Genomic DNA, 115,343 nt, shown 5'->3' with positions numbered 1-115,343 from the left:
ATGGTTTCCTGAGGATCCTCCAATAAATCGTAGAGCTCGATTTCCGGCAATGCCTCCGCACCCCAGCCGGAATCGATGAGAACCTGCTTCGAAGGAGAGTCGTCACAGTTCGCGAGCACACGCTGCCGAACTTCGAAGCGCCGGATCAATTTAAAGCGCTTTGTCCGAATACAACGCATTGGCTCATACGCGGCGTGAAAGGTCACCTCCGAAAAGATTTCATCCCGGATCGATTCCTGAGTGCGCTCGAACAAGGGGCGCATACTCTCACCCTGCAGATGCGAAGGCGGTTCCAATCCGAGCAAGTCACATATAGTCGGGTAAACATCCAAATGCGAAACCATTGCATCCGAACTTTCTCCTGCCATGGGATTCCCCGGATAAGCCATCACCAAGGTCACGCCGATCCCCTCATCCTTCAGGTTGCATTTCATGTTCGGAAAAGCGATGCCGTGATCGGTTGTGACAATCACCAGGCTATCTCGGTCTCGGCCGGTTTCACGAATCGTCTTCAGGACGCGACCGATACATTCGTCGGCCAAGGAAACCGAATACTGGTAATCCGCAAAGTCTCTGCGGACTTCGGGCGTATCCGGCAGGCATTTCGGAAGCTCGATCGAATCGGGTGGAAATTTCGAATGATCTGCCGCCTCAAACTCACGGTGTGGATAGAACAATCCGTAGGAAAGAAAGAACGGCTGCTCCCTCTCTCGACGAAGAAAGTCACAGGCCGCATCCGTCCACAGTCGATCGGTTGCCGCATTCCCCTGCTCCGAGTTTTCCCGCATCACAAATTCATAGGGCATCTGCTCCCATGCAAAATTGAATTCGTGCTGCATCCCACAGAGCGCCGTCATGAACCCCTGCCCCTTCAAGTAAGCAGCCAAGTGCTGCTCTGGATGCTCGAATTTAAATCCACGGTGCGCCAACCCAAGCATGCCTGATTCATGCGGCGTGACTCCGGTCAACAATCCAGCCCGACTCGGCGAACAAGTAGGCCCACAGCAATAGGCCTGACGAAATAATGTGGCCTGCTTGGAAAAAGCATCCAAATGCGGCGTCGGGAGCTCATATCCGTAGGGGCTAATGTAGCGACCCATGTCGTGGGTATGGATATAAATGACGTTCTTGATGCTTTCGGAAATCATAAATAAGCTAAATGGGATGCCTCGCCAGACATGCGTAAAATGCGACGGCTAAGCAACTTCAAGGCTCTACAGGCTGAACCCCGGACTGCTCGGTGAAACTGCCCCAACGAGAATCATTCGGCCTCATATCATCGATCCCAAGACGCTCGACGTGTCCGTCCACAAATGCAAAGTTCCGCACACCGTCAGGATGCATAACAAATGAAGTCGTCATCGAATCGCGACCAGCTGCGGCACCTCCGTTCACCAAATAATCCTGCTTCGGCCAATGCCATTCGATCAGCATAAAGGTATCAGCGGGCGACTTGAATCCCATAGTAGTTGTTGCCAAGTTTCTGTTATTCGCCGGAAACATGGCTGGAGAGGCATACACATAACTTCTGGGACGCTCGGCTTCAGCGGCATAGTCATCCGCAGGACAGGCCATCACCTGAGGGTCTTGGATATAGCCTGTATCGACCAGAACGCGGGACCACACACCATGCCCCGGAGTCGAGTGGGCGGGAAACTGCAATTTGTGGTCATTGGCATAGAGTGACATCGTCACCGCCATCTGTCTCATATTGGAGGCACAGGAAGTCAGTGTCGCATTGGACCGGACCTTTCCCACTGCCGGAATCAGAATACCCGCCAATACCCCGATAATGAGTATTACCATTAAGAGCTCAATGAGCGTAAATGCGGCATTCTTCTTCACTAGTCAGTCCCTCAACGATTGATTTCAACATCCGTAAATGTAACCGATCCGTTTCTGGCATACTCGTAGGACGGCGCATTCACACAAATCCGCAGGACCTTGACTGGATAATGCACTTTTCCGTCCTTGCTGCCACCCCAGGATTTCACTTCGGCAATTTTCTCCAAATCAAATCGATACTGCTGCGTTTGGTTCGCCGAAATGTAAGGTTTTGTGTGCTGAAAAGTTTGTCCTGTGCTGTCGATAAAGCGGACAGCGATACGGAGCGGGCGGTCCGCGTTCACCTTGAAGCGCAATTCCTTATCGGCCGGTGTAAGCTCATAACGAACATCCGCGGAAACGTATTTTCCGCCATCCGAGAAATCATAGCTCAGCGTGAGTGCGTCGCTCGACACATCAAGGTTTCCCGAAGCCCCCGAAAATTCCTCCCCGGCATTGAACTTCCAGACACTCTCCGAATACAACTCGTCCATCGCAGCCAGAGAAACTGACGTGGAAGCGAGCAAAGCCAGTGATAGAGCAAGTGCTCCGGGGCGAAATAGATTTTTCAATGACATGACGAGAATCTTTCTACTTTTAGTTTTTCAATGTTAAGAGCAGGGGATAATCCGGAACTTCCATCTGCTCGATCAGGTAGGCGCCGGACGACGTCTTCTTCGGCTCAATCAAACGAGTCTCTCCAGTCCATAAATCAAGGACTTCAATTTTGCTGATCGGCTGATCCCGGATAATTTCAACATCGGCCCGCCGGAAATACTGATCGCTCCCGACCCGCTCGGCGGACCAGATCGATAAAACGGATTCACCTGCATCGTTCACGAATTGATAGACGGGGATTGAACCGGGAGCCGCAATCCGCGTGCCATCCCATACGATCGGCCAATAATCGACGCGACTGGCCAGCGGATAGACATTCACCTCCGCACGGGATTCGGTCGCAAAAGCCGCCATCGACTGAGCGACCCGCTTGACCGCGGCATATGCGGGCTTCTTGGACAGGTCGTAGCGGATCAACCCGAAGTGATGCTGTGCATTATTCGGATTCACGCCATCGTCCTTGAAGGCGTATTGAATGAAGACATCGATATCGAGTCCCAAGGCCTCGACGATTTTACGCTGCAGATACTTTGCCTGCGCCTCCTCCGTAAAGCCCGCGTGAATCGTGTGCGTATCCAAGCCCGAGTAAGTGGTAAATCCGGTCTCGGTAATCCAGAACTCTTTGGGACCTCCATCGGCCCCGATCTTTTGGCGGTAGAGATCCACCACCGAGCGAAAAGTGCCCTGCTCGTCCGCCACCGCGATCCCATCGCGGCGCAGAATGCCTTCCCCTGCCGCATAGAGCACCTGCTCGGGTATCACTCTTCGGCTGTAAGGGTGGTCGGCCAGCCCATCCACTTTCGGACTGATGCCGAGATCCAGCATCCGGTGGTTGGCCGGAGGCTCTGCGCCCAATCCGATGATCTTGAGATCCGGTGTAACCGCCTTCACAGCATCCGCGGTTTGATTCACCAAGGCCACATAGGCCCGGATCCATCCGGAAATTGACCCGTCGGGCTCGTTGCCATTCCAAGTGCCACCAAAGGTTTTACCCATCCCCTTGAAATTGAAAGGCTCATTCATCACCTCCAGCGCACCGATTTTTCCGTCCAGCTCCTGCGCCAACCATGACGCCGCGTTGGCATAAGCGGCCGGATCGTAAGGATTGTCGTAAATGCGATTACCACGTGTATTAAAGAGCAGGAGCACTTTCAGCCCCGCATCATTGGCAGCGTTGACCCACTCGATGTCCTTCGCCGGAATCTTGTATACGCCGGGCTCCTTCTCCATCTCCTCCCACTTGATTTCATCACGGAGCCATGTCAGACCGGAATCGGCAATCAGCGGCATCACCGTATCCAAATCCCAACCTTTGGACGCTTGATGGAAATGCGCGCAAGTGCCCAGCCGGGGATGACGGACTATAGACAAATCAGTCGCATCCGATGCCGCCGCAAAGCTAACAACAGTGAGACACAATGCGCACAGGAATGTCTGAAACATGGAGACTGAAGATCTAAGACGAGGCATGCTACGCTTCGGATTAAGAGGAAGAGGAAACTGGATAGATTCGAAAGAAGCGCCCCCTTATTTTCTTTTCCAAGCACGGATGCCCACGAACAGGAAAGCACCAAAGCCGAAAAACAAGGCATAAGTCGATGGTTCCGGCACCGCAGCATAACCATAGATCGCTACCTCGGTAATTTTACCGCCCCGGTTATCCGAGCTGGCAGGATTCAAGTCCGCATAGGTGGAATAGACTCCCGCACGGATATCCAGGTATTGAGCCGTCACCCCACCGGCCTCACTGAACGTGATCGTGCCGGTGCTGTTCGCAGCCGCTTTCGCAGGATCGCCAAAGAGAGTGAGGTCCGCGTCGCTTGTCGGCATGGAAGACGCGGTATAGATCGAAGTGGGATAATCATTCGTCCCAGTAGCCCAGCGGTAAGTCGCACCATCGTTGTAAGTAATAACAACCTCGGTGACGACATAGGAACCTCCAAGGTCAAAGAGGATATCATAATAACCGAAACCATTATCGCCGTTAACGCCTCCGGCATATTCCGTCACCCCTTGAAAACCGGCGACGAACTCAGTCGAAGGGTCGGTTACGTTATTCGAAAGCTCACCGGACGCAAAGGAGATCGAACCGGCATCACTGGACACAAAACTCTGGTTCCAGGTCAAACCGCCATCCTTCGAACCAGAATAGCTACCCGGATAAAAGGCTACGGTAAACTCGTCAAGCGCCGCACCTTCCTGCCCGCGCGCATAGTAGGTATAACTGCCTTCGGTGTTGCCATAGACAAGATTCGTCGATGTTTGAGCGGACAGGCTGCCCGCACCGACAAAGGCGGCAACAGCCGCCAGCATTGCGATGATATATTGGTTTCTCATGATTTTTAGGGGTTCTGTTTTGAAGTTGTAGGGAGTTTTTAGATACAAATTAAGACTTACACGCTGCGGCGCTTTCACGAATGATTAGACTCGGCTGAACAAGTGCTTGCGTTGATTCCGGTCGAACAGACTCATTCCATAGAATTTCCAACGCCTTCAATGCCACCGTTTTCCAGTCAACATTCAGCCCGGTCAAAGCGGGATAAAGCAGGTCGGAACCGGTGAGATCGGCGAACGAAAACACGGAAAACTCTTCAGGGACAGATATCTTGTGCTTTGCTGCAAAGCGAAGCACCGCCCAGGCACCGATACCGGAAATTGGCACAATCGCGGTTGGACGCGGATTCATTTCCATCACCTGCTCCATGGCATTATAGGCGGCCTGCGCAGAATCAGACCATTGCGGACTCCCACAGGCCAAAAAACGGCACTCCGACAAGCTACGCTTCTCAACCTCGCGATGTAGCGCGTCCAGACGAGCCTTGATCGTTCCGAGTTCTGGCGGCTCATTTTCTATAAATAAAATGCGCTCATGACCCAAGCCGGTAAGGTAATCCAGCGCCATGCGCACGCCGGCCTCGACATCCACACCGACACTCGGACCGGAGAATTCCGACGAGAATGAAAAGGTTGCGACCGAGCGAAAATCCCGCTGCCCGAGCTCATCCGACAAGACCTGCGCCGATTTATGCGACTGCCCCCAGAGGATCATCCGCTCAAGATTCGGATCAGCCGCAAGCGAACGCGCCATTTCCCGCACCGAATCTCCCTTGTGAATGTAGTGCATCCGAAGATCGCAACCGAACTCCTCACAGGCTTCGGCAAACGCATTCACCTGCTGCATAAAGATCGGAGAGTTCCAGTAGGGAGCAATCAATCCGACCAAGCGGCGAACCGGGAACTTCTGCACAAAAGTCCCCTGCCCCACGCGCCGGCGAAGAAAGCGCTGATTCACCAGCTCCTGCATCGCCCGACGAACAGTGGGCTGCGAAACCTTCAACAGGTCGATCAGCTCCCGCTCGGTATAGAAGCGCTCATCATGCTCGAAGTGATGGTCAATCACCCCCTTCAACCACAGTTCGACCTGCTCGTAGAGAGGCGTCTCAAGAGATGGGGCACTCACAAAAGGGGTATCAATCACTTTGACCATATTGCTTATACGCAATTTGCTTATAAGCAATGTGAGGTCAAGGAAAATTATTGGTCTTCTCCAAAATACAGAAGCTGCAGGCAGTGGAGGGCGGACCTCCAGAGGCCGTCTCAAAACTTAGCCGTAAAGCTAAGACCGAAGCGGCTGCGACAGAGCGCAGCCCTCCAGAACAGAAGATTTCGCGATGAACCTGAATGGTACGGACTGAAGATAGATAGACGTAGTTGCGCTGCTTGAACCGCGCAACCGCCCAGACTTGCGAAACCAGTTAAACATACGGGTGGCCGGTCTAAAGCGGGCAACCTACGATCTCTTTTCAAATAAACGTTTCGATCCTTAAATCCGCGCCATGCGCGATGATCCCCAAAACTGCGTCGTAGATTACGATTCCCCGCTTCAGTTCAACGGCAGACGATCTAGAAAGATCGCACTTCCATCGAATAGCCGATCCGATGGAAGGTTCGGAACATCATTGGCCCAAAATATACGGCAAACTGTCCATCAGCGTATCGGCCGCATAATCACAAAGGAGGTGCTTGCCACTCCCTGCGATATTGCCGCCGCCGATCCCGATGGCCGCGAAGCCACTCAAGCGAATCGACACCAGACCCGCCCCACTGTCTTCCATTCCGACGACTTTATGCGATTTCGACGGATCAATGCCAAGCCCCACACAGGCGGTTTCGGCGTAAAGCCAAGGGTGCGGCTTGGGTGAAAGTTCCCCGAGCGTGCCCGCACGCCCCTGGCCGACCTGCGTGCCGGCGGAGATGATCGCATCGTAAAACTCCAAAGGATCCCCCAGACCGATCGTGCGGAAGGCGTCGAGGATTTCCGGCCAGGCTTTTTCATAGAGCCCGGACGTCACAAGACCGATCTTCACGTTATTATCCTTCAGCGTTGTCAGGAACTCCTTCAAGTTGGGCGCAGGCGTGAAGGCACCTTCCCGTCCGCGGCCCGCCATGATCTCGTTCATCTCGTGACGCGTGATCGCAAAGTAGTGCTCGCGCGCTTCGGCGATGGAAGCATCCGGCACGTATTTATTGATACAGTATTGCAGATGCTCGCTGACGGAGTGCCCGGACACGTGCGGCTCGTCTTCCTTGGAAAGACGGAAGGAATCATCCTTCAGCAACTTGCCCGTGGCTTGTTCGATGACCCACATCCAGAAGCTTTCACTGTGGACGCTGGTGCCATCGAGATCCATCAACACGGCTTCGGCCGGCCCCTCGAAACGGACCTCGGGAACCGGATAGTAGGCCGGGTAGCCCATGGCGGACTTCACATAGCAGAGGGTCTTGTCGGCGAAGACAATAAACTCTTCCTTGCGATCGGCGAATGTGAAGATTTCACGCACGCCGTCCGCGCCGGCTTTGAAAGCACCGTTGCCGGCAGTTTCGAGTTGAATCAGGTCGGATTCGAATTCCGGAGAAACCGAGCCGATACCGGGGATGATACGTGAACTCATGATTGGCAGCCGCAACCGAAGCGGACGGTAAAGATTTTCTTGGAAGGCATCGTCAGGGACACGGTATTGCCCTTCATCGGAAGCTCTTCGACCAGCGTGGATTCGTCCATTTGGACAAGCTTTGCGACCGCCATCTCACGACCGAGGGTGAGTGTGGCCGATTGCTCGGAGTCGTCCGGGTTAAAGAGGCGAACGATCAGCCCACAGCCGTCTTCGGCCTTCTTAATGGCGGAGACGTGCAAGAGCTCGTTATCGAGCTGCACCGCAGACATCGAGTGGTCCAGCTCGCCCTTACCACGCCCCGCAACGACCATACGCAGCGGTGTGTTGATACCGGCGGCCTTGGTCAGCAGCTTCGCCTTGCGCCAGTCACCCTCATGAATGCAGATGCCGTATTCAAAGGTTCTGACACCGGGACACTGAATGCCCTCATCGGGCAGCTCGGTGACTTTTTCCTCGCTCACCGCCAGCTTGATACGGCAGGCACGGATCAGGGTGAGCAGGAAAGTCTTCCCGGCATCATTGCACACTTCGTATTCAAAGAGCCCCTTGGGCATGACAGCCAGACCGTCGGTGCCATCGCTCAGACCGGCAAAGGTGCGCAAGGGATGCGTGCCAAAGGCCTGCTCGACCCAACCGGTCGAATCGGGAATTTCGACAGCCCGCTCGACGACATCGAAGTGGGAGTCCGCATAAGAAACATCGGTTTGGATCCCGGACGGCAGCGCGACGCGCAGCCAATGGTCCTTCGCCTTGTTATCGACGGTAACCTTAACGCCGATCGTATCCTTTCCGGCTTCCAGCGAGTATTCGATCTTCACCGGCAAGCCGACGAGGATGTCGCTGCGCGTCGAGCCGTCCGCGTAATCGAGCGGCACCTTGAATTCGAAATCCGCCGTAATCGAAGAACGCAAGGGCCCGCTTTCGGAAACGGCGACATTGGCCTGGACGCCCAGCGAATTGTATGTGCGGTCGTAAGTCGGAGCGTCATGCTTCCATGCGTTACCGCACTCACCCTGGTCGGTGAAGTAGTTAATTTCCGAATACGTCTTACCGGTCATCTTGTTCGTAACCGTAAGCGTGCCGTTGCCATTCACCGTCACATCGAGTAATTCGTTCGCCATGCGATTCGAACCGACAACCAAGGTCGACGGCGTGCGGACTTCATCGGGGGTGCCGGTGATTTGATAGACGCGATAGCCGCATGCCGGCAACTTGTTGAACCTCGCGTAAAAGCGGATGCGATTGGATTCCAGAATGCGGGGCACTTCCCAGATCGAATCGACGAAGCAGCTCGACTTCTCGTTGCTGATCGGCTGCTGGACGGGATTTTCGTCATCGGCATGCGTCAACTTGACAGCCTTCGCATCCATTTCGCGCGGCACTTCCACGTCCACATAAGCGGTCACATCGCGCTCGACCGGCAAGGGATTGAACACCACCAACTGGATCGCCTTCCCATCCAGACCTTCCGGCGAGAGGTTTTTCACGACATGCGCCATCATGTCCTCGGTCACGATATCGGCGCAGTCACTCGCCTTACGGTAGCGTTGCTCCATATCGAGGCAGACCGCGTCCGGCGCACAACCGCCGTTGGCGTCGTGCGTATGGTTATCGATCAGGAAGTCCCATCCACGCTGCAAGTAATCCTTCGGGTAGTCGGCACCGCACATGGCACCGAGAACCGCCATCGGCTCGGCCGAATAAACGATCCGCTGGGTCGAGTCGAAGTCCGCCAGCTTCAAATAAGTGCGGGCGCTAATCGTTCCGGGGAACAAGTAGGTCCAGAGACCTTCCTTCAGATAGCTGCGGCGTTCGCCCTTCAAGTGGGCAATGGCATCGCGGTCCAGATGCTTGAGGGCTTCTTCCCAGAACTCCTCGAGCGTCGCCTGTTCGATCTTGTATTTGCCCTTGAAGATTTCCGCGGCATCCTTGACCACCTGCGGCTCCAGCGGGTGAGGCGCGGAGATATCGTGGCCGTTCATGGCGAGGAACACTTCGGTCGTAAAGTGACGCCCCTCGGCCTCAATCATTTTCTCGACGGCATCCTTCAAGGTTTCCTTCGAATAAGGCAAGGCCGGGTCCTGGACGTCAAAAGAGAGGTCTTCGCCCGCCAAACCGTCCGCAATCCGCATGCCGGCTTCGTCATACTCACCCCATTGGTAATCCTTTTGGAACGAGCGCCCCGTCGTCACCGGACGGTGGACGAGGTAATACCAGTTGTAACGGGCAAACATGGCGAAGCGGGAGGCAAAGACTTCCGTGCCGTCGGGTGCCGCCCACATGTATTCGGCATCGGCTTCGTGGTGCGAAATCCCACGGTAGAACATCATTTTGTCCAAACCGAAGTTGCGGAGGATTTGGGGCAGCTGCCCGGTCTGCCCCCAGGAGGACGGCGTGTAGGCGACGGTCACCGGCTTCGCGCCATACTTCTCCATATTCTGCTTCCCCTTGAGGAAATTGCGAACAAGGGATTCGTGCCCGATAGTGAACTCTTCCGGCAATGAAAACCACGGCCCGATCACGAGGCGCCCTTCGCCAATCAGACGCGTCACGACCTCACGCTTCTCCGGACGCATTTCGAGATAGTCATCCACCATCACCGAATGCCCGTCCAGAGTGAAGGACTTGAACTCCGGATCCTTCTCGAGGATGTCGATCGCCTTGTCCATCATCGTGATCAGACGACGGCGGGTCTTCTCAAAGGAACGACGAAATTCGCGGTCCCAGTGCGTATTGGAAACGACTTTGATCTGCTTTATGTGTGAGGTATCTGGCTTCATAAATGGTGCGGTTTAAATAAGGATTTTCAGCTAGAACGGATACGAATTTGGAAGACTGGTTTTATTATACTGGAAACGGCCGCAGATTATGTAACGAGTTGCACGACGTGTTTCGAGAGGACGCTTCCAGCACACCCAATTCTCCACCGAACGGACTCAGAAAAACAGGCCTACGACACTCTTTCATCGAGCTCAAGGAGCGATTCCAAATGCAAATATCAGAATTCTCCAACAAAGGAGCTCCGGTCAGATTCGAATAATGTAACGCATTTCTCAAGACAAGTAACCTCAGGCATATTTTTTTAATTTTCCAGCAAAATCAGTCCGTGGTGATAGATGAAACATGCAGGCTGACCACCTCATAGGGCTTAAAGTTGACCTTGGTAATAGACTTCTCCCCCAAAGAGGACTCCCCGAGATTTGTCAGCGAAAGCTGATAACCGTCACGCAAGTTCACGGAAACCTGGCCCCGGCGACCGGCGACCTCATGCAGGCGCAGGATCCAACCTCCAGTCTCCGTAGGCTTGACCCAGTGCGGCACCAAGGTCTCGCCTCCCTCCAAGGATTCGATCACCGACGGCAAAGCCTTCCCGGCGTAAGGAAGCGGATCCGTATACAGGGTCTCCGCCACCGACGCCGGTTGACGCTCACGCGGGAAATCCGAGTCATAACGGCCAACCGCAAACTGGATCCGGTGCGCTCCCATATCGCTGTAGGGCGATTCGACTTCCAGACGTGTGAGGTGCGGGGGCCAGGCATTCGAATGCATTTCGTAACCGGTCACCAGCGGGCTTCGAACGAGACTGAGGCCGATCACGCCTTCACGCACAGTGGCCCCGTATTTTGATTGGGTAGCGAGGAAAAGCCCTTCGCGTTCCCCTTCATCAAAGACCGCCATATAGCGACTGAATGGCACTTCCCACATTGCTTCCGCTTGCAGGCCATTCGGCACTTGGGGACGAAGCACACTGCCATAAGGGATACCGTAGCGGGCATTGGTGGCCGCATATTTCGTCGGGAAGAGCAGCTTCAGGAGCGACTGCGTCTCACGCCAATCCAAGTCCACAGTCACATGCACCAGCGGGCTGCCCGACTCCAGCATGAAGGTAACCGTCGCTTCACTGGAATCGCCGACCTTCCGGGTCACCGCGACACCGGCACGGTGGGCACCCTCTTCGACGACCGTAATGGTGGCCTTCGCCTTGCAGAGCTCTCCGATGTTCAAGACGTGGCGATCGATATCCCAGGCCTCAAAGTTGGCCGCATGATCCGGGTAGAGCATCAACTGCCCGACCGGCCCCGACAACGGCACATCCACACCTTCCCAGCTCAGTTGATCAATCCAACCGGAGGCATTCACCCGGAACGTCGCTAAGCCATTGGAAACCTTGCGGCCTTTGACCTCAACCGGATCGGGCAGGTCCTGAATAACCGATGCCAGCGGCTGTCCGCTCAGCGGCGGCAAGCTGACATAGGCCGAACCATCCGGACCATCGACCCACTTCTGCACTTCGACCGCATGCGGATTGAAGAGGCAATCCTCTCCCTTGCCGGCGAGGGCTTTGCCCGCTTGCGCCAGTTGCCCCTCGGCCTCGCGGTCGAGCTCGGGCAAGCCTTCCAGATAGACATCCCAGACCGAGCTGCCGGGAATGTAATCGTGGAATTGGGCGAAGACCAAGCGCTTCCAGGCATGCTCCATGTCCCAGGTCTTGCCGGTCATCACGGAAACCGCCTCGGCCACCTGCATGGCCCGTTCGAGATTCCGGAAACTGGACTTCAAATTGTCATGTGTCGTGTAGGTGCCACGATGGTATTCCAAATAGCATTCGCCCTGATGCACCGGCAACTCGTCACGCACCTTGTTGAGGCGCTCAAAGAAGGACTCCGGCTGGCCCCACTCGACCTCGGGCAAGCCCGGCAGCGCATTCAAACGACGCGCCCGTTCGATCATCCAATCGGTCGCGCCACCGCCACCATCCCCGAAACCGGTGGGCAGCAAATACTCGCCACACACATCGGCCTGCTGGTTACCGCACATCGAAGACTTCAGCTCGTCAACCTGCACGCGCGTCACATAGCTGGACTCCTGCGTGACATGCGACAAGATCTCGGAGCCGTCATTCCCCCGCCAGATAAAGCTACTATAGGGGAAGCGGTTGATCGCATTCCAAGTCATTTTGGTAGTGAAGAAATATTCCACCCCCGTCTGCTTCATGATCTGCGGCAAGCAGGCCGCATAACCGAAGACGTCGGGCAGCCAAGTCAAGGTAGACAAGCGGCCATTGATCGCCTCGAAGCCCTTTTGCCCCAGCACAAAGCTACGGGCCAAGGCTTCCCCGCAAGCGATCATCGTATCCGACTCCACATACATGGCCCCCGTCGCCTCCCACTGCCCCGAGCGAATACGCCCCAGCACACGCTCATACAGTTCCGGCTCACGCTTTGCGATCGCCTCATAGCTGATCGGCTGGCTGTAGGCAAAGCGGTATTCGGGATACTCGTCCATCAAGCGATCCGCAGTGGCAAAAATATTGAGCGCCTTCAGTTCGCCCATGCGCTCCGGCCAGATCCAGACCAGGTCGAGGTGGGCGTGGCCGGTCAAGACACATTTGGCAAAGGTCTTATCCATCTTCAGCTCAGCATAGAGCTTTGCCATGCTACGGCGCAGCGCGGGGGTGCCTTTGCGGTCCAGCTCGTTGATCGCGTCTTCCATCCCACGCAACATGCGGCGGTAGGCCGGCGTGAACTTATCGACCGGCGCTTGCAGGCCCGCACCATTCAGCGTTGTCGGGACCTGCGGATTCTCGCGGTGGCGTTGATCCATGGCCAGGTCGAACATGCATTTCAAGTCATGGAAGCCCCCCCAGGCGGCATCATCACGCCGGAGCACACACGCGCCTTCGAAATAGCTGCCTTCCGCTCCCATGTCCTTGGCATCCGGATGCCAGATCGCACTTTGGATACAGCTCGACTGCACCCAGACTTCTTTGACGCCCTTCGGCAAGCGGCAACGGCGATGTGCCACATTAAAACCGAAATGGGCTTTGTCGTCGACATACAGCGTCGCTTCGCCCTGGTCCAACCACTCCAGCCAGGTGTTGTCATCCGAAACTTCAGGCAAGGTCACCAGGCACCAGCGTTGATCGAAAAGCCTCCCCCAGAACGAACAGGGCTTCACCTTGCTGCGCTTGTAAGCCTTGCCTTCGGCCAACGTCACCTGCTCGGGCCGGGCTTTCGAGGCCTCGACGGCAACAGGCCGTCGGTCCGTCCAGGCAGCAGCCTCCAGACGGTTGATGGCGGCTTGAATTCGATTCGGAATCAGTTGAAGGAGATGATGATTGGGAAGCATGATCGATATGGTTGGAGCAAATTAAATTGGTGCGAAGCCCTGACAGTGGCTTCGATTGATGCGGAACATTGTAGCAGAAGCGCCCTTCTCAGGTCTTGCTATGAAATGACAATTTATTACGCTGGCTTGATGTTCAAGCTCTCCACCTACGACTGGCCCAACGCCTACGCCTGCACCTACGAAGCCTATAATTATAACTATATCGCCTCCCCTCACGTGCACGCACAGGACTACCACGAGTTCTTCTGGATTGAGAGCGGACGCGGCTGCCACCTGCTCAACGGCGAGCGCAGACTCATGGAAACCGGCTATTTCGCCCTCATCCGGGCCGACGACCAGCACGGCTTTTCCGCCTGGGATACCGAGGATCGCATCCGCCTGATCAACTTTGCCTTCCCCTCCTCCCTTTGGGAAAAGATCCGGAGCGCCTTCTTTCCGGACAAAGTCTGCTTCTTTGATCACAAACCGATAGAGAAGCGCGAATACCAACTCAGCGTCGACGACCGCGAACGCCTCCGCCAGATGGGCAACGACCTCGCCGCCGGTCGCTGGAACGAGACCAACGCCGCCGCCTATCTCCACGGCGTGCTCGCCCTGCTCGACAACCGCGACCGTGAAACCACCGCGCATCCCGCCACACCCGAGTGGCTCACACACGCCATCCGCAGCATCGAAACCTGGCCGAATTTCGTCGGCGGCGTGCCCGAGTTTGTCCGCATCGCCGGACGCAGCCACGAGCATGTCAGCCGCGATTGTAGGCGTTTACTGGATACAACGCCACGCGACATCGTCAACCGCGCCCGGCTCAAGTGGGCCTCCATGCAGCTCGAAACCTCCCAAAAGGAAATCGTCGACATCGCCCAGGACTGCGGCTTCGAAAACCTCGGTCACTTCTACAAGCTCTTCAAAGCCCAGCACCAAACAACCCCACGCCAATACCGCATCAAAAAAGGCATCCCGCAGCTGTCCTAAACAGAACGCGATTACATTCTACGAAGGAATGGTCCTTCTTCGGGATCCAAGGACTCGAATACATTAACCATCGTCCCAACTGGCTGCTCCACGTGACCATCTAACAACGGATCACTCGTCCGCTTCATCCAATCAAGCAGACGACGCTCAAGATCTTGGCGAACATCGGCGTAAACGGGATCTGCTGCCCGATTACATGCTTCGCTCGGATCCAGCATCAGGTCATACAGCTCCACCTGGGGTAGAATTTGTGAACCCCAGTCAAAACGCAGCAACTCATCTTTGCTTAATGAGCCATCACAATTAGCGAGCGGACGCTGGTCCAGTTCGTAGCGAAAGATAAGCTTGTGTCGTTTGGTCCGGACACAACGCATGGGCTCATAGGCCGCATGAAAGGTAACTTCGGAAAACACCTCGTCACGGATGCTTTCGGTTGTGCCCTCCAGCAAAGGACGCAACGAGCTCCCTTGCAAGTGGTCAGGCGCAGCTAAGCCCAACAGATCGCAAATAGTCGGGTAAATATCCAGATGCGAGACCAGTGCATCCACTGCGGCTCCGGCAGTCTGATTTCCCGGCGCCGCCATCATCAGAGTAACCCCGATACCGTGGTCGGTCAGGTTGCACTTCATTCCGGGAAAAGCGATCCCGTGGTCAGTGGTCATAATAATGAGCGAATTCCGATCATGCCCATATCGGTAAATAGTTTCCAAGACCTGACCTATACAGTCGTCCGCCCGATTGACGGTGTAGGCATAGTCAGCCATATCGCGCCGGATTTCCGGCGTATCGGGCAGAGGCGCAGGTGGGCGCATATAATCCGGTCGGAAGACATTGTAATCGGCAGTCAGGAACGGTCGATGCGGATAAAACAGCCCATAAGAAAGAAAATACGGGCGGTCCTGCTGGCAGCTCAGAAACTCAATGGCGGATTTGGTTGCATCGAGATCATAGTCAACGCCGGCCGGGCCATCGTGTTTAAAGTGAGACTCCTCGTAGGGCATCTGATCCCATGCCGAATTAAACTCGTGTTGCATGCCACATAAGGCAGTCAAAAAGCCCTTAGCCTTGAGGTAGGCGGCGAGATGCAGCTCCGGTCGAGAAAATGTAAAGCCGCGGTGAGCCAACCCAAGCATGCCGGTTTCGTGTGGAGTCATTCCGGTCAGGAGACCTGCCCGGCTTGGCGAGCAAGTCGGACCGCAACAGTAAGCCTGACGAAACAGAGTCGATCGCTCGGCAAAAGCCTGAAGATGCGGCGTTGAGACGGCGTGCCCATAAGGGCTGATATAACGCCCCATATCATGTGTGTGAATATAAATGACGTTGCGAATAGTGGAAGCAGCAGAAGCCATCTTGGTCGTGTATTTATGCCATCATTTCACACATTTGCTTCGTCACAGGCGTGAGAGGAGGTTCTCCATTGAGATAACGGCGACATTCCTCCACTGCAAAGCTACCCATGCGGGAACACTCGACTCCCATCGAACCGGAGATATGGGGGGTCAGGAAAACATTCGGCATGCGGGCCAACGGTGATGCACTCATGTCGCTTTCATCAGCGAGCACATCCAGAACCGCGAAGATATCATTTCGCTCGCCAAGCACTTCCACCATTTCGCGTTCGGTCACGATCTTGCCACGCGAAGTATTGATAAACGTAGAACCGGGAGGCAAAGCACGCAAGTGCTCGCCTGTTATCATGTTTTCCGTCTCCGCCAGTAACGGGGTATGTAGCGAAACCACATTACAACGCGAAAACAGTTCATGCAAATTATCAACCCGAACCACGCCATACTCTTCGAAAAGTTGAGCTGGAGCGTAGGGATCATAAGCCATGACATCCAGTTCCATTCGGTATAGCTTTTCGCAGACGAGTTGCCCAATCGCGCCAAGGGAGATGATACCGACCGAAGATCCGTGATAGGCGCCGGCAATCTGGAAACGGTCCATTCCCGGTTCACGAGAAATGAGCTGACGATTGAGAGTCCAGACCTGCTTCAGAGCAAAGACAATTGCTGCGACGGTAAATTCTGCCACCGGTGTAGCGTTGGCACGATACGAACTGGTCAAGAGGATGCCCCGCCTCCAAAATGCATCCGTCACGAGTTTTCGAACCGAACCTGCACCGTAGAAAAATGCTTTCAGATTAGGTAGAGCCTGAAGCAATTCCTCATTCATGGTCGGACAGTCCCATCCGGAAAAAATGATTTCCACATCCTCGAATGCACCCGGTTGGCCAAGGATATCCTCAGCCAGGTATGCGACACCATCATTGAGCGTTAATTCATCAATGCTCCGGCGAGCCTGTTCATTATAGATAATCCCGAAAGCAGTCGGATCGAGTAAAAAAATAGATCGTTGTTTCATGTAATGACCCCTGTCTGCGCGTTCACTAATCGTCGGAAGCATAGGTCCACATACCAAGCGGTGCCTCCAGAGTGCCGGTTCCTATGGTATCTTCAGGACTCCGGCATTCGACATGCCCGTCGACAAAAAGGTAGTTGAAGAGGCCATCGTGGAGTTGGGTTCCATTGCCGCTCTGCATTTGCTTGAGCGGAGTGTCAACGACACTGCAGGCGATCTCGCCGATAACATTATCCGACCCCTGCCCGGACGCTTTCGCACAGCTATACTCCGTAAACATAATGGTATCGGCAGGATTGCCGATCGACAAAAGACGGAGCGCATCGGGCGAGTTCTTAGTCATGTAACCGGTCTTGGCAACACCGCCTTGGTGGTTGCGAACCATCGCATAGCTTCGGCGCGGAAAGTCGGAGTCCTCTTCAGCGAAGTAATCGCTGGGACAACGCAAGACCTCGGTTAGACCTTCGCCGAGATAGGGTTCAACGAACTGGTCCCAGACTTGGGCATCTCCGCTGTTTTGCGCAATCCAGTAACCAAACGGAAGCGCCAGTTGGTGATCCGAAGTATAGAGCTGCACGGCGACTCCCAACTGTCGCAGATTGCTGGAACATTTGGCCAGTCGTGCCTTTTCGCGCGCACCACCAATGACAGCCAAGAGAATCCCGGACAGCACCGCGACAATTGCGATGACGGACAAAATTTCAATGAGGGTCATACCCGCCGAACGCTTGTTCTCTGATGAAGAGTTTGTCATACGCTCTTGCCTCTAATGCGTGGCTTCAGGGTCGCGATTTTCCACGTAACTCGCCCATTCTTTCTTTGCCGGATTCAGTTCATATCGAATTGTAGCCTTCAAGACCGGCTCCGGAAGCGAAGCCAAGATACGTAGCGGAGGTCTGGGGATAATCGTCTGAAGCGGCTCTATCTTGAAACGCATGGACGGATTGCCATCAGCTTGAGTAGCCAGGGAAATTACGGAATCCCCATCTACGATAAGAGCGGACTTATCAGTGGTCATCGTCACCGCGCCATAGGTAATAAAGGCGTTCTCGTAAGTTTGCGGCCTGGAGAATTCCACCGTATCGATGACCGTCAGGCTCCCTAAGTTTTTGCGCGAATAGCTGAATTTACGTTCGAGTCGCATCAGCTCAGGCACGTCATACAGCCGGGAAAGATCCAGGACGATCGTATCTGTGTCCTCGGTAAACTGATGACTGATGACTTCGGCCAGCGCGTAACGACCGGAACGCTGATTCTTGCCCGCAATACGTGGCACGGAATGCCCTTGAGAACCTTTCAGGTCAACCGTCTCATAGCTGTCAAATTTGGAATAGATGTCGCGTCCTGGATCGATAATCGGACTTCGTCCTTTCAGGGCCAATACGAAACCTCCAACGTCGTTGTGGTTATGAGTCTCGCCGTTATGACCTCCTTTTATGGCAACTTCCAGCACCTCGGGATCGTCGCCAACAGAACGGCAGATGAACACGCCTCCGGAGGGAAACCAGGTCCGCAACAGGGACTCTTCTTTCTGGACAGAGATGGCATCCGGACGATCCCCAAACTCAGTCAGCGGAAAGGCAGCCACCGAGATTTCGGACAGGGTGCCGCCTGCCGGCTGCTCAAATGCAGAATCGATCAAGCGGCGATTCGAGTCGCGGATTTTACCTTCGTAGCGGTATTGTATAATATCCGTTATCCATGGAAAAGGCTTTGGGTAGCGCGGACAATCGGCAAAGGAGGGGTAAACATTTCCCGCCATCTTAAGCTTCTTTGGGTATTGAGCTGCCAAGCCGATGATTGCCGGCTCATACAGGTTAATTTCCCCGCCAGTAACGCGCAACAAGGTCTCTGCCAACAAAACGTAATGGCCGAATCCATAATCCCAATACCCCAGCCCTTCGGTGCAATAACCGTCTAGTGGGAAACCATCATAATAGCGCTTCACGAAATGCTCGGCACCCGCGACGATTTCCGCCCGCCGGTGAACATCCGTGAGTGCGTCCATTGCAGCTATTACAACTTGCGAGTGGCACACGGGATTCCAGTTAGTGGGAGCGTGTGTCCACCAGCATAGTTTCCCTCTCGGCCCCTCATGAACCTTGGTCAAATAGGGCGTGAAGATGCGTCGGTCCAGCTCGGCAAGCGCATGTTTCCGCAAGTCGGACGACAAACGGTCACCCAACCATGCCACTGAAGTCGCCACAGTCGCGCCTCGCACAGCGACCCCCAAATCAATATCCACCACACGTCCTTCAAAGTTGTCCAAATGGGCATCATGGGCAGGTAACACCCAGGTTTTCTCCTTCAGGATCGCCTCCAAAGTTTTCTCAATGGCGGGCAGATACTTACCCTCGTCACGGATACATTCAGCCAGGGTAAGCACGCGCAGCCTCACTCGCCTGTCACGAAAAGGCTTTTCGTATTCCGGACGCGTGCCAGTCCTTGAAAAAGTCAGGAATAGCTCGTCTGACGCATCGGGAACCGGCTCATTCAGCATCGCGTCCGCCCGTTCCAGCAACTCGGGCCCCACACGCTTGCCAAAGTCCTCCCACGCGGCCCTGTCGTCGATCCCAGGACCGCACATCGACCCGGACAAAGATTGAGGCATCATGCCTTCGATTTCTTTGACCCTCTCTTGGGAAAGCATCCAATTTTCAGGTAGCTGGGCCGCTTCCTCGGGAGACAACTCATCCATCGCGAAATCATCGATATCCGCAGTCACCAAAGCTTGCCCGTAGGAATGGATCCTTACAAAAGCCTTGGCTGCCTCCCCTGGCGCTTTGGCAGTGATCGAGAGAGGAACCCAAGGTGTCTCGCCCTCCGGCAGTGTCAGGGTTGCTCCATCCTTCGAGCCATCAACACCCAGCCAGTTCCCTTTTGAGTCAACGAAAACAAGGTAAACACCCAGCCCCTTCCCCTCCATGCCACGACCCCAAAAAGTGAGCCGGTAGGTGGCGTCAGGCGTAACTGGAAAACGGGCAGAGCGAATTTCGCACCCCGAAGACGGATCCTTATCCGCGACCCGAAGCCCACTTTCTCCCGAATGGGAGAATCCTGTGCCGATGCCGCTCGAGACCAGATCACCAGAAGGGTGAGTCTCCCACCCCTCCAATTGATTTTCAAATCCCGGGTTCGGGATACTGCTTGCCGCCGGACATTGATTATTCAGTGCCAGGGCACTTAGGGATGCCAATGCAATTATAAATGGATAGCTCATCGAGACACATTCAACCGAGCACAATCCGAATAGACATCGGATTGCCTGAATTAGAAAACGGTTTTCACGGACTCCCCGAAGGAGGGTGATCCGCTAAACAAAACCACTATGCGCGAACTCTTCGCTTGCGGATGAGAATGGCGCCCCCCACAACGAGAAGTCCGCTCACCAATGCAGCCGAAGACGGTTCGGGGATCGCAGTGAAATTAATAATAAGGGAAGGACGCAACGACTCCGTAGTCACCTCCGAAGAATAGAACTCGATCCGCTTGTCGAGGTCACCCGTTGCAGCTTCGGTAGTTGTTTTAAAAAGTAGTCCCGCGTTCTCTCCGGTAATCCATGACTCGATTACAGCGCCCGAAATCGTCAGGTCGATGTAGGACTCTCGTCCGGTATTGTCATAATTGTAGCTGGCCAGGAGCGTGCTGTCGTAGTCCGTCCCCGTCGTGCTGGCTCCCTGCGATCCGGCCCACGTCGTTCCCGTCCCCGAACCGGTTTGGCTCAAATAATGCCACGTGCTCTGGCCATTCGTCGCGATGGTTTCATTGACACCCTCAATCCAGCCAGAATTTGCACTACTCACAGAATAAACCTGCAAAGTCTCCGTGTAAGCGGTTGCGCCCACACCGGTCGAACCATTCAGATAGAGACGCAATGTGACCGAATCGATGGACGAATATACCCCCTGCAATGAGGAAAGGTCAAATCGCAGCAAACCATGGTCCACAGGACTGAGGCTGGCCCCTACTTGAATATTCTGCCGGGAGCCATAGCTCGCTTCCCAAGTATTGGATGCAAGCATGGTATCTTCCGTTCCGGAGTAATTGGTCACAAACGCATTATCGGTTCCATCCTGGAAGACGACCGTATCGGCATGCGCCGACTCAGCGAACCCTAAGAGCATGATCGATGCGATAGCAGCCACGGGGAGTTTATAATATTTAATCATTGGAGTTTTCATTTTGGGTTTCGTTTACTTCGGGGGGATAAAAATGGATACAGTCATAGGGGATCGTCCCAGGCACTCAGCCAAACGCGGCGACATCCGAAACCGAGTCGCGCTCTACCAGATGTCCACGCACGAGTCGTATCGACAAGTCGCGCTTCGTGTGGGGTGCCTTAATCACATCAAAGAGGTCCAAGGCGGCGGCCCTGACGACAGCCCCAAAGTTCAGGTCAAAACTTGTCAATTGGGGAGACATGGATGAGCAAAGAAGAGCGACATTATCGAAGCCGACGACGCTGATGTCCTGCGGAACGCGCAAGCCTCGGCGGGCCAAGACGTCATACATGCCGCGAGCCATCCAGTCGTTGGCCATGACCAGCGCGGTCGGCGGAGACTTGGAAGCTTGCGTCATGAGCTGGTCGAAGGCTTCCGTCATATCCGGCGGCGATGTCTGGGGCTCACTGAGAAATTGGGCCGAGATCTCTTGAGCACTCGACTCGGCCACAACCAAATCCGGCGTGTAGGCCTGACGACTACGCAGGAACGCGATGCTCCCTTGCATGCGCTCGACAAACAACGGGTGACTGCCCTTCGAGCACAGAAAACCGATTCGGCGATGCCCCCTCTCCCATAGATACTTGGTCACCATCCACCCAGCCCCGTAGTTATCAAGAGAGACCTGAGGCAAATCAACCCACGGAGCATTCAGGCCGACCAATACCATAGGCATATCCGGCGGAATATCTTTGATAAAATCAGGAACCTGCCGCGCCACCTTAATCAAAACTCCATCGACTTTACCCTCGCGCACACAGCGAGGCACACTGCCATCGGCGGGTGCAAATTCGACAAGAGAATGGTAGCCGTTCTCCTCACAGGCGCTCTCAACCCCGGAGGTGTAGGCCATGTTAAGCGGGTGGCTGATCCACTCTGTGCCAGCATCCGCAAAAATGAGTCCTATATTTCCAGACCGGGGCGTTGCTCCATTTCTGCGAGAAGCCGACGGGCCAGAAAAAGTCTTCTTCTTATAACCCAACTCCTCGATTGCTCGCTGCACCTTTTCTTGATTTTCCAAGGCAACATTACTGGCCTGATTAAGAACTCGGCTCACCGTCCCAACCGATACCCCAGCACATTCAGCAACTTGGCTAATGGTCACAGGGCTTTCATTCATTGAATTCATAGTGTTGTTCAATGAATTCAATGAATGAAAGTCAAGGAAATTCATCAGCAGGACACCCGTCTATATTCACACACAGGAAAGTGCCCGAACAAACAGAACAATTGACCGCCCATTGCAGACTCAGATATTTGCAAGAAGGTTTGTTGCGTCAGTTTGTAGACCAACCCAACAGTTAGCGACCGAGCCCGCCTAAAGTGGGCCTCCATGCAGCTCGAGACCTCCCAGAAGGAAATCGTCGACATCGCCCAGGACTGCGGCTTCGAAAACCTCGGCCACTTCTACAAGCTCTTCAAAGCCCAGCACCAAACAACCCCACGCCAATACCGCATCAAGAACGGCATCCCGCAGCTTTCCTGATTCTTGACAAATTTAAAGTATGACTTTATATTTGTATATATAATTACCGTATGCTTTCCCGCACTGCCGAAAAACTACTTCCGGAATACGCCGACGAATTCCCGATTGTGGCCGTCACCGGTCCCCGACAATCGGGCAAGACGACGCTTGTCCGGAAAGTCTTCGGGGATAAGCCTTACGTAAATCTGGAGGACTTGGATCAATACCAGTTCGCGCTTGAAGATCCGCGTGGCTTTCTCGGACAATTTCAGGACGGTGCCATCCTGGACGAGGTTCAACGTTGCCCGGACTTATTCAACTATCTGCAAGGACGGGTCGATGCGGATGATCGCAACGGGCTCTACATCCTGACCGGCTCTTCCCAATTTCAACTGAACCGTGAAATTTCTCAGAGCCTCGCGGGCCGTGTCGGCAATCTTTCCTTGCTACCGTTTTCCATCACGGAACTGAAAGCTGCCGATCAGTTCAATACGTCCATCGATCACAATCTCTTTCATGGGTTTTACCCGCGCATCCTGGCCAAGGGCAGCACACCGCGCCGATGGCTCAATGCCTACATCGAAACCTACCTCGAAAGGGACGTCCGCCAGTTGCTGGAGATTAGGAACCGGGACAATTTCCTGCGCTTTGTTTCTCTGTGTGCAGGCAATGTCGGCGCATTGCTCAACCTAAGCCGGATTGCCACCGACTGCTCGATCACCGTCCCCACGGCGACATCATGGCTGAGTGTATTAAAAGCATCCTACATTTGCTTTACCCTCCAACCACATGCATCCAATTTCAGGAAGCGTATTGTCAAAACGCCTAAACTCTATTTCCATGACGTCGGGCTGGCCTGCCGCCTGCTCGGCATCCAGGAAGAAAGCCAAATTAAGACCCACCCTTTGCGAGGCAACCTGTTCGAGAACCTGATCGTGGCGGATGTCCTCAAGACACAATACAATCTGGGCAACGATCCGCAGCTATATTTCTGGAGGGACAACACCGGGCTGGAAATCGACCTGCTGATTGAGCGGGGCAGGCAATTACATCCCGTCGAAATCAAATCCGGCGAGACCTACACCGCCTCCTGGCTAAACAACCTGAACAAATGGAAGACTCTGGCGGGAGATCGGGTGAGCCACCCAACCCTGTGCTATGGTGGCGAGTGGTCCGGCACCCGCTCGGGCATCCGGACGCGCAACTGGCATCAGTTCTGTCAAAAACCAGATCGATAGCGATCCGGATTACTCAAAAACTTCCGGCACACTTGCCAACGGGATGCAAGATTTTGTGCAGATTCAAAGCCTTACTTTAAATTTGCATAGTTCAGCCCCAGACCACCCCACACCAATACCGCAACAAGAACAGCATTCCGCAACTTCCAAGAGATACGACATCGATCTTCATTTGCACCACACACAGGACCAAGCAACGACCGTTGAATTGAGAAAGGCTTAGGTCAGAAGCAAAGGCGCAAAGAAACTGACGAGAACTAGAATGAGGGCACCCCCCAGCCGCGACGAGATTTGCATAAATGGCATCAGCTCCATCCGTTTCGCAGCAGAGAGGACGGCGACGTCGCCGGTGCCTCCCATGTCCGCCATCCCCAAGCCCGAGGTGAGCGCAGACTCGATGAAATAGAAACCGACCTTCATTCCGATATAGCCGGACGCGATCACGATAGATAGCACGGTTGTGGCAACCAGAATGAAGAAGGTCGGAGAGATCGTCTGAAACACTTCATGCAAGTCCGTGTAGGCAATCCCAATTCCCACAAGTAAGGCGGGAGTGAAATTCTTGACGACAAACTGATACCAACCGCTACAGGCGTTTTCGATAGCCTCCGGTATGACATTGGAAACCTTCAAGACGCCAACGAGGATGATCATCAATGCATAGCCATGAATCCAGGGGATGAAGTGATGAATCAGGTAGCCCGAAATGAAAAAGATACAGGAGGCAAATAGGCCGACGCCCAAGGCATCTATCGAATAAGCTTTCTCAGCCGGTTCTGTAATCTCGAAGCCCTTCATTAGAACACCATTTCCCGTAAGCTTCGGAAAGCGCTGGCCCAGCTTGTTCAGCAATCCGGCAATGACTATGGCAAGCACATTGCCGATCGCCAGCGCCGGCACGAATTTCGAGAGGACAGTCTTCGCATCCATGCTGCCGGATATCTTACTGACGATTTCCGACATCGGAACGGCCCCCGCACCCATGCCGCCCCCGATGATGGGGAAACAAACAAAGATCAAGGTTTGCTTGAACCCGTAAACGAGCAGCAGGCCGACCAGTCCGGTAAGGACCATCGCGCAGATCACCCCTCCCACCAAGGGAAACACATAACGCGGCCCAGCCTGCTTGAGCAAACGCCGGTCCATCCCCAAAATGGATCCCGAGATGAGCGATGCGATATAGAAGTTCAAGAAGCCCCCCTGTTTCATGAAGGTCTTAACCGTCCCCGATAAATCCTCGGGCAGGATCTGCAAATAGACAAGGAACGCGGCTCCAAAAATACATAGAAAGGGAGCACCGCCCAAATAGTCTTTAAAAATCGGCGCCCGATCCCCCACGTAGGCAAGTAAGCCGCCGACTGCGATCAAGAACCCAAACGCGCCGATCATCCCATTCGGCATGACGCCTAAACAGCTCGCGGCAATGACTATAGCAAGGGCGATGGAGACGCAGAGATATTGTGTTTTACGGGAAAGTGAAGCAGGCATGAAATTGAAACGTTCGGTCTGACGAGCGAAGCAATCGGGAAATGCGTCATCCAAAGCAGCCCTCATTTGTCCACGTCAGGCCCAAATCAGAGATTTGCAGATCCCATGATTCATTAAACTAGACCAGAAGGAGCCATTGCCGGAAAGATAACCATCCCGGATCACAGAATTCATCCACCAGCTCAAGCGAGCGTGTAATGATGCGCACCGCGTGTTAACAGCAACGAAGGTGCCGTGGTCGATTCAACGATTAGCGCCTTTTTCTTTTCAAAAAAACGGCCGAACAAATACCGGCCAGACCCAAGATCGAAGCGTATGTGCTGGACTCAGGAATGACAGTCAGTCGCATTGCATTCACACCGACATAGGCACCACTAACATTCGCCTCAGTCACTCGAATCAGCAAAGTCGAACCAGTCAAAGTTACATCCGAAATATTCATATAACGGCCATTGTCGTAACCATCACTACTGATATCAAAGGTTTGGCTTTTAGTATCCACTCCATCCCAACCGTCAGCCGTTTCCAGAGAACCCGCATTCGTCAACACATCGAAGCCGAACCAAGTGCTTCCCCCGTCCAAAGAGTATTCATAGGTCCCATCGACGGCCGCCGTCGATGTGCGACACGCATAGATATCCAGACTGATGTTATTGCCGGCAGTCATCCCACCGAAAGTCAGGGTAAATGACTCATTGACACCGCTCGTGTCAGTAAAGAAAAAGTCATTTCCAGCATCAGAGACCACCCAGGAGGGACGACTTGCACCCACACTCAGATTTCCAGCAGTCGAATCGGCAATGACTCCCGATTGACTTAAAGTGATGCTGCTTGCCGCATCTGTGCTGGTAATCAGTGTGCTACCATCAACATCAACTGGAGCTGCATAGACATTCCAACCGGAATCATTATTGCTACCGAAATCACCAGCCGTATTGAAATCGATATTGAATTGAGTTTGGGCAGTTAACAACTGGCCTGCGCAAAGGCCGGTGAGACAGAATAGTGGGATGTATTTCTTCATTTTATTGTGGGTTAATGTTTTTAGTTTGGGTTTCCTGACAATGGACGTGCACGATCTTGTTTAGTGAGTAAGCGGCGACAAGGCACATAGCATGCAGCAAGTTGCATTCGTAAAAACAATCGCATCATTCCGGACTTTCTTCTTGGGTTGTTTTTGCCCGGACTTCACCACCTGCGATTCGCACGACTGAGATTCTTCCTGTTTGCGCATTCTCCCGGAAAAAGACGAGATAGCGCGAATTTTTGTAAACCGGCCAGGCCGTCGAATAAAAGATCCTCAGATCTTGATCCAGACGGGCCGCAAATTGCACGAGCTCCAGTTCCTTGGTCTGGATCACTTCGTGCAGAATTTGAGAATGTGCTTCCAAAACAACGGGCTTTGCCGTTGCACCCACCCGCACATAGATCGGCTTTGCCGTGGTATTGATCAAGAGCCAGCCATCCTCAGTCTGCGCCAAACGGTCCGGCATGAGCGCCATCCGAATGGCCGTTTGACCGGGATCCGATTCAAGCAGAAGGATATAGTCGCCGGAGGCGGGAACACCCACCTGGGCGATCGGCGAATACGCGACACCTTCCGCCGACAGGGCGTGCGGTTGATCATAAAACATCAACTTGGCTCCATTCGAAGAATCGAGCTCGAACCGGTATGAATCGGAAAACCGGTTTAGACGTGGTATGCATTGCTCAAATTCCCCCTGGTCATTCTGAAAATAAAGATCCGTCTGAACCCGTGAAACCGTAACGATACGAAAGCTCCCGCGAATCATTGCTTCCTGAGCCGAAAGCGAAACAGCAAGAAAACAGGTAAATAAAAGCATATACCTGATGTGGAAAAATCGTCTCATAGCATCATGTATCGACATCTGTAATACCTACAAGACAGAGCTCCCCTCAAGCCATCTAAAATCTACGATTTCAAAACGACGCCCAAAGCGTGAGGACGGATTAGCCAGCTCCTCATCCATATCGCCCGTGGAAGAGCTATCCACCACCGGATCCGGCAATCGTTGAACGACGGCCTCACACCACACCTCCGAAACCAGCTTGTCCGTAACCGGATTACGAACTTGCCCGACAGATCGGATTTTAAAAGTATCCGAACGCACCGACATGTAAGGCGCGAGCGCCTGCAAAAGATCACCCTGAAGCATCTCTCCCGGAAAACCACTTCCCTGTGGGGCACTCTTTGGCATCGCGGTATAACTTGAGTCATCCGTTGGCAGGCTTTCATTCGTGCCGACGCGGGTATTGATACTTTGATCCAGTGCCGTCTGCAGCGCACCGGACTTTCTCAACTCGTCAGTCGCGCCAATCGCATCATTGTCCGGATTCCAGCGGTTGACGAATTCCCCGAGACTACGGAAAGGCCCACGTGCCCGCACCTGTTTGACGATCGCCGTCGCCAGCGTTTTAACTTCAGATGTATCGAGTGTGGCGAACCCCTTCCAAAAGTCATTCGCATCGCCCGTATTCGAAATAACCCGCGGATAACGCGCTTCGTCGCTGGTCCATGGGCTTCCACTCAGCATACTGCCGTCCTTATCCAAATGGGCGACAGGCAATCCGGCGGTTGAAGACAGGAACGCTTCCCAGGCTCGAACGGATGTCGAATTCACATTAAAGGCACCATTAGACAGGACAAAACCCGCATTCCGCAAGATCCCCGAATCACCTGCCGCTTCAAGGGTGCCTTGATCGAACACAAAACCATCCGGCTCGTAGGGCACATAGCGGGCGTTGGCCAAAGGAGTGCTTCCATCGAATACTTCGGAAAAATTTGCACTCTGATTGATCGGAAGGGTAGTCAATGTGTAGCCATCCCAGATCACTTCGTTCACCAGATAAGACGCATCGTATAAATTGAAGGAGCCCGGAATTTTCAAAGTCCCGTATGAATCCCAATTACTGAATGTATCGTAGGCATCCGTGTTTTCCCAGTCATCCAGCTTGATGCGTAAGTTCGCATAAGAATTCCCCACCACATAGGATGGCTCGTAACTGAAATAACCTGCTTCAGCGTGTTGAAGTTGCCCGATGGATACGAGCGGTTCACGGGGCACATCAAAGAGCACGACATTATCCCCACTGTATACGTCATGATGACTGCCGCCCCAAAGTCCTTCCATCGGTCCTGCAGCGCTTTTGATATAGGGAAAACTATCTTTAATCGTGGGATTCCCATATTCGGCATCGTAAATTCCCCATAGGCTATCGTTTGTTCCAGTGACACCAGCATTGATCGAGGCCAAATCATTCACCTTCCAGGGAGCACCCGAATAGGTTGCCGGGGTGCGGAGCCCAAGACCGTTCTTGCCGGAGTCGTAGGCATCCATATCCCAACGTGAATTCACAAAGGCAGCCCGTATGTTACCGTCAATCAAAGGACGTATCCCGTTGACGTTTTCCCGGCTTGTTCGCAGCCACATCCCGAAGCGCGCGGCATTATTCGCATTAATGGCAGGGTCCCCGGCATCCAAGGTAATATTCTCAACAACAACACGCTTTCCGGGAACCGGGTTGGCGTTGGATCGGGTGATATTGGAATCGTAGAACGAAGGAAAAATCATCCACTGATATGGCTGGAAAGGGACCGTATCATCGGGACGACGCCCCGTCAGCAGGTAGGGGCGCCCACCATTGTGATTCAAGCGGTTCGACTCCGTGCTGGCATCGAGAAAGTAAGTCTGCATCTCCAGATTGACCTTAGTCCAATCGAAATTCTCATTATAGAGAATGCCATAAACCACACGATTGAATCCTGCGGTGGTCACCTCCGAGAAATCATCCGTCATAATCGTAATGACACGGTTTGCGTCATTTGAACCCTTGCTGACATTCATCGTGAACAAGCGAACCTCCCCCGGCTCCAAGGTATAGTTCCCGACTTCAGAAAAGAATTCGATGTCATCACGCACGGTTGTTTGAATATAGTGGATAAACAACCAGCCATCCGTGTTCGTCGTCAGATATTCACCATTCTGATCCACAAAACGAACGCCGACATTGAAGGGTGGAATGAATGCGATTTGATCCAGCTTCAAGGCGACATTGTAAGGGTTGTAAAAAGCAACCCATGGCCGGATGTAGAGCTTTGCCAGATAAGGAATCGAGGTGCCTTGCCTGAGGTCAGCCCAGACGTCGAAATAGTAATAGGCCAATACCGGTTTCAAGGGGTTGTATTCACTCTGGCCGTCATCGAGATTCACATAGTTATACGGTGAAGCATTGGAACCGTAACGCAGGAACCCGTGTGGCCCATTGCTCAAGGGACCGGAAAAACTACCGCCATAGCCTTCCCGATATGCATCGGCACGAGGTCCGGCTGCAATCGTATCCATGACAGAAACATCAATCTGTCCGTTCGCATCGATCCGGTCTTTCAAACGGTAATAATCACGAAAGATTTTCCAGCTGATATAATCATTCGTCTGCAGGTCGGTGGCACTCGCCAGCTTCGCGGCATCCATCACCATCAGATTCCCATCGTCAAAGACATCGTTGAAGCTTGTGTCGTCTTCAAACGCAGTGGAAAGATCCTTTCTCAAACCGCCCTCACGAGTATCCGAAAGCACCCCCCAACTATTGAAACTATAATTAAACCGGCGCTGCTTCAGCACCCAGTCATCACTGACTGCCGGCTCGACGAGTCCCAGATGAGACAAATCGACGGCCTCCACAACAGACGCGAGCCGGCCATCGTCATCATCAAACGCAGACATCCCATCCAGACGCGTCAGGTCGAAACGTCCCGGTTGCAGCATCGAAGCCGCTTCGCTGGAATCATAGCTGTCTTCGGGCAGGTTCAGCTTTGCCTTAATACCCTCATCCTCGACAAAAAAGCCATACACGCCACCCGAGCTAGGATCGTCGATCTCAACCAATCCTGCCTCGATTGCGCCACCTGCTGTTTCCTGTAGGCTCCCTGAAGTATCGACGGAATCCACTAAGTAGCTGTTCTGCGGATAAACGGTAATGCGCTCGTCCGCACTTGCCGGCAAGGCATCATTCGAGTCCAAGCCGGAAACAAACCAGTGAATGCGCTTACCAGCTTCATCAGGAAAGTCCGCCCCCACACCCTCCGAATCAGCACCGGTCGACAGGGTCGCCCCCGTCCAAAATGCTTTCGAGTCAGAGGCCGGATCCAGTGGATCCGAAGCCAAACCATTATCGGCCTTGATCAAAACTTCGGCACGCCCCGTCACACGTTGGTCCGGACCGGCATACTTCTGCAAGTCCCCCAAGGCCACCATGATCCCCAGACGCGCATTCTGCTGGGACTTCAACAGATCCAAGGAATTGGCGGATGAGCTCACCTCCACACTGACCAAGCTCGTGATGCTCAACAGCAACAGTAAAATAAACGCCATCAAGCTTAGCGATACCACGAGGGCAAAGCCACGAGAACGTGACTTCATGGCGGTGGACTCATACATAGCTCGATCTTCTGGTCGCAATGAAAGATTATTTCAGTTCATCTAACTTGGGGCTGGGGTAGGTCATGACAATGGCCTCGATTCATTTTCATCACTTCAGGAGAATCGCGTTCGTTAACGAGATACTTCCTTTGGGCCCCTGTTCCTTGGAACGCCCCACATCGAACTCCAAAGCTTTGATTGGATAATGAATGAGACCGTCTTTTGCACCCCCGAAATGCTTGGGTGTTTTCCCGGTGAGTTCAACTCGCATCGCTTGCCAATCACCGACCTGGCTATAATGCAGGCGGAACTGGTGCACTTGGTTGGTCGCATCAACCAGACGAACTCCCAAGCGCACGATCGATTCCGATTGCGCCTTGAAGCGTAGTTCGGAGTAACCTTCGGGAATCTTGATGGAAGTGCGGGCACCGACATACGCCCCTCCTTCTTCAAACGAAAAATCAAAGACACCGACCTGGGTTTCATTTTCGTTTTTAAGCGTCATGACACCTTGCCCCCCCGGAGGAAACTCTTTGCCACGATTGATTACCCATTTTTGATCCTGGAAAATGGATAAATCATGATCCCCCATCATCTGCCCTTGAGCCGGCAAACAAGACAGCGCCATTCCGAATGCGATCAGGCCGAGTATGTGTTTCATCTTCATAATACGATACTGATTGGATTTCCTATTTTAAAACGAGTGCAACAGGATAGTCATAAAATGTAATATCAGGGATCATGATCCGCTGCCCCTTGACCTCGAACTCGAGCGCCTTCGACTCACCGGTCATCAAATCATATGCCAGAATCTCATGAACGGGCGCTTCCGTGCGGATTTCAAGGTCGCCCATAATGGGCTTGCGATCACTTCCCGCACGCTCTGCGGACCAATAAGCTATCATCGGTGTGCCTTCTGCATTCTCGAATCCATAGACGCGAATCTGCCCCGTGGTCTGGATCTTACCGCCATCCCAGACGATCGGCTGTGATTCCGAGCGCGTGTAGACAGGAAAGGCTTCAACCGGAATTTGCTTCGGCTCAAAGCCGCTCATGACCGTGCAGAAATTCTTAACCGCATAGTAGGCCGGCTTGGGGTTTAAGTCATAATCCACGAGTCCAAAGTTATCTTCTGCCTCATACGGATCACGACCGTCATTCTTGAAATCGTATATCATGTTCACCTCGACTCCGAGCGCGATCGTCTCAGTCAGACGGCGAAGTATATATTTAGCTTGAGCCGACTCTGTGAATCCAGCGTAGAGACTACCGGCCTTCTTTTCCTGATAAGTGGGCCACCCCCACTCCGTCAGCCAGATCTCCTTCGGGCCGTCGAATTGCCGGGAACGCTCGCCATACATCCGCAGCTGAGAAGCAAAACTACCCTGCTTGTCTGCGGTCAGGATACCGTCTCGAGCTAGAATCGCATCCGAAGCCGGATAAGGCACATACTCCGCTGTCATGCGAAAACTGTAGGGATGCCCCGCAATGCCATCAACGGAGGGATCAATTCCCATTTCGAGCTGCCGAAAAATCACAGGTGCCACACTTCCCAAGCCAATGACTTTCAATTCGGGGTGATCCGCCTTCAAGCGACGAGCCGTGATATTGAGAAATTCAACATACTTACCCACCCATGCTTCGACCTCTTTATTCTTGTCCAACCCATTCCACCCATGACCACCATAGTAGGCAGCAAAACCGAAATTATGCGGTTCATTCAGCACCTCGATCGCATGCACCTTTCCTTTGGCGGCTTCGGCAAACCAAGAGGCCGCCCTCGCGAATGCTTCCGGATCGTAAGCATTCGGCTCATACAAAGGATGCCCCTTGCGCCCGTTATTGAAAATAGCGTCGAGCTTCAAACCCGCTGCCGCGATTTCATCAATGGCCGTCTGGTAGTCTTCCGGCATCGCATACACGCCTTTTTCCTTTTCGATGTGTGGCCAGTAAAAATCCATCCGGACCCAGCTAATGCCAGCCTCACTCACCATTTTCAGGATTTTCTCAGGATTCTCCCAACGACGCAAATGGACACAGACCCCCACACGTGGATGACTGATTGCCTCTTCGGAGACGACCTCGTTTGCAGAGGACTCAACCTGAGCCGGCAAAAGGGCAACCAGTAACAGGAAAATAACAGCTAGAAGGGAGTGTCTTTTTCTTCTTTTCATAATGTAGTTCGAGCTCGTTGAGTCGAAGTGGCCATTCAGGCACAAAGAAATAAATTCAAGTCAAAGCAGATACGAGCCTTCACCGAAGAACATGCCAAGGGTTATTGACTGGATCATGCGTAGCTCAATTGGGGATCATTAAACAGAAGGGGTTAAACAATTACACATGTCATTAGCAGAAGTCATGCAGCGGGCAATTTCCGGTTCATGCAGCAAGATGCATAAATCCAATGCAATCCTCTCTGATATCGATCAGCTCAAGAAGGTCATTCCCGGTTTAGACTCGCATGCTCTTTGCCATGGAGGAAGACACGGCCTACGGCATCGGCAAATGCAGCCAACTGAGCCTCGCTCAAATGCGCATTTCCCACTTGTTCCGGCAAAAGCGTGACATCGACCTCGCCATACATCGTCGCAGTCATGGTGAGCGCAATCAAGTAGGAGCCCAATGGATTCGGATGGCTGCCATCCCCGACATGCAGCTCCCATTCCGGATGCTCTCGACGCAGGATGGCCCAAGCCTCGCCCGCAGGCGCCAGCAGCGAACCGCTTTGCTCCGCCGCTTGGCGATACGTGGAGGCCAAAGCCAACTGCATGCCCTCCCAGTCCGAACTCCCGTAGGTTTTCGACAACTTCGGCTCAGTGTATGCCATCGTCAGATACACCACAGGCTTTGCTCCGCTCAACTGGATCGCTTCGGCAAATGTCTGCACACAGTCGATGGTATCCTGCGGATTCGAAACCGGGTTGTCGCTGCGATCCTGTAAAACCACAAAGTTCCATTCCCCCGTCCGGACCCGTTCCATTGCAGTCTGAGCCTTTAAGTGCTTATTCAACGACCAGCCTCCCGTCGTCACACGCTCCGCCTCGACCGGATGCCCCTGAGCCGTTGCGATGGCTGCGAACATTTGAGGCATCTCATTGTAATAGGTATAACTGTTCCCGATAAACAAGACCCGGTCACTTCCCTGCACCAGCGACAGGGACAAGAACGTCAAGAACAAGAGGACTACCCCCTGCAGCTTACGTCCCGTTCGACCGAACGGCATCAACCGAATGGCACAAATCCTCTTACTAGAGCCTATCCTATTTTGATCATTCATATCTTACTCTCCTGTCCCCATAAAGATTCTACTGCTGCCCATGTATTCAAGCATCACTACACGCCATGACAGGCCGAACAAGACGTCAGCCTTGCAGCAAGCTGCACAATTCGAATTGCCACAGATAAAAGCATAGACTTGAGCGCTAACAGCGCGCGAGTTGCGCGGCATACTTTTGCCGCAGCTGGATGGCTCCTTCCTGCCGATCGGTCGCTTCGAGATGCTGCATGTAATCTTCAAACCCGTCTTTCAACGGCGTCCCGCCCAGGCTGGAGTTTCCAATACGCGCATGAAATGGACCGCCCTCACGAACGACTGTCCAAAGCGGATCCACCATGTCGCCACCGTTCAAAGCCATCCGTTGCATCTGTGCGTCATGCCATCGGGACAAACGCCACTGCCCTTCCCTGCAGATTTCAGGATTCTCGTCGGCAATGTCATTCTCTTCGTGCGGATCCACATCCAGATCGAAGAGCATCTCCTGCGGATAGAGCCGCAAGCCATCGTGATAAGTCTTGGTGTAGAGCCACCGGCCCCAACGCACGGAACGCTGGCAGACGTGCGCACACTGACCAAAGACGACCTCATCCCGTCCGACATCATCGCCTGCCTCAATCGCAGCAGCAAACGAATCACCGTCCCATATCGGCTGTTTCTCGCCGCCAAAGAGCTCCATCAGCGTGGGCGCAAGATCGATGTTGTAGTGGAGCATTTGATTACGCACACCCTGGGCCCCGCCCGGATACTTTATAATCAGAGGGATACGGCAGGTGGCATCATCCGCCGTGGCATGCTCGCCATAAATCCCCAACTCACCTAGGTTTTCCCCATGGTCCGCCGAGATGATGATCATGGTATCATCATAAACACCCGCGTCCTTGAGCGCCGCAATCGTCCGTGCCAGGTGGTCGTCCACATAGCGAACACCCACATCGTAGCCATCGATCATCATGCGCAAGGTCCGGTCATCTGTAATCTGCCCTGGATAGCGCGGGTAGCGCGGATTTCCCCGGCCGTGATACATGCATACTTCCATGGAAGTATGAGGCCCGACGATCTTGTTATGCTTTGGCACAAGCCCTTCCTGCTCCAACCATTCCGGAATCGGCTCTCCCTCGAAGGGATTACCGTATTCATCGGGGACCCGGTAAGGCGCATGCGGATCCCAATAATTTAAATGCAGGAACCAGTTATCTTTGGACGCATTGTCCGCCATCCACTTATCAACGACGGGTTGAACGACCTCGGCCGATTCCATTCCGCCATCCCCGGTATTATGCACCTCATGGAATCCGGCATAGAAATGCCAAGCCGCATGCCGCTGCCCGAATGGACTCACCATCGCAGTATGAAATCCCAGTTTCTGAAACTGACGGGCCAGGCCTTGTTGATTATACAGATCGTCAAAGCTCCGCGTCGCCCCTTCTACCTTGGGCTGAGCTGCGGTGCCACCGTGCCCGACCACACCGGTCTGAATTCCGAAACGTCCCGAATAGAATGCCGTGCGTGACGGCAGACAAGGCGCATCCGTGGTATAGCAACGATCAAAGACAACTCCCTCCCGGGCGATTTGATCGATAACTGGGCTTGTATTGCGATGGTAGCCGTAGCATCCCAAATGGTCCGGGCGCAGACTATCAATATCGATGTAGAGAACTCGCATATGTTTATCGTTGGTTTGGAGTAATTTTAGAAGTAAATCAGCACCATGCGGCTGCTCCGGCTCATGCGTGTGCCGAACTTTTCAATACAAACTCAGCGCTCCGTTCGGAACCATCGGCATCCGTCCATTTCACCTGATAGCGGCCGGGGAAGCCCCGGAACCGGACACTGCCATCATCCAAAGCTGAAAGCTCTAATTTGGTCTTCCACTCATTATGGATCAGATCATTGAGTGCATGGAAGGAAGCCTTTGGCGTCATATCCCGGAAGAAGAGACCTGAATATGAAGGCTCTCCGGGTGCGCCACAGTCATCCACCACATTCCACCAGGAAATCGCCGACATCATCGGCAGGCTGAACCAGAGGCGGTATAAGTTCCGGGCAATAATAGCCTGCACCATCTGTCCATACTCACTGCTATCCGGCGAGGTGATGGTAATTTCACTGAGATGCAAAGGAAGTCCGGCCTCGGAAAGCCTGTTCAGCTCTTCGTAAACCTGGGCGGGGCATTGCTTCCGGCTTTCCCCCATAGCAATTGCCCGACACACTTCAGGGTCAAACAAATGCATTTGGGCGCCAATCGCATCCACCTTACAACCTCTGGACAGGAGCGACTTTACCTGCGCAAGGTAATGCTCATCCATGTTGTAGTCATTGATGTTCAGCAGAAGCGACTCGGGAAAGATACTTTCAGCAAGCTTGAATGCACGGAACGCATAGTCGCCCGGCATCAGACCATACCAACTTTTGCAGAGCCCTGCCCCGGGCACCATTTTTCCTTCACGGAAGTCAGTGGAACTCTCATTAACGATGTCCCAACTCGACAAACGCCCTTTATAACGAAGGCCGATTTCATAGATGCGACGTGCCATCTGCTTATGCAGCTCAAGAGTGAACTCAGGCATCATCCGCTCGAGCTGCTCAATCGAGAGGTCGTCGAACAGCGGAGCCTTGATCGGCATATTGCCATCCACCAGCTCAACCATTCGGCGGAAACGTGCCGGCAATTTCTCACGCATCCAGAGGGGATTATGCCAGATTTCATTGCCCCAAACCAGGGTGTGTCCGTGCAGATGTATCTTCTTCTGCTCGCAAAACTCGACAATCGGATCGGGTGCAGGCCGGCGCCAATGGGGCTGGCGCTTCGGGTCTGTCACCGTATTCCAAAACTCTGCACTATCCTCGAAACGCCCCTCGAAGCGGGGCTCCGCCTCATCCGGCTCCAACGTGCGCCAGTAAAAGGGAATCGTAGCAGAGTTGAAGAAGCTGCCATACAAATCCTTGTATCGCTCGTTGCAGGCATCACTGCCCAATTGGTTGAAATTAAAGATATGGGCCCCGAACCTGAATTCATGGTCGAGCTGCTCCACACTCACCTCAGTGCCACTGGGCACATCTTCCAGGATGAAGGTCGCATCCGCCTTCCGGTTCCGATCAATCGCCTCATCGATCTTCGCCTGCACCTCCGGATTCCAGAGTTCCTGATAAGCTTCACTCACCACGGAGCCCGCCTTGTTGTGTATGATGTTAAGAACATCCTCTGCAGCCAGGGCCACGTTCTCATTCGCAGAATTTTTCATATAAATTGAAGTAATCTTAGGGGTGATGATCCTAGTTTTACTCGACAACCCGGAGGGCTCGACCTATTCATCATGCACCATGATGCATAAGCATAGGATCGAATGCGCCAGATCTCACACTAAGCAGATACCACTTCTACAAAATTGGAGTTCCCTCTAAAGAGTCCGATTCGCCCCGCCCCTCCCAATGTCAGATTCGATCCCAACAACCCGTGAAATCGCCCAGGCCTGCGGATGCAACAGCTCAACCGTATCACGCGCCCTTTCGAACAGCCCGCTGATTTCCGAAGCAACACGAACAAGGATCTTAAAAGTCGCAAAGAAGATGGGCTGGCGACCCAACCCGATCGTGTCCGCGTATGTCGCGCATCGACGCGCGTCTTCCAAGCAACAATATCAGGCAACGCTCGCCTATATTGTAGATAATGAAATTCTGGGAAAGAAAAACGGCATCACTTATCGGGAAATCCATTTCCACGGTGCCCAAGAGCATGCGAAGCAACTGGGCTTCAAACTGGAAGTATTCCGCCTTTCGGAGGTTGAGAACAATACCAAGCGCCTCGGCCAACTCATCAAAAGTCGCGGCATTCCCGGTATCATTATTCCAGATCCCAAAATGCTGAATTTTCTAGCCCAAGCTCAATTCGACTGGAATAGTTTTTCATTCGCAACATCCGGCTATCACTACCACTCGCTACCCCTCAACCGGTCCGTCGTTTACTGGCCCCATGGCATACGCCTGATGGTGGAGCAAATACGTGAGTATGGATATCGGAATATCGCTTTCATTATCAGCGAGGATTTTGATCGCCTCACCGACTTCGTGCTGAGCTCGACCTTTTATCATTACCAAATACATCCTCAAGCAGGTGAGAAATATAATTCATTCATCATCCCTTCGAGCATCAAGGATCCGGAAAAAAGAATCGCCGACTGGCTCATCAAACAACGCCCCGACGCCGTAATTTCCACACACGCCACCTGGAAGGCGATTCATGATCTCGGGTGGAAGGTCCCCGGGGACATTGCCTTTGCCTCACCTCACTGGAGTCCCGAATGGCCTCAAATTGCAGGATTGAATCAGGACTGGCAAACACTTGGAGCGAACGCAGTCGAACTGATCGCCAATCAGATTAACACGAACATTCGGGGCCTGCCGAAAACTCCAAAGGTCTTAGTTAGTAATGGCTTTTGGGTCGATGGAGACTCCACACCAAAGCGGACAGCAATCAGCTCGCCCGAATAGATTCATGACTTCATTGTGCACACAAGCATCTAGACAAATGGGCCTATTTGCAGCAAGCTGCACTCATGTCTGATTCGATCCCCACGATTCGCGAAATTGCCAAAGCCTGCGGATGCAACAACTCGACAGTCTCCCGCGCACTCTCCAACAAACCGAACATATCTCCGGCAACGCGCGAACGGGTCCAAAAGATCGCGAAGGATATGGGTTGGCGCCCCAATCCGATCGTTGCAGCCTATGCCGCCCACCGGCGAGCCAGCGCCAAACCGCAGTTCCAAGCCACACTGGCCTACCTGCTCGACAACGAAACACTCAACCCCGAAGCGGGAAAAAACTTCAAAGACAACCATTTCAGAGGTGCCCGGAACTATGCGACCAAACTCGGCTATAAGGTCGAGACGTTCAAACTCGCCGAGGTTGACTACAACACCCGTAGACTCTGCAGCATGATCCGCAACCGAGGCATCCCCGGAGTGATCATACCCGATATTCGCACACTCAATTTCCTGTCCGAATCCGAATTCGACTGGGAAAGTTTTGCCATGGCCACTTCCGACTATGCGGTGCACTCGATCCGGTTGCACCGCTCCGCCTATTACTGGCCTCAAGGCATGCGCATCATTATCGAAAAGATAAAGCGCTACGGCTACCATAAGACAGCGCTCATCTTGCACGAGAGTTTTGATAAACTGACTGACTATGTGCTGACTTCCGCCTTTTACCATTTCGAGAAGCACCACGATAAAAGACAGAACTTCAAATCCTACATTATTCCTGAAGGATCAAAAGACGTCCTCGGACAGGTAGAATCCTGGCTAGTGAAGAACAAGCCGCAAGTCGTGATAGCAACGGATGAAACTTGGAATGCGATCCAGCATCTCAAGCTAAGAGTTCCTGATGACATTGCCTATGTCTCGCCGCACTGGAGCCCGGACTGGCCTCAGATCGCCGGCCTGAACCAGAACTGGGAAGTCATGGGAGCCAATGCTGTTGAATTAATAGCCAATCAAATCAACTCAAATGAGCGCGGCATCCCAACCACGCCTAAAATGCTGTTCAATGAAGGCTTTTGGGTCGACGGCGCGTCACTCCCCAACCGTAACAGCACAGACTCCGACTAGTCCGCTGACACAAAAGATTCCCCCAGCGCGGACGGTTCCCACCGGAACTGCGCCTGCAAGGGAAGCTCTTCCGAAGAAAACCCAAACAGAACATGATAATCACCAATATCGGTGATCCATTGCCCGAGTTCCTGAGAAAAATAAGAAAGGTCCTCTTCGGTCAGCGAAAACAAAACCGTCCGAGACTCCCCGGGTTGCAGTTCCAGCTTTTCAAATCCACGTAGTTTTATTCCGGATACAATAGAACGACCGCTGTTTTTTTCGAGATAGAGTTGAATCACTGCCTGACCGACAACCGAGCCGACATTCGTCACATCGACTTCAAAAGAAACATCTTCCCGCCCTTCTGTGCAGCACAAATCCGAAAGTTCGAATTCAGTATACGACAATCCGTATCCGAAACAGAACAAGGGACGTTTATTCATCGCACTGTAGTAGCGATATCCCACCAGCATGCCTTCGTCATAGCGGCTACAATCTGCGGCATAACTGCCCAGTCCATTATGGGGCGGCAGCTCATTCAAACAATTCGGAAAGGTAAAGGGCAAACGGCCACTGGGATTGACCGATCCGAACAAGGTCTCGGCAATCGCATTCCCGCCCTCCAACCCGGAAAAGGAAGTCCAGACCAGCGATTGAACCTGATCCAGCCAAGGCATCTCGACAGCGGAACCTGTAATTAAGCAGATGACAGCATCCGGCCGAACCTCCAGAAGCGCTGCAATCAATGCATCCTGACCATCCGGCAACTTAAGATCCTTGCGATCACGCCCCTCGATATCATGCATATGGTTCAAGCCCCCAAAGAAAACAACGGCATCCGCCGACCGCGCGATCCGGATCGCTTCGTCCTTTGGCGAGAAGGATCCCTTCCCGTTCGAAAATTTATCCTGAGGCAGTTGCCACCCAAAACGGACATAAGTCGCATTATCACTTCGTTGGTGACGCACTTGAATCTGAACGATTTGGCCGGCTGCTAAAACCCGCTCTATCCGCTCTACAAAACGGCAGGCGTCACTCTCCGTTCGACACACCAGTTGACCATCCAACCACAACTCGACGATGCCATCCGTCTCGAAGCCAAAGCGGTATTCACCGACATCCGGAACAGTCAGCTCCGTCTCCCAGGTGACCGAAAAGTTCTGCTCCGAAAAGCCAGCCGGCGGGGTGTCGTATAATTTCTCATACGATGCGTTCTCCGCATACTGGAAAAGCGGCTCCCCCTCAAATGAACGTCCATGCTGGTAATAAGCTTTCCATCCTTTCACCCCTGAACCCGGATCCGCGGTAAAGAGGTGCTGAGTCGGAATTGCCTCAAGACCATGACTATTATCCGGATAGCCTTGGGCATAGATAATTTCTACGTCCTCGCCCAGATACCGCCGGAGCCCTTCCAGCGGCGACACTTCATAGAGTGATTTCACGCCCGAGCTATTTCCTCCGGCTGCGTGCAAAATCTCCGCATTTTCACCAATGACCGCCAGCTTCCTGATCTTATTGGAATCCAAAGGCAGAATACCCGCTTCGTTCTTCAATAAAACGATCGCCTCCCTCGCGACCTCCAATGCGGTTTGTTGATGTTCACGGGTATTACGGGCACCATGACTACGCTCCGGATCAAACACACCACATCGATACATGACCCTCAGAACGCGGCGCACCTTGTCATCCAATCCGTCGACATCATACTGACCGGATCGTAAACCTTCGAGATAGGGTTGCGCCAAATAGAACTCCTCGAAAGGACGGCTCGTCCCCATCTCGATATCCAGCCCGCAAATCACCGCTTCATCCGTGGAGTGCACGCCCGCCCAGTCGCTGATATAAGCCCCATCAAACCCCCACTCCTCCTTTAGGATCCGGTTCACCAAATAGTCATTGTGACAGCAATGCTGCCCCCGGAATTTATTGTAGGCCCCCATCACAGTATAGACCCCGCCACGAAGCACTGCCGCCCGGAATGCAGGCAAATACATCTCACGCAAGGTGGCTTCATCGACAACCACATCCGTTTCACCGCGATTCCACTCCTGATTGTTTGCGGCAAAGTGCTTCACACAGGCAGCGACGTCCTGTTCTTGAATCGAACGAATCGCTGGCACGACCAACTCTGAAGTCAGATACGGGTCTTCGCTGTAGTATTCGAAATTTCGCCCACAGAGCGGCGTCCGGATCAGGTTAACTCCCGGTCCGAGGATAACATCTTTCCCCCGATGCCGGGCTTCGGCTCCCAGCACGGCTCCACAACGTGCCATTGCATCCCGATTCCAAGTCGACGCCTGCGCCGAACCACAAGGCAGGTAAGTCGAGTAATCGTCGTCACAGCCCGCAGGCTCCCAGCTCGTCTTGCTGATTTCGTGCCGCACGCCATGCGGCCCGTCCGACATTTCGAAAGCCGGTATTCCCAAGCGAGGCACCCCAGCGATTCCAAACTTGGAACCCGCATGGCACAGGGAAACTTTCTCCTCCAAGGTCAATTTGCCAAGAGTCGCTTCAACAAATTCAGCTACGTCGCTGTGTCGATCAGTCATGTCGAGTGATAATAATTCCAGGTCCAATCAAGTGAGTTTTGTCTTCGAGGCATGGTTAGGCAGGAGTGCACACCATCATCCCTAAGAAAAACCATCAGCCGCAATGCAGACACCGCGCAGCAAGCTGCATAAAAGCTTGCCGACCTGCACCCCACACACAGGACGAAACATGGAAATGTCAGAGTATTTTCTTGGCCCGGACCCGACTATAGGCGCCACAGGGGGATGCTTCATTAAAGAAAACAGTCGCATTATCTGGAGCAAAGGTCGGATGCGGGTGCGCCGTTTGTTGGGCGCTTCGTGCACTCCGTGCCAGCAAGCGCTCGCTGCCGTCCTGCAGATCGATCAGCAACACATCGGAGACGTTGCCTGCATTCTCCCATCCGGTTCCGGGTGCATCATAAGGCCCGGTCGTATCCACGACCGCCCAGCGCCCGTCACGCGAAACATTGCAGTGCCAGTAACGATCCGACTGCCGAACCAGCTCCACCCTAGCCCGGCCACTCGCATCGAGTGAAAGCTTGTAGAGACCACAGGGACCAACCGGACTGATGCCACGACCGTAGGCAACCACGTAAGCAGCCGTTTCACTTAAGGCCCAACGCTCATGCCCCAGATAAATACTTTCACCGCTGTCTCCGATCCGCTGGTCAAAGAGCAAAACTCCATCTGGTGCCAAAGTTTCATGCCAGCCCCAAACCCGGTCATGAACCTTTTCAGCCGGCCCTTCATGGCAAAAGCCGATCCAATTCTCATCATGGTGGCAGAAGTGAGCATGCGTAATCCACCAAGGCTTTTCGAAGAGGCAATGCCCGGTCCCGCCAGCAACATCGATTCGCAGAACTTTAGACTTCCCGGGCAATGTGATACAGACGACGACTTGAGTTCCATCCTTGCTGAGACTCGGAATGGGGTGCAACCCCTTCTCGTTGAAATCCCAAGCGTCAATCTCGGATGTATCAAATGTATAGATACAGCGAGTCTCTTCCTTTCCCGACATATCCAGAATCCAAAGTTCCTGCCCAACCACAACAGCCATACGCTCCGACTCCAATGCCACATCAAATGCAAGCCACCCGATGACCGGTTTCTCAAAACGAGCGAGAAACCGCTCTTCGCCCGAACGGTAGTCGATCTTCCAGAGTGAAATCGAATTTTCCTCAAGCTGCCCGACAACCAATGCCCCGTCCCCGGTGAAGCCGTTACAGTGAGGATAGGTTAAGTATCGGTTCTGGTTAAATTCGCTGAGAAGCAATCCCGGCAACCCAACCGCGGCAACCTTAGTAGTCATACCCGCGAAGCTTCCCGCCCGTGGTTTGCATATATCGCTTATAGATCCCGTCTATGGCGGTGACATTTCCCCCAAGATAACTGGGATCGGAAACTCTCCGAACGCTTCCATCGACAAACAGGACACTAGCAAGCCCATCCCAGTAACCACCCCGCATGCCGGTTGATAGATTCGCCGCGACCATCGCATCGGAAGGATTCACGACTGTGTTGATCTTGATCGCATCCACAGTGTCCCGCCATCCATCGTTGAAGTTCGTCAGTCGCCAGGAATAAATGTAGCGCCCCTGGTCCCCGGAGGATAGCCCGGCTTGCTGGGATTCGCTCATGATGGGACATATCCAAGTCGGATCGTCATAATCCAGATAAGGGTCCATCAACTCATGAGAGACAAAGAGGCTCTTGTTCGGTTCGGATTTGTTCGGTAGCGAATTATCATGATCCACCGCATAGCTCAGAATAGTCATCCCCACTTGGCGCAAATTGGAGACACATTGACTGGCTCTCGCCGATTCCCTGACTTTCGAAATCGCGGGAATCAGGATGGCCGATAGGATTGCGATGACAGCAAGAACCGCCAGCAACTCGATCAGAGTAAAACCATCATTGTTGAGTCGACGGGTCATCAGGACTACTTCAGGAGTTTCAAGTCAGCAATGGAAAGGCCGGAAGGCATCTCAATTTGACGGTTATTCACGAGGATTTGCAGACTTTTCACCGGGTAATGAAGAACAGCATCATTTGCGCCGGAAAAGTGTTGCGGCGCGCGTGCCCCCAGCTTGACACGGAGTGTCTGCCATTTCCCCGCATCCGCATAAGCCAACTGCCACTGATGGACCTGCCCGGTGCTGTCCTTCAGGCGCAAGCCCAGAGTCAACGCCTGCTCTGCTTTCGCCCGGATCCGAAGTTCGGAATAGCCATCCGGCAGATCGACCCGGGTTTCGGCACCGACATACTTGCCGCCCAGACTGAAGTCATAATTTAAAACGCCTTCGGGCATACCGTTTTCGGCCTCCTTCAGCTCGAAATTCCCCTTGCCCCCCGGAGGGAACTCGGCCCCATTAATAAAAACCCATCGTGTGCCCGGCTCAAAAACCAGCAGAGACCGATCCTGAGCCTGCGCGTTCGAACAGGCGAGTGTGGCAAGCAAGACAAGTGGAGTTATAAGACGAGGTATGATTTTCATTTGGATTTTTGATTTAGAATTAAGAGCTTCGGGTAATCGGGAATACTAAGGTTGGAGATCAACAGGCGATCGCCTGTCCGTTCAAATGAGAGCGGTTCCTGCTCCCCCGACAGGCTGTCCTCCAGCAGGATCGTATCGATCTCCGGGGCCCCTTCGATTTCAACATCACCGATCATCGGGTTGAGGTCTCCCGCGGCCCGTTCGGTCGACCAAAACGCCACAACCGTATTTCCATCCGGAGTCGCGAATCGATATTTGGCAATCTTCGCCAAGGCTGCCATTTTAGCGTCATCCCAAACAATCGGATATCGATCTGGCCGGTTCTCAACAGGGAATACCGTCACCACCGGTTCATCCGCATCCTGGGGAACAAAATCCTTGGTTCGCGCCATGAAGCGCTTCACGGCCAGGAGGACCGGCTTCGGTTTGAGATCGGTGTGCACCAAGCCGAAGTTTTCCTCGGCGTTGAACCGGTCCCCGCCGTAGTCATTCCGAAAATCGTAAATGAACGAGGCCGTTACCCCTAGGCCGGACGCTTCATAAAGCCTTCGAAGCGTATACTTGGCCTGTGTCATTTCCGTGAGCGGAGCATACAAAAACTTCCCCGTCTGCGCCTCCTGATAGGTCGACCAGCCCCATTCGGTCAGCCAAAGTTCTTCGGGACCCTCATGTTCTTTGCTGGTTTTACGGTAGTTATTCACCATCGAAGCAAAACTGCCTTGCTTATCCGTGACCACGATTCCGTCTCTCTTTAGAATCGACGGGCTCCCATTGAATGGAATCACTTCAGGCGTGAAACGATGACTATATGGATGATCGGTAATGCCATCCACTTCAGGCGCAACGCCGATCATGAGCTGCCTGAAATTGACCGGAGTGGCGCTGCCAAGTCCAATGACCTTAACATCGGGGTTCGCTTCTTTGATCGCTTTGGCGGCCTTATTCAAGAGAACCACGTAGTTTCCCACCCATGGATCCGTCTCTCCGTTCTGAGGATCGTATCCATTCCAATGCCCGCCATAATGCTTGGTAAAACCACCGGTATTGGCGGGCTCATTGAGTATTTCAATCGCCTGCACTTTCCCTTTAGTTAATTTGGCAAACTCGGCCGCAGCCCGTGCGAACGCGTCCGGGTTGAAATCATCCGGAGCATAAAGCTTATTGGAGCCATTGAAGAGCGCTACGACATTAAGTCCCGCAGCATGGGCGGCATCGATCCATTTGACATACCCCTCCGGCAACTCATAGACGCCCTTTTCCTTTTCGATTGCCCGCCAGTAAAAGTCATCCCGGATCCATTGAAAGCCGGACTCCGCAATCAGCCCCAGGATCCGATCGTCATTCCAATGACGCAGGTGTGTGTTCACACCAACAATCATCGGCTGCTTTACATCAGCGCGAACAAGCTGAATAAACAAGGATAAGAATACTGCAGAGATAAGTGGAGTTATAATACGAGGTATGAGTTTCATTGGGATTTCTGTTTTAGCAATAAACGTGCATTCAAACTAAAGCAGCCCGAGCTTGAGTCAGCGCCAAACACCCGAAAACAATACAAAGTGTTACGCTACAGTGCTAGAAGCCCTATTTCATCAGCATCAGGAGCCATGCCGCGCAGGAAAAACGCGGCCGATTGGCACATAATACACCCCCAGATCGGTTGAAATGAAGTGTATCACAACACTTTGTATCAGGATCAGGCAATCCAACTTGAGAAGCGAAACTCGGAGTGGTAGGCACGAGTCCTATGAAAAAAATTCTACTTAATCTCGCATACCTTACCCTTGGATCTCTTGCCACGACACTGGCGCCAACAGCCACTGGCGCGACTATCGACGCGAATTTCAGCGATGGAAATTCAACCACCTTGGTAGATGCATATACCGGTATCGCAGGGGATGGCTGGTTAAGCTCTTGGTCATTCGGAACCAACGCGCCTGCCGACACCTCGTTTACAAACAGTGTCATCAACACGTCTCAACTGAACAGTGGAGGGAATTACCTGAGCTATGACATGAGCTACACCGGCGGCAGCACCTCACAAGGCATGGTCGTACGTCATTTTGATTCCGCCACAGTGAGCACAGTGGAACCCATTCGCTATACCTTTGATTACCGCATCGATACCGCGCTGACCAACACCACTCAACGATACAGTATTTATAACCGTATTGACGGGACTGCAACCGGGACTGACTCCAGTCTCACTTGGGCGATACAGGCCGTTTACGACGGTAGCTCAGGCATGACATGGTATCTCTGGGACGGCAACGGCGCCGGGGGCGTGAATAGCATCTTCGACACTGGCTTTTCCGCCGTTGAGGGAACGACATATAGCATGACAGTCGACGTGGACCCCGCAAGTAAGTCATGGGCAGTCAGTATTACTGACGGAACAAACACCTACACAAGTGATAGCATCGGATTCAGAGCCAACACAACTACAGATGGTAGCTATCTGCACTTCGGAACCTTAACGACCGCGAACACTAGCTTGGGATATTCTTTGGATAACCTTCAAATCTCTGCAATTCCCGAGCCCGCTCTTAGCACAGCTCTCCTCGGCGCTGTCGCGATGTTGATGATCGTCCGCAAGCGCCGACGCGACGCATAAAGGCCAGGCCAATCATGGCACCCGCCGGGAAGGGTATCCGGAAACAGCGCGCTCACACATAGCATACGAAACAATGTGTTGCGGTCCGCTCGGATGCCCTCTGTTATGAGCGCGTGCCCCACACCCAAAACTTAAGGCAAATCTTATCCCCCTCAATGGAGATTAAGGAAAACGGTTCGTATAAATATACGGAGCTCGCGGATGTATTGCGCGCCAAAATCCAGACGGAAGCCAGCGGGACACGGCTTCCGTCGGTTCGTGCGCTGATGAAACGCCATGCGGTGAGCATGCAGACAGTCATTCTCGCCGTCAAGATCCTGGAGGAAGAAAACCTGATCGTCCGGCGGCACGGCAGCGGGATCTATGTCAGTGACAAGCGTTCAATCCGCTTCATCGTTTATCACCGCAGTCGCCACCCGTCCCGAAATAATGACGCCAAGGAGGTAACCTTACTCAAGGCCATCCAGGCAGCGGGATGGTATCTTGCAGTGCGTCGGCACGACACAGAAGAGGGCACTCTCGTCTCCCCCGAACCAAAAGCCTGCGCACATATTGTGAACCAGGATGTGGTCCTCCCGGGCATGCCTTTTCTCGACCAGATAATAAAACAGAAGGTGCCCATCATCTTCATGGGACGTGAACCCGGTGAGCATGAAGTCGATTACGTCACCGGCGATGACCGGCGGTTTCTACTCACTCTGGTCAAACACTTCGTGCAGCTCGGTCATAAGCGATTCGGCTTTTTGGTCAACGAGCCACCCATGTTCGAAGTGCTCCAGAGAGAGAAGTTCTTCAAGGACATCTTAGCTTCGCTCAAATTGCCGCCCCCGACCGTCATCGACTGCCAAACCAAATGGGGCGAGCATGGGGCAACCAAGGCATATACGGGCCTGCAGAACTTCCTGCAGCAATGCGGCAAGAAATTACCGTTCACGGCTTTAATCACAGCCAGTGAAGACGCCGGCGTCGCGGCTTTGCGTGCTTTTCACGACAACAATTACCAAATTCCCAAACAATGCAGTTTGGCAACGTTCGGCTGCAAAATCGAAAACGAATGGAGCATTCCTTCAATCACTGACGTCGGCTCTCTGCCCGAAGATACAGGCAAGCATGTCGTCCGAATACTAAAAGATCGCTTCAAGGGCGACCTCTCACCGGGCTTTGGCATCCACATGCCGTGCCGCATCCAGATTCGGGAATCCAGCGCCCCACCTCCGTCCAAGACAAAATAGAGGATCTAGGCGCACTTCGCTTAGAGTTTTGGCAACAGCTCCGAAACCTGAACAGGCATCCCCGTTTTCATCGACTCATTCGCGGCGATACCGGTGAGAATCGACAGGGCGCCATCCTTGTGCCCTGCTGCACGCTTTAACGGATCCTCAGGTGGGTTCTGGCTAAACACATCTTCCAGCAAGATTTCGTCGGCGCCACCGTGCCCGCCGCTGTTCGTTTCTTCCAATTCAATCTTCTGCGGTTCGCCCCAATGCGGGCGATAGAGTAGCGTCGTCGGTTCGAGCACCTTGTGGGCAGAACTGCCTTTGACATTACGGCTCAGATTGTGGTCGCCTTCACTGCCACTCACGTATGCTTTTTCAGTCACATCGATTTCGAGGCGGCCTTTCGTGCCATTAAAGGCCACACGATAGCCCTCCCACGGCGCAAATGCTACGAGGTGATAGGTCATAACAGCTTTATTCCGATAGCGAACCATCACGCCAATATCGTCTTCGATGGAAATACCATCTCCGAAAACATTCTGGTCGCGGATATAACCATCGGCCGACTCACAGTCGTAATACAGGTTTTTCAAGTCTTCCTGCTTGGTCATATCCAAGGCAAAAGGATCGCCGTTCACACGGTCGTCTCCCGTGCCCCGCACATAGAAACTCGGTTCGCCCCGGCCTTCCGCATTCTCCTTGCCGTAAAAACGAAGATCCCCCATAGCCATCACGGTTTGCGGGGTGCTGTCCAACCACCAATTGACCAAATCAAAGTGGTGGGTCGACTTGTGGACCATCAGGCCTCCGCTATTGCATTTATCACGGTGCCAACGCCGGAAGTAATCCGCACCATGCTGGGTGTCCAGCAACCACTCAAAGTGAACCGAAGTGACCTGCCCGACCAGCCCGGACTGTAGCAATTCCTTCACCTTCGAATTTCTCGGCGCATAGCGGTAGTTGAATGTAACGGTCAATTTCCTGCCCGTGCGCTCCTGCGTATCCAGAATCTTCTTACATTTTTCAACATCCACCGTCATCGGCTTTTCAGTAACGACATCACAGCCTGCTTCCATCGCCCGACAGAGATATGTATGGTGCGTGCGGTCCATGGTCGTAACAATGACCACATCGACCTTGTGGTTTTCGATCATTTGCTCGAAAGCATCCGGCTCATAGGTGGGCAGGTCCAAGCCATCCACTATCTCGCATTGCTTCTGCCAAGCCGCCATTCGGAGCGGATTGATATCGCAGAGCACAACCAGTTCGCAGGTATCGGCATAGGTTTTGAGGATCGCATCGCGAAACATCATGGACCGGCTTCCAGTGCCGACAATTGCATAGCGTTTGCGAGGAGAGGAGGTGGTTTTCATAAGCCCTGAATTATGCCCGCATCCCATATAATCGTCTATAGCCCATAAGCTCAAAAATTTGACATTTTCGCTCAGATTAAAAATAAAAGCCAACCATGCTCGCCTATTTCAGCTATGGCACACGCCGCTATTACGACAAACCCCTGACACAGCACCCGCACCGTCATTTCTGGGAATTTCAAGCCGTGCTAAAGGGACGGATCGGCAAGACTACGCACCAGGACGCAAGCCCTCCCCTCAAAGCTTCAAACCTATGGATCTCTCCACCCGGCTCGGACCATGGATGGACCGGCGAAGCCCGTAAAGAGGCTACGATCATCGTTTTACATTTTCGCTATATTCCCGAAAGCCTAGCCACTCTCCTAAATCACTCCGAAGCCATCGAGATCCCGCTATCCAAGGATGACTGCCGACAACTCCACAAACTCGGAAGGCGCGTGCAAAACTATTGGAGAAACCCCGGTGCCGGCATGCTGCTGTGCTACGAGCACGCACTTCTGGAATTGAGCGTGCTCGCTTATGAATGGCTAAATAAGGAAGAGACGACTCACAGCAGAAAAAGAGCAAGTGATCCAGTCCAGCTGGCCATGCTTTGGTATAACGAGCACATGCACGAAAATCCCGGCTTACCCGAAATCGCCCGACAGGCAAACAGCTCCCCAGCCAACCTCAGACGCCACTTTCACGAGTGCCTGCAAGCTTCCCCGAAAGAAGTTTTCGATCAACTCCGCTACCAGAGAGCCATGCAGCTCCTGACTGAAACAGCGCACCCACTCACACACATAGCGGAGCAATGCGGCTTCCTGGACCAAAGCGCTTTCTCACGTGCTTTTAAAACCCGCTTCCATTGCAGTCCGCGTGAAATCCGACGCCCTCATTCAGCCTAAAGCGCCACATTGGTTGCTCCGAACTTCAAGTGTGACACCAGCAATATCCAATGCGTAGTCACAGGAAGAGACTTCCTTTCCGTTGATCATCACGGATTCGAATTCTGCGATCGTAAGGATGCGGACATCGATTGGACCAAAGCCGGATTCAAGCGTCTCCAAGCAAACATCCAGAGTCTTGCCAACAACAGAAGCCGTCACGCTCAGGCGCGAGCGTTCGCTCCGCAGATATGCCAAACTTTCACCGTCGTCGGCCACATATTCATAACCCATGGATGTATCGCTGTCTGCGTCCGCGACGACCAGGAGATCGACACGGCTCAGGTCGGTCGCATTTCCATGCCCCGGCTCACGGCGGAGCGGAATGATAGAGCCTTCCTTGAAATAGATCGGGCTGGTCCGTGCATCCCGTGTAACCTTTTCCAGTTTCTGATTCCCCGCATACCACTTGCCCTCCATCGGAGCAAACCACCGCTGATGGCCCGGAAGCGGCACCGAACGCGACGTGCCGGTCTCATCGACGAAAGGCGCCTGCAAAATGGAGGGTCCCGTCAAGTAGGCGTCATCCACACGGTCGATCTCCAGCGCATCGGTGCTTTCGAAATCATAAACCAGCGGACGCATGATGGCCTCGCCGCACTCTGCTTGCGCTACGAAGAGATTATAGAGGTAGGGCATGAGGAGATAGCGCAAGCGAATGAAGCCACGGCACACTTCGAGCGTCAGCTCGTCGAAGGCCCAGGGTTCCTGGTCGATACTATTCAGCTCCGTGTGATTCCGGAAAAACGCGCCCAAACAGGCCGCCTTCATCCAGTCACGCATCAAAGCCGGATTCGTATCATGACCAAATCCCCCGACATCGGCACCATTAAACGGGATCCCACTCAAGGCCAGGTTCAGACTGGTCGGGATAGACATCCGAAGGTAGTGATAACTGGATACATTATCCCCCGTCCAAACAGCGGCATACTTGCCGCCGCCGGTGGAATTGGATCGTGTCAGCAAAAAGATCCGCTTGTCCGGGTGTGCTTTTTCAAACCCCGCGCGTGTGGCCTTGGCCATCCCCACTCCATATTGGTTGTGAAAACTGCGGTGTGGTTCCGCCCCTGCCTCGCCAAAAAGCATATCGTAAGGGTTGGACTTGCCGAGAGACGGGTCGTTCATGTCCAACCAAGCCCCCACGATGCCCTGGTTCGCGAAGGCCGCTACCTGATCCGCCCACCATGCCCGCGATGCCTCACGTGAGAAGTCGGGAAAAACCGTCATCCCCGGCCAGACCAAGCCGACAAAATCGTCCCCTTCGGGATTTTTGCAGAAGACATCGGCAGCCTTCCCTGACTCGTAAATGGCATAGCCCGGGTCCCGCTTGACCCCGGGGTCAATTATCGGCACCACCGGATGCCCCGAATCGAGCATGGCTTGGAATTCGCTCGCAGGGTCGGGAATCTTGGCAGGATCCATGGTAAACACACGATAGCCGTCCATGTAGTCGATATCCAACCACAGGCCGTCGACCGGCACCTCGTTTTCCTCAAATTTGGCCTTCAGGCCTTCGAGCTGCTCGACCGACTCATAACCCCAACGGCACTGCTGGTAACCGAGCGACCAGACCGGCGGCAGGGGAGTCACTCCGACCAGCTGCTGGTAGGTCCGCGTCAGTTCGGCCAGACTGCCGGCCGCCAGCACAAACAAGTCCGGCTGGCCGGACTCGGCACCAATACAGACGGTTTCGGCGTCGGGCGTCTTCACCTTTAGGAAGGTTTCGATCCCCTGTTGTGCGCCAACCGAAATGAAAGCCGACTCAGGGTTGTTGTAGAGCAACCCGGCCCAGCCGTTCTCCGTCCGGATAATCAGATAAGGAATGGAAACATAATACGGGTCCGGCCGCCCCTCAATCACATGCTCCATCGGAAAATCCCCCCAGACATCCGTATTCCAGAACTTGCTCTGCACGCCGGACAACTCGAGAGGCAACAGTTTGGATCCGGCCCCATAAAACCGGTCCGCCGAATTGTATTGGAACCTAAACATCGAAGCGTCCCCGTTCTTGCCAAACGAACCGTTTGCGTAGGGCTCGAGCAAGGAAGCCCCTGACAGGTCACTTAGGCGCAGGCCTCCCTGGGGAGATATTTCAAGGCGGTAGGCAGGCTCGGACTCCGCCGAAAAGGTATACTCGACCTGCGAGTAATTCGTATTCCAGCCCCCGCCCTGGACCGTGACGCGAAACACATTCGAGCCATAGCGTTGCACCTGCACCGGCCGCGCCCCGTCACGAAATTGATAGCCACCTTCCGGGTCGAAGGCATCGCTGAAACTGAAGTTCTGGCTGAAGGGATATTTATTGAAATACATGAGACAGTTCGATTCGGATAGAATAATTCCGTGATACCTCAACTTGGATAATTCCTTTAGCTATCCATTTCCAAGAATATATGATCGCAAATATCCAGATATAATAGCACAAAACCGGCATGCCACTCACGAGCATCGAAAGCTTGCGCAAGTCCTATGAGACGGATCTTTTCCGGACACTCCGAGAACTGAGGTCTAACACTCCCCGGATCATCGTTCCCCCACGCAAGGATCTGTACTCGAAACAGCTCAAAGCCCCCGTTCACCCCTATCCGGAAGTATTCATCCAAACCGGAGGCGCAACCGCGTTCCAGTGCCCCGGCTCCGACTTTCAACTTGAAGCCGGCGAGATCTGCGTCATGCCGAGAGGCCTGCCGCACGCCGAGAAGCCGATCGACAAGCGCTCCCCCTATTCCGTCAGCGTCATCGGAATTTCGATGGGCCGCTTGTTCTTTATCCGCGGACGGAAGGATCCGACGGGCAACATTCACAGTCACCAGTACCTGCACCTCGACCAGGCGGGCGGGCATGAACTGGCACGCTACCTCGACGAGATGAGTGAATACCACAGCCTCCCGCCGGAAAGTCAGCCGACCTACATCTTGGCACTCCTGGAAGCCTTTCTCCTGCGTGCCCACGCAGCCCTCCTCCAGCCAAGTCACGATGAAGACAGCCAGCACCTCCCCCTCCTGATCGAAAAAGCGATCAGCCATGTCCGCATCCATCTGAGCAACCCGGAACTCAACGTCACACAAGTCGCCCGCGCCCTCACCTGCACCCCCGACCACCTGTCCCGCCAATTCCACCGCACCATGGGCACCCACATGACCACATGGATAACCAAAGAGCGCATCAACCTGGCAAAATACCTCCTCGACACCAGCCCACAGAATATTGGTGAGATCAGCTGGGCCTGCGGCTTCACAAGCACCTCCTACTTCATCCGGTCCTTCAAGCGACTGACGGGGATGACTCCAAAGGCCTACCGTCACAGCCACTCCTCCCCCCGATAATACCCGCGACGCATGAGCGGCTCATCCGCCGCGGGTCCGGTACATCGACGGCGCTTCACCTTCGTATTGACGGAAGACACGGTTTAGCTGACGGGGGTTACCAAAACCGGCGCGCTCCGCAACTTCACCGATCCGGAGATCAGTCTCCAAAAGCAGACGCTTGGCCCGGGCCACCCGCACCTTTTGAATCTGCTCCAAGACCGTGCAATGCAAGTCCTCACGGAACAAGCGCTCCAGGGAACGGCGCGAGAGACCACTTCGGCGGCAGACATCGTCCACCGAAATTCCCCGGTCCGCAAACTCGTCGATATAGGCAAGCACACGCTTGACCCGCTCGTCCCCCGTCGCCCGGTAATCCGTCGAACTGCGGGGAATCACACCCAACGGAGACATGTGCTGCGCCGACTCCGTCAATTCACCCCCGTCCAGCATCCTGCGCAGTGCGTCCGCAGCTTCCCGGCCTATCTGCTCCGCAGGCAACTCCACACTCGAAAGCGCGGGAAAACTCATCCGGCACTCCGAAACATCGTTGTCTACACCGAGGATCGAAACCTCATCCGGCACGCGCAAACCGGCCGTGCGGCAAAGCTCGCAAAGGACCCGGGCTGGAATGTCGTTGGAGGCCAAAACCGCAACCGGCTTCGGCAATTGCCGGAGCCATCGTTCCGTCTGTCGGTCCACCCGACTCCAGTCCTGCCCGAAGGGCGAGTGTGGCAGGAAATCCGCGTGCAGATTGGCCACCGGATAGCCCAAGCCCTCCAAGCGCGCCCGAAACCCCCGCTCGCGGTTCTTGGAAAACTCGACCTTCCGGCTCCCGTAGTAAGCAAACGAGCGGAAGCCCAGACCCAGAAAGTAATCGGCCGCCATACACCCAACCGCTTGGCTGTCGACGTCGACATAAGGTACACGTAATCCGGCGATCGTATTGGTCACGGACACCATGGGCACACCCAGCTCAAGCAAGCGCTCACCCAAGGCCCGGTCGGACAGATGAATCAGGATCGCATCCGGACGCCAACGCTCCAATGCGGGAAGCACACGGATGTCCGGAGGTGCATTGTGAAAGATCCAATTCATGGCATGCGATTCCGCGTAATTGAGTACACCCGAGAGCACTCGCCGACTGTAGCCGAGGTCCTGCCCCAATAAGAGCGCAATACGCCTTGTCGCCTTATGACTCATATATGTCGCAATTTAGTATATCCTATACCGGCTTCTTCAACTATGATGCAAGCATGGACTACTTTATCGGAATTGACGTCGGAACCGGCAGCGCCCGCGCCGGACTGTTTGATGAAACAGGCAAGCTACTCTCCAACCACAGTCGCAGCATCCGGAGCTGGCGCCCCCGTCCCAACTTTGTGGAGCAATCCTCGGAAGACATCTGGGGAGCCATCTGCACCTGCACGGAAGCCGTATTGAACGAATCCGGCATCGCCCCGGAATCGGTCAAAGGACTCGGTTTCGATGCCACATGCTCACTGGTGCTGATTGACGCGGAAGGAAATCCGGTCACCGCCAGCCCGGATGGCGATGACGCCCAGAACATCGTGGTCTGGATGGATCACCGGGCGCTAAAGGAGACCGAATTTGTCAATCAAGCGGGCGACTTCCCGGTTTATGAATTTGTCGGAGGAAAGATTTCCCCCGAAATGCAAGCGCCCAAGCTACTGTGGTTAAAGAAGCACCTGCCGGAAAGCTGGCAACGTACCGCCCACTTCTTCGACCTTCCGGACTACCTGACTTACCGGGCCACCGGCGCCCTCACACGCTCGCTCTGTTCCACCACCTGCAAGTGGACCTACCTCGCCCACGAAGCCGAGGCAGGCCACAGCGGATGGCAGGATGACTTCTTCCGCGCCATCGAACTCGGCGATTTGGTCGACGAAGGCTACCGCCGCATCGGCACGGAGATTCGCCCGATGGGCCAAGCGGTGGGGCAAGGCCTCAGCGCAGCGGCTGCCAAGGAACTCGGCCTGATCCCCGGAACTGCGGTCGGGGTTTCCATCATCGACGCGCATGCCGGCGGAATCGGCATGATCGGGATGTCGGAAGCCAACGGAGGCCCCACACCGGAAAGCCTGGACAACCGCCTCGCCCTGATCGGCGGGACCTCCAGCTGCCACATGGTCGCCTCACCGGAACAACGCCCTATCAGCGGAGTCTGGGGGCCCTATTATTCGGCCATGATTCCGGGCCTTTGGCTCAATGAAGGCGGCCAATCCGCTACCGGCGCGCTGGTCGACCACATCATCTTCAATCACGGCGCGACCGAGGCGATGCTCAAGGCATCCCGCGAGGCCGATATCACACCCTACGAGGTATTGAACCAGAAACTGGCCGAACTTGCGGGAGAAGCCCCCCTCCACAGCTTGACCAAGGACCTCCACGTCTGTCCCTATTTCCACGGAAACCGCTCCCCGCGCGCCAACCCGAACTTGGTCGGCATGATCTCGGGACTGCACCTGAGCGCCACATTAGAGGACCTTGCCCTGCTTTACCTGGCCACCATTCAGGCCATCGCCTACGGCACCCGCCACATCATCGAGGTGATGAACGAAAGCGGTTACTGCCTCGACACACTCGTCTGCTGCGGAGGTGGCACGAAGAACCCCGTGTTCCTTCAGCAACACGCTGACATCACGCAATGCCGGCTCATCCTCCCCGAGGAACCCGAAGCGGTCATACTGGGATCCGCGATGCTCGGCGCCGTCGCCTCGGGTGCCCATAAAAGCGTGCAATCAGCCATGTCGGCAATGTCACGCCCGGGCAAAGTCATCACACCCGAGCCCGATTCAAAATCGTATCATAATCTCAAATACAAAATCTTCCACAAGCTTTACATGGACCAGCAGGAATACGCGGCCACCATGCAGGCTTCGACCCTATAAATAGCTTTGTACTCGACAAAAATCATCACTATAACACTCCCGCTCAAATGAAAATAAACGGCATCATCCCTCCCCTCGTCACCCCGCTCAAGGCAGACGAATCACTCGACCTCGAATCCACCGGCAAACTGATCGAACACGTCATCGCCGGCGGCGTTCACGGCCTCTTCATTCTCGGCACGACCGGCGAAGGCCCCAACCTCAGCTATGAGCTGCGTCGTCAATACATCGACTTTGTCACCGAGAAGGTGAACGGACGGATCCCCGTCGTGGTCAGCATCAGCGACACGGCTTACGCGGAGTCCCTCTCGCTGGCGGAACACTCCAAAAAGGCCGGCGCCGATGCGGTGGCCTTCACCCCGCCCTACTACTTCATTCCCGGCGCGCCCGAACTGCACGATTTCGTCAACCGCATGGCCGACAATGTAAGCCTGCCGTTCTTCCTCTACAACATGCCGGCCCTGACCAAGGTCTCCATCCCGCTCGACGTCGTGGAACTCGGATTCACCAAGGAAAACTGCCTCGGCCTGAAGGACAGCTCCGGCGACCTCTTCTACTACAAGAAGGTCAAGCGCCTGATCGGCGATCGCGACCTCACCCTCCTGATCGGACCGGAAGAACTGCTGGCCGAATCCATTCTCGCCGGAGGCAACGGCGGCATCAACGGTGGAGCCAATGTCTTCCCCAAAGTCTACGTGAAGATCTTCGAACTCATGCAGGCGGGCAAGCTGAATGAAGCCGAGACCCTGCAGCGCGAAGTCATGGAAATTTCCTGCCGCCTCTTCACCATCGGCAAGCACGGCTCGAGCATCATCAAGGGCATCAAGGGCGCCCTCGAGGTACGCGGGCTCTGCCAACGCTACCTGGCCTCTCCCTTCTCCGGATTCAACGACGCCGACCTCGCTAAGGTTGCTGAAGTCATCAAGGAACTGGAAGCACGCCCGGCACTCAAGGGACTTCTTTAATTACCTTCGGGTCGAAGCCGGATTCAAACGAATCCGGCTTCGGCTTAAGTGCGTTCAACCAAGGCCACGTAACCGCGGAATTCGCGGCCGGCAGGCAGACGCAATTGCAGCCCCTCCAGACAAATACCTGCAGTGCTTGAATCACTCAAGGCATCCGCAAGCCTCCACTCACCCACAAGAGGAAGCTCTACCAGAAGATCCGAATCGCCCGTGCGCGCATACTCGTGCAGGACGACCAGGGCTTGACGACCGTCCCGGCGAACGCGGCAGATGCCCGACCAGCCGACGGGGTCGCGCCAGTTTTGAGGCGCCTCACCAAGGTAGTGGGTCTTCCCTTCCTTGATAATGGGCGCCACCTTGTCGTAGAGCCCAACAGCCTTGTGAACGATTGACATCTGCTCATCGCTCAGGTCATGCACCGGTCCCGACAGGCACATGCGTCCATAGAAGGTCGCCGTCAGTGAATACATGAAACGCTCCGGACTGTCTTCGGGATAGAGCACCGCCCAAATCTGCGATTGGCGCGGCGGCAACAGATGGTGCAATTGGCGCGCAATGATCGGGATATTCGTTGACTCGTGCGCGTCTGAAAAGGAACTCATCGAAGTCAGCGCCATCATGGAAGGCTCCAAACGGTGACCTCCGGACGCGCAGTTTTCGATCACAAGCTCGCCGACTTCGTCTTTCACCCGCTTGAAGCTGCGATAGATACCCTCCACATGTTGGCGACAGCCTTCACCAAAGGAATCCGGATGGTCGCAACCGATACCGATATTATCGTTATAGTCGACCTTGAGGTAGCCGAATCCGTTGTCCTTTAAAAAGCGGATCAGCTTGCGGTCGAGGAAGTCCACCACCCATGGATCGTTGAGGTTCCAGAAGCGCCGCGAGCCAACCGTCAGGACCCGTCCGTGACGCTGCAGCAGGTGTTCCGTTTCCTCGAAGGCTTCCGAGCCCGGATTACACACTTCAAACTCGAACCATACGCCGGGAATGAAACCCATCTCGCGGATCGCGTCACAAGTCGCTTTGATCCCATGCGGGAATTTCTCCAAATCCAGTATCCAGTCACCGTTCGACTGCATCGTCGCTTCCGGTGGACGCTTGGCCCATCCGTCATCGATGACGATATACTTCACGCCGGAGCCTTGCAGGCGTTTAGCCAGCGCGATGGTCTTGTCGTGACTGGGCGAGCCCCAGTTGGTGCACCATTCGTTAAAGATGACCGGGAGGGAACTCTCTGACTCGGGCAGTTCCGGCAGCAAGGCTTCCTGCAGTTCGACCAACTTGGCGGTCAAGTCATCCAGCTTTCCGGCCACACAGGCGATATGCGCCTTCGGACTCTCCAGCGATTCACCCGACTGCAATACCTTCATCCAGTGCCCGAACTCATAGTCGGCCAAACCGCCCGAAATGGAAATCGCATCCGCCCGGCGGGTCACCTCCATTTGCCAGGAACCGGCCCATGCCAGTTGCGCCCCCCAAAGCACTCCGGCTTCGGTATCTTCGATCGCCACGAAGGGGAAATACTTCCGTACCGGTTGTGTTCCGACCTGCCCGAAGCGCTCGTTGGTCATGATATTGCCCTGCCAGTTGCGAACCAGATGAATGTCTTCCAAGAGCTCATCCATGTGCTTGCCTTCATTACTCCACCAACTGCGGAAGCGGTGAAGGCGTAGACGTCCGGCCGCATCATCCGGAGCGAAAGGCGTCAGCCCCGAGAGCACGAAACTCGTCAGGTACTCAAGCTCCACCGGGTCGGTTCCGGTATTTGTCACCTTGGACCACATACGCAGCGTACCGGCGACCGGAGTCGGTTCCGTATAGTGGCACACCCGGATACCGGAAGCCTCGTTCACAAAACTGGCAACCTGCACCTCCGGCCCCACCCCTGACCGATCGTCTTCAATGCATGCCACCCGACACAAACCGCGAGTAGTCATACTGTCCTGCATGGTGATGCCCTGCAAAAAGCCAAAATCAACCGGGTCCTGCGCCAGCTTTAATTGAACCATACTGTCCGGCTTCAGAACCAAGGGATGACAGGCAATACACTCGGGACGCGCCTCAATTGCGTCACGCCGCGGCACAAGACTGTCCACCTTGCTCTCCGGACAGATCCGTAACTCATAGCCACCGGCCCCGGTCGGTACTGAATCGAGGCGTAAACCATTTAGATACTGCGAGTGGGTTTCGCGGTCGGAAGAAGTCATCGAGTCCATATCAGATATCAATTAAAGCGTCTCATAGGATCAGATCAGCCGTCGACTGTCGGCGACATTAAAGTGACCCATATATACAAATTTGTGATGTTTCACCGAGACATCGGCCGCAACATTTTCAGTCGGTACTCGCTTGCGCGCATCCCGAAATGCTGGCGGAATTTTCTGGAAAATACTTTCGGATCCGGCCAGCCCACCTGCAGGCCGATCTCTCCGACACGAAGCCGGGTCGACAAAAGAAGGTTGGCCGCCCGTTCCGCGCGCAGTTGAGACAGGTACTTCATGGGAGAAAGTCCGGTCTGTTCATGAAACAACCGTACCAGATAGCTGGGATTTAAACGAAGAAGGGATGCCAGCTCCGGCAAGCGCCAGTCACGGTCCAGTTGCCCGCTGAAAGACTCCAGGGCGCGACGCACCGACGGGTGTAATTTGTGATTTGCCTGAAGCGCAGGCACCGGCCTGCTTAAGGACGCGCGCAAAGCTTCCAACAGCTGCAGAACGGAAGCGATCAATACAGTGCGGGGCGACTCAGCCTGATAGGCCCGGCCCAAATGCTCCAGATGCGCTTCGACCTGAGTGAGGCCTGACTCGCCCACCTTAATTTTGAAGACCTCCGGCCTCAGGCTGTAAGGGCCCATCGCAAGCAATCGAGCCAACTCAGGATCCTCTTCCAGCCAGCCCAATTCATTGCCCAGCATGCGCGGGGAGAAGAGGCAATTGACCAATTCCAATCCTCGGCAGTCAGCATAGGCATGCCAGGCGCCACGAGGAATCACAATCAGGTCACCACGCCTGCACGCATCGCCCCCTTGCACCGTAATATGGCTCGCGCTCCCCTGTAACACAAAGGCGAGTTCCAAATAGCTGTGCGAATGCGCCGCATGTGACTCCTGCTCACGGACATGGTTCATGTAGAACCAAATATCCGGCTCAATCACAAGCCGGTCAAAAGACTCTCCGGCCAATCGTTTCAATTCGACCATATTGGTAAAATGTCAATTTTTGAGAGTTTTAAAAGCCAAAATTCGGTAACGGATCAGTGTGAAAACATGCTTTAATGCAGCATGCAGCCGAACCTACTTTCAGACCTCCCCGCCCCTCTCAAAGAAGCCAAATGGATCTGGCCCCAGCGTGTCCACTGGGACCTCCAGAACTGCTACGCACAGTTCCGCAAAGAATTCGAATTACCCAAGGTGCCCAAGAAGGCCCCGCTCTTCATCACTGCGGACCAGTCCTATCAACTTTATATCAACGGCCACTACGTCTGCCGGGGCCCGGCACGCGGCTTTCAAAGCCACTGGCCCTATGACGAAGTGGATGTCGCCGCCTACTTACAGGCCGGAAGCAACCAGATCGCGATCCGGGCCCACAATCCGGGCTTCAGCAACTTCCAATACCTCCACCAGGGCTACGCCGGACTACTCGTCGCCGCCAAATGGGGCAAGACCAGCCTGCAGAGCGACTCGAGTTGGAGGTGCCGGAGACAAACCGGGCTAAAACGTGATATGGTTCCGACCAGCCTCCAACTGTTTCCACAGGAGAGCATCGATCTTCGCATTGAAGATCCGGACTGGATGCGAGCCGGTTATAATGACAGCCTATGGAACGATCTTGTGTGTGAACTCGCGGTAGGTTGCTTGCCATGGTATGGGCTCGAGTCCCGCGGCATCCCGATGCTCAAGGAAGCGACTCAAGACATCGGCAAAGTGATCGGCGAAGCCAGAGGGAACTGCGCCCCGGATTACCTGACGACCCGTAACTTGTCCGTCACACGTCACGAAGAGGGCCTTGAGCACAAGCCCTCGCAAGTATCAGAGGCGTCCACAATACGGTTCCAGAAAACCGGCAAAGCAAAATGGCGCAGTGTCTTGATTGACCTTGGAAAAATCCATGTCGGAAGCACCTTGCTTGAAATCGAAGGAGCCCAAGCCGGTGAGATCATTGAAGCCGCCTACTACGAAACGGTCGATCCCGACACGCTTTGCCCGCACTACGACACCGACGCGCACTGCCGCATGGCTTTCAGCAACCGTCTCATCTGCCGAACCGGATCCAACAGCCACGAGTTCTACCACCCTTACGGCTTCCGTTACATGATCCTGACCGTCAGGGATACCCGTGGGCCGATCACCGTCCACCATCGGCTACGCAGTACGCTCTACCCGATCGAGCAAAAAGGCAGTTTCAACTCTTCCGACAAAGCCCTCAATGCGATCTGGGAAACCTGCGCATGGACTGAACAAGTCTGCAGCTTGGACGCCTATGTGGACACCCCTCACCGGGAGCAGGCCCAGTGGTGGGGGGATGCCCGGGTACAGGCCTGGAATACCTTTCACCTGAGCGGAGACAGTCGTCTCTTTAAACGGGGCATCGACCAGATCGCATCCCAAACCACCCTCGACGGAGTCACCTACGGGCACGCACCGACCACGGCACACGGCTGTGTGCTTCCGGACTTCACCCTAATCTGGATGCTGACGCTATGGGACTACTACTGGCAAACCGGCTCACTCGATGCCTTCAAGGAGCACCAGGAAACCATCGTTAATGCGCTGGCATACTTTGAGAGCCAACTCGACAAGGAAACCGGCCTCTTGCGCTATGACCATCGCTTCTGGCTCTTCCTCGACTGGACCGGACTGCACAAGCATGGTTGCTCCAGCGTCTACAACCTTTGGTACCTCCACGCCCTGGACCGGCTGAGCCAGATGTATTCACTAATTGGAGACAGCGAAAGCGAAACCGCCTGCATACGAAAGGCCAAGCGCCTCCGCCGATCCCTGCGAAGGCTCATCAACAGCGAGGGCCTGATGCAAGGTGGATACGCCGAAGATGGCGCACTGGCAGAGGAAAGCTCGGTACACGCCCAAACCCTCGCCATCCTCACCGGACTCGCCCCCAAGCAAACGAAAACCATGCTGGAGCAACGCCTGCTCCCCTATGTCCGTGGCGAACTCAAAACCGACATCACTCCCTCCGCCTATTGGGTCACCTACGTGTACACGGTGCTTTCAGAGCATGGCTACGGAGAGGAAGTCCTCGATGATATCCGCACGCGTTGGACGCCCATGGTGGAGTACGGCACCACTTGGGAAAATTTTGATCCCGTCAAGGGACATGAGAGCTTCTCGCATGCCTGGTCGGCCCACCCGCTGTTCCACTTCATGCAGATACTCGGCGGAATCCGGCAGACCGCACCCGAGTGGGCGGAGGTCGTCATCGAGTCCACCTACAAGGGCGACCACGCCGACACCACGATCCCGAGCCCCCGGGGCATGATTCGCCATCAGTGGCAGCGCAAGGGCGACCGGATCGAAGGCAAAATCTCCGTGCCGTCCAAGGTCCAAGCCACGCTCATCCTGCCGGGGCAAGCACCGCAGGCCATCACGAGGCAAGCCCGCTACCAGTTCAAGCTGTCCTAGCCTGATAAGGCATACGTCTTGCGGACGGCTTCCACAAAACCAAAGGGCAAAGAGCCTATCGCACCTCGATGGAGTGTGTCTGGAGAAAGACACGTCCGTCCGGCGCCGTGGCCCGCACTGTAAGCGTCGTCGTTCCCGCATCCAAATCCCCCGGCAAGTAGCCGCGCCAGAGGTGGAAGCAGATCACCGGATCCGGAAGGCGCCGGGCGAGAGGCGCCGCATCCGCTTCGCCTTGGGCAAGGAAGGCGGCCACATAGGAAGGATCCGAGGCCAGGATCCGACGCATCGGTTTCCACGGCGCGTTCTCCGATGTCCGCGCTTCAATGTTCCAGCCATCGTGCCCGTCAAAGACATTCGCATAAAAGGAAATCCAGCCTTTCCGCGCGGGCACCGCCTCCGGGGTATAGATACCGATCTGAAAATCCGCCGGATGATTCGTCGGAAAATATTCCGTCGAGAAGCCATCGGCATCCACCTTGAGAATCCCGAAGCCGGGTGGCGTGCCGTCCCACATGGTGGAAACCGGAATCCCGTCCGCATTCAGCGGCCCGCTCCAGAAACTGCCGCAGGCAGCCGCGACGTTGTATTCATGAATCGCCGCATCACCGCCCCAGCCATCGGCAGCATCATGAAAGTAATGTCTCTGGTAATGCGTGTGGCCGCTCAGGAACATGACATTTGGGCGCCCTTTCAATAATTCAAAAAGGCGGAGTTTATCCGCTTTACGAAATTCGTCGCGTCGCTCGACACCGGGTTGAAAAAATGGAATGTGCACCATCAGAACAAGTGGCTGATCCAGGGGAGTCAGCGCCAACAAGTTTTCCAACCATTCAAACTGGACCGGCTCCAAGCCGCCAGTGTAAGTCCGACGTCCGTTGGCATCGACCGGATAAATAATATCATTGAGGCCAACGAAAAGCGCCGGTCCACATTCAAAAGCAAAATTGCTCGGACCGAAAAGCGCTTCGAAACTGGCCACGGAATCCGGCGTATTCTCGGCATCGAAATCCAGGTCGTGATTCCCGTTCACATAATACTGGGGAATCCCGATGGGCCTTAAGGCCTCGTGAATCGCCGGCAATAAATCCAAGCGGTCATTCACCACATCTCCCAAGGTTACTCCGAAATCAAACTGCAATCCCGTCGCCAGGATGGTTTGCACAGTCGATCGCTTCAGGAAATCGACATCCCCCTCATCAGAGGTCTGGGTATCGGCAAGCAAGAGTGCCTGCACGGAAGTTTTCTCCGGCACCGAAATCAACCCGAAGTCACAATGATCGACCTCCGAAGTCACGGGACGATAAAAACGCGGATGTGTTTCATCCTGCGGAGGCAGGTCCCAACCGTTCGGCTGAATCACGAAGACAAAGCCGGACGCCACCGACTCGAAGGCGTACTTTCCTGCCGCATCGGTTCGCAGCACCTCGCGGCCGTTGCTGACTGCGATATCGGGAATTCCCCGTTCTCCCGGATCGAGAACCCCATTCGCATTCGAATCGGCGAACACGAGACCTTCAACACCTGCGAATGCTCCGCTACCCAGACAAAGCCATAGGACAGCCAAAAGTGGAATGTGCTTAATTTGCATGCGCATCAGAGGTTTACGTGTTCAGCACAGGATGCGCCTATATTCCGAATTTCTCAAAGACCGCGTGCATTTTTCGCGACCTCGACGGCTGCCATGGCGGCGCGGCTGGCCGAGCTCCGACACGGGCAATGCCAGCCTATTCGCCGGCCAGACGCCCCTGGATCAATTCGATGGAGGCATCGGCCAGACGCTGGCCAAAGATCTTGTAGCCTTCGACCGAATAGTGGAGGTCATTGTGAATCGCTCTACCCTTGGCATCTACGCCGTCATTGAGGTCATCCGTGTCCACCCAGGCACCGTATTCCGCAGAATCGGCAATTTCCATTTGGATCTCACGCAGCTTTGTCCAGTCCGCATAACGCTGGTTACTCATATCGAAATCACTCAATCGACCAACCACAATATTCAGATCCTGAAACTGAAGGTCCTTCCGAATTTGATCGAGCACGCCGTTGAAGGCCTCCTGATAGAGCGACGCATGTTTCTCCCGGGCATCACGCTCCCCCTGCATCCAGACGAAGCTTACACTGGCGAGCTCCTTGCCTTCAACCGCAGGTTTCACTTTAGCCATTAAGCGATCGTAGAGATCGCCAATCGGCCCTGTTGTCGTATCCCCTGCGGCAACCAGCCAATCTTTATACCAGCGGCGGATCGGCTGACCGCCCAGCGCATCCTTCACCACCACAACCTGATCGGCTCCGAAGGCCGATTCAACCGCCGGGATAAAGGTCGGCCGGGGATCAAAGCGAGCCATATTCGATTGCCCGGAGAGAATGAAGAGATGGACTTTTCCTTCTCCGGCGAAGGATACGGAAACCGAAGCAAACAGGAGAAAAAAAAGGTACGGGACTTTCATACTAAGGTTCAACAAAGATAGGCTTTCATCTCGCGCACGGCCTGCTCGATGCCGACAAATAACGCACGACTGATGATGGTGTGGCCGATATTCAGTTCATGCAAGTGTGGGATACTGAGTACCTCCTCGATATTAACATAGTTGATACCGTGCCCGGCATTCACTGTAAGACCGAGACCGTGTGCAAGGTCGGCACCGGCTTTCAAGGTATCGAGTTCCCGCTGCCGGCCTGCGTGATAGTAGGCATTGGCATAGGCCCCTGTGTGCAGTTCGATCCAGGGACTCTTCAGTTCTGCGGCCACTTCGATCTGCGCCGGATCCGGATCAATAAACAGGCTGGTGATAATCCCCGCTTCGGTCATGGCGGCAACCACCTCGGCGACGCGCGACTTCTGGCCGGAGATGTCCAAGCCCCCCTCCGTCGTCACCTCTTCGCGGCTCTCCGGCACGAGGCAGACAGAGTCCGGCTTTAACTCAAGCGCATAGGCGATCATCTCCGGCGTGCAGGCCATTTCCAAGTTCAGGCGCGTGGCGATCTGCGCCCTCGCCCGTTGTACGTCACTGTCCTGCACATGACGACGGTCTTCCCGGAGGTGCATGGTGATGCCGTCCGCCCCCGCCTTTTCACAGAGCAAGGCAAAGGCCACCGGATCCGGTTCCACCTCGTCACCATGGTCCAGCGGATGCTCGCGGAAACGGGCCTGACGGATGGTGGCACAATGGTCGACATTGACGCCCAGAAGGATAGAAGAAGGTGCACTCATAGCAAAAGTGGTAGTAAAATCGCAGGGCATTGCTTTAGCAAGCGTGCGCGGTAGAGTTCAAAAGCCGGTCGGGCTAGCTGCTGTATTTCCAGTCGACCAGGGTCAGTTGCGGGTAGCGGTTGTTGCGCCAGTAGTTCCAGGCAAAACGGACCGCCATATCGATCGGTTCACCCGCTTCAGGCACATCATCCATCCGCCAGGCCACACCGGCGACACTGGCAGCTTCGGGGACATTCAAACGAAAGCGGAAATTGCCCTGCCCGAAGGCCTGTGGCGGCGCATCGAGAACAATCTCGCGGATCCCGAAGACCGGCTCCGGATTCCCCTGGCCGAAAGGATGCAGGCGATCCATCTCCCCAAGCAGTCGCGCCCCAAGCTGATCCGGGCTCAACCAAGCGGCCAACTTCAGGCTGGGTTCCGGTAAGCCGGCCGGGTACAAGGTACGCAGGCTTTCATTGAAACGCCGGGCAAACTCCGGAACATTGGTCGCCGGCAAGGAAACGCCGGCTGCCATGGGATGGCCACCCCAGTGCCCCAATAGATCCGTGCAACGCTGGAATACATCCACCAGGTTGACATCTGCCACACTCCGTCCGGAGCCTTTGGCTTCGTCCCCTTCCGCCCCTAGAATCACGCAGGGCTTGTGAAAGCGCCGGCTCACGCGGCTGGCCACAATCCCGACCACTCCCGGATGCCAATCTTCGCCGTAGAGCACGATGCCCGGCGCATCCGCAAATTCGGTTTCCGCCCGGCGCTCGGCCTCCTCGGCGATACACCGCTCGATCGCCTGCCGCTCACGGTTCATCTCATCCAGCTCCATCGAAATCCCCTTGCAGGTCTTGCTGCAATCGCTCAGCAACAACTGAATCGGCAACGCCGCATCCGCCAGCCGGCCACTCGCATTGATCCGCGGCCCCAGCTTGAAGGAAATATCGCCGCTACTCAGCTCCTGGGCCGCATCCAAACCGCTGACCGCAGCCAAGGCCCGCACGCCGGGGCGTCCATTGGCACGCAAGTGGCGCAGCCCGTACCAAGAAAGAATGCGGTTCTCTCCCTGCAGCGGGACGAGGTCCGCAATCGTCCCCATTGCCACCAGATCGAGATAATCCTTGAGCTGGATCGAGGCCACCCGCGGATCCTCCGCCTCTCGACGGCGCTTGAGAAGACCATGCAGGACTTTAAAGACCAATCCAGCCGTGCAGAGGTCCATCCAGGGCGCATCCTCGGGATCATTCACATGCGGGTTGACGAAAATACAATCCTCCGGAGCGGCGACCTTTGCCTGGTGGTGATCGACCACGATCACATCGATCCCCAACTCCCGGAGATACACAATGGGTTCCTGGGCATTGGTTCCGCAATCCAGCGCGATAAAGAGCTGCGGCAGACGCCCGTCAATGACACGGTCGATCGCCTCCCGGCTCAATCCATAGCCTTCTTCGAGACGCCGCGGCACGCAGTAGCGCGGCTCGAGCTCGAGCATGCGCAAGAGGCTAACCAATTGCACCGTGCTGGTGACGCCATCCACGTCATAGTCACCGAAAACAACCACATCCTCCCGGTTTTCAACCGCCGCTTCGATCCGTGAAACCGCCGCATCCATGTTCTGCAGGGCAAAGGGATCGTCGAGCATGGCCAGACGCGGACGCAAGAACTCTTCCGCCTGCTCGGCCGTCGTCAGCCCCCGCTGACAGAGCAGATGCCCCATGACTTCCGATACACCCAAACGCGCACTGAGCTCACGAGCTCGGGCGACGTCAGTTTCAATCGTAGTCCAGTGCATGTATAATCGGGGAATCTAAAACAGTAGGAGAGGGTTTATCCCTCGACCCTCATGGTAGAGAGTCGAAGCATAAAGCCTCTCCTACAAATTGTAATGGGTATTGAAGGGGTTAGGCCTTGGAGCTTTCCCACTCGTATTTCTTCGGGGTCAACTCACGCTCTTCGACGTGTCGGCGATCCCCTTTATGCCACCAGTAGAACACCGGGCTGGCAATGAAGATTGAAGAGAAGGTGCCGGTTATAATCCCGACAATAAAGACGAATGAGAAATCGTTGATCACGCCGGCCCCGAAGATGTAGAGCGAAACCGCCGCCAACAGGGTCGTAATACTGGTGAGCAAGGAGCGTGAGAAGACACGGCTGATCGCCATATTGATGATCTGGCGCAAGGTTGTCCCCGGATTCAGCTCCAATTCCTCACGAATGCGGTCGAAGACCACAATCGTATCATTGATCGAGTAACCGACAATCATGAGGATGGCCGCCAGCATCGGCGCGGTGAACTGGCCACTGACAAAGATCCCCAAAGCGCCGCAGATGACGAAGACACCGATCGTCATGAGCACGTCGTGAATGGTCGCCACCACTGCACCCACGCCATAGCCCACCTCGAAGCGGAAGGCCACATAAAGCATGATGCCACCCAGCGCACAGAGCACGGAAAGCAACGCATTCAGCTGGATATTACTGGAAACGGAGGCTCCGATCTGGTTGATGCCCCGCTCTTCAAAATTGGCTTCCGGGAAGGCGGCCTGCAGTCCTTCCAAGACATTGCGGGATTCTCCGAATCGTGTTTGAATCTTCAGCACCTCGCGGTCTTCACCAATCAAGGTCTGGTAGACCGGATTCACCTCACCGAGTTCCAGGCTCTCCGCGGCTTGGGCAAGTTCGCCGCTTTCGACACGCTGATCAAAAGAGAGGGTCATTTCGTCACCACCGGTGAAATCGATCCCCATGATGTTCTTGTGGTGGACCACCACGCTGACCACCCCGGCAAGCACCAGCAACCAGGAGACGATAAAGGCCGGCTTGCGGAACTTGAAGAAGTCGAGTGCCTTTTCCGGGAAGAGGCTGAGCCCCAGAATATTAGTCACGCCCAAACGGAACACCAGCAGGTCGACCAGGAAACGGGTCACCACCAGGGCGCAGAAGATGGAGGCACAGATACCGATGGCAAGTGTCACCCCGAAGCCCTTGACCGGGCCGGTACCCAGCCAGATCAGGATGGCCGCGGTGATCAAGGTGGTCACATTGGCGTCCACAATCGTGGAGGTCACTTTCTGGAAACCCAACACCACGGCATTCTTGATCGACTTGCCCACCCGGAGTTCTTCACGAATCCGCTCAAAGATGAGGATGTTGGCGTCGACCCCCATACCAAGGGTCAGCACCAGCGCCGCCACACCGGGAAGCGTGAGCGTCGCGCCCAGGCTGGCGAGCACACCCAGCACGATGATCACATTGACCAGGGCGGACACGACGGCAACCACACCGCCGATGAAGTAATAGAGGATCATGAAGCCGATCACGAAAATCGCGCCCCACTTGGCCGCATTGATCGAACTGTCACGGGAGCCCTTGGCCAGGCTCGGACCGACTTCATACATCTCATCGACCTGCAGCTCGATCGCCAGCGGATTGTTCAGGACATTGGCGAGGTCAAGCGCCTCACGCTGGGTGAAACGGCCGGTGATCTGCGCGTTCTTGGACAAGACGTCCTGAATGGTCGGTGCGGAATAGAGCTTGCCGTCGAGCACGATGGCAAGCGGCTCACCCACCATTTTCTCGGTCACATTGCGGAAAATATCAGCGCCCTTATCCGTCATCACCAGGTTGATCTGGAAACCACCGGTCTGGTTCTGGGAAGCAAAGGCACGGTCCACGATTTCCCCGGTCGCTTCGGGGATACGCTTGATGAACATCGGGGTTTCGATGGTCTGGCCGTCATTGGCCTCGCTCTCCATGTAGAGCACCTCGTAACCGACCGGATAATCACTCTTGCGGGTCGTGCGCGGATCGAGGGAAGGATGCACCTTGCGGAACTCCAGGCGGGCTGGCTTCTTGATCACATCAATGACCTCCGGATTGTCCTTGGTCGAAAGGCCTGCAAGCTGGATTTCAATCGCGGAATCGCCCACCGGTCGGATGACCGGCTCGGCCACGCCCTGTCCGTCAAGACGGTCGCGCATGATGCTGATCGCATCTTTGAGCTGCTCCTCCTGCTCGTACACATTCAGCTCGCTCTGGGCCTTCTCGTCGATCTTCAGAGTCACCCCGACACCTCCCTTGAGGTCCAGGCCGAGGCGCAGCTGGCTTTGAGCCGAAGTGAGCAGGTACTTCAGGAGAATGTCGTTCCGCTTGTTGCGATTCGCCACATCCTTAAGCTCAATCTCCGGGAAATACTTCGCATAATCGATTTCCTCCTCCACCCCGAGGTCACGCAGCGCGATAAACAAGGAGGGCGCCTTCTTTGCATCGACACGAGCCTGGGCACGTTCGACAATGCTGGTGAAGTCGGAGACATCCACCAGATCCCCATTATCGAGCTGATAGTTCTCAGAGGTGGCTTGATCGACAAAATAGTCCTCAAAGGGGCGGTCCTTGAGCGGCGTGATACTGGTCACGCACCAGAAAAGGATCAGCGCAGTGAGGAGAAATTTCCAAAGAATATTACCGGACATGGCGTAAGTGACCCCGGCAGGGGGCTATATTGGGTTTACTTGGCTTCCTTCGCTTCGACCTTGGAATGAACGAAGCCCTTGCTGAGCTCGACCTTCGTGCTGTCGGCGATTTTCACGATGAAACGATCTTCCTTGACGTTGGTAATGGTCGCGAAGAGTCCGCCCGTGGTGACGATCTGGTCGCCGGTCTTCAAGGCCTTCAGCATGACGTCGTGCTGCTTCTGGCGCTTGCGCTGGGGCGCGATGATGAGGAACCACATGCCGACGAAGAGCAGGATAATCGGCAGAAAGGAACCAAGGCCGCCGCCACCGGATGATTGGGCGAGCGGAAGGAGGGCATGAAAATCTGGTAAGGACATAGCTGTTTCTGTAATGAAAAACGGCAGAAACAAAGGCAGTCCCCTGAAAATGGCAAGTTCCTATTCCGTGGATCGCCGGGAGCCCCGATTGACAACTGCCAAATTAGTCCACCCCATCGCTTTACAGACCGCCCAAGCTTGCTTAATCTGTATTCTGAATACCGGACGACCATTGTCATGGGATTGGAATCAATCAGAGGGCTCCTGCTCGATCTTTCGGGCACAATTTACGTGGACGACACGCGGATCGAGGGCGCACTCGAAGCCGTCAAAGCCCTGCAGGCAGCCCGCTACCGGCTCCGCTATATCACAAACACGACCAGTCGTCCCCGCCGGCGCATCCTCCAGCGCATGGAAAAATTGGGCCTGCCGGTCGCCGAAAATGAGGTTTTTACCGCACCTCTGGCTGCATCCCATGTACTCGAGGCCGCCGGACACCGCCGTTGCCATTTTCTGCTGAACAAGGAGGTCCTGGAAGAATTCGCCGCCTTCGAGAACGATACGAAACACCCGGAGGCCGTCGTCATCGGCGACATCGGCGAGGATTTCACCTACAAAGTCCTGAACCTGGCCTTTGAGCACATCATGGAAGGGGCCGCTTTCTACGCGCTGGCGGAAAACCGGTTTTTCAAAAGCGGCGGACGGATCCGACTCGATATGGGCCCTTTCGTAAAAGCTCTGGAGTATGCCACCGGTCAGACCGCCGAGGTGATCGGCAAGCCGGCCCCCGCCTTCTTCCATGCCGCCGTCGCCACGATGAGCCTTGAGACCGGTGAAGTCGCCATGGTCGGGGATGACATCGAAAGCGACGTGGGGGGCGCCATGCAGGCAGGCCTCAAGGGCATCCTGGTCAAAACCGGCAAGTACAAGGAGGAAGACGCCGCCCGCTCCCCCGTTCAGCCCGATATCACGCTGGATTCCATTGCAGGCTTGCCTGGCTTACTCGGCATCTGAACCTCCGGAGACAAGCTCAGACCGCCCACCGAATGGCTCGAAGAATGGCTTATTCGTCAGCCGGCTTGATCCCGAAGTGCAAAAGGATCTCCTCGGTCGTGCCGTCCGGACCCTCCAACTCGACTGCGATCATTTCGTCGTTGGCGACCTTGCCCATGAAGGTGACCACGGTGCTGGCATAGCTGGCCCCCTCTTCGCTGACTCCCCGCGTGACAGAGACCCGGGCTTCGCCGCTGTAGGTAATCGTTGCGCCTTCAGCCGCGACCTTGATGTCCAACTCCAAGCCGATCGGAGTCTCCTCGTAACTCACCTCAGGCTTGGTCATGGCATCGCTAACCTGGACGGTTTCCACCCAAACCGGATAGCGCAAGTTCTTCCCGATGTGCAGATAGCCCTTGCTCCCGGACTCGAGCATGGCCGAAGGATACTTGAATTGACCACGGATGGCCGAACCGTCCAAGGCACGGTCATTGACCTTGGCCGATACCACTATAGTCTGGGCCGAAGCCGCGACGGCCAACAGCAGATTAAGAATGAAGAGGGGAAGGAGGCGTTGTATCATAGGTACAGGAGCAGAACCCTAAATACCGATGCACGCAATGTTGAATCATGCCTCCTACGATAGTTCCGGCTGAAGCAGCAGCGCCCACCGGTACCGCCCAGCCGGGAAAGTATACTGGCTAAGGGTATCGGGACCACAACTGGCGCTGCCCAGACCCCGCTGGCGATGGTCCAAGTAAACCCAGGTCTCCGAACGATTCTCCAGCTCATAGGTATGCGTCGCGGCAAACAGGTCCGCATCCTTCAAATGCGTCGCCTTGAAATTCAAGGCTTCATCCACTGCCGCGATCCGGACTCCGGTACCGTCCTCATGGGTCAGATTAATCCGCCCCACTCCGGTCCGGTTTCCATTTTCCTGCGGCATGATGTACGGCACATGCATGGCATCCACACTCGTCTCGAAGACACCGGTCCAGGCCGCCGCGTTCCGGTCACAATAATTCTCCATCGGGCCCTTGCCCAAATACGAAACCGACTCAAAGCCCGGCTGAAGCGCCAGCTGCAAGCCTATCCGCGGCAAGTCCGGCAATTCGGCGTGACATTCCAATTCATTTTCGACCAACAAGCCTTGCCCGGTCAGGCGGCAAGTCTGCCTGAAAACTCCGGCCTCCTTGAACACCGGCGTCGAAAGCGACCATGCGGACTGCACATCGCCTTGCTCTGTCAGGCCAAACTGAGTCAACGACAACTCTGTCTCCGGCAATCCGGCCTTTTTCCACCGCCCAAGCGGCTTGTTATCCTGGCCATCCCAAAGCTTCACCCCATCGTTGTCCGTTGCAGCCCGCCACCAGGTAAAACGCAGCGGCTCGGCCAGCAGGTTACCTCTCCCAGCAAGTCCGACATAGGCAAGCTCGCCACTTGAACGGTTCCATTCGAACTCCTGTCCTCCTCCCGCCAAACGAACGCCGGTCTCCGTTTCAGTGATCGCCGGCTCAACCGGGCTCAGGGAGCCGACAGTCACCAGTTCATGCGCTTTCAATTCGAAATGCTCCCAGGCCACTTCATGCCCAGCCTCAAGCAAGCCTGTTGCCGACTTCGAGCAAATGGAAACGTGCAACCCGAGCACATCCCCGTCATAGCCATCGATCAAGCCGGCATCGACGGAAAGGTCGAAGACCCGGCTTTCTCCGGCCGCAATCCCAGACAGATCCAGCTCACCGGCAGCCAGAACCACCCCATCTCCAAGCAGCTCCCAGGAACCGGTCAAGTAGTCCAGAGTCCGGAAATCATGCTTGGAGCACAGCTCCAGCCGTATGCCTTCACCCTCGACCCGGCTCACCTTGACCGGCTGTGCCAGCTTCTTGAATTCGTACAGACCCGGATGTGCCTCCCGGTCCGGCCAGACCAATCCATCCGCCACAAAGTTCGCGTCGTGCGGACTCTCTCCATAGTCGCCGCCGTAAGTCCAGTAGTCCTTCCCATTTTCGGCGGTTTCCTTCAGGCCGTGATCGAGCCACTCCCAGATGAAGCCGCCCTGCAGCCCCTTGTATTTCTCGAAGAGATCGTAGTATTCCTTCAGACAGCCATTGCTGTTGCCCATCGCATGCGAGTACTCGCACATGATAAGGGGACGGGACTCCTCCACACTTTCGATCCAGTCGATCAACTCTTGGTGCCAGGGATACATCGGGCAAATCACATCCGTTGAGGCATGCCCGCCCTCCCAGGTCAGCCCGCTTTGGCCACGCGAAATTGCCCCTTCGTAATGCAGGATTCGGCTGGGATCATAGTGACGGATCCAGCCCGCCATGGCGTCGTGATTGGCCCCGTAACCGGATTCGTTCCCCAGCGACCACATGATGATCGAAGGGTGATTCTTATCCCGCATGACCATGCGCATACCGCGCTCCACATAAGCATTCAAATAGCGCTTGTCCTGACAGATCTGGTTATGGAAGTCATGCGACTCGATATTGGCCTCATCGATCACATAAAAGCCGTATTCATCACACAAGTCATAGAACAGCGGATCGTTGGGATAGTGCGAGGTACGGATCGCATTCACGTTGAACGCCTTCATCACTTCGAGATCCTTTCGGATATCCGCTTCCGTCACGCAATTGCCTCCGGTGTCAGAGTGGTCGTGGCGATTCACCCCGTTAAACAAGACGGCCTTGCCGTTGATCAGCAGCTCGCGGTCCTTGATTTCCACCCGGCGGAACCCGATCCAGACGGCCGTACTTTCCACCACATTGCCCGATGGATCACGCAGACTGACAAGTAAACGGTAGCGCGTAGGGATTTCCGAGGACCAAGCTTGGACCTCAGGCAAAGTACGCTCCACACGACAACCCACCCGCGGCCAATGAACCAACACTGCACGCTCCGTCACAACCTCTTCCTCGCCGGGCTCCAGTAACGACTGGCCTTCCGAATCCAGGATCTGCCAGACCACCTGCCAGCCGGACTCGAGACAATTGCCCATACCAACACGCACCTGCATGTCCAATTTGCCCGATCCCGTTTCGGGATCAAAGTCAGCGATCGCCTTAATGTCTTCCAGATAGACCCGTCCGGTCGAATACAGGTACACCTCACGGTGAATGCCTCCCATACGCCATTGGTCCTGGTCCTCGACATAGCTGGCGTCACTGTACTGGACCACGACCGCCGTAATCCGGTTCTCCCCGGCCCAGTCGATCCGTTCAGTTATATCGTACTCCGAGGGGAGGCGGGAATCCTTGTTCAACCCAACAAACTCTCCGTTCAGGTAAAGCTGCAACACACCGTCCACACCACCAAAATGCAGGATCACACGACGCCCCTGCCAGCTATCATCCACCTTGAAAGTCCGACTGTACACGCCCGTGGGATTCCGCTCCGGGGAAAAAGGCGGCTCCCCCGCGAAAGGCATCTTCACATTCGTATAGTGCGGATAGCTGTATCCCTGCATGGGCCAGAGGCTCGGAACCGGCATATCCGCCCAATCGTCGGAGGCCGTCTCCATCCCGGCAATCGCCTCCGGCAAATCGGCCGGATTCTCCCGGTAAAGGAAACGCCAGGTACCATCCAGGGAGACCCACCAGGGAGATGCTTCACGCGGCTGGCCCAAGGCCGCTTCCGGTGTCGGAAAAGAATAATACGTGGCCCGCATCGGCAGACGGTTGATGCCGGTTAATTCGGGCTGCTCGAATGTTTTACCTAAGATACGATCGATTGGGCTTAAAGACATGCCCCTATCATAGCGCAAAGCTGCCGGATTAGAAATGGACAAAATGACCAGTTGCATGTCATATTTGATTAAGTTTCATGAATCTAGACCAATGGGATCAAAGCAAGACCGTGTACCGGAATTTCTCCGGCTCGGAGCCCGACTACAGCCTCAGCTGTGGCTTTCTCAAAAAGTCAGGCATCACCACGGACATCGTCAATGAGCGCTACTTCCGCCTGACGATGGTCTACGTGCTACGGGGGCGGGGAAGCTACGAAGACGAAACCGGACTTCGCTGTGACTTGCGAGCCGGAGACCTGTTCTTTCGCTACCCCGACCGCCATCACAGCAGTTGGATCGTTCCGGATAGCGACTGGCTGGAATGCTTCGTTTCCGTACGCGCCGAATGGTACCGCCTGCTCAACCGTATCGGCCTGCTCAAGACCGACAAGATCCGCTGGCACATGGGCCTCCAGCCGCAAATACCGAAACGGATTGAAAAACTCATGCGGCAATTGCAGAACGACGACACTCCGCGGACCAACAATCAAATCGAATTCGAGATCGTCGGCTTGATTCGGGAGCTACTGGAAGAACATCCGGAATCCTACGAAATCAGCCCCAAGCATCTGAAACAACTGGAATGGGCACGTCTGCAAATACGCAATACGGCCACTCAGGACATCGACCTGGAAAGCACGCTCAAAGGGGCCGGCCTCAGCTATTCCCGCCTGCGCAGCCTGTTTCGCAAGGCCTATGGGCTGAGCCCGGGAGATTACCGGATACAGGTGCGAATCGAGCAAGCCTGCGCCCTGCTGGAAAGCAGCCAACTCAGCATTCAGGAGATCGCGGACCGGCTGGGCTATGTGGATGCCTTCGCCTTTTCCAAACAATTCAAACAGCGCATCGGCCACGCCCCGACCCAATTCAGAAACCGACGGGGTCCGGCCTATTCCACCTGACCGTAGGTACCACTGTTTTGCTCCGCCAGCTTCTTGAGGAAGCCGCGCCCATCCTTACTCTTATAAGACAGGGTGTTGATCGGAATGTTTTTCCCCTTCTGCAGGTCTGCCACAAATTCATACAGGTCGATCGTCTTGCCTTTATTGTCCTTCACTGCGGTGGGCTCGCCATCGGATAGCAAGATAATCAACTTCGGGCGCTTTTTAATCGCGGCCTCCAGAGCCAGGTCCATCCGGGTGTTCTGGTGGATCCCCTTGTTATAGCCCTTCCAGTACTTCCCGTCCGGTTTCTTCCCCTGCTTGCGCAGCTCTTTAGCCGGGTCCATATCCTCCAGCCAGCGTTCCGCCATTTCGATCGTCTCAGGCGTCACCGGTTGAAAGGAACTGCGGAAGCTGTCCGTTTCCTTGGCAAAGGCGATGATGTTGAAGCTGCCGAAGCCTTCCATGTTCTTCAGCGTCTTGAGAATTTCGTCGGCGACAGCCTTGAAGCCGTCGATTCCGCGGCTGCCCATGACCATACTGCCGGAGATATCGACGATGAACATGGTATCCTCGGCATCGTCGCCCATCTTCTTACCGAAAAACTCGAAGCTGCTCATGACCATGTCCCGGATCTGTGTACCGGCTCCGGTGCCGAAGCCGCCGGCGCCCCGTCCGTAGGAGGAAGCCGCATCGATATTCACATCGATGTTCAGGGCGGGGATGGAGACATCGGGCGAGTCCACGGTGATCGGGTTCGGCCTCGGGGGCGAGCTGGACTGGGTGCGCTGCTCGAGGTTGACCACGTATTCGGGCTCCTGCTGGGGAGCCTGTTCGATGGGCGGGGCCTCGAAGGTTTGTTCTTCGCGCACGACCGCCTCGACGATCTTAAAGGCGCCGAAGATGAGCAGGGCGACCACGTGCAGTCCCACGCTGATACCGATCACCAGCGTCAGGGCCTTGTTTCTGGAAAAGGAGTTCGCTACATTCATGGGGTCTTCTAGAAGTTGCCGAAGGAGACGAACTTGATCCCTGCGGCCGCGCAGGCATCGAGCACTTCGATGGATTTAAAATGGGGGGAGAGCGGGTCGGCCACGATCACAACGACCGTCTTCTGGTCCATCCGGTCGGCCGTGCCCTTGACCCGGGTCAGCGTCGCGATCAGCCCGTACAGGGTGATCCGCTCTGCCGGGCTGGCGATCAGGCTGCCGTTGAACAGCACGCTGCCGTCCGGCAGCACGTCGATGGTGTGCCGGCTGGGCAGCTCCTCGGTCGGCTTGGCCTTCGTGTCCGTGGGCAGCTGGATGCCGAGGTCCGCCTCCTCCTTCACGATCGTGGTGGTGACCATGAAGAAGATCAGCAGCAAGAAGACCACGTCGATCATCGGCGTTAAGTCGGGCTTGGTCTTCTCTGAAAAAATTTGTTCCGCTTGCATAAGTGCTACTGGCTACTTGTCGCTCTGGTAGGCGGCAAAAACGATATTGGACAGCCCGACGGACGCACAGGCCTGCATCACGTCGTTGACATACTGGTGCTCGGTCGCGCTGTCCGCGCGAAGGAACACACGCACCGAGGGGTCCGACTCGAACTCCCGAGCGAGCACCTCGGTCAACTCGTCGAGCGTAACCGCGTAGACCCCCGAGTAGATCGACCCGTCACGCATCACCGTGATCGTTGTGCGCTCCCCGAACTCTTCGGGGATCGTCGAGTTCAGCGCGACCGGCATGTTGATCGGCACCTTCTCCGCGGTGATCATGCTCGCCACCGTCATGAAGAAGACGATCAAAAGGAAGACGATGTCGATCATCGGGGTCAGATCGACGTCCCCCTCACCCTCGTCTGGTTTCCAGAGTTTCATGGGGATCAGTTCGTATCAGGTTAGCGGATACGGTTTTGGCCGGCTCGGATCAGGTCTCCGTACAGGCGCCCCAGCACGAGGTTCACCTCAGCGACGATCTTGCCGTACTTGTTACGGAAGAAGAAAAAGAAGAACATCGCGGGGATCGCGATCGTCATGCCCGAGGCCGTGGTTATCAGCGCTTCGGAGATATTGTCGGCCAACAGCTCCGGCTTGCCCATCCCTTGTGCGGCGATCGAGTTGAAGGCTTTCACCATACCCGAGACCGTGCCGAGCAGCCCCACCATCGGCGCGAGCGCGGCGATCATCGACAGGTAGTTCACGATCACGTAGGCGCCGGACAGTTCCTTCGAGGAGGCGTTCTCGAAGGCCTTCTCCACCGCGTCCGGCACGAAGGTGCCCTTCTGGATCTGGTCCAGGCCGTGGTTGAAGGTGTTCGTCACAGGACCCGGGTTCTGCTTGCAGATCTCGTGCGCCTTCCCGATGTCCATCGAGCTGACCGCCTGGTCCAGCTGGTCCACAACCGAGTCGTCGATGAAGTTCTTGCGCCGGATCACCATGAAGTTGAAGACGGCAAAACCGAAGGTCCCCACCGACAGCACGCCGAGCGGGATCATCGCCCAGCCGCCGGCGAACACCATGTCCAGCAGGGTCTTGTCATCGGACGGGGTCAACTCGGCCAGCTCCGTGTCCGCGGCCTGCTGGGCCATCAACGGGGTGCTCTGCGCGAGGAAGAAGACTGCGGCTCCACAAAAGAGCGATTTGAGTAAGCGTGTTTTCATAACTGTTTGAGGTCTGGGATTGGATGATTGTTTAGATGCGTTCGGTCTCGGTCTCGCCCGACTCGCTGCGGCTCTTCGCCAGCCAGGGGTTCTCCGGATAGAAGATTTCAAATTCGCGGAGCAGGCGCGCGGAGGCCTCCTCCTGGCCGCTGCCCCGGTAGGCCCGGATCAACAGGTAGTACAGCTCCGGCTTGTAGCTGGCCTCCACCGAGGTCAGCACCATCGCACGCGAGAGGTAGCGAAGCCCCTCCCGCAGGTTGTCCTCCGCAAGGCCCGTGCGTCCGCGCGCCAGGCAGTAGGTCACGAAGTTCTCGTCCCCGCGCTCCAAATCGTCCAGCTCGCCGAGGATGTCACGGGCCTGCGCCGGGTTGCCCGAGACCGCGCTGCTGTAGCCCGCCCACAGCAGACTGCGCTGACGCAGCACCGTGTCCGCCGAATCCACCAAGGTGCCGTACACCTTAAGGCTCAGTGCATGCTCACCCGCCGTGCGCAGCGCGTCGGCCGCACGGAACGCGATGTCCGCAAAGCCGTCTTCCGGAAGCGACACCATCAGACGCGAGAGCAGGCCCTCCACCGCCGGAAAGCGTCCCTGCTCGATACAGTCGAACAGCAGCTCCTCGGCGAGCTTCGAAAAGTCCTCCGAGACCGATTCAAAGGGGATCTTCATCGACACCTGCACCGCCTTGTCCGTCTGCCCGCCCAGTACCAGCGCCTTGTAGTAGGCCAGGCAGATCGGATGCAGGTTCGTTTGACGCGCATTGATGCGAAGGAAGGGCATCATCGGTCCGGCCAGAGGGTCGAGCACCTGGACAATCGGGCCGTAGTCCCCACGGCTGGCCGCCAGCACCGCATCGTTGTAACCGTCCGGCACAGCCACCGATAGACGAAGCCCGTCGCTGTCCAGCGGCACGATCACCTCCGCGCCCGGCATGTTCGGGAACGAGATCAGCAGCTGTCCTTCGTCCATGCCCATGAGCAGTTGCTCGTTGTTGTTGATGTCACGGATCGGCACGGGACGGGGCAGCTTGAAGGTCTCCGCCGCGGCCGCGGGTGCCTGCAACTGAGGCAGCTCCAGATCCGCCGACTGTAGCAGAACCGTGGATACAAGTAAGCCGCCGAGAAGGACCAACGGACGGGACATGTGCTTATGGATTTTAAAGTGCATACTTCTCCTTGATCAGTTCATAGGCCTGCGTCTGCGAGAGCACCGAGGCACGCGTTTTGTACTCTTCCAGCAGCTGCTGGACGCTTTCCGTCTCGCCCATCTGCTCGAGCGTGAGCAGGTCGTAGTAATACGCCCACGAGACCGTCTCCGCGTAGCCGCCGTAGGCCACGATCAGGCGCTCGAAGAACCCGTGCGCCTCCGCCCACTGCTGCTCGCGCCGGTAGGCCAGGCCGATCTCAAGGTGCGCCTTGGCGTGGTCCAGCCCGCGCCACAGCGGGTTGCGCAGGATCATTCCCAGCACCTCGATCGCCTTTGCGTCCTGTCCGAGCTCCGAGAGGATACGTCCCTGCATCAGGTACGGGCCCGCATCCGTGACACGGCGCGGGTAACGCTCGGTGATCAGGTTGTAGTACACGAGCGCCTCCTCCCAGCTGGACTTCGCCCCGCTCGACTCCGCCTGCGCGATCGCGATTTCACCCAGCCCGCTCAGCGCATCGTACACCGAGTCCGAGAAAGGATGCTTCTCGCGCACCAGTTGGTAAATCTCCTTCGCGCGCTCCGGATCGCTCTGCTGACGGCGTTTCCCTTCCGCGATCAGCACCGAAGGCGGCGCACGAAGCAGCTCCTCCTCACTGTACTCGTAGCGGGCCGATTCCTCGCCGAGCTGCTGCAGCCCAAGCCGCACCCGCATCGCCAGCACTTCCTTGCCCGAGGACAGCGCCTCCTGCAGCAGACCGCCGAACAGTGCCTGCGTGTCATACGGCAGCAGCACCGACTGCTTTTCCAAATATTCCTCTTTGAGTGTCTGCAGCTCCGAGCGCACCATCTCCGCGCTCACCACCAGCCCCTTCGGCTGCACCGAGGTCCCGGACGCCGGGTTGCTTTCCACCTGCGTCTCCATCAGCTTCGAGCGGAACCCGCGGTCACGCACCAGGCGGTACGACAGCGACGGGTCGATGTCACGGCCCTCCTCGCTTTGCAGGTACTGGTACTGGTACGCGCGGTCGCTCAGGAAGTTGCGCCGGTACGCATCGTCATCGAGCATCGCGTTCAAAAGCTTCAGGCTCGCCTCATAGGTGCGCATGTAACGCCCGTAGTCCTTCACATAGCTGACGATCAGCTTGTCCACCGAGTACCGCTTCAGGTCGTTGCCCAGCTGCTCGATCGCGCGGTAGTGCAGCTTGAAGCGCTCGTCCGGCTGGCCCGCGCGGTCGTAGATCATACCCACACGCTCGTAGGCCTCCGCCAGCTGACCACGATCCCCGTAGCGGTCCACGTAGCTGCTCAGCACCGCGATCGCTTCATCCACCTTCCGGTCCGACTCCAGCACCTCGCTCAGTGCAAAGGTCGCCTTCGCCACAAACATCTCGTTGTCCGTAAATGCCTCCACCTTGCGGTAGTGATCCGCCGCCACCGCGTAGGCCCCGCGGTCACGCGTCAGGTCACCCAGGTACAGCTCCGCTTCGCCGCGCAGGTGGCTTTCAGGGTATTCCCCGACGAACTTCTCGAACTGAGCCTCGGACTCGCCGAACTTCTGCTCCCCGTACAGGCTGATCGCGTAGCGGTACGACACGTCCTCGTAGTAAATGCTCCGTGCGCTGTGCTGCTGCAGGAACCGCCCGAAGGTCTCGCTCGCTTTCGGGTAGTCCGCCAAGAGCAGCAACGACAGCCCGTGCCAGTAGCTGCCCGTCTGGTTCAGCAAAGAACGGTCGTTGCCGAACCGCCTCGTGATCGCCCCCATGTAGTCACGCAGCTGCAGGTACTGCGAGTGACGCATGAAGTACGCCCCCACATAGTTCAAAAGCTGCGCGCCCACCTCGAAGTTCTCCGGCGCCTTCAAATAGTCGTTCGCCAGCGCCAGCAGCTCCTCTCCGCGGTCACGCTCGAACAAAAAGCCCGCCAGACCCAAAATCACAGGCCCGCGGAACTTCTGGTACGCATCCTTGCCCAGGTACTCCTTCGCCAGTTGCTCGAGCATCGCGTAGTCCGACAACTCCTTCGCTTCCGAGAACGCCGTAAACAAAAAGTCCTCCGCCTGTTCGTGCTCAGGGTGATCCTCGTACAGGTGGTAGAACGCCCACAGCGATTCCCACTGACGCTTCGTCTCCTGGTACACCCGCGCGATGCGCCAGTTCATGTCCACGTCGTACTCCCGGATCTCACGCACACCCTTCAGGTTTGCTTCCGACCGCTTGAGCTGGCCGTCCACGATCGTGTACTGGTCGCTGTCGGGACTCAGGTTACGAAGGCGCTGCTTTAAGTCGTACACCAGCCCCGCGTAGTACTCGATGATCGCAGAGCGCGGCTTCACGAAGGTGTACAGCAGCACCGCACGGTCGTAGTCCTTCGCCTCGAACAGCTTGTCGCCCTCCTTCAAGAGCGTAATGTTGAACTTCGGGTCGAAGATCGCCTCGTAGTTGCCGGTCAAATACCGCAGGTACGGTACGATCTTTTCGGACTCGCCATTCGCGAGGTAGCCCTGAAGCAACCACGACGCCGCTGCCGCACGAAGCTCCGGGTCCAGCACCGACACGCTGAACACCTCCTGGAAGATCGGGATCCCCTCTCCCGCGCGGTCCGTGCGGATGTACAGACGGCACAGCTTGTCCCGCGCTTCCGTGCGGAGCGCCGCGTTCATGCTCCGGCGGTACAGCTCCGTGTACTGGCCGATCGCACCTTCGAAGTTTTCGCGGTCCTCGTACGCGCCCCCCAAATTGAAGCGTACGAAGTCCCGGCGGTTCCCCTGTGGAAACTCGCTGAGGTAACGCTCGTAGTTCTCCACCGCCTTATCCAGCAAGGCTTCGTCCTGCGTCTCGCTGTACTCGTCCTGATACGACAGCGCCAGCAGGAAGATGTAGTTCTCACTCTCAGGCGTACCCGTCTTGCGCTTTAACAACTCCGCGATCACGGGACGGATCGCCGACAGCTTCCCAGACAGGCCCGCCTGCAACTCGTTTAACAACTGCTGCTCCGGACGGTCTTCCAGCTTCGACTGGGCCGACAGCGGGCTCAGCCCTGAGAATAGAATCGAAAAGACGACTGCGGCTAACGCAGCCGCTCGGGAGAATAGCGTCATGCTATCAGATGGTGGGGGTATTCGCATAGGATGCGGCAATGGATTACCAAGAAACTTAAGGTTCTAAAAAAAACCGGATTCTCAAATTCTAAACGAGCATAAATTCCGGCGACACACTTTGTATAAAAGCTATTGCAGCCTGCGATTTTGAGACAACAAATGCGAAAACAAAGTTTCCCGAACCCCCTTAAACACTTGGAATTACGCCCACATGGCCAGCAAATGGAAATATGTAAAACCCTCTAAACAATTGATTAATCACATATCTACTATTCCAATTACAAAGTTCCGATTAACCTATTAAACAAATATAGTAATAGAAAAATCTAAATACCGTAAGCCCCAGCGATTCGCTCTGGGAAGCATTTTGAGCAAACTGTTGCGCACCCTAGGTATTGCGACCTCAAAGCACCCGAATCGAGCATTCAGGAACCCCTCAGAGAGCATTTGCTAGGCTAAAACCAAGCCGAGCGAGAAGAGTACGCCATAGAGTGCCACCACTTGCCCGGAAGCCTTGAGAGCCCCAAGAAAGTCGCACGGTCCGTTCAAATCTGGCAGACGGATCGCCTGCCGGAATCCCAGCGCGACCGGAACGAGCGATGGCAACAAGTACCACCCGTAGCCACGGAGAATGAACCAAAACACCACCGAACCGGCAAAAAGTGAAGAGGCTGCGTACTGCCGAAGCGCCCATCGCCGACCCAGTTTCACGACAAGAGTACGCTTCCCCGCCTGCCGGTCCTCATCCAGATCCCGGTAATTATTCACGATCAGAATGTTGTTCACGAGCAAACCACAGCCCAATCCCAGAAGGAAGACATCGAGCGTGAATCCACCCGTTTGAACATAGTAGGTGCAACCGACGGCGATCAGGCCGAAAAAGAGAACGACAAAGAGATCTCCCAGTCCGTTATAGGCCAAGGGGTAAGGCCCACCGGTATACAACCAGGCGCAGGTCACCGAAGACACACCCACCGCAAGCAACCACCACCCGCCAAAGGGGATTAATGCAAGGCCGAGACAGAATGCGACCGCAAGCGTCACGATCGTCACCCGCTTCATCGTCGCGGGTGTCACCAAACCGGAAGCAACAGCGCGCTGGGGACCAATCCGTGCATTCGTATCGGTACCTTTGATCCCATCCAGGTAGTCGTTGGCGAAATTCGTCCCGATCTGGATCAGCAAGGCGAAAGCCAGACAGATCAAAGCCGCCCGCCAGTCGAAGCCGCCATCCGCCTTCGCCAGCGCTGAAGCCAGCAAAACCGGAGCCAGCGCAGCAGGCAGGGTTTTGGGACGCGTGGCCTCCAACCAGACATGAAGATTGTTCATAAGCACTCATCAGAACTGTTGAACCGAAGGGAGCCAAGCGCATTTGCACTGGGAGCGGAGGCGAAGTATGGTAAACCATGGCACCTTATCCGGAAGCAGTTAAGCTCGCCCGGGGAATCAGGGATCCCCGGGTAAGAGAGGCCTTTTGCCGCGTCGACCGCTCCCGCTTTGTGCCAGCCACACTTCAGTCGGCCGCCTGGGAGGACCACCCCTTGCCCATTGGTGACAATGCTACGATCTCCCAGCCAAGCCTGGTCGCAGAAATGAGCGCCTGGTTGTCAACCACCCCATCCGCGCGGGTCCTTGAAATCGGGACAGGCTCCGGCTATCAGACCGCCATACTGGCCGGGCTCTGCGCTGAAATCTACACTATGGAGCTCAACCCCGATCTGGCACGGACCGCCCGAGCCAGGCTGGAAGCGCTCGGCTTCCAAAACATCCACTACAAAGCCGGAGACGGGGCAAAAGGCTGGCCTGAAGCAGCGCCCTTCGACCGGATCATTGCTACGGTCGCCTTTCCCGGCAAGCCGCAAGCCCTGCTGGACCAACTGGAGGACAGCGGCATCGCGCTCGTACCGGTCGGACCGGACGGTGGCACACAATCCCTTATGCGCTATCGCCAAGTCCAACAGAGCTACCGAAGCGAAGCAATTATTCCGGTTCGCTTCCTGAGCCTGCGGTAGCCCGGCGGTTCACACTGAACACGACCTTGTTGTAGAAGAACCCAATACCGATCAAAGCCATCCCAAGCCCGAGAAAAGACAGCACCCGGAACAGTCCTTCCAACTCGGACGCATCCACGAGAAAGACCTTGGCCACAGTTATGAGCAAGAGGATCAGCGAACCGAGGTGAATCACTTGCTGCGCGCGCCACAATCCAATCGTCTGATAGACCACCGCCAGCAACAGCCAGACCACGGAATAGGCATAAAGCTCCGTACTTTGAGCCCGGAAACTGAAGAGGTAGCGGCCCCCGAAATAGTCCTGCACCAGGAAAGTGCACCAGACAAAACCAAGCAGCATCGCACAGATCTGATAGAACGCCCGGAGTTTTTCCGCTTCATTCCGTGCGGCGAGCCAGGCCGCCACAAAACAGGCGAAAAACGGCAGTCCGAACTGCCAGAACAAGGCATTCATAAAGAACGAAGGACCACTCGCACCTTTGTCACATAGGTGCAGCCAGACCACCCGCAAGAGAAACAAGAGTGCCAAGAAGAGACTTGCCGGCCCGGCCCCATGCACCCGGTGCTTCGCCGCAAGAAAGGAGACGGCGAGGACTGCCAGCACAGACGTCAGCAAACCTTCCACCGTCATCCGGGTCAGATGTCCATGCAAGAAGCTTGTATCCAGAAACTGGAAAGCAGCCGTGAGGGCAAAGAGCGCACACAACCCCGCCCACCATGCCACCAGACGCGATAGCTGCAATTGCTGCCAGTGCAGATGAAAGGTCTTGAAACCCGCGAGCCCCAAAGCCGCCCCCATCAACCAGGACAGGCAGGTCGCTCCCGACACGACCTCCGCCAGCGGTTCATCCAGACGAAAGAAATAGACTCCCAGACTCATCATCGAAAGCAGCATCACGATCGACCAGGCCAGTCCCATGACCCCCAGCACGAGTTCAACCCGGCTGATCTTGCGCAACTTCCAGTAAACACCCGCCAGTCCGAAAAGAACGGCCAGACCATGTGGCAGGTAAGCCTCCGGCAAAAAGGCCCAAAGCCCAAAAGCCATCAAAAAGACCGAGAACGACTGATATTCCCCGAAGGCCGCCTTTCCGTCCGTCGCACGACGCAAGACATGCTCCCCTGCCAATGCGAGCAAGAGCGCAGACACAAAGGACATTACCAGCCAGCTTCCCCCGGGCCAGGCGGCCTCCGCAGGAAGTAGGCTGGCCTCCCGAAGATAGAGAACAGGCGCCGGCCAGATCAGGGCGAGCATGGACAAGGCACGCCAATGGATCGGATAGTCCGAACGCAGCCCTTTGAAGTGAGCCACGGCGGCAAAGACAAGACTCAAGCCCAGGGGCCAGAGCATCCAGGGACTCGTCGCGGGATTCAGATTGAACAGACTTGCGGAAACCATGGCCAACAAGCCCAGCCAGGACGCCCAAAGGTATTCGCGCTCACGTAAGACCGCCAAACAAAGCGCGCCCAGGCTCAGGACCGAACAGAAAGCCATGTCGACATGCCCGAAACCGCCCATCCACGCGAGCAGAAGTGCCTGAAAGACGCCGCCCCCCCAAACCAGCAGGCGCACCAGCACCAGCATCGCACGATTCAGCTCAGACAGTTGACGCTCTTCAGAAAACAACGCCCAACCGCCGTTGATGAGACAGAGCCCCAGAAGGAAGAACATCAAGCCGTCCGGCTGCACCCCTCCGCCGGCCCAATGCCCAAGAAGGATGAAAAGCGTCCATGCATACGCAGCCACAATCGAAAACAGCCATAGCCCCCACCAACCGCGCCGCACACATAAAAACTGCGCCGCCGAATAGAGCAGAAAAAGATAGGCCAACAGCGAAACACTCTCCAGGTCCCCGGTATGCATCAACCAGGGAGTGAGGAAACCTCCGAGCAAGGCCATCAGGGCGATAGGCGCGCCGTTCTTCAATGACAAGAGGACGGCCAGAACGGTGACCGACAACATGCAGATGAATCCCGCCCCCGTACCCAGAAAACCGTGCAAGTGCACGGCCGCATAGGAGGCGAAATACAGGCAGGCCACACCCGCCCCCGACAAGGCCTGTCCGATGCGCTCGTTTGCTTGAAACTTCGATTTGAGGCTGATCACAAAACCCGACACGCATAGCGAGAGGCCAAACACAGTGGTGATCCATAAGCGTACAAGAGGCGTCATCCACCCGGACTCGATCGAGTACTTCACCATATAGAAGCCGGCCATCAGCAATGCAACCGCCCCAACCCAGACCGCAAGCTTGCTGAACCAGTCACGGTTCGCGGCATCCTCACTCACTGTTGAGGTGGCGGGAAGCGGCGGCAGCTCCGGCTTTTCCTCCAAAACAGGCGGACGAGGGGCCGGCTTCGGGATCGGAGGAGGCGCCGCCGCCGGAATAACGAGCCGACCTTTCGGTTCCGTCGGCGCCGGCTCCGGCTCCGGCACTTTCTCAGTGACCGCTTCAGTTTTCGCCTCAACCACCGACGCGACCGAGGCTCGCTTGAGCTCAGCCAACTCGGAACGAAGCCGATCAAGTTCCTGCTTCCGGTGCATCAGCTTCACCGTATTAACCCAAGGCAGAATGAGCGCAGCCAACAAAGCCAACACAAAAAGCAGTCCGATCGCTTCCATAATAACGCTTTTGATAATTAATCTTGAACATTGTTCAATATTATTTTGAATATCGTTCACAATATGGCACGAAGAAAAGATCATACCCGCGAAGAACTGACAGAACTGGCCGTAGAAAGCGGACGCGAACTGGTACGCAAGGAGGGCCCGGAGGGCTTGACCGCCAGAAAAGTCGCGAGCGCGATGGGCTACACGGCCGGCACACTCTACAATCTCTTCGAGAACATCGACGGCTTGGCGACCGCGATCAACAGCCGCACCCTGAGGGAGTTTGCGGAAACAATTCGCGAGATTCTTTCAAGGTACAAGAAACCAAGGAGGCGCATCGACGTCATCTGCTCGGCCTACCTGCAACTCCACCGCGAAGAGCCGCACTTGTGGACTCTCCTCTTCGCCACGCCGCTGAAGGACAGGAACGACGAATATGGCCAAGCGGTCCATGCAGTCTTCGACCAGGTAGTGGAAGCCATTCTGCCGCTAAGCGGCCGCATCGACAATGCACGAAAAGACGCCAAGATCATTTGGGCCACACTTCACGGCACTTGCCTGCTCAACCAGAACGGCAAGCTCGACATCACAGAGGCGGACCCGCCCGAATTGCTGATCAAGCGCTTTCTCGATCAAATTTACCCACGTTGAGGCAAGCACCCCGCTGAGCACGCTTGAGAAACATGAGAACAACCCTTATCCTAATTATCCTTTGCATGGTAGGCGCGACTCCAATCCCCACAATACCGACAGCCCACCAAACCGAAACGGTCGTACTCCTGCATGGCCTGATTCGGAAGCCCGGGTCGATGAAAAAGATGCAACTGGCCCTGGAAGCCGAAGGCTATCGTGTGCTCAATATCGGCTATCCCTCCCGCAAGCATGACATTGAAACGCTCAGCGCCATGGTGCGCGCCCGGATCGCGGAGAAAACTGTAAACGATGAGGAAGTACACTTCGTCACCCACTCCATGGGAGGCATCCTGGTACGGACCTTCCAGTCCAAGCAACCGCTCCCCAACATCGGTCGCGTGGTGATGCTCAGCCCACCGAACCAGGGCAGCGAAGTCGTCGATCGCTTGGGCAAACTACGCGGGTTTCACTGGGTCAACGGACCTGCGGGCACACAACTCGGCACTGGCCCGAAGGAGTACCTCGCACAACTCGGCCCGGTTCCGTTTGAATGCGGGGTCATCACCGGCGACCGGAGCATCAACTGGATTAATTCGCTGATGATCGAGGGGCCCGACGACGGAAAGGTGTCCACCGAACGTGCCAAAGTCGACGGCATGCAGGATTACAAGGTACTACATGCAACCCATCCGATGATCATGAAAAAGGCCGAAACCATTCGCGAGGTGCTTGCCTTCCTCAAACACGGCCGCTTCCGCAGCGACACCTAGTTCAAGCTCGCTTCAACCCGCTTGAAGAATTTGGCCTCCGCTTCTGTCTTGCCGTCCGACTGGAACAATTTGTTGAGCAACTCGAGCGCACGCTCGCGCGAAGCTTTCGATTTCAGCCGTTGCGCCGCGAAGTCGACGAACTCGCGAGTCGAATCCTCGCAGGACAAGGCTCCGTAGACACGGTTCGTGGCATTACAGGCGTAAAAGTCTACCGCCGTGCCGGACTCCCAACCGAGAGAGTCGGTCAGGCCGTCAAACTCGTGCGACTCACGCAGTGAAAGATGGCTGTCGACATAAACAGCCATGATCAACAGATCGACAATCGCTTCGCGCTCCGTTTGCTCCAAGGCTCCGTGCAGGGAAGATCCCCGCTCGGAAGTGAACAGTTTTTCGATGAATTTCATGGGGTGATACTGATAAGGGGGGCCGGAGCCCCAGGGGATTAATGCTTTTCGGATGACTCCGGATTGACGTCCGGGGCATCCGCGGCGGCCGGCTTGGCCGCAATTTTGCCCAGATACTCGGGCAGTTCGATGCCGGCATTTTTCGTAATTTCATGCAGCGGCGGAAGGGATCCGACCATGCCGGAAAGGAAGTCGGCCGTACTGCCTTTTCCATCCTTCCCCGCGCCGTTGTCCCAAACTGTAATCTTGTCGATCTTGAGGTTCGAAATCGCCTTGGCCTGTTCTTCCACGAGCTTCGGCATTTGCTCGATCAGCAGCAGCAAGGTGGCCAGCTGCTTGTCGTTGCCGGCGGAATTCACGATGTCCGTAAAGCCCTTGGCCTTCTTCGTCAGAACCTGCTCCACACCCTCCGCTTCAGCCAGCAACTTGAGTCGTTGGCCGTCCGCTTCAGCTGTCAACTTGAAGCGCAAGCCGTCCGCCTCGGCCTGCTTCACCGCCTTGAGACCATCCGCTTCGGCCTGCTTTTCGAGGCGAACCGCATCGGCTTCACCCTGCTGGGTCCGACGGATCGATTCGGCACGCGCTTCCGCATCGACAATGGCCTTTTCCTTGGCGATCTCGGCCGGCACCACGATGTTGGCCTGCTGCGTCGCTTTCTCGCGCTTGGCACGTTCCACTTCCGAGGCCTGCTCTGCCGAGTAGGCTTCCTGCAGCGCTTGAGCCGCTTTGACCTTTTCGGCAGCTGAGGCGGCACGTTCCGCTTCGGCTTCCTTCATCCGGCGCTCGGCATTCGAATTGGCAATCTCGACCGTAGCGGTGTTTTCCCCGTCCGTGGCCTTGGCGTTGGCATCCGCCACGCGCACCCGTTGGTCACGCGCCGCTTCCGCCGCACCGATCTCACCATCGCGCTGGGCCTGGGCCACCTTGACCTTTGCCTCCGCAATCGCTTTCGAGGCGGCTTCCTGCCCCAACGCATCGATATAGCCGGACTCGTCGGTAATATCCTGGATATTCACGTTGATCAGGCGAAGCCCGACCTTTTTGAGTTCTACCTCGACCCCGGTCGAAATGTTGGCGATCAACTTGTCCCGGTCCGCATTGATTTCCTCAATGTCCATGGTCGCAATCACCACACGCATCTGGCCGAAGATAATATCCTTCGCCAGCTCCTTGACCTCCGACAAACCCAGCCCCAGCATCCGCTCGGCCGCGTTTTCCATGATGCCCGGCTCGGTCGAAATACCGACCGTGAAAGTCGACGGGGTATTCACCCGGATGTTCTGCTTGGACAGGGCGCCTTCGAGGCGGATGTCAATCGGCAGCGGCGTGAGGTCCAGCCATTGGTAGCCCTGGATCACCGGCCAGATAAATGCCGCCCCACCGTGATAGCAATTCGCCGATTTCCCGCCGGCAACCTTACCGTAAACGACCAGCAAGCGGTCCGACGGGCAGCGCTTGTAGCGCGTTGCAAAAGCAATCGCGGTCGCAAGGAAGAAAAAGATAATAGCACCGGCTGCGATCAGGAGTTCCATATTATAAGTTTGGTTAGCTTGAGTTAGATTGGGTTCGAAAAAATCAGACAGGTTCAACCGTATAGGTATTGGACGCACTCACGGCCGTGATCCGTACGCGCTGCCCCTGCTTCAATGCCCCCGGGCTTTGTTTGCGCGCGGAGGCCGTGATCAGGCGCCCCTGCACCATCACTTCAATCTGGCCGCCACCATCCACATCCGAACCAGGAATGGTCACATAGACGGTCGCCTCCGAGCCGATGGCCTTGCTATAATCCAAGTTCCCGCTGGACTGAAGTTTGAGCAGGCCCCGAAGCATGAACAGCATCGCAAACATCGCCGCGACACCGAAAGCCACTGCCAGTAGCCCCGAGTACAGCACAGACAGGCCGCTCTTGACTGCCGCCACACCAACCCAGCCAAATCCAAGAAAGAAGGCCGCGATTGTCTGTGATGAAAAAAGTCCGATTCCCGTACCGTGGTCCACATCCCCGACATCCACATCAAAGCCGCCATCCACCCCGTCGGTATCGAACCCGATCAGCGTGAGCAACATCTGCAGAAGGACAACCAGCAGGGCAAGAATACCAATGCCATAGAAGACCTTTAATTCAGGGCTTAATTCGGTCCACCAGTCGGTCATAGCTAGGTTAAAGCATTAAGAAAAGCTTAGCTAATGCAAGGCGAACCAATCCAGCAACAACGCTTATTAATGAAGGTTACGCGAGCTAAAACCTAAGCTGAAACTAGGCCTATGGCTAACGCTCCGAAAAACAAGAAAAAAGCGCCACTCAGACGGCCGCAGAATCACGGGCGACGAAGAGCCCGAGACTGGCGGCATAACCATGCAAGCGGGTCTGTCCGCCGAGGACCGGACCGAACTCGCCGTTACAGAACATGCCGATCACCGGCAGTCCCTCATACACATCACGAATCACACTGGCATCGTGGTCCGGCACGCCGAAAAGGGAAGCCCCCCGCCCGATGCAGTTGTACAGGCAGGCACCGTACACGGCCCGCCCCGCCAGCAACTGGGCCTGCCCCTCCAAAAGCATGGAGAACCCCACACTGGCCGCATGCGGGTCCCGGATCTGGAACTGCAGGTTCTGCCCCACCCTCAAGGGGGTCGCAATCGCGACGGCTCCTGACTTCGGATCAATCGCTGCGAGATTACGAACCAGGAAATCACCCGTCCTGAAGTCGGACTTGTATTCATTATGTACCACCCCGATGAAGATGTTGCCACGGGCTTGCTTCTGCTCACGACGTGTCATGCCTTCCAGAGTATCACGAAGCACTTCAAGGATGGGACGATTTCCGATTTGGTGAATGATGTTGTGATCCACCTGCGTAACCGTCCACGGCGTCCCGACCGGCCGGCAGCCCTGGGCCACAAGCGGTTCGATCGTCACCGCCCCCTCCAAGGCCAACGCGACCGCTCCCTCCTCATGTACGATACCGTCACATAAAAGAACGGTCCCCCCCGCTGCCCGCTGAAAAGACGCAAAACCGCCCACAGTCACCTTGCCGCCGGTCGCACGGTCCCAATCCGACAGCCATGCATCACTATTCATGCTCTCCGGATCGGCGAACAACATCCAGGCATTGGCCTGCTCGGAAAAGTCTTGGACGGCAGTTGAAAGCGCCCCCGCCACATCATCACCCTCAAAGAGCGACAAGGGCAAATGCACCGCATGCGCCTTTGTTTCCGGCAAGGCATACAGCCCGACGACAAAACCGCAGCCGCTCTCAATCTCGTAGCTGTTGGCCACCAAGCCGGACGCACTGGCCCCAACGACAACAGGAACCCGCGCGTAGATGCGCACCACTTCCATGATATCCGCCAGCGAGGCATCTGCTTCCGGGGCCGCAAAGACCATTGCAAACGTCACTGGAGCCTTAAATGAAGAGCGTTGCGCCTCCACCCAGTGTTCGAGCTGGGTCGTATTATAGGGCAGCTTGAAATGCTCGACTGCACTGTAACCATCAAGGACCGGCATACGCGATATACGTGAGTGAATAGTGTTTGCGCTCCGAGGTCAATCATGCAAATATCGTGCCTCTTACTAACCACATACAAACATGGAGAAAAGTGCCCAATTATCGGGCGACTCACTCCGAACGGAGTGCAAGCTGGCCGGACTTGAAAATGCGCTGGAAGCTGCCCATATTGGCTACTGGCAATGGGACCTTGCAGACGAATTTGACTGGAATTCGCGAACCTGCGAGATGTTTGGCGTCGAGTCCCCCCCGAAGAACCTGGTCGACTTTCTGGTCCTTATCAACGAGGACAGTCAAGAGACCATTTTAAATGCGGCGGAACAATCCCGCTGGCACCACAAAGCCTTTGATGTTACGGTTGAAACCGAAAAGCACTTGGGGCGGAGTACACGGAGCCTGAAACTAATCGGCCAGATCAACCAACTCGCGGGCGAAAGCGGACGAAAATTCCTCAGCGGAGTCTGCCTGGCCTCCGAATCCATGGCAGATGCACTCCATACCCGGTCCAAGTTAAAGGAAAGCTGGGAGGAATTTTTCAAGATGACCTCCGACCTATGCGTGGAAATCAATTACCGCTACGTATTCCTGCATGCGAATGACGCCTTCCTGCGAACCCTGGGTTATAATAGCCGCGAACTGGAAGGTCGGGAACTTTTCGACTTCATTCACCCGGAAGACATCGCGAACGCGCGCCAGAAGCTGGCCGGCATGCAAAACAAGGTCGAAGGCGGACGCACTGCGATCAATTCGAGCATGCTCCATGAGAGCCGCGTACGCGGCAAAGACGGCCATTACCGCTGGCTTTCCTGGAGCTGGATGGTCGATCCCACCGACGACCGCATCTATGCCATGGCGCGGGATGTCACCATCGCTAAACACTTGCATGAGCAGCAGGAAGCGATGATGCAGCGGCTCTCACAGTCCAATGCGGATTTGGAGAATTTTGCCTCCGTCGCCTCCCATGACCTGAGGGAACCCCTGCGCATGATTACAAGCTACCTCCGGTTGCTTCAGGAACGTTCGCCTGAAGCGCTGGATGAAGCGGGCCGCCGTTATGTCGACTACGCCTGCCAGGGTGCGGACCGGATGCGTCGGCTGATTGAGGACCTGCTCGCTTACTCACGCATGGAGCGACTGGAAGAGGCACACAAACCCATACGTGTCCAGGAGTGTGTCCAGCGAGCGCTGGAACACCTCAAATCGAGAATCGAGGAAACCGGCGCGGACATCCAGATGGACAACTGCCCGCATGCCGAGGTGATCGGCGCTCGCACGCACCTGATCCGGCTCTTCCAAAACCTGCTCAGCAATGCGATGAAGTTTCAGGCACCGGGCAACAAACCGGAGATCCGAATCAGTTTTCGCGAAAGGCGTAACAACTCGGGACTTCAGGGTTGGACCATCAGCATTCAGGACAACGGGATCGGTATCAGCAAGGAGCATGAAGACGTGCTCTTCCAACTCTTCCGTCGTCTCAATGCCCGTGATGAATACGAAGGCTCGGGAATCGGCCTGGCAGCCTGCAAACGGGTCGTCGATTTACATGAGGGTGATATCTGGTTTGATTCCACAAGAGGGCTGGGCAGCACCTTTCACGTCTGGCTGAAAAATAGCGAAGACTCCGATAAGTGATTGATTAGTCAGGCTATTTGCCACTTCCTCGAATTGCATCCGGCCATGACAAATACCATCGAAGCATCTCTTCCGATCCTACTTTTCGAAGACAACCAGGCCGACGCAGACTTGGTCCGCGAGTATCTGTCACTTTCCCAACTCAACCACGAACTGGAGGTTGTCAGCCGGCTTTCCGAAGGCCTGAAGCGCCTTCATTCCAGAGCATTTAAAATACTTCTGGTCGACCTGACCCTGCCGGACAGCAAGGGCCTCCAAACGGTCGAAACCCTATTGGACGAAGCCGAGGAAGCAGTCCTGATCGTCCTGACCGGCGCCGATGACAGTCAACTGTCCCTCCAGGCGCTCCAAGCCGGTGCTCAAGACTACCTGAACAAGGACAGCCTGAATGCCGACCGGCTGGAGCATGCGATCCGCTACGCTTTGGAGCGGGCCCACCTGCTCAAGCGGGTGGCCACTCATGCCAAGGCCGTCGAACAGAATGAAGCGCTCTTGCGGCAGATCTTCGAGGTCAACACCGAGGCCATGCTGATCCTCGACACCGACCACTGTATCCAATTCCTGAATCATGCGGCCTGTAAACTTTTGGACGCCCGGGCCAGCGACTTGGTCGGTGAAGTCTTCCCCTTTGAAATCCGGAGCGGCGAACGCTCCGAACTGGAAATCCCCGGCCCCAGGAACAGCACGGCTCTGGTTGAACTCTCCGCCGTCCATCTCATCTGGAAAGGAAAGAACGCGCTGCTGGTCGTGCTTCGGGACATCACTGAGCACCGCCGGTCGCAACTCGCCTACAAGCGGGAAAAAGAACGCCTCGCCGTGACTCTCGACGCCATCGCCGATGCCGTCATTGCGATCGACGAAAACCAGTGTGTCGAACGGATCAATCCGGAAGCGGAGCGCTTGCTTCAAATCGAAGACAAGGCCGCTGTCGGACAGCCCCTCAAGGATGTACTGCGCCTTCGACATCCAAAGACCGGCAAAATCCTTACGGACCCCGCCGAAGCTCTCCTCGATGACTCCGGCTCAATTGATACACAACTCGGCATTTCCCTGCTCGACCACAAGGACGTCGAGCATATCGTCTCGGCCGACATGAGGTGCATCCTCAACGAGAATCAGGAATCCCACGGCTGTGTCCTGGTTCTCCGCGACCTGACCTCGATCAAGCGGGCGGAAGACGAACTCTTCCAAACCGAAAAACTACATTCGATCAGCCTGCTGGCAGGCGGCATCGCCCACGATTTTAACAATATCCTGACCGCGGTTCTCGGCAATATCTCGGTCGTCCGCCTCGGCCTCGAAGAGGACAATCCGCTCTCCAACAAACTCCTGGCTGCGGAAAAGGCCGCCCTTCAGGCCAAAACCCTAACCCAGCAGCTGCTCACTTTTTCCAAGGGCGGGGCTCCGATTCTGGAAACGACAACGCTCGACCAAGTGATCGAGGAATGCGCGCAATTTGTCCTCCGCGGCTCGAATGTCCGCTGTGAGATCAGCAAGGGCAACGACCTCTGGGCCGTAGATGCCGACAAGGGACAGATTGCCCAGGTCATCAACAACCTGATGATTAACGCCGACCAGGCCATGCCCCATGGCGGTCTAATCCAGATCGGCATCAAGAACTCAACCGTCCGCCTGGATGACGTCCCGTCCCTGCCTCCCGGGGAATATGTCTGCATCTCGGTGGAAGACGAGGGAAGCGGGATCAGCCCTGAAAACCAGAAGCGTATCTTCGATCCCTACTTCACGACCAAAGAAGAAGGCAACGGGCTCGGACTCGCTTCTGCGTATTCGATCATCAGCAGCCACAAGGGCATGATGACCGTCGATTCCGTCCTGAACCAGGGCACGACTTTCCGGATCTACCTCCCGCGTTCCAGTCAACCGCTCAAGAGCGAGAAACCGGCGGAGGAAAGCGAAGATATCATCCATCCCGGACATGGACGCATCCTGGTCATGGACGACATGGAAGCCATGATGATGGTCGCCGGTGAAATCCTGACCGTACTCGGCTATGAAGTGGAATTCGCCACCAATGGCCAAGAGGCAATCGATGCCTACAAAGCGGCCAAAGAATCCGGCAAGCCCTTTGATGCGGTGGTCTTCGACCTCACCGTGCCGGGAGGCATGGGCGGCGAGGAAGCGTCGGAGATCCTGATCCAGTACGACCCGGACCTGATCGCCATCGCTTCGAGCGGTTACACGACCTCAAACCTCATGTCCGACTACAAGAACTCGGCCTTCAAGGCGGTAGTGCCGAAACCTTACCGGATCAAGGAAATGAGCAACGCGCTCCACCGCGTACTGAACGAGAAGCACTCCTGATAGAACCGGGCCCGCCAGGGGGAGCTCATCCACCCGAAGCAAGCAGTTCCTTCAGGTGGCTCACATACTTTTCCGCGCCACCCGGCTGGTAACCGGTACGCCCCACGAGTTTCCCTTCAGGTGAAAGCAGGATAATGGTCGGATAGCCACGAATCCCGTACTTCTTGGCGAGGGCTTCGTTTTGCTCCTTTTCCGCATCGGACAAAGGCTTGCTCCGCGGAAAATCAAGCTCGACCAGCACAAGGGCAGATTCGGCGTATTCCGCAAACTCCGGCTGGCTAAACACCTCCTTCTTCAGACGGATACACCAGCCGCACCAGTCCGAACCGGTAAAATCAAGCAAGAGGGGCTTCCCTTCCGATTGGGCTTTGGCCTGGGCCGATTTGAAATCGGTCATCCACTCCACCGATTCCGCGGCCACCGACTGCTGCGGCAGGCTCGCGAGTCCGAAAAATCCGTAAAGCGCGACGGCGCCAATCAAAGCAAAGGTAAAAAACGATTTCTGCATAGTTGGTATGGGTTGAATTTGCCTGTAGGATACCGAGTCGCCCGGAATATTCCAACGAAAGGATAATTTTACTCCGAATCCAGTTGCGCCCACATGGAACTTAAATTGCTAGTAGGGCACTAACTTCAACTGACAAGCCTGATACGAACCATGTATTTCTTAGCACTCATTATTGTTCCGCTGATCGTCGGCCTCTGGGCTCAAATGAAGGTCAAAAGCGCCTACGATAAGTACGTACAAATCCCGTCGCGCGGCCGCATCACCGGTCGCGAAGCCGCTCAGGCCGTGATGGAAAGCGCCGGCATCCATGACGTCGAAATTGTCGAATGCCATGGCACTCTGACCGACCACTATGACCCGACCCACAAGCGCTTGGCCCTCAGTCGTCAGAACTACCGCGGTTACAGCCTCGCCGCCCTCGGCGTGGCGGCCCACGAAGCGGGACATGCCATCCAGCATAAGCAGCAGTATGCGCCGCTGAACCTGCGCATGGCGCTGGTACCCATCACCAGCTTTGCGTCACAACTGCTGCCCATCGCCATGTTCGGCGGCTACTTCTTCTTCCATAGCCCGATCTTCATCAATATCGGCATCGGAATCTACCTGATCCTCACCGTCTTCCAACTGGTCACCCTCCCGGTGGAATTCGACGCCAGTAAGCGGGCCAAGGCACAACTGGTCAACCTCGGCATTGTCGATCGCGAGGAGATGACCGGTGTGGTCAAAACCCTCGACGCCGCCGCCTTTACTTACGTTGCGGCCTTCGTCTCCAGTCTGGGCTGGCTGCTCTACCTTTTGGCACAGCGCCGCTAACTTTTTGGCGCAATTTTGCGACTTTTTGACCGCCCCGGCGATACCGCCGCGGGCGGTTTTTCTTTAACTTTTTCTTAACCTTAAACGAAATTGTCTTTACAACAGATTAGGGTATCCTGCCCAGCTACCCTCTCTTAAAAATCATGCGTACTTATTACCTAGGCATCGGCGGCCTTGTCTGCTCCTTGCTTGCGGGCTCCCTGTCTGCGACCTATCAGGACGAAATCGGCCTGACCACACTCCGTGCACGTGATGCGACGCTGGATGGCAGCGGTGTCACCGTTGCCCAAGTGGAAGCACAAATTAAAACGGGCGGTTGGCAAGTCGACCCGGCCGACGTCGGCCTCGATGCTGGATTGTTCACTTATTACACTACCACAGCGACCTACCCCACCGGCGCGAGCTTCGACATCGAGCTGGAATCGTATCACGCGAACATCGTCGGTGCCCGTTTTTTTGGACTCACCAGCGGCACCCAAGGCACGAATGGCGTCGCCCCCGGCGTTGCTGCCATACAAAACTTCTATGCCGGCTACTTCTTTAACTCACTGATACTGACTTCGACCAACATTTCCACACAGGTGGTCAACCAGAGTTATGTGTATAGCAGTCTTAGCGAGGCCGACAGTACCACAGTCAACCAGTACTTCGACAATTACGCCAGTAACTATGGCGTGATCTTTTGCAACGGCCTGAACACCGAGGTAAACCCGGCAACGATTCCATCTCCCGCCAGTACCTACAACGGAATTACCGTCGGCGTGGTTGACGACAGCCTGACCTCGCTCAGCGATGGGCGCAGCAAACCCGATATCGTGGCGCCGGGCTCCACCGCAGCCAGCTATACAACACCCTTGGTCGCCGGAGCTGCCACCATACTGTACCAATCCGGAGCACGCGCCGATGCCGGCAGCGGCACGGAAAGCGATGCAACTGACATCCGCACCATCAAGACATTACTCCTGAACAGCGCGACGAAACCTTCCGGCTGGTCCCATACCTCCACACATCCTTTGGATACGACCAACGGCGCCGGCGTGCTTGAGATCAACCAAGCGCAACTTCAACTCGAAGCGGGCCAATACGGGGAAACCGTCGACGACAATTTGACGACATCAGGGGCCGATCACTTACCTCCGGGGGGAATCAGCGACAACCTGAGCGCTAACACCGGCTGGAACCTCAGCACCCTCACCAATGCGCGCGTCACCGGCCAATACCGTGACGCAACCGACCACTACTTCTTCAATTGCGATGCCGCCGAAGCCAGCAGCTTCAACTTGACCGCAACCCTCGTCTGGAACCGGAATGCCGGGCGCAGCAACATTAACAACCTCGACTTGTTCCTCTATAAGGAAGACGGCACCCTGGTCGCGTCCAGCGTCAGCACGGTCGACAATGTCGAGCACCTTTACGAACTAGCGCTCGAAGCGGGCCGCTATGTGCTTCAGGTATACAAGCCGGCCGCCGATCGCGACACCACCAGCGAGACCTACGCGCTCGCCTTCAACTTCGAAGCCGCGGCACCGGTCGCCGCCGGCGATGCCACCGCATTGACGCTCTCCAGTAGCAGCATTCAGCTCGACTGGACCGACAACGCGGGCAATGAAACCGGCTACCGCATCGAACGTCGCATTTCCGGCGGCAGCTATAGTAGCTTGACCACCCTGGCGGCAGACATCGAAACCTATACCGACGAGAGTTGCGAAGCCGGCACCACTTACGAATACCAGATCATCGCCTTCAACGACGATGGCGATGCGACGGCAGCCACCGCCAGCGCGACGACCTACAGTGTACAGGAGCAATGGCGACTCGATTATTTTGGCTCGATCAGCAATAGCGGCGATGGCGCTGACGATGCCGATCCCGAGCTGGACGGCCAGATCAACCTGGTCGAGTTTTCAACTGCGGGGGATCCCGGCAGCTTCAGTCCGAATCCCGTCTCCAGTGACACTCTCGGAAGCAGTGGTCAATTCAGCTTCATCTGGCGTACAAACTCCGGCTTCGATTTCGCCATCGGCTACAGCGAAGACTTGGTTGCAGGCTTTACTTACTATGACTCCTCGACGCTCGACTCCGACCTCAGCCCCGAACTGGAACTAATAGGCACCAGCACGATCGATAGCGAATTCGAAACCCGCACCTACGGGATTCGGGACAGCGTCACTTCAGATAAAGTCTTTATCCAACTGCAAATCATCACACCCTAGGATAATACTTGACGCCTCCGAAATCCGAGGCCTTATTGCCACCCTTAAGTCGGGCCGTAGCGCAGTCTGGTAGCGCACTTCGCTGGGGGTGAAGGGGTCGCAGGTTCAAATCCTGTCGGCCCGACCATTTCAATTTAAAGGCATTCGTTCTACAACGAATGCCTTTTTTGGTGCATCGTCCATTCGCGGGAAAAGCAGGATTCCGCCGTAATCGATCACGAATGCCCCGCCCGTGGCGTGTCCGCTTGCGGACGTCGCTGCGAGCATCGAAGGCTTCCACGCGGACGCCTCTCAGATGAATGCCCCACAGCACACAGACTTTCGTCCACCGATGGAGGGGACTGCACAGCGGTGAAGGGAGACTTCAACCCGGCACAGCCACCAAAACCGATTAAGCCACTCCAGCCTAGAAATAAACGATGATGGCATTTCTCAGGGTCAGGTCATCCCTGGCGGAGCCATCCCCGATGTCGTTGTCGAAGTCCTGATTGAAAGAGAACTCAAAGCCAAGCAGATCGGTGATCCGGTAGCGGATCGCGGCGGTAAGCACATAGTTGTACTGCTGGGTGTTGTTCGGATTCCAGTAGTAGTTGAATTTCTGCACAAAGGACGTGCGCTTGAGCGGCTTCCAACTGAACTCCTGGAAAATGTTCGCGACCGGATGCAGGCCGTTGCGCGTATCATCCGAGTTGGACTCGAAGTCCTCAACACCGCCACCACCACCGAAAATCAATTCGAACTTCGGAGTCGGCTCAAAGCTGTACCCGAGACCGACCAGTTCCTGCACTTCGCGGTCGATCCCCTTGATCTGGTCCACCCGGCCGCCCAACGAGTTCTGAACAAACCAGTCGTCAAAGAAACTGCGGCGGTAAATAAAGGTCCCATCGTAGCGATCGGTCGACTTGTAGGTGTCACCATTGCTCTTTTCCGTCTGGCGGTATGTGTAGGACCCGGTAAAGCGGTAAAAGTTAAGGCTGCCTTTGGGATCGATTTCCAATTTGCCCCGGGCGAAACTCTCGGTCCAACGCTTGTCGCCCTTGCTCAGGTTCATCCCCATCCGCAGGTCTCCCTTCCAAGCCTCGGGCGCTTGCAGGTCCCGCAAGGTCTCGAGAATGCGCCGCTCCTTGATGTGTTCGACTTCCTCTTGGGTCAGTTCGATCGTCTTCACCGGCTTAGGCTCCTCTTTGGGCTTGGGCTTCGGCTTGCTGGCGACTTGCTGACTTTCCTTTTTCGGCGGCTTAGGTTTGTCCGGTACAACCACTCCCACCGCAGCGGAATCGGGCTTATCCGCCTCAATTCCGAGGATCTCACTACGGGGCAGGCGTAACTCTCCGAGCAACTTGGACTCCAGAACCAGAGTGGCGTCTGTCGAAAGCGAGGAGATCTCACCGACCAGGCGTTCCCCAGTCTTCATGCGCACCACCTTCGGCTCTGCGTCAACGACAACGCAACTCCAAAGCAATACCAGTAATATCCCACATCCCCGAACCAATCTCATACCGCAGTCTCGCTAAAGCGCTTCTCTCGGATGACTGTTATTTCAATGGTTCCTGGATAATTCAACTCTTCTTCGATCCGAATCCGGATTCTTCGCGCAATTTGACGGGCTTCTTCATCGCTCACTTGCTCCGGCTCCACGATTACGCGCACCTCCCGGCCCGCCTGAATCGCATACGCCTCAATTACGCCCTTCTGCTGCTTGGCGATGTCTTCGATCGTACGAACACGCTCGATAAAACCGTCGATCGAGGAGGCACGGGCCCCGGGGCGCACTGCGGAAAGCGAATCCGCGACCATAACCAATCCGGCATAGGGACTCTCCGCCGGCACTTCGTTATGGTGCGCCGCCGTCGCATTGACCACCCGCGGGTCCTCTCCGTGCTGCTTGATGATGTCCGCACCCACGATTGCGTGGCTGCCGGTATAGTCCTCGTCCACCGCCTTACCGATGTCGTGAAACAACCCGGCGCGTTTCGCAAGAATGGGATCCAGACCGATCTCGGACGCGATCAGCGAGCAGAGGTTCGCGACCTCCACCGAATGGGAAAGTGTATTCTGGTTATTCGATAGACGGTAGTGCAGCTTCCCCAGCAAGCTCACGATCTCCGGGTGCACATCGTGCAGGCGCAACTTACGCAGCGCCCCCTCGCCCAGGTCGATCACCCCGGCCTGCATTTCCTGTTCCGCCTTCTGCACCTCCTCCTCGATACTGGAGGGATGAATCCGTCCGTCCCGAACCAATGCCTCAAGCGCGATACGGGCAATTTCCCGGCGCACCGGGTCAAAGCAAGAAATGAGGACCGAGTCCGGCGTCTCATCAATCATCAGGGTCGTACCGGTCGAATGCTCGAAGGTCCGGATATTCCGTCCTTCCCGGCCAATAATGCGCCCCTTCATTTCCTCACTGGGCAGGGTTACGATCGTAGCGGTGGCATCATTCATCGGCTGGCTGGTGATGCGCTGCATCGAAGCCAGTAGGATGCGCCGGGCCTCATCACTCACCTCATTTTCGGTCTTACCCAGAAGCCGTTGCCGCAACTCATTCAGTTCGGTGGCACACTCACGCTCGGTCGACCGGATCAACAACTGCCGGGCATCATCGCTATCCATCTGGGTGATGTGGTGCAGCTTCATCCGGTACAGCCGCTCCATCTTTTTCGCTTCATGCTCGGCTTCGTCCAAAGCGTGTTGTTCACGGTCCAGCAGCTTCTGCTGCTCGTCGAGTTTCGAGACGCGTTCCTCGACCAAATCATTCGAACGGTCCACCTCGCGCTGCCGCACATCCAGATCCGCCTCCCTGCGCTTCAGGGCCAACTCCTGCTCATTTTGCTTTTCACGCAAGAGGAGTTCCGCTTCACGGGCTTCAACGTCGAGCTTCAATCGACGGGCGGCATCCAGATGCGCGAGTCGACGCTTCGCAATCAACGCGACGATGCCAGCGCCGAGAATAGCGCCGATGAGTAACCCCATTGCTTGATCAAAATTCATATGGCTGGGCAGAAATCTCGTGACTGGGGCAGGCCCGAGAACGGTCTTCTGCGGACCGCGCTTGTGGGGTGAACAAGCTATATGTTAATCAGATACGCATCATTTCAAATAATTTCAAGGTTAAGTTGCCGGATCCTATAAGCCTCCGCCCCCGGCTTCACGACTCACTTTCGCTCGCTGAACCAGCGCTGCACACCGGCACAATCCCGGCAGTTCAGGATCTGTTCCGGCTCCAGCCAGCCCTTCCGAGCAATATTAACGCCAGCGCGGTAATACGCCAGCCCCTCTGTGGCGTGCGCATCCGGATTGATCGCACACATCAGCCCCCGTTCCGCCGCCCGGCGCCACAAACGCCAATCCATATCCAACCGGCGGGGATGCGCGTTGATCTCGATAATCACCCGGTTGGCAATCGCGGCATCGATTACTTTTTGGAGATCGATCCGGTAGCCCTCGCGCCGGAGAAGCAGACGACCGGTGGGGTGCCCGAGCATGGTGGTCGCCGGATGCTCGATGGCGCGAATCACACGGGCCGTCATGTCCGCCTCGGACAATCCGAAACTGGAGTGGACCGACATCACGGCATAATCGAGCTGGGCCAGGGTACTGTCTTCCAAATCCAACCGTCCATCCGGAAGGATGTCACACTCGATCCCGGCAAAGACATGCACCGCGGATTCTCCGGCTTCATTGAATGCACGGATGCGCTCCAGCTGCTCCAGTACCCGCGCATCGTCCAAACCGTTGGCCTGGAAGCTCGCTTTGGAGTGATCGGCCAAACCGATGTAGTCGAAGCCAAGCGCCTCCGCGGCCGCCGCCATTTCCTCAATACTGGCACGTCCATCCGAGGCAGTGGTATGATTATGAAAGACCCCGCGCAGCGCGTCGGCGTCCACCAGACGCGGTAATTTACCGGCTTCCGCCGCATCGATTTCACCCAGTCCCTCCCGTAGTTCGGGTGGGATCTCGGCCAGTCCGAAGAACTCAAAGAGCGCCTTCTCGGTTTCGATTCCCTCAGAGCCGGGTTCCGCCCCCTCCGTATCCTTTGCCGCCAAGCCCCATTCACTGAGACTGTAGCCGCGGGAGAGCGCACGTTGTCGCATCGCCACATTATGCTCTTTCGAGCCGGTGAAATGATGCAAGGCGAAGGCGAACTGCGCCGCCGGAACCACCCGCAAGTCGGCCTGTAGGCCGCTTTCGAAGCGCACGCTCGACTTGGTCGTCCCCTTGGCGGTCACTTCCTGCACGCCTGCCTGCGAAGTAAACCAGTCCATGATCGGTGCCGGCTCCCCGGAAGCCACGATGAAGTCCAAGTCCCCGACGGTCTCCCGCAAGCGACGCAAGCTGCCGGCGGCTTCGGCCCGCTCGACCCCGGACAGCGCACGCAAGCCTTCCAAAATGGGCGCGGCCACTTCTTGTGCATCCCACCACAGGTGCCGTTGCGCATATGCCGCCCGGTTCTCAATCCCGGTGAGGATCTTTTCCGCCGACTTCGCACCAAAGCCCTTCAGACCAGCCACCTCACCCGACTCACAAGCGGACTTGAGCGCCTCGATGCTCTCCACCCCCAACTCGTCATGCAGCTTCTTCACTTTTTTGCCGCCCAGACCGGGGATCTCCAGCATCTCAATCAGGCCCGGGGCCACGGAAGCACGCAGTTTTTTATAATACTCCAGCTCACCGGTCGCATGCAGGGTCTCGATCTTCTCGACCAGCGCGGAGCCGATCCCCTTGACCGAAGCCAGCTTGCCCGCCTCGATCACCTCTCCAAGCTCCTCCTCCATCGTCTCCAGAGCCCGTGCCCCGGTCTGGTAGGCCCGGATCTTGAAAGGATTTTCACCTTTCAGTTCCAAAAGTACCGCGATCGATTCCAGTATCTCGACGATATCCGCTTTATGCATGGGCTTAGACTGTCCACATGGCGGAGAAAGACAAGTCCGGGCGCCCGCCTACCGGCCCCTGTCTCCGAAATGTCGCAGTCGCAGCCTTGCCCACCGGCACAAAGCGCTCTAGCACAGTGCCCATGACGCAACCCACCCTTCTCGTTCTTGCCGCCGGCATGGGCAGCCGCTACGGCGGCCTCAAACAACTCGACCCCATGGGGCCGAACGGTGAAACCGTCCTCGACTACTCCGTCTTCGACGCGATCCGGGCCGGCTTCGGCAAGGTGGTTTTCGTCATCCGCAAGGATTTTGCCGAGGCCTTCAAGCAGACCGTCGGCGATAAATTCCGGGACCGGATCGAGGTCGCCTATGCCTATCAGGACCTATCCGACCTGCCGGAAGGCTTCAGCCTGCCCGATGGCCGCGAAAAGCCTTGGGGTACCGCCCATGCGGTGCGGGCCGCACGCGCGGAAATCGAGACGCCCTTTGCCGTCATTAATGCCGACGATTTCTACGGCAGCGATGCCTACCTCCAGCTCGCACGACATTTTGAAAGCAGCACCGGCGAACCGGAACTGCGTACTTGTATGGTCGGCTATCCGCTCATCAATACGCTCTCGGAGCACGGCACGGTCAACCGTGGCATTTGCCGCGTCCAGAATGGCGCCCTCCAGTCTGTCGAGGAACACTGCGGGATCGCCGCCCTGCCCGACGGTAGCATCGAGGGGCTGGACCTCGCCGGCCACAAAGTCGGCATTCCCGCGGACAGTATCGTCTCGATGAACTTCTGGGGATTCACCCCGGCTATCTTTGCCAGCATCGAGGCCCAGTTCGTCGAATTCCTCGAAAAGCGCGCGCAGGAGCCCAAATCCGAATGTTACATCCCCAGCATTGTGGACAACCTGATCCGTTCGGAACAAACCGAGTGCAAGGTACTGACCAGCTCCGGCACCTGGTTCGGGGTCACCTACCCGGAAGACAAGCCCTTCGTGCAGGCCGCCATAAGGCAGCGCATCCAGGACGGCGACTATCCCGAACGCCTGGCCTAAAGTCACTCCTGTCGAACAGCCGCTCAGGCGGGCGGCGGTGGCGCCGTACCGCTCTCGTCGGTCGAGTGTACCGCAGCCGCGTCGGCCCGTTTCTTTTCCGCGCGGCGCTTAAAGAAGCGGAAGATCGTGCGGAGCGTGAAATAGAGCAGAATGAGAACAAGCAGACCCGCGAGTATCGGGATTAGGATGGCCAGACCGGCCGTAAGGATTGAGCCTCCGAGTTCGGCCGTCGACACCGCAGGGTTCCCCACCCCGCCGGTGGTTGCGGTTGACGTGCCTCGGATGATCACGGAAGTGCCCTGCACCACGCCCGCCGTACCCCCACCTGCAATGGTGGAAACGATCCACTTGAAGGATCCGTCCCCCATGAAATCAGGCATCATGGTACCGGTAATAAAGGTACCTGCCAGCACGGCCGCCGGCGTCGCAATGGAATCGAGCGCATTGTCCAGCCAGGGGATGTAGTAGCTCCCGACCTCCAGGGCCGTCGCCACCCCCAGCGCAATCGTCACCGGCGTGCTGCCCAGAAAACTGTGTTCCCCGAGAATTTCCTGCACATTAAAGCCCATCCCGAGCAAATCGGCCTCCATCCCCGTGTTGGCCGCCAGACTGGCGATAAACAAGGGGACAAAGACTCGGAAGCCACAAGCTGCGGCCAAACCGATGCCCGCCATAATCGCCATGAGTTCATTCATAATAAGAAGCAGCTTATAGTCATATTAAACCGTATAAAAGCCTAGATTTAAGCCGCAAGCTCTAGGCTCTAATACGCTTGCAGCCCTTCCGTACATTTATCAAAAAAACGTTATGCAAGAAGTTTCACCTGTTTTCCCCGTCATATTCCTTCTCATCTTCATCGTACTCGGCATCGTCACCTTTGGGCTCTGGCTCTGGTCGCTCATTCATTGTGCAATGAACAAGCAGCTCTCGGATACCAACCGCATCGTCGGCATCCTCCTGATCGTACTGCTTGGTATCCTAGGCAGCCTGATCTATCTCTTCCTGCCCCGCGAAGTCGCGCGCACCTAGTCAGCCGAGACGGCCGAAGCCGCCACGATCTTTTCGTAGATCGCCTCCACCGGCATCTGGACCAGCTCCGCAGTGGGAATCCGCGGCGGGTTGATCACCGGCAAAGTATCCATCGACTCGGAAAGACAGACGTCCCGGTTGGCTTCCACCTCCTCGACCCGGTCGATCGGCGTGAAATGCGGTGCTGACAAAAGCGCCTGCGGGTGCTCCCGAACCAGGCGGATGATCGCCTGAACCGCCTCGGCAAAACGGTCGAGTTCCGCCTGAGTGTAGCTTTCCGTCGGTTCGATCATCAGCCCCAGCGGCTCCGGCCACGCCACCGTGGGGGCATGGAATCCGAAGTCGAGGAAGAGCTTGCCGATACGGGGGGCCGAATCGGTCTTGCGCAGTCCGACCGATTCCAAGTGTGCGTAATCCTCCGGCTTGAGGGTCAGAATGAACTCATGCATGCGTGGCTCGGCATCCGCTCCGGTCGGCAGCATGGCATAGTCGACCGCCAACTGCTTCTGCAGGTAACGGGCACTGAGAACGGCCATGGCCGACATCCGGCGCACACCTTCACGTCCCAGACGTAACAGATAGGTGTAGCAGCGCACCTTGTGGGCAAAGTTGCCCCAGTGGCGGTGGAAGGAACCGATCGATTTGCCCTCCTTGTATGGCCGGTAGAAGTCGCCGTCTTTCTCGATCTGGTAGCCCGGCAGATAGGCGACCAGACGCTCGCTGACCGCCACGATCGCATCCCCCGGACCGCCGCCACCGTGCGGGATGGTCCAGGTCTTATGCAGGTTATTGTGCACCGCATCCACGCCGAGCGCACCAAGGTCAACCCAACCGGCGATCGCATTCATGTTGGCACCGTCCATATACACAAGGCCGCCGATCCCATGAATCTTGTCCGCAATTTCCTTAAATGAAGTCTCGAAAATCCCCGAGGTATTCGGATTGGTGATCATGATGCCGGCAATCCGGCTGCCGAACTCCGCGATCCGCCGGTCCAGGTCCTCGTTCAGCACGCGGCCTTCGGTATCGGCTTCCAGATACACGATCTTGCCTTTTCGGCCCCCGAATCCGGCCATGGTCGCCGTGGCAAAGTTGGTGCCGTGTGCCGAGCGTGGGATCAGCATGATATCCCGGGCCTCTCCCCGGTCACGGTGGTAGGCTTGGAAAAGTTTCAGCCCGACCAATTCTCCTTGGGCGCCCGCCAGCGGCTGTGTCGTCACCGCAGCCAACCCGGTGATGCCCTTGAACCACTCCTGGATCTCGTACAGGAGGTACAAGCAGCCTTGCGCATCCTCCACCGGTGCTTGCGGGTGCAGATCGGTAAATCCGGGCAGGGAAGCCGCCCAGTCGTTCACCTTCGGATTATACTTCATCGTGCAGGAACCCAGCGGGTAACAACCGTCATCCGGGCTCACGTTCAGCTCACCCAGTTTCTTGTAGTAAGCCAGCACCTCATCCGTCCCGTAAGCCGGCAAACCGGGCGCCGTGTCACGCAGGCTCGACGCGAGCGGAGCCACCGGGCTCGCGGCACAGTCCCCGCAGGGTGCGCCGAAACAGTCGGCAAAGACCGCGACCAGCGCCTCAAGGTCCTGCTCACGGTTGGAGAAGGACAATTTCAGCAGCTGGCGTTCGCCGGCGATACGCTCCGAAACATCGGCCCCCGCCAAAATCCCCTTCGACCGCGCGCGCTCAAGGAGCTGCCCCACCGGGATCGGCAGGGACAGGGTCAGCTCATGGAAACTGCATGCATCCGGAAAGGCGAGGTCGACCCCCTCGAAAGCGGTCAAGCGGGAGGCGGCCTCCGAAAGCTTGCGACGCATGCACTCAAGAATCGCCTGCAGCCCGGGATCCCCCCGTTCCAGCAGGGTGGCACCCACCAAGGTCGCGATGAACGCCTGGTTGGAACAAATGTTGGAAGTCGCCTTGTCCTTGCGGATGTGCTGCTCACGGGTGGAAAGGACACCGACCCGGCACTCCCGCCCGGAACAGTCCCGGGCCTTGCCGATAAAGCGCCCCGGTGCCGACCGTACGCCCGCACGGTCTTTCTCGCTGAAACGCACCCCGAACAGCCCCAGCCCCGGCCCACCGAAATTCGGCGCCAAGGCAAGATGCTGCGCTTCCCCCACTATAATATCCGCACCGGCAGCCCCCAATGCGGAAGGCGGCTTCAGGCCCCCCGGAGCCAGCAGGATCGGATCGATCACCACCACGCTCTTTACTCCAAGCTCGGCCGCCAGGTCCGTCAGGGCGTCAAAATCCTCCACCAGCCCAAAAGTATTGACCATGGGGAACACAATCGCAGCCAGGCGCTCCTTGTTCGCCTCCGCAACCTCCCGCAACTGCGCCGGATCCATGCAGCCGCTGGCCGCATCGGCCGGCACCCGGATCAACTCGATCTCGGTGTCCGCCACCAAGGTCTCCAATACTTCCAAATCCCCCGGATACAGGGTTTCCGGCACGATCGCGGCGGATTTGCTGCGCCCCATCCGGACCGCCGCGCAAATCCCCTCGAAAATCGCCGTCGAACGATCGTAAAGGGAGGCGTTCACCGCCTCAAACCCTGTCAGGCGGGCCATTGAGCACTGGTAGATCCAGTGGGCCAGCAAGGTTCCCTGACTGAGTTCCGGCTGGTACGGGGTATAGGCAGTGGTCAGGTTGCGGATGTCACAAATCGGTCCCACCACCGGCGATGGCTCCAGATCCGGCACCCCGTCCCCAAGATAACTCAGTCCGATCCGGTTTTTCGCCGCGATCCCCGCCAAAGTCGTCTTCAGCCCCTCGTAGTCCAGCTCATCCGGCAGCTCCGGTGCGCCGTTAAAACGGACCGCTCCGGGAATGTGGTCGAAAAGACTGTCCAGCGACGGCTTACCCACCGCGTCCAACATCGCGCGGATGTCTTCCTCGCTGGCGGGAATATAGTGGCGGGCATGTTCACGATGGTCCGCGATTGGCTGTTGCATATCGAGTTTGGCTAGGACGTGTAGGTAGTTTTCACATCGATCGGAGTGATGTGTTATAAAAATGTCACACAAAACTTGTCCATTCGCTTCGCAAGTATCTTTACTGTGAAAAGCGAATTTTCATCTTTCACCGATTCGAATTCCCTCTCTATTAACATCACGAATGACCGAACTACTACAAGTCCCTCTCCAAGAATTTCACACCACCCACGGCGCACGCTTTGTCCCTTTCGGCGACTGGAGCATGCCGGTCCAGTACACCAGCATTCTGGAGGAACACCGGGCCGTACGCGAGGCCGCCGGGCTCTTCGATGTCAGCCACATGGGCGAGTTCCAGGTCGACGGCCCCGATGCCGCGCTCTTCCTCGACAAGCTGGTAGTCAACCATGTCTGCAAGCTGCCGGACGGCAAGGCGGTGTACTCCCCGATGTGCGCCAGCGACGGCGGGGTGGTCGACGATTTGATCATCTACCGCCTCTCCCCGGAGTCCTTCCTCGTCTGCGTCAATGCCGGCAATGCGGAAAAAGACTTCGGCTGGTTCCTCAAACAAGCCGGCCGCTGGGACCTGAATGTCGAGATTGAGGACCATTCCGACCAGTATGCCCTGCTGGCCCTGCAGGGTCCAAAGGCCGCAGAGATTCTCGCTGCCGCAGGCTTCCCCGAAGGCGCCGCACTCAAACGCTTCTGCCACGAAACCGCTTCCTTTGCCGGAGCCAAACTGCGCATTTGCCGCACCGGCTATACCGGCGAGGATGGGTTTGAGATCTATGTGCCGCCCGCCATGGCCGAAAGCCTGGCCAAGCTCCTGCTCGAAACCGGCAGCCCCATGGGGCTTAAACTCTGCGGACTCGGCGCCCGTGACAGCCTCCGCCTCGAAGCCGGACTACCGCTCTACGGGCATGAACTTACCGATGCGATCACTCCGCTTGAGGCCAGCCTCGGCTGGACCGTGAAATTCGACAAGGAAGACTTCATCGGGAAAAATGCGCTGGCCGAGCAGAAGGAACAGGGCGTTCCTCGCAAAGTCATCCATTTCCGACTGGAAGGCCGTCGGATCGCACGTGAAGGCACCCCCGTGGTAGATCGCTCCGGACAGAATGTCGGCCAGGTCCTCTCCGGCACCCTTTCCCCCATGACCGAAGGACCGATCGGTAGCGCCCTCGTCGATGCCCATGCGGAAATCGACAGCCTCGCCGTGGACCTGCGCGGGAACCACATCCCCCTCATCGTCGCCAAACCGCCCCTGCACCGCTAAGGGCCTAACGGGGTAAACCGCCCGGTTACTGCTTCACCACATCGTCCGGCTGGGCCTCCACGCTGGCAGCCGTCTGCCCGATCAGGGCATCCTTTTCCGGTCGAGGCAGCGTTTTGACAGAGACCTCCATCACCACGTCATCGCGGCGCACCTTGATCGAGGTGAACTGGTTGGCCCGGGTAAAGAAAATCGCCCCCGGCACATCGGACACCGTCTCAATCGGACGGCCGGCAATCGAAATCAAGTGATCGCCCTCCTGCAGTCCGGCTTCAGATGCCGGCGCATCGTCCAGCACACGGGAAAGATAGACGGCATTGCTGTCATCGGTATTCAACAGCTCTCCCACTTCGAAGCCCATCCAACTGTGGATCACATGACCGGAAAACAACAGATCATCGCGCACCCGCGCCAAGGCATCCGGCGGCAGGCAATACGAACCGCCCAGATCGGGAATCGAAGCGACTGACATCCCCACAAAACGGCCGTTGATATCCAGGATCGGACAGCCGCCTTGCCCTGCCTCCACCGAAATCGAAGTGCGGATGTACTCGGTCGGGAAAATCTTCGCCCCCAGCTTCTTGTCCATTCCGGTGACAATCCCCATCGACGGAGACGGCTCGAAGTCGAGCGGACAGGCGATCGCAATCGCAATCGCACCCAGGGCCGGACGCTCCACGCTGGTGTCGATATGTATAATGGAAAAGTCTTCGGGCAGCTCCATCACCCGCAGCACCGAAATATTTGTCAGACGGTCATGGCCCACCGCCTCGGTCGCATAGTCCTTGCCCTTGTATTCGACCCACACACGGTCCGCACCCGCAGCCCGGCTCGCACTAACCAGTACATGGCCTTCCTTGCTGATGAAGAACCCGGTGCCCACCCGCAAAGTCACCTGCGTCTTGCTGTCTTCGAGGTCGTCATCCGGCAAGCGGTAGGCCGCCTTCACCCGGACGATCGCGTCCCGGTTCTGCTCGAACACATCGATGATCCGCTGCTGCAGGGCCAAGGCGTCCACCGGGCCGGCCAACAGCTTGCCTGCAGCCAAACCCATCAGTAATGCAATCCACGCGATTCTGGAAAACATACGGAGCACTTAGTAAACGAGGCTGGCAACCCCGGGGTTGCTCATGCTGACCCAGGACGAAGCCACATCGCTGGAATAATCGGCTTCGCTGCGGGCGACATGAATGCTGTCCAATCCGAACTCGCGCTTGTAGGCGGCGTTTTTCGCATTGGCATCCGCTGAAATAATTTCGATCCCGTAGTCACGACGGGCCCCGTCGGTGGCCAATTCGGTCATTGCGACCTCTCGCGGAAGCGGCAACGCCACCGGCGTCACATCCTGCTGCACGAGTTGCTGGCTGTCGCCCGAAACCGGTGCCACCTCGACCAGTGCAGGACGCACCACCATCATCGCCATCACGGCGGCAGCTGCTCCGACAGTCAGGCTCTGCACCACACGACCCGAAAGGCCGCGTGCCAGCTGGACATACCACGGGTCCTTCTTGACCAGGGTCTGTAACATCCGCTGATGCAGTTGACGGTCGAAACGATCCCAGAATTCTTCACTGGGGCGTTCCGCCTGCTTTAGTTTGAGGAGATCCTCGAGGCTCACTTTCTGGTTCGGGTCTTCGTTCAGTCGTGCCATATCAGGGAGTAGAAAGTCCTGTCGTTTATACTAAATAATCTTGGAGGTACGTTTGCAGTTGCTGTTTTGCGTAGTGCAACCGGGAGCGAACAGTTCCCACGGAAGTCTTGGTAATTTCCGCGATCTCGGCGTGGCCGAGCCCCTCAATTTCATGTAAAACGACAACTGTTCGATGTTTAGGAGACAATTTCTGAAGGGAATCGTTCAATTTTTCCTGCAATTCTTGAATTAAAACCCCTTTTTCTGTGCGCGATTTGGCGGTCAACCGCTCCACAATCTCGCTCCCGGACACCTCTTCGTTGATATTCTCGTAGTTGATGAAGCGCCGGCGGCGGCTCTTTTTCAGAAAAGTCATGGTCGTGTTGACCGCGATCCGGTAGATCCAGGTGTAGAAGGAGGACTTGCCCTTGAAACGGGCAATCGCCTGAAAGGCCTTGATGAAGGTATCCTGGGTCAGATCCGAGGCATCTTCACGGTTCCCGGTCAGATTATAGATGATCGAAAAGATCGGTTCACGGTACTTTTGAACCAATTGGTCAAAGGCCCCCACGTGCCCCATCTGCACCTTTTGCACCACGGCCCAGTCCAAATCACGATCGCTCGACGGTGTACTCTCCGCCGACGCGATACCCTTGGTAACTGAACCTGTAGCTGCCATTCCAGCTTCAACAAAGCAGTTTGCGGGCAAAATGCAAAGAATTTACACCCGACGAGGGAGACCTGACGGAGCGCGGTAGCGCGTAGATGGTGAAATGCTTCGCATTTCGCCCGTAGCGAAGCGTAGGGTGACTGAAGCGGCCTGTCGTGAGCCTGCCTGCGGTGAGCTCGTCGAACCCGTCAAAGGGGTGCCCTTTGGGCGCTGAAGGAACAGACCTGAGGAAAAATAAAACTTCAGGGGTACAGGTTCAGGACATAGGTACCAAAAAAGGTTCAGGACATGGGTAACACTTTCGGCCAGAAAGGGTGATGCCATGGAGAGAAACCAAAATGATAGAAGAACGCATGAATTTTGCCTTAAAGAGC

At 56.0% G+C, this 115,343-nt stretch carries 86 protein-coding genes, 1 tRNA gene and 1 pseudogene (1 of these 88 running past the window's edge); 25 read left to right on the top strand and 63 right to left on the bottom strand.

Annotated elements, in window-relative coordinates:
• The 9 genes from O2597_RS10380 to O2597_RS10340 form a co-directional block, all read right to left on the bottom strand.
• Nucleotides 1-1,148 carry the 5' portion of a sulfatase family protein gene (locus O2597_RS10380; protein ID WP_269524572.1) on the bottom strand. 175 nt of this gene lie to the left of the window's left edge, so only the first 1,148 of its 1,323 coding nucleotides appear in the window; it begins with the start codon at nucleotides 1,146-1,148; its stop codon lies beyond the left edge, outside the window.
• 58 nt (nucleotides 1,149-1,206) lie between these two features.
• The gene (locus O2597_RS10375; RefSeq protein ID WP_269524571.1) at nucleotides 1,207-1,845 is read right to left on the bottom strand and encodes a competence type IV pilus major pilin ComGC; all 639 of its coding nucleotides are present in this window, start codon (nucleotides 1,843-1,845) and stop codon (nucleotides 1,207-1,209) included.
• Nucleotides 1,846-1,856: 11 nt separating this feature from the next.
• Nucleotides 1,857-2,402 carry a hypothetical protein gene (locus O2597_RS10370; RefSeq protein ID WP_269524570.1) on the bottom strand — a complete coding sequence of 182 codons (546 nt, stop codon included), beginning with the start codon at nucleotides 2,400-2,402 and terminating at the stop codon, nucleotides 1,857-1,859.
• Between the two features lie 19 nt (nucleotides 2,403-2,421).
• A complete protein-coding gene (locus tag O2597_RS10365) occupies nucleotides 2,422-3,885 on the bottom strand; it encodes a hypothetical protein (protein WP_269524569.1) in 1,464 nt (487 codons plus the stop codon).
• An 84-nt stretch (nucleotides 3,886-3,969) separates the two neighbouring features.
• A complete protein-coding gene (locus O2597_RS10360) occupies nucleotides 3,970-4,779 on the bottom strand; it encodes a PEP-CTERM sorting domain-containing protein (protein WP_269524568.1) in 810 nt (269 codons plus the stop codon).
• 49 nt (nucleotides 4,780-4,828) lie between these two features.
• Nucleotides 4,829-6,043, bottom strand: coding sequence for a GntR family transcriptional regulator (locus O2597_RS10355; RefSeq protein ID WP_269524566.1), 1,215 nt, complete (start codon nucleotides 6,041-6,043; stop codon nucleotides 4,829-4,831).
• 355 nt (nucleotides 6,044-6,398) lie between these two features.
• Complete coding sequence (locus O2597_RS10350; protein WP_269524565.1) at nucleotides 6,399-7,394, bottom strand: HAD family hydrolase; 996 nt, start codon at nucleotides 7,392-7,394, stop codon at nucleotides 6,399-6,401.
• Entirely contained in the window at nucleotides 7,391-10,177 is a 2,787-nt protein-coding gene (locus tag O2597_RS10345) for a glycoside hydrolase family 38 N-terminal domain-containing protein (protein WP_269524563.1), read from the bottom strand. The genes O2597_RS10350 and O2597_RS10345 overlap by 4 nt, the downstream gene beginning before the upstream one ends.
• 319 nt (nucleotides 10,178-10,496) lie before the next feature.
• Complete coding sequence (locus O2597_RS10340; RefSeq protein ID WP_269524561.1) at nucleotides 10,497-13,526, bottom strand: alpha-mannosidase; 3,030 nt, start codon at nucleotides 13,524-13,526, stop codon at nucleotides 10,497-10,499.
• A 105-nt stretch (nucleotides 13,527-13,631) separates the two neighbouring features.
• Here O2597_RS10340 and O2597_RS10335 point away from each other — a divergent pair, with 105 nt between their 5' ends.
• Nucleotides 13,632-14,498 (top strand): helix-turn-helix domain-containing protein, encoded by an 867-nt coding sequence (locus tag O2597_RS10335; protein ID WP_269524560.1) that lies wholly within the window; start codon nucleotides 13,632-13,634, stop codon nucleotides 14,496-14,498.
• Nucleotides 14,499-14,509: 11 nt separating this feature from the next.
• Here O2597_RS10335 and O2597_RS10330 read toward each other — a convergent pair whose 3' ends face one another.
• The 6 genes from O2597_RS10330 to O2597_RS10305 all read right to left on the bottom strand — a co-directional run bounded on the left by O2597_RS10330 (nucleotide 14,510) and on the right by O2597_RS10305 (nucleotide 22,208).
• Nucleotides 14,510-15,847, bottom strand: a complete 1,338-nt coding sequence (locus O2597_RS10330) for a sulfatase family protein (RefSeq protein ID WP_269524558.1) — start codon at nucleotides 15,845-15,847, stop codon at nucleotides 14,510-14,512.
• 13 nt (nucleotides 15,848-15,860) lie between these two features.
• Nucleotides 15,861-16,904 carry a hydroxyacid dehydrogenase gene (locus tag O2597_RS10325; RefSeq protein WP_269524556.1) on the bottom strand — a complete coding sequence of 348 codons (1,044 nt, stop codon included), beginning with the start codon at nucleotides 16,902-16,904 and terminating at the stop codon, nucleotides 15,861-15,863.
• Nucleotides 16,888-17,613: a prepilin-type N-terminal cleavage/methylation domain-containing protein gene (locus tag O2597_RS10320; RefSeq protein ID WP_269524554.1), complete on the bottom strand. Its 726-nt coding sequence runs from the start codon at nucleotides 17,611-17,613 to the stop codon at nucleotides 16,888-16,890. The genes O2597_RS10325 and O2597_RS10320 overlap by 17 nt, the downstream gene beginning before the upstream one ends.
• A gap of 12 nt (nucleotides 17,614-17,625) precedes the next feature.
• Nucleotides 17,626-20,079, bottom strand: a complete 2,454-nt coding sequence (locus O2597_RS10315; RefSeq protein ID WP_269524553.1) for a heparinase II/III domain-containing protein — start codon at nucleotides 20,077-20,079, stop codon at nucleotides 17,626-17,628.
• Between the two features lie 106 nt (nucleotides 20,080-20,185).
• Entirely contained in the window at nucleotides 20,186-21,028 is an 843-nt protein-coding gene (locus O2597_RS10310) for a DNRLRE domain-containing protein (protein WP_269524551.1), read from the bottom strand.
• Between the two features lie 76 nt (nucleotides 21,029-21,104).
• Nucleotides 21,105-22,208, bottom strand: a complete 1,104-nt coding sequence (locus O2597_RS10305) for a LacI family DNA-binding transcriptional regulator (protein WP_269524549.1) — start codon at nucleotides 22,206-22,208, stop codon at nucleotides 21,105-21,107.
• A gap of 189 nt (nucleotides 22,209-22,397) precedes the next feature.
• On the opposite strand from O2597_RS10305, the pseudogene O2597_RS10300 reads away from it, so the two are divergent.
• Nucleotides 22,398-22,565 (top strand): annotated as a pseudogene (locus O2597_RS10300) (helix-turn-helix domain-containing protein); the annotation flags it as partial.
• A 50-nt stretch (nucleotides 22,566-22,615) separates the two neighbouring features.
• Nucleotides 22,616-23,782, top strand: a complete 1,167-nt coding sequence (locus O2597_RS10295) for an ATP-binding protein (RefSeq protein WP_269524548.1) — start codon at nucleotides 22,616-22,618, stop codon at nucleotides 23,780-23,782.
• A gap of 219 nt (nucleotides 23,783-24,001) precedes the next feature.
• On the opposite strand, the gene O2597_RS10290 is transcribed toward O2597_RS10295, so the two are convergent.
• The 9 genes from O2597_RS10290 to O2597_RS10250 form a co-directional block, all read right to left on the bottom strand.
• Nucleotides 24,002-25,270, bottom strand: coding sequence for a 2-hydroxycarboxylate transporter family protein (locus O2597_RS10290; RefSeq protein WP_269524547.1), 1,269 nt, complete (start codon nucleotides 25,268-25,270; stop codon nucleotides 24,002-24,004).
• Nucleotides 25,271-25,520: 250 nt separating this feature from the next.
• Nucleotides 25,521-26,294 (bottom strand): hypothetical protein, encoded by a 774-nt coding sequence (locus O2597_RS10285; RefSeq protein ID WP_269524546.1) that lies wholly within the window; start codon nucleotides 26,292-26,294, stop codon nucleotides 25,521-25,523.
• A 124-nt stretch (nucleotides 26,295-26,418) separates the two neighbouring features.
• On the bottom strand, nucleotides 26,419-26,904 hold the full coding sequence (locus O2597_RS10280) for a hypothetical protein (RefSeq protein WP_269524545.1): 486 nt from the start codon (nucleotides 26,902-26,904) through the stop codon (nucleotides 26,419-26,421).
• A 264-nt stretch (nucleotides 26,905-27,168) separates the two neighbouring features.
• On the bottom strand, nucleotides 27,169-30,711 hold the full coding sequence (locus O2597_RS10275; RefSeq protein ID WP_269524544.1) for a hypothetical protein: 3,543 nt from the start codon (nucleotides 30,709-30,711) through the stop codon (nucleotides 27,169-27,171).
• 109 nt (nucleotides 30,712-30,820) lie between these two features.
• Nucleotides 30,821-31,372, bottom strand: a complete 552-nt coding sequence (locus tag O2597_RS10270) for a hypothetical protein (RefSeq protein ID WP_269524543.1) — start codon at nucleotides 31,370-31,372, stop codon at nucleotides 30,821-30,823.
• A 28-nt stretch (nucleotides 31,373-31,400) separates the two neighbouring features.
• The gene (locus O2597_RS10265; RefSeq protein ID WP_269524542.1) at nucleotides 31,401-32,885 is read right to left on the bottom strand and encodes a glycoside hydrolase 5 family protein; all 1,485 of its coding nucleotides are present in this window, start codon (nucleotides 32,883-32,885) and stop codon (nucleotides 31,401-31,403) included.
• 266 nt (nucleotides 32,886-33,151) lie between these two features.
• Nucleotides 33,152-33,802: an SGNH/GDSL hydrolase family protein gene (locus O2597_RS10260; RefSeq protein WP_269524541.1), complete on the bottom strand. Its 651-nt coding sequence runs from the start codon at nucleotides 33,800-33,802 to the stop codon at nucleotides 33,152-33,154.
• Between the two features lie 331 nt (nucleotides 33,803-34,133).
• Nucleotides 34,134-35,651 (bottom strand): sulfatase family protein, encoded by a 1,518-nt coding sequence (locus tag O2597_RS10255; RefSeq protein WP_269524540.1) that lies wholly within the window; start codon nucleotides 35,649-35,651, stop codon nucleotides 34,134-34,136.
• 61 nt (nucleotides 35,652-35,712) lie between these two features.
• Nucleotides 35,713-37,230, bottom strand: a complete 1,518-nt coding sequence (locus tag O2597_RS10250; protein WP_269524538.1) for an endo-1,4-beta-xylanase — start codon at nucleotides 37,228-37,230, stop codon at nucleotides 35,713-35,715.
• 187 nt (nucleotides 37,231-37,417) lie between these two features.
• Here O2597_RS10250 and O2597_RS10245 point away from each other — a divergent pair, with 187 nt between their 5' ends.
• Together O2597_RS10245 and O2597_RS10240 are read left to right on the top strand one after the other, a co-directional pair.
• Nucleotides 37,418-38,476, top strand: coding sequence for a LacI family DNA-binding transcriptional regulator (locus tag O2597_RS10245; RefSeq protein ID WP_269524536.1), 1,059 nt, complete (start codon nucleotides 37,418-37,420; stop codon nucleotides 38,474-38,476).
• Nucleotides 38,477-38,541: 65 nt separating this feature from the next.
• Nucleotides 38,542-39,597, top strand: a complete 1,056-nt coding sequence (locus O2597_RS10240; RefSeq protein WP_269524534.1) for a LacI family DNA-binding transcriptional regulator — start codon at nucleotides 38,542-38,544, stop codon at nucleotides 39,595-39,597.
• On the opposite strand, the gene O2597_RS10235 is transcribed toward O2597_RS10240, so the two are convergent.
• The 5 genes from O2597_RS10235 to O2597_RS10215 form a co-directional block, all read right to left on the bottom strand.
• The gene (locus tag O2597_RS10235; protein WP_269524532.1) at nucleotides 39,594-42,128 is read right to left on the bottom strand and encodes a beta-glucosidase H; all 2,535 of its coding nucleotides are present in this window, start codon (nucleotides 42,126-42,128) and stop codon (nucleotides 39,594-39,596) included. The two genes, O2597_RS10240 and O2597_RS10235, sit on opposite strands and share 4 nt — an antisense overlap.
• A gap of 178 nt (nucleotides 42,129-42,306) precedes the next feature.
• Nucleotides 42,307-43,419: an oligogalacturonate lyase family protein gene (locus tag O2597_RS10230; protein ID WP_269524531.1), complete on the bottom strand. Its 1,113-nt coding sequence runs from the start codon at nucleotides 43,417-43,419 to the stop codon at nucleotides 42,307-42,309.
• Complete coding sequence (locus O2597_RS10225) at nucleotides 43,409-44,044, bottom strand: type II secretion system protein (protein ID WP_269524530.1); 636 nt, start codon at nucleotides 44,042-44,044, stop codon at nucleotides 43,409-43,411. Before O2597_RS10225 ends, O2597_RS10230 begins: the two co-directional genes overlap by 11 nt.
• A gap of 5 nt (nucleotides 44,045-44,049) precedes the next feature.
• A complete protein-coding gene (locus tag O2597_RS10220) occupies nucleotides 44,050-44,604 on the bottom strand; it encodes a hypothetical protein (RefSeq protein WP_269524528.1) in 555 nt (184 codons plus the stop codon).
• The gene (locus O2597_RS10215; RefSeq protein WP_269524526.1) at nucleotides 44,601-45,971 is read right to left on the bottom strand and encodes a hypothetical protein; all 1,371 of its coding nucleotides are present in this window, start codon (nucleotides 45,969-45,971) and stop codon (nucleotides 44,601-44,603) included. Before O2597_RS10215 ends, O2597_RS10220 begins: the two co-directional genes overlap by 4 nt.
• A gap of 380 nt (nucleotides 45,972-46,351) precedes the next feature.
• On the opposite strand from O2597_RS10215, the gene O2597_RS10210 reads away from it, so the two are divergent.
• Complete coding sequence (locus O2597_RS10210) at nucleotides 46,352-47,218, top strand: hypothetical protein (RefSeq protein ID WP_269524524.1); 867 nt, start codon at nucleotides 46,352-46,354, stop codon at nucleotides 47,216-47,218.
• 155 nt (nucleotides 47,219-47,373) lie between these two features.
• Nucleotides 47,374-48,450 (top strand): GntR family transcriptional regulator, encoded by a 1,077-nt coding sequence (locus tag O2597_RS10205; protein WP_269524523.1) that lies wholly within the window; start codon nucleotides 47,374-47,376, stop codon nucleotides 48,448-48,450.
• Between the two features lie 20 nt (nucleotides 48,451-48,470).
• Here O2597_RS10205 and O2597_RS10200 read toward each other — a convergent pair whose 3' ends face one another.
• Entirely contained in the window at nucleotides 48,471-49,808 is a 1,338-nt protein-coding gene (locus tag O2597_RS10200) for a Gfo/Idh/MocA family oxidoreductase (RefSeq protein ID WP_269524522.1), read from the bottom strand.
• A gap of 95 nt (nucleotides 49,809-49,903) precedes the next feature.
• On the opposite strand from O2597_RS10200, the gene O2597_RS10195 reads away from it, so the two are divergent.
• Nucleotides 49,904-50,695: an AraC family transcriptional regulator gene (locus tag O2597_RS10195; protein WP_269524521.1), complete on the top strand. Its 792-nt coding sequence runs from the start codon at nucleotides 49,904-49,906 to the stop codon at nucleotides 50,693-50,695.
• On the opposite strand, the gene O2597_RS10190 is transcribed toward O2597_RS10195, so the two are convergent.
• Nucleotides 50,687-53,047: a glycoside hydrolase family 31 protein gene (locus tag O2597_RS10190; RefSeq protein WP_269524520.1), complete on the bottom strand. Its 2,361-nt coding sequence runs from the start codon at nucleotides 53,045-53,047 to the stop codon at nucleotides 50,687-50,689. The genes O2597_RS10195 and O2597_RS10190 overlap by 9 nt on opposite strands.
• Before the next feature lie 119 nt (nucleotides 53,048-53,166).
• Between O2597_RS10190 and O2597_RS10185 the strand changes: the two genes are divergently transcribed.
• On the top strand, nucleotides 53,167-54,060 hold the full coding sequence (locus O2597_RS10185; RefSeq protein WP_269524519.1) for an AraC family transcriptional regulator: 894 nt from the start codon (nucleotides 53,167-53,169) through the stop codon (nucleotides 54,058-54,060).
• Nucleotides 54,061-54,081: 21 nt separating this feature from the next.
• Here the strand turns inward: O2597_RS10185 and O2597_RS10180 are convergent, their stop codons facing one another.
• Complete coding sequence (locus O2597_RS10180; protein ID WP_269524517.1) at nucleotides 54,082-55,242, bottom strand: AraC family transcriptional regulator; 1,161 nt, start codon at nucleotides 55,240-55,242, stop codon at nucleotides 54,082-54,084.
• Nucleotides 55,243-55,244: 2 nt separating this feature from the next.
• On the opposite strand from O2597_RS10180, the gene O2597_RS10175 reads away from it, so the two are divergent.
• Nucleotides 55,245-56,951 (top strand): FGGY-family carbohydrate kinase, encoded by a 1,707-nt coding sequence (locus O2597_RS10175; protein WP_269524516.1) that lies wholly within the window; start codon nucleotides 55,245-55,247, stop codon nucleotides 56,949-56,951.
• Nucleotides 56,952-56,998: 47 nt separating this feature from the next.
• Complete coding sequence (locus O2597_RS10170; protein WP_269524515.1) at nucleotides 56,999-57,916, top strand: dihydrodipicolinate synthase family protein; 918 nt, start codon at nucleotides 56,999-57,001, stop codon at nucleotides 57,914-57,916.
• A gap of 44 nt (nucleotides 57,917-57,960) precedes the next feature.
• On the opposite strand, the gene O2597_RS10165 is transcribed toward O2597_RS10170, so the two are convergent.
• Nucleotides 57,961-60,138, bottom strand: a complete 2,178-nt coding sequence (locus tag O2597_RS10165) for a glycoside hydrolase family 36 protein (protein WP_269524514.1) — start codon at nucleotides 60,136-60,138, stop codon at nucleotides 57,961-57,963.
• 92 nt (nucleotides 60,139-60,230) lie between these two features.
• Entirely contained in the window at nucleotides 60,231-61,121 is an 891-nt protein-coding gene (locus O2597_RS10160; RefSeq protein ID WP_269524511.1) for an AraC family transcriptional regulator, read from the bottom strand.
• 81 nt (nucleotides 61,122-61,202) lie between these two features.
• Between O2597_RS10160 and O2597_RS10155 the strand changes: the two genes are divergently transcribed.
• Complete coding sequence (locus tag O2597_RS10155; protein WP_269524508.1) at nucleotides 61,203-63,560, top strand: alpha-L-rhamnosidase-related protein; 2,358 nt, start codon at nucleotides 61,203-61,205, stop codon at nucleotides 63,558-63,560.
• A 55-nt stretch (nucleotides 63,561-63,615) separates the two neighbouring features.
• Here the strand turns inward: O2597_RS10155 and O2597_RS10150 are convergent, their stop codons facing one another.
• From O2597_RS10150 to yajC, 6 genes are all read right to left on the bottom strand, one after another.
• Entirely contained in the window at nucleotides 63,616-65,148 is a 1,533-nt protein-coding gene (locus O2597_RS10150) for a calcineurin-like phosphoesterase family protein (protein WP_269524507.1), read from the bottom strand.
• 136 nt (nucleotides 65,149-65,284) lie between these two features.
• Nucleotides 65,285-66,004: a sialate O-acetylesterase gene (locus tag O2597_RS10145; RefSeq protein ID WP_269524505.1), complete on the bottom strand. Its 720-nt coding sequence runs from the start codon at nucleotides 66,002-66,004 to the stop codon at nucleotides 65,285-65,287.
• An 8-nt stretch (nucleotides 66,005-66,012) separates the two neighbouring features.
• Entirely contained in the window at nucleotides 66,013-66,768 is a 756-nt protein-coding gene (locus O2597_RS10140) for a pyridoxine 5'-phosphate synthase (protein WP_269524504.1), read from the bottom strand.
• Between the two features lie 73 nt (nucleotides 66,769-66,841).
• Nucleotides 66,842-68,551 (bottom strand): single-stranded-DNA-specific exonuclease RecJ, encoded by a 1,710-nt coding sequence (gene recJ, locus O2597_RS10135; protein WP_269524503.1) that lies wholly within the window; start codon nucleotides 68,549-68,551, stop codon nucleotides 66,842-66,844.
• A 109-nt stretch (nucleotides 68,552-68,660) separates the two neighbouring features.
• On the bottom strand, nucleotides 68,661-71,231 hold the full coding sequence (gene secD / locus O2597_RS10130; RefSeq protein ID WP_269524502.1) for a protein translocase subunit SecD: 2,571 nt from the start codon (nucleotides 71,229-71,231) through the stop codon (nucleotides 68,661-68,663).
• A gap of 35 nt (nucleotides 71,232-71,266) precedes the next feature.
• Nucleotides 71,267-71,590 carry a preprotein translocase subunit YajC gene (gene yajC / locus O2597_RS10125; RefSeq protein WP_269524501.1) on the bottom strand — a complete coding sequence of 108 codons (324 nt, stop codon included), beginning with the start codon at nucleotides 71,588-71,590 and terminating at the stop codon, nucleotides 71,267-71,269.
• Nucleotides 71,591-71,767: 177 nt separating this feature from the next.
• Here yajC and O2597_RS10120 point away from each other — a divergent pair, with 177 nt between their 5' ends.
• Entirely contained in the window at nucleotides 71,768-72,544 is a 777-nt protein-coding gene (locus tag O2597_RS10120) for a TIGR01458 family HAD-type hydrolase (protein WP_269524499.1), read from the top strand.
• 49 nt (nucleotides 72,545-72,593) lie between these two features.
• Here the strand turns inward: O2597_RS10120 and O2597_RS10115 are convergent, their stop codons facing one another.
• Nucleotides 72,594-73,106 carry a hypothetical protein gene (locus tag O2597_RS10115; protein WP_269524498.1) on the bottom strand — a complete coding sequence of 171 codons (513 nt, stop codon included), beginning with the start codon at nucleotides 73,104-73,106 and terminating at the stop codon, nucleotides 72,594-72,596.
• 54 nt (nucleotides 73,107-73,160) lie between these two features.
• A complete protein-coding gene (locus O2597_RS10110) occupies nucleotides 73,161-76,277 on the bottom strand; it encodes a glycoside hydrolase family 2 TIM barrel-domain containing protein (protein WP_269524497.1) in 3,117 nt (1,038 codons plus the stop codon).
• Between the two features lie 77 nt (nucleotides 76,278-76,354).
• Here O2597_RS10110 and O2597_RS10105 point away from each other — a divergent pair, with 77 nt between their 5' ends.
• Nucleotides 76,355-77,218, top strand: a complete 864-nt coding sequence (locus O2597_RS10105) for a helix-turn-helix domain-containing protein (protein ID WP_269524496.1) — start codon at nucleotides 76,355-76,357, stop codon at nucleotides 77,216-77,218.
• On the opposite strand, the gene O2597_RS10100 is transcribed toward O2597_RS10105, so the two are convergent.
• From O2597_RS10100 to O2597_RS10070, 7 genes are all read right to left on the bottom strand, one after another.
• Nucleotides 77,206-78,189, bottom strand: a complete 984-nt coding sequence (locus O2597_RS10100; RefSeq protein ID WP_269524495.1) for a vWA domain-containing protein — start codon at nucleotides 78,187-78,189, stop codon at nucleotides 77,206-77,208. The two genes, O2597_RS10105 and O2597_RS10100, sit on opposite strands and share 13 nt — an antisense overlap.
• A gap of 8 nt (nucleotides 78,190-78,197) precedes the next feature.
• Nucleotides 78,198-78,632, bottom strand: coding sequence for an ExbD/TolR family protein (locus O2597_RS10095; RefSeq protein WP_269524494.1), 435 nt, complete (start codon nucleotides 78,630-78,632; stop codon nucleotides 78,198-78,200).
• A gap of 12 nt (nucleotides 78,633-78,644) precedes the next feature.
• Entirely contained in the window at nucleotides 78,645-79,055 is a 411-nt protein-coding gene (locus tag O2597_RS10090; RefSeq protein WP_269524492.1) for an ExbD/TolR family protein, read from the bottom strand.
• Nucleotides 79,056-79,075: 20 nt separating this feature from the next.
• Nucleotides 79,076-79,837 (bottom strand): MotA/TolQ/ExbB proton channel family protein, encoded by a 762-nt coding sequence (locus tag O2597_RS10085; protein ID WP_269524490.1) that lies wholly within the window; start codon nucleotides 79,835-79,837, stop codon nucleotides 79,076-79,078.
• Nucleotides 79,838-79,868: 31 nt separating this feature from the next.
• Complete coding sequence (locus O2597_RS10080; RefSeq protein WP_269524489.1) at nucleotides 79,869-80,978, bottom strand: tetratricopeptide repeat protein; 1,110 nt, start codon at nucleotides 80,976-80,978, stop codon at nucleotides 79,869-79,871.
• A gap of 13 nt (nucleotides 80,979-80,991) precedes the next feature.
• Complete coding sequence (locus O2597_RS10075) at nucleotides 80,992-84,078, bottom strand: tetratricopeptide repeat protein (protein WP_269524488.1); 3,087 nt, start codon at nucleotides 84,076-84,078, stop codon at nucleotides 80,992-80,994.
• A gap of 450 nt (nucleotides 84,079-84,528) precedes the next feature.
• Complete coding sequence (locus tag O2597_RS10070; protein ID WP_269524486.1) at nucleotides 84,529-85,407, bottom strand: 1,4-dihydroxy-2-naphthoate polyprenyltransferase; 879 nt, start codon at nucleotides 85,405-85,407, stop codon at nucleotides 84,529-84,531.
• A 77-nt stretch (nucleotides 85,408-85,484) separates the two neighbouring features.
• Here O2597_RS10070 and O2597_RS10065 point away from each other — a divergent pair, with 77 nt between their 5' ends.
• The gene (locus O2597_RS10065; RefSeq protein ID WP_269524485.1) at nucleotides 85,485-86,090 is read left to right on the top strand and encodes a protein-L-isoaspartate(D-aspartate) O-methyltransferase; all 606 of its coding nucleotides are present in this window, start codon (nucleotides 85,485-85,487) and stop codon (nucleotides 86,088-86,090) included.
• Here O2597_RS10065 and O2597_RS10060 read toward each other — a convergent pair.
• Nucleotides 86,059-88,713 carry a DUF2339 domain-containing protein gene (locus O2597_RS10060; protein ID WP_269524484.1) on the bottom strand — a complete coding sequence of 885 codons (2,655 nt, stop codon included), beginning with the start codon at nucleotides 88,711-88,713 and terminating at the stop codon, nucleotides 86,059-86,061. The two genes, O2597_RS10065 and O2597_RS10060, sit on opposite strands and share 32 nt — an antisense overlap.
• A gap of 63 nt (nucleotides 88,714-88,776) precedes the next feature.
• Here O2597_RS10060 and O2597_RS10055 point away from each other — a divergent pair, with 63 nt between their 5' ends.
• Both O2597_RS10055 and O2597_RS10050 read left to right on the top strand, forming a co-directional pair.
• Nucleotides 88,777-89,352, top strand: a complete 576-nt coding sequence (locus tag O2597_RS10055; protein ID WP_269524483.1) for a WHG domain-containing protein — start codon at nucleotides 88,777-88,779, stop codon at nucleotides 89,350-89,352.
• Between the two features lie 158 nt (nucleotides 89,353-89,510).
• Nucleotides 89,511-90,104 (top strand): lipase family protein, encoded by a 594-nt coding sequence (locus O2597_RS10050; RefSeq protein ID WP_269524482.1) that lies wholly within the window; start codon nucleotides 89,511-89,513, stop codon nucleotides 90,102-90,104.
• Here O2597_RS10050 and O2597_RS10045 read toward each other — a convergent pair.
• From O2597_RS10045 to O2597_RS10030, 4 genes are all read right to left on the bottom strand, one after another.
• Nucleotides 90,101-90,508 (bottom strand): hypothetical protein, encoded by a 408-nt coding sequence (locus O2597_RS10045; RefSeq protein WP_269524481.1) that lies wholly within the window; start codon nucleotides 90,506-90,508, stop codon nucleotides 90,101-90,103. The genes O2597_RS10050 and O2597_RS10045 overlap by 4 nt on opposite strands.
• Nucleotides 90,509-90,546: 38 nt before the next feature.
• Nucleotides 90,547-92,040 carry a flotillin family protein gene (locus tag O2597_RS10040; RefSeq protein WP_269524480.1) on the bottom strand — a complete coding sequence of 498 codons (1,494 nt, stop codon included), beginning with the start codon at nucleotides 92,038-92,040 and terminating at the stop codon, nucleotides 90,547-90,549.
• Nucleotides 92,041-92,083: 43 nt separating this feature from the next.
• Nucleotides 92,084-92,662, bottom strand: coding sequence for an NfeD family protein (locus O2597_RS10035; protein ID WP_269524479.1), 579 nt, complete (start codon nucleotides 92,660-92,662; stop codon nucleotides 92,084-92,086).
• A 148-nt stretch (nucleotides 92,663-92,810) separates the two neighbouring features.
• Nucleotides 92,811-94,019, bottom strand: coding sequence for an FIST signal transduction protein (locus tag O2597_RS10030; RefSeq protein WP_269524478.1), 1,209 nt, complete (start codon nucleotides 94,017-94,019; stop codon nucleotides 92,811-92,813).
• An 82-nt stretch (nucleotides 94,020-94,101) separates the two neighbouring features.
• Here O2597_RS10030 and O2597_RS10025 point away from each other — a divergent pair, with 82 nt between their 5' ends.
• Together O2597_RS10025 and O2597_RS10020 are read left to right on the top strand one after the other, a co-directional pair.
• Complete coding sequence (locus O2597_RS10025; protein WP_269524477.1) at nucleotides 94,102-95,652, top strand: sensor histidine kinase; 1,551 nt, start codon at nucleotides 94,102-94,104, stop codon at nucleotides 95,650-95,652.
• 45 nt (nucleotides 95,653-95,697) lie between these two features.
• Nucleotides 95,698-97,974 carry a response regulator gene (locus tag O2597_RS10020; RefSeq protein ID WP_269524476.1) on the top strand — a complete coding sequence of 759 codons (2,277 nt, stop codon included), beginning with the start codon at nucleotides 95,698-95,700 and terminating at the stop codon, nucleotides 97,972-97,974.
• Nucleotides 97,975-97,999: 25 nt separating this feature from the next.
• Here the strand turns inward: O2597_RS10020 and O2597_RS10015 are convergent, their stop codons facing one another.
• On the bottom strand, nucleotides 98,000-98,482 hold the full coding sequence (locus tag O2597_RS10015; protein ID WP_269524474.1) for a thioredoxin family protein: 483 nt from the start codon (nucleotides 98,480-98,482) through the stop codon (nucleotides 98,000-98,002).
• Nucleotides 98,483-98,632: 150 nt separating this feature from the next.
• Here O2597_RS10015 and O2597_RS10010 point away from each other — a divergent pair, with 150 nt between their 5' ends.
• The 3 genes from O2597_RS10010 (at nucleotide 98,633) to O2597_RS10000 (ending at nucleotide 101,635) form a co-directional block, all read left to right on the top strand.
• Complete coding sequence (locus tag O2597_RS10010; RefSeq protein ID WP_269524473.1) at nucleotides 98,633-99,295, top strand: zinc metallopeptidase; 663 nt, start codon at nucleotides 98,633-98,635, stop codon at nucleotides 99,293-99,295.
• A gap of 143 nt (nucleotides 99,296-99,438) precedes the next feature.
• A complete protein-coding gene (locus O2597_RS10005) occupies nucleotides 99,439-101,508 on the top strand; it encodes a fibronectin type III domain-containing protein (RefSeq protein WP_269524471.1) in 2,070 nt (689 codons plus the stop codon).
• Between the two features lie 50 nt (nucleotides 101,509-101,558).
• A tRNA-Pro gene (locus O2597_RS10000) sits at nucleotides 101,559-101,635 on the top strand.
• A 279-nt stretch (nucleotides 101,636-101,914) separates the two neighbouring features.
• Here the strand turns inward: O2597_RS10000 and O2597_RS09995 are convergent.
• From O2597_RS09995 to polX, 3 genes are all read right to left on the bottom strand, one after another.
• Nucleotides 101,915-102,922, bottom strand: coding sequence for a DUF481 domain-containing protein (locus tag O2597_RS09995; protein ID WP_269524470.1), 1,008 nt, complete (start codon nucleotides 102,920-102,922; stop codon nucleotides 101,915-101,917).
• Nucleotides 102,923-103,002: 80 nt separating this feature from the next.
• On the bottom strand, nucleotides 103,003-104,478 hold the full coding sequence (gene rny, locus O2597_RS09990) for a ribonuclease Y (RefSeq protein ID WP_269524469.1): 1,476 nt from the start codon (nucleotides 104,476-104,478) through the stop codon (nucleotides 103,003-103,005).
• Between the two features lie 182 nt (nucleotides 104,479-104,660).
• Nucleotides 104,661-106,397: a DNA polymerase/3'-5' exonuclease PolX gene (gene polX, locus O2597_RS09985; protein ID WP_269524468.1), complete on the bottom strand. Its 1,737-nt coding sequence runs from the start codon at nucleotides 106,395-106,397 to the stop codon at nucleotides 104,661-104,663.
• A 122-nt stretch (nucleotides 106,398-106,519) separates the two neighbouring features.
• Between polX and O2597_RS09980 the strand changes: the two genes are divergently transcribed.
• Nucleotides 106,520-107,428: a nucleotidyltransferase family protein gene (locus tag O2597_RS09980; RefSeq protein WP_269524466.1), complete on the top strand. Its 909-nt coding sequence runs from the start codon at nucleotides 106,520-106,522 to the stop codon at nucleotides 107,426-107,428.
• Nucleotides 107,429-107,451: 23 nt separating this feature from the next.
• Here O2597_RS09980 and O2597_RS09975 read toward each other — a convergent pair whose 3' ends face one another.
• Nucleotides 107,452-108,123, bottom strand: a complete 672-nt coding sequence (locus O2597_RS09975; RefSeq protein ID WP_269524465.1) for a DUF4126 domain-containing protein — start codon at nucleotides 108,121-108,123, stop codon at nucleotides 107,452-107,454.
• A 112-nt stretch (nucleotides 108,124-108,235) separates the two neighbouring features.
• Here O2597_RS09975 and O2597_RS09970 point away from each other — a divergent pair, with 112 nt between their 5' ends.
• Nucleotides 108,236-108,457 carry a PLDc N-terminal domain-containing protein gene (locus O2597_RS09970; protein ID WP_269524463.1) on the top strand — a complete coding sequence of 74 codons (222 nt, stop codon included), beginning with the start codon at nucleotides 108,236-108,238 and terminating at the stop codon, nucleotides 108,455-108,457.
• Here the strand turns inward: O2597_RS09970 and gcvPB are convergent.
• On the bottom strand, nucleotides 108,454-111,417 hold the full coding sequence (gcvPB, locus tag O2597_RS09965; RefSeq protein WP_269524462.1) for an aminomethyl-transferring glycine dehydrogenase subunit GcvPB: 2,964 nt from the start codon (nucleotides 111,415-111,417) through the stop codon (nucleotides 108,454-108,456). The genes O2597_RS09970 and gcvPB overlap by 4 nt on opposite strands.
• Nucleotides 111,418-111,580: 163 nt before the next feature.
• Here gcvPB and gcvT point away from each other — a divergent pair, with 163 nt between their 5' ends.
• Complete coding sequence (gene gcvT / locus O2597_RS09960; RefSeq protein ID WP_269524460.1) at nucleotides 111,581-112,672, top strand: glycine cleavage system aminomethyltransferase GcvT; 1,092 nt, start codon at nucleotides 111,581-111,583, stop codon at nucleotides 112,670-112,672.
• 25 nt (nucleotides 112,673-112,697) lie between these two features.
• On the opposite strand, the gene O2597_RS09955 is transcribed toward gcvT, so the two are convergent.
• From O2597_RS09955 to O2597_RS09945, 3 genes are read right to left on the bottom strand one after another with little or no spacing between them, the layout of a single operon-like run.
• Nucleotides 112,698-113,756, bottom strand: a complete 1,059-nt coding sequence (locus tag O2597_RS09955; RefSeq protein WP_269524458.1) for a S1C family serine protease — start codon at nucleotides 113,754-113,756, stop codon at nucleotides 112,698-112,700.
• A gap of 9 nt (nucleotides 113,757-113,765) precedes the next feature.
• Nucleotides 113,766-114,320, bottom strand: a complete 555-nt coding sequence (locus tag O2597_RS09950) for a hypothetical protein (protein ID WP_269524456.1) — start codon at nucleotides 114,318-114,320, stop codon at nucleotides 113,766-113,768.
• Between the two features lie 25 nt (nucleotides 114,321-114,345).
• Complete coding sequence (locus tag O2597_RS09945) at nucleotides 114,346-115,008, bottom strand: RNA polymerase sigma factor (RefSeq protein ID WP_269524454.1); 663 nt, start codon at nucleotides 115,006-115,008, stop codon at nucleotides 114,346-114,348.
• Nucleotides 115,009-115,343: the final 335 nt, after the last annotated feature.

The organism is Coraliomargarita parva (assembly GCF_027257905.1).
Taxonomy (GTDB): domain Bacteria; phylum Verrucomicrobiota; class Verrucomicrobiia; order Opitutales; family Coraliomargaritaceae; genus Coraliomargarita_A; species Coraliomargarita_A parva.
Note: the sequence above shows the minus strand (reverse complement) of the source record. Positions and strands in the feature narration are given on the sequence as shown.

Bases quoted from the DNA above. Each gene is read 5' to 3' on its own strand.
- O2597_RS10110 (WP_269524497.1), bottom strand. From the start codon at position 76,277: ATGTCTTTAAGCCCAATCGATCGTATCTTAGGTAAAACATTCGAGCAG.
- O2597_RS10010 (WP_269524473.1), top strand. From the start codon at position 98,633: ATGTATTTCTTAGCACTCATTATTGTTCCGCTGATCGTCGGCCTCTGG.
- O2597_RS10055 (WP_269524483.1), top strand. From the start codon at position 88,777: ATGGCACGAAGAAAAGATCATACCCGCGAAGAACTGACAGAACTGGCC.
- O2597_RS10310 (WP_269524551.1), bottom strand. From the start codon at position 21,028: ATGATTAAATATTATAAACTCCCCGTGGCTGCTATCGCATCGATCATG.
- O2597_RS10245 (WP_269524536.1), top strand. From the start codon at position 37,418: ATGTCAGATTCGATCCCAACAACCCGTGAAATCGCCCAGGCCTGCGGA.
- O2597_RS10275 (WP_269524544.1), bottom strand. From the start codon at position 30,711: ATGAAGTCACGTTCTCGTGGCTTTGCCCTCGTGGTATCGCTAAGCTTG.
- O2597_RS10345 (WP_269524563.1), bottom strand. From the start codon at position 10,177: ATGAAGCCAGATACCTCACACATAAAGCAGATCAAAGTCGTTTCCAAT.
- O2597_RS10060 (WP_269524484.1), bottom strand. From the start codon at position 88,713: ATGGAAGCGATCGGACTGCTTTTTGTGTTGGCTTTGTTGGCTGCGCTC.
- O2597_RS10250 (WP_269524538.1), bottom strand. From the start codon at position 37,230: ATGAAAAATTCTGCGAATGAGAACGTGGCCCTGGCTGCAGAGGATGTT.
- O2597_RS10185 (WP_269524519.1), top strand. From the start codon at position 53,167: ATGCCACTCACGAGCATCGAAAGCTTGCGCAAGTCCTATGAGACGGAT.
- O2597_RS10140 (WP_269524504.1), bottom strand. From the start codon at position 66,768: ATGAGTGCACCTTCTTCTATCCTTCTGGGCGTCAATGTCGACCATTGT.
- O2597_RS10290 (WP_269524547.1), bottom strand. From the start codon at position 25,270: ATGCCTGCTTCACTTTCCCGTAAAACACAATATCTCTGCGTCTCCATC.
- O2597_RS10220 (WP_269524528.1), bottom strand. From the start codon at position 44,604: ATGAAAATCATACCTCGTCTTATAACTCCACTTGTCTTGCTTGCCACA.
- O2597_RS10065 (WP_269524485.1), top strand. From the start codon at position 85,485: ATGGCACCTTATCCGGAAGCAGTTAAGCTCGCCCGGGGAATCAGGGAT.
- O2597_RS10255 (WP_269524540.1), bottom strand. From the start codon at position 35,651: ATGCGAGTTCTCTACATCGATATTGATAGTCTGCGCCCGGACCATTTG.
- O2597_RS10360 (WP_269524568.1), bottom strand. From the start codon at position 4,779: ATGAGAAACCAATATATCATCGCAATGCTGGCGGCTGTTGCCGCCTTT.
- O2597_RS10330 (WP_269524558.1), bottom strand. From the start codon at position 15,847: ATGGCTTCTGCTGCTTCCACTATTCGCAACGTCATTTATATTCACACA.
- O2597_RS09950 (WP_269524456.1), bottom strand. From the start codon at position 114,320: ATGGCACGACTGAACGAAGACCCGAACCAGAAAGTGAGCCTCGAGGAT.
- O2597_RS10335 (WP_269524560.1), top strand. From the start codon at position 13,632: ATGACAATTTATTACGCTGGCTTGATGTTCAAGCTCTCCACCTACGAC.
- O2597_RS10225 (WP_269524530.1), bottom strand. From the start codon at position 44,044: ATGACCCGTCGACTCAACAATGATGGTTTTACTCTGATCGAGTTGCTG.
- O2597_RS10025 (WP_269524477.1), top strand. From the start codon at position 94,102: ATGGAGAAAAGTGCCCAATTATCGGGCGACTCACTCCGAACGGAGTGC.
- O2597_RS09970 (WP_269524463.1), top strand. From the start codon at position 108,236: ATGCAAGAAGTTTCACCTGTTTTCCCCGTCATATTCCTTCTCATCTTC.
- gcvPB (WP_269524462.1), bottom strand. From the start codon at position 111,417: ATGCAACAGCCAATCGCGGACCATCGTGAACATGCCCGCCACTATATT.
- O2597_RS10235 (WP_269524532.1), bottom strand. From the start codon at position 42,128: ATGACTGATCGACACAGCGACGTAGCTGAATTTGTTGAAGCGACTCTT.
- O2597_RS10350 (WP_269524565.1), bottom strand. From the start codon at position 7,394: ATGAGTTCACGTATCATCCCCGGTATCGGCTCGGTTTCTCCGGAATTC.
- O2597_RS10120 (WP_269524499.1), top strand. From the start codon at position 71,768: ATGGGATTGGAATCAATCAGAGGGCTCCTGCTCGATCTTTCGGGCACA.
- O2597_RS10260 (WP_269524541.1), bottom strand. From the start codon at position 33,802: ATGCCTCAAATGTTCGCAGCCATCGCAACGGCTCAGGGGCATCCGGTC.
- O2597_RS10005 (WP_269524471.1), top strand. From the start codon at position 99,439: ATGCGTACTTATTACCTAGGCATCGGCGGCCTTGTCTGCTCCTTGCTT.
- O2597_RS10050 (WP_269524482.1), top strand. From the start codon at position 89,511: ATGAAAAAGATGCAACTGGCCCTGGAAGCCGAAGGCTATCGTGTGCTC.
- O2597_RS09995 (WP_269524470.1), bottom strand. From the start codon at position 102,922: ATGAAGACTGGGGAACGCCTGGTCGGTGAGATCTCCTCGCTTTCGACA.
- recJ (WP_269524503.1), bottom strand. From the start codon at position 68,551: ATGCACTGGACTACGATTGAAACTGACGTCGCCCGAGCTCGTGAGCTC.
- O2597_RS10210 (WP_269524524.1), top strand. From the start codon at position 46,352: ATGAAAAAAATTCTACTTAATCTCGCATACCTTACCCTTGGATCTCTT.
- O2597_RS10370 (WP_269524570.1), bottom strand. From the start codon at position 2,402: ATGTCATTGAAAAATCTATTTCGCCCCGGAGCACTTGCTCTATCACTG.
- O2597_RS09975 (WP_269524465.1), bottom strand. From the start codon at position 108,123: ATGAATGAACTCATGGCGATTATGGCGGGCATCGGTTTGGCCGCAGCT.
- O2597_RS10230 (WP_269524531.1), bottom strand. From the start codon at position 43,419: ATGACTACTAAGGTTGCCGCGGTTGGGTTGCCGGGATTGCTTCTCAGC.
- O2597_RS10100 (WP_269524495.1), bottom strand. From the start codon at position 78,189: ATGAATGTAGCGAACTCCTTTTCCAGAAACAAGGCCCTGACGCTGGTG.
- O2597_RS10280 (WP_269524545.1), bottom strand. From the start codon at position 26,904: ATGTTTTATGATCAACCGCACGCCCTGTCGGCGGAAGGTGTCGCGTAT.
- secD (WP_269524502.1), bottom strand. From the start codon at position 71,231: ATGTCCGGTAATATTCTTTGGAAATTTCTCCTCACTGCGCTGATCCTT.
- O2597_RS10145 (WP_269524505.1), bottom strand. From the start codon at position 66,004: ATGAAAGTCCCGTACCTTTTTTTTCTCCTGTTTGCTTCGGTTTCCGTA.
- O2597_RS10020 (WP_269524476.1), top strand. From the start codon at position 95,698: ATGACAAATACCATCGAAGCATCTCTTCCGATCCTACTTTTCGAAGAC.
- O2597_RS10080 (WP_269524489.1), bottom strand. From the start codon at position 80,978: ATGTCCCGTCCGTTGGTCCTTCTCGGCGGCTTACTTGTATCCACGGTT.
- O2597_RS10035 (WP_269524479.1), bottom strand. From the start codon at position 92,662: ATGACCGACTGGTGGACCGAATTAAGCCCTGAATTAAAGGTCTTCTAT.
- O2597_RS10285 (WP_269524546.1), bottom strand. From the start codon at position 26,294: ATGAAGAAATACATCCCACTATTCTGTCTCACCGGCCTTTGCGCAGGC.
- O2597_RS10160 (WP_269524511.1), bottom strand. From the start codon at position 61,121: ATGGTCGAATTGAAACGATTGGCCGGAGAGTCTTTTGACCGGCTTGTG.
- O2597_RS10195 (WP_269524521.1), top strand. From the start codon at position 49,904: ATGCTCGCCTATTTCAGCTATGGCACACGCCGCTATTACGACAAACCC.
- O2597_RS10265 (WP_269524542.1), bottom strand. From the start codon at position 32,885: ATGAAAAGAAGAAAAAGACACTCCCTTCTAGCTGTTATTTTCCTGTTA.
- O2597_RS10240 (WP_269524534.1), top strand. From the start codon at position 38,542: ATGTCTGATTCGATCCCCACGATTCGCGAAATTGCCAAAGCCTGCGGA.
- O2597_RS10150 (WP_269524507.1), bottom strand. From the start codon at position 65,148: ATGCAAATTAAGCACATTCCACTTTTGGCTGTCCTATGGCTTTGTCTG.
- O2597_RS10045 (WP_269524481.1), bottom strand. From the start codon at position 90,508: ATGAAATTCATCGAAAAACTGTTCACTTCCGAGCGGGGATCTTCCCTG.
- O2597_RS10180 (WP_269524517.1), bottom strand. From the start codon at position 55,242: ATGAGTCATAAGGCGACAAGGCGTATTGCGCTCTTATTGGGGCAGGAC.
- O2597_RS10305 (WP_269524549.1), bottom strand. From the start codon at position 22,208: ATGAATTCAATGAATGAAAGCCCTGTGACCATTAGCCAAGTTGCTGAA.
- O2597_RS10095 (WP_269524494.1), bottom strand. From the start codon at position 78,632: ATGCAAGCGGAACAAATTTTTTCAGAGAAGACCAAGCCCGACTTAACG.
- O2597_RS10190 (WP_269524520.1), bottom strand. From the start codon at position 53,047: ATGTATTTCAATAAATATCCCTTCAGCCAGAACTTCAGTTTCAGCGAT.
- O2597_RS09980 (WP_269524466.1), top strand. From the start codon at position 106,520: ATGACGCAACCCACCCTTCTCGTTCTTGCCGCCGGCATGGGCAGCCGC.
- O2597_RS10365 (WP_269524569.1), bottom strand. From the start codon at position 3,885: ATGTTTCAGACATTCCTGTGCGCATTGTGTCTCACTGTTGTTAGCTTT.
- O2597_RS10075 (WP_269524488.1), bottom strand. From the start codon at position 84,078: ATGACGCTATTCTCCCGAGCGGCTGCGTTAGCCGCAGTCGTCTTTTCG.
- O2597_RS10205 (WP_269524523.1), top strand. From the start codon at position 47,374: ATGGAGATTAAGGAAAACGGTTCGTATAAATATACGGAGCTCGCGGAT.
- O2597_RS10295 (WP_269524548.1), top strand. From the start codon at position 22,616: ATGCTTTCCCGCACTGCCGAAAAACTACTTCCGGAATACGCCGACGAA.
- O2597_RS10325 (WP_269524556.1), bottom strand. From the start codon at position 16,904: ATGCTTCCGACGATTAGTGAACGCGCAGACAGGGGTCATTACATGAAA.
- O2597_RS10085 (WP_269524490.1), bottom strand. From the start codon at position 79,837: ATGAAAACACGCTTACTCAAATCGCTCTTTTGTGGAGCCGCAGTCTTC.
- O2597_RS10320 (WP_269524554.1), bottom strand. From the start codon at position 17,613: ATGACAAACTCTTCATCAGAGAACAAGCGTTCGGCGGGTATGACCCTC.
- O2597_RS10170 (WP_269524515.1), top strand. From the start codon at position 56,999: ATGAAAATAAACGGCATCATCCCTCCCCTCGTCACCCCGCTCAAGGCA.
- rny (WP_269524469.1), bottom strand. From the start codon at position 104,478: ATGGGGTTACTCATCGGCGCTATTCTCGGCGCTGGCATCGTCGCGTTG.
- O2597_RS10115 (WP_269524498.1), bottom strand. From the start codon at position 73,106: ATGATACAACGCCTCCTTCCCCTCTTCATTCTTAATCTGCTGTTGGCC.
- O2597_RS10090 (WP_269524492.1), bottom strand. From the start codon at position 79,055: ATGAAACTCTGGAAACCAGACGAGGGTGAGGGGGACGTCGATCTGACC.
- O2597_RS10040 (WP_269524480.1), bottom strand. From the start codon at position 92,040: ATGGAACTCCTGATCGCAGCCGGTGCTATTATCTTTTTCTTCCTTGCG.
- O2597_RS10200 (WP_269524522.1), bottom strand. From the start codon at position 49,808: ATGAAAACCACCTCCTCTCCTCGCAAACGCTATGCAATTGTCGGCACT.
- O2597_RS10165 (WP_269524514.1), bottom strand. From the start codon at position 60,138: ATGGACTCGATGACTTCTTCCGACCGCGAAACCCACTCGCAGTATCTA.
- O2597_RS10155 (WP_269524508.1), top strand. From the start codon at position 61,203: ATGCAGCCGAACCTACTTTCAGACCTCCCCGCCCCTCTCAAAGAAGCC.
- O2597_RS10015 (WP_269524474.1), bottom strand. From the start codon at position 98,482: ATGCAGAAATCGTTTTTTACCTTTGCTTTGATTGGCGCCGTCGCGCTT.
- yajC (WP_269524501.1), bottom strand. From the start codon at position 71,590: ATGTCCTTACCAGATTTTCATGCCCTCCTTCCGCTCGCCCAATCATCC.
- O2597_RS10175 (WP_269524516.1), top strand. From the start codon at position 55,245: ATGTCGCAATTTAGTATATCCTATACCGGCTTCTTCAACTATGATGCA.
- O2597_RS10070 (WP_269524486.1), bottom strand. From the start codon at position 85,407: ATGAACAATCTTCATGTCTGGTTGGAGGCCACGCGTCCCAAAACCCTG.
- O2597_RS10270 (WP_269524543.1), bottom strand. From the start codon at position 31,372: ATGAAACACATACTCGGCCTGATCGCATTCGGAATGGCGCTGTCTTGT.
- polX (WP_269524468.1), bottom strand. From the start codon at position 106,397: ATGCATAAAGCGGATATCGTCGAGATACTGGAATCGATCGCGGTACTT.
- O2597_RS10030 (WP_269524478.1), bottom strand. From the start codon at position 94,019: ATGCCGGTCCTTGATGGTTACAGTGCAGTCGAGCATTTCAAGCTGCCC.
- O2597_RS10315 (WP_269524553.1), bottom strand. From the start codon at position 20,079: ATGAGCTATCCATTTATAATTGCATTGGCATCCCTAAGTGCCCTGGCA.
- O2597_RS10340 (WP_269524561.1), bottom strand. From the start codon at position 13,526: ATGCTTCCCAATCATCATCTCCTTCAACTGATTCCGAATCGAATTCAA.
- gcvT (WP_269524460.1), top strand. From the start codon at position 111,581: ATGACCGAACTACTACAAGTCCCTCTCCAAGAATTTCACACCACCCAC.
- O2597_RS10105 (WP_269524496.1), top strand. From the start codon at position 76,355: ATGAATCTAGACCAATGGGATCAAAGCAAGACCGTGTACCGGAATTTC.
- O2597_RS09955 (WP_269524458.1), bottom strand. From the start codon at position 113,756: ATGTTTTCCAGAATCGCGTGGATTGCATTACTGATGGGTTTGGCTGCA.